The sequence below is a fragment of the Bacillus sp. 220_BSPC genome (assembly GCF_001054655.1).
GTDB lineage: Bacteria > Bacillota > Bacilli > Bacillales > DSM-1321 > Peribacillus > Peribacillus frigoritolerans.
Map to the genome: position 1 here is coordinate 57672 of NZ_JVPL01000320.1, position 86889 is coordinate 144560.

The window sequence follows — 86889 nt, forward strand, 5'->3', positions numbered from 1 at the left end:
GTTTCCATCGCTTCACGAATGATCATGCCTTTCCCCTTTCGTTTGCCAAATGATTTTTTAATATTCTTAGTTGATTTATAACATCAATAGTTGCAAATTACAAATATTTTTTTTTATAGAAAGGATCACTATACGAATAAAAAGTGCTTGAAACAAGAAAACTGCCGAGTGACCGGCAGTTTTATCAACTTTATAAATATTTCCGGTGAATGCCTTTTCCATCATAAGAAAACAGGACTTCTTTTCCTTCTATGACTGATTCCATATGCACGGAGCGCCCCCAAAGCTGATGGATATATGGCATGACTTTTTCGAGATATTTCAGATCCAGCTCAATATCTTCATACCAATGTTTTAGATAAAGTTCCCCATTACGCATGAAGTCCCCATCGTTAACTGTGATATAAGGGAAACCTCCGTTAACCCTCATGCTCACAAGTTGATCACGTACATGTTCCCATGCCTTATCGACGATTTTATAATCCTTCCCCTGCTTTTGGAAAAGGTACATATCCTCCCGCATGACAAGATCCTTCGTCAAATAATTGCGGAGAAAGGAAATATCCGATTCGATTTCCCTGACTTCGAACATCTTTTCCCGGCCAGATCCTGGCTTGACGCCGAGCCTGATCATTTCTTCGGTCGGATTATCATAGCGTTCTTCAATATCTTCAAGCACTTTCAAGCCTAGATAATAAGGATTGATGCTGGTCCGTGAAGGCTGCACGACACCTGCGTTCAGTTTCGCGAATTCAATCGCTTCCCCTGAGGATAGATCCAATTCACGGATAATGCGCTGATGCCAGTAGGATGCCCAGCCTTCGTTCATGATTTTCGTTTCCAGCTGCGGCCAGAAATATAGCATCTCTTCCCTGATCATCGTCATGATATCCCGCTGCCATTCGGTTAAATCCCTGCTGTACTGTTCTATGAAAAGCATAATATCCTTTTCTGGCCTTGGCGGGAATTTTTTTCTTTTTTTAATGTTGGATTTCTGCGGTTTATCCTTATTATCAAGATTCCATAAATCATCGTATTGTGTGGCAGTCGGTTTTATTTCCTCTTCTTCTTCCTCATCTTCCATCGTCCAGGCAAGCTTCGGTCTCATCAGCGACGGATCGATATGTTCCTCAATGGCTAAAAGTGCATCGAGGAAGGTTTCCACTTCCTTTTTGCCATGCAGGATTTCATATTCACGGATTCTTTCTGCCGTTGCCGACATACTTTCTACCATATCCCTCTTGGTATTATTGAAACGTATATTATTCTTAAAGAAGTCACAATGCGCCAAAACGTGGGCAACAATCAATTTATTTTGTACAAGTGAATTGGAGTCCAGCAGAAAAGCGTAACAAGGATCAGAGTTAATGACCAGTTCATAGATTTTACTTAATCCAAAGTCGTACTGCAGCTTCATTTTATGAAATTGCTTTCCAAAGCTCCAATGAGAAAAACGGGTCGGCATCCCATAGGCACCAAATGTATAAATGATTTCTGAAGGGCAAATTTCATAGCGCATCGGGTAAAAATCCAACCCGAACCCCGTTGCTATTTCTGTAATTTCACTAATGGCATATTCCAGAGCCTTTTGCTCCGCTTCATTCATCCGATATCCCCCTTGTCTTCCGCCTTTAAACTAATGTATGAAAAAAAGGAGGAAAAATGCCGTGATCATGAGTAAAGGTCCTCGATAACAGAAAAAAACACCTCCATGAAGAAGATGTCAGGCCAAATGTTTCATGCAGTTCTGCACTCAATCCCTTTGATATTAAAATTTCGCTAATTCCGGATTCACAGCCTCTTTTTTCATTTTTGAACGGACCCAGGAAATGATGAGCGCTGCAATGATGACAAAACCTAAGTATCCTGTGATTGGGTATACCGTCCCAACCAATTTAATAAAGCCAACGAAACTTGCAAGGAAGGCGAGAATCCCGACTATAATCACGGATAATTTAAATCGTTTCGTTTCCGCAGGCACCAGCCTGGCGGTGAATGCATACAGCATCCCGACAGCTGTATTATAAATCATTCCTAAAAGGATGATTGATAGGATAAATCCCAACCATGGAGAAATCTGATTCGCTAAATGAAGGGTAGGCATACCAGAGCCTTCTATGCCCTTCAAGTCGGACATCATCCCCATATTAATCAAAAATAACAGGATCCCCAATCCGATCCCCCCCAGGATTCCTCCCATTCCAGCCTGTTTCTTATTCTTGAAGGTCCCGCCCATTACGGCCAGCATGGCAATTCCGGCAGTCATATTATATGAAACATAAAGTAATGAACCCATCAACCAATTTCCGGTAGCAGCCGTTCCTTTACTTGAAGATGAAATGATTTGATTGAAACTTAGATTGGATGTGAAAAATGAATAACCTGAAATAATGATCATGATAACGAATAAAAACGGTGTGACGGCACTAATGATGGACATTATTTTATTAACATTAAGTAAAAGCGTACCGATCGTGAGCACCGTCATGACGATTGCACCGACCATGCTTGGAATCCCGAATTGTTCCTCAAAAATCGTTCCTGAGCCGGCAATCATGATGACTGTAACGCCAAACAAGAAAAATGTGATGATAATATCGACCACCCTGCCTATATAGCGGCCGCAAATATGATCGATGATGCTTTTATGGGAACGTGTCTGGAGAGTGCTCCCCAACTGGGTAACTTGCATGCCCAAAAACGCGAATAAAACTGTCGCCACCACAATTCCCAATACACTGTAGATTCCAAAACTCGTGAAGAACTGTAACACTTCTTGTCCTGAAGCGAAACCTGCTCCAATGATGATTCCAATATATGCTCCTCCAAGATTTATACTGTTTTTCATATCTAATACCACCTTAATTATATGATTATTCTGACAATTTAAGTTATGAGAATATCTTTCCTTTCATCATTATCCTCCCAGCTTCAAGTTAACGGGCGATTGCCCATGAAGCCGGGAGGTCCTTTAATTCAACTCTTATTTATTTGTATATCTTTTACTATAGGAAGTGAATTCATCGACCGCAGTGTAATCTACTTCATAGCCAATGCCTGCCGCTTTTGGAACGGTTATGACCCCATCATTCACTGTAACCTCCGGTTGGATGATGTCTTTATGCCAATAATTCGCGGATGCTGCCGTATCACCAGGCATCGTGAAGTTATCAAGTGTTGTCAATGCGATATTATGGGCACGCCCCACACCAGATTCCAACATGCCTCCGCACCAAACCGGTACATTCCTTTCTTTACATAATTCGTGTATTTTCATAGCTTCCGTTAAACCGCCAACCCTGCCTATCTTAATATTAATGATTTTACAGCTTCCCAATTCAAGGGCTTTTCTCGCATCTTCGACGGAATGTATACTTTCATCTAAGCAAATCGGTGTTTTGATTTCCGCTTGTAATGTGGCATGATCGACAATATCATCCGATGACAAAGGCTGCTCGATCATCATTAAATCAAATTGATCAAGTTGTTTGAGTAATTCAATGTCTTTCAGCCGGTAAGCGGAGTTTGCATCTGCCATTATCGGAATATCGGGATATAGATTGCGCACTTCCCTGATTACGTCAACATCCCAACCTGGTTGAATTTTCATTTTGATTCTTTTATACCCATCCTTCAATCCAGCTTCTATCTTTGCCAGTAATTCAGGTACCGTTTTTTGGATGCCGATACTGATCCCAACATCGATCTTTTCCAGCTCCCCGCCTAAAGCCATACTTAAAGGGATATTCTTTTCTTTTGCGTATAAATCCCAGATGGCTCCCTCGATTGCCGATTTTGCCATATTATTTTTACGAATATGCGAGAACATATCCGATACATCACGAGGATGCTCTATTTCTTTATCCAATACAACCGGAATCAGGAAATCCTCCAGCATGTTCCAATTGGTTTTTATCGTTTCTTCGTTATACCAAGGTGCTGAAAATGCCACAGATTCAGCCCAGCCTGAAAGTCCCTCTCCATTTTTCACTTCCACAAGAATGAACTCCTTATCCACAAACGTTCCAAAGCTTGTTGTAAAGGGAGCTACCAAATCCATATTTAAATGACGTAAACGCACTTCCGTTATTTTCATCCCGATTCCCCTCTTATTCTTGTTTTTTTAATAAATAGTTTTGAATGTTTTCACCTTGTTCCCGTTCGATCCCGGCAGCAACATATCCTTTGGCAAAAAGAGCTTTGAATAATTCACCGGTTTTTAACCGCCAATCAATCGCAAGGTGAAGATCAGATTTTTTGATTTGTTGAATATCCGTCGGAATGGGGATGGCGATCACCTCGGCATTGGTTTCGAAATGATAATCCTTGATATAAGGAAAGCCTTGGTCATTCATTCCTGTCGTTACGATGTGTATGGCTTTATCAGGAAGCGGAGTCTCGTCCTTTGCTTCCTGCCGTATATTCCATTCCACCATGAATCGATCAGTGGAAAGTCCTTCATTGAGGGTATCCTTCATATTTCCATAACAATCTTCCATATATGTAGAGCATACAGCTTTTAGCTTACCGATATTCAAGTTTGCATTCACACTTTCCAATGGATCATATGTCCATGTGATCAAGTCGTAGCCCTTTTTGAGTGCTTCTTCTTTTTGTGCAAGTTTAAGTAATCTGCCGTAGCCCTTCTTTTGATGGGCCGGATGGATGGCTAACATATGTGAACAAAGATATCCCCTTCCGTCCTTGAATCCCGGGAAACTGTATTGAAACCCGACTAACTGGCCATTGATATAGCCGCCTAATACAAGCCCGCCGTTTTTGACTGCTGTAATCGTCTGATGGATGGGAACGCAATCCATGCCCCATACAAGGGCTTCCAGCCGCTGCACTTCTTGTAAATCCTCTAGTGCGGATAGGGATTTGATGATGAATTCATCAGTCATGTAAGGGGCCCTCCCCTCCATACTTCTCGAAAGTGAGTATGATGGCTTTGGCTAAGATTTCAATTCCAGATAACAAAGCTTCTTTGTTGAATGTCATGTTCGGATGATGGAGCCCTGGTGCCAAATCACAGCCCAATCCAAGCATCGTCGCTTTGAGTTCAGGTCTTTTCAACGTATAAAAATGAAAATCCTCTCCTCCTGTTGTAATGACAGGCGCTACCAAATTTTCTTCCCCAAGTGTATCGGCTATCGCTTCAGACATTATTTCCTGTGCTTGATCGTTCACGGTTGCTGCAGCAACACAGGTTCCCGGTTCGAGTTTCACTTCGACTCCATGGACAATGGCCAAAGATTCTGCAACCTTTTCCACCTTTTTGGTGAGCTCTTTCATCACTGCATTATCCTGTGCCCGTAAATCCAATGAAAAAGTGGCTCTCCCCGGGATGATATTGGAACTTTCGCCGCCAGCAAAAAACTGCGTCATTTTTACGGAATAAGGGATGGACGGATTGAGATGGATTCCATTTAACAAGGTGATGAATGCCGCTCCTATCTCGATGGCATTCTGCCCTTGATGCGGTCTGGCTCCATGCGCATCAGTTCCCGCTATTTCACCTTTAATGAACTGAGCGGCTCCATGCATAATGGCTGGCGCCGCTTGCCCATCTTTCACTTCCTCAACCGGTCTTAAGTGCACTCCATAAAGGAAATCGACATTATTCAATACTTCTTCTTCAATCATCTTCAAGGCGCCCGTGCCTTTTTCTTCAGCAGGTTGGAAAATGAATTTCAGCTTGCCTCTTGGACGAAAGCCCATTTCCTTCAATACAAGAAATACTCCAAGTGCCAAGGTCATATGACCATCGTGTCCACAGGAATGATTGGCTTGAAACGTCCCTTGCACCTCCTGCCAAAGCGCATCGATATCCGATCGTAATCCGACCGTGAAATCCCCATCCCCGATTTCGCCAACCACACCTGTACAGTCCTCGAATGTTTTTACTTTACACTGATTCCCCGTTAAAATATTTGAAATGAAAGCTGTTGTATTCACCTCATTCCAACTCGTTTCTGGATTTGCGTGTAAATGGTCAAAAATATCGAGTATACGCGGCCTTAATTTTTCGATGGTTTGTGTGATATCCATTTCTATCTCCCCCTTATATACCGGTTTAATGGGCTTGTTCACCAACTGATGGATGTTTTATCTCAAAAGAAATAATCGTCTTGATTGAACGCATCATATATAGCTTTTCTTTCTTTGAATCCTTGTTCATCCTTAATCGATACACCAGCTACTAAACTATTCAATAATGAGAATAACACTGGTGCCGTATCGATCGTGGAAGTCCTTGGTGTTGAAATGGGCAATAAAATGTCAGTGTATTCCGCAATCGGAGCCAGTTCGGAATCCGTAACCCCAATTACAAATGCACCCGCTTTTTTGGCCATTTCCGTTATTTTCACAGTCTCTTTAACATAGCGGTGAAAAGAAATGGCTACAAAAACGGAATTTTCAGTCATTTTATTCAACATTAAAAATATATCATCAGTATCAGGCCGATATAAATGAACCTCTTCCCTAACAAGCCTAAGTGTAAAGGTTAACCAATGTGCTGCCGAAAATGATAAACGGTGTCCGGATATCAAAACATTGTCAGCTGCCGCCAATTTATCGACTGTTTTGGCGAAATCTTCATTTGATAAATTTTTCATGGTCTTTTCGATGCTGATGATATCCTGCCCCATTACTTGAGCCATGAAGTTTGGCTGACTCGCGGCTTCAAGTTTTGAAGAATGATATTCATTCAAACTGCTGCTCTCGTATATCAACTGATTTCGAATAAGGTTTTGAAGCTCTGCATATCCGCTTAACCCCAATGAATAGCAAAAGCGGATGATGGTCGTTTCACTCACCCCAATGTCTTTTCCGAGCTTTTGAGCTGAAGTGACTGCAAATGTATGTGAATGCACCAACAAGTATTTTGCTACCTTTTTTTGACCAGTAGATAAACCAGGGAATACTTCTTTAACTTTTTGCTGTAAATCCATAAAACATCCCCTCTGAAGCAAGATATGAATCCAATACTTTTTATATGACAATATGAAGTATTAACTTCATTAATAATAGTGAGTATTTTATCACGGTCCTTTTAATAAAACAATAATATTCTGAATTTTTAATAATAAGATGGTGGCAATGTCCTTCAAGCACAAAAAAACCAGAGATGGACTCCATGGTTTCAGCTTGGCGAAATAAGATGGGGTTCGGAGTACGAGGATGGTTTTCAGTAGGCTAAAAGGGAGCGGATTTCTGAAAGAGGGTATGTGTAATGATTTCCACTCCAGGCACTCGCTTTCCGCGGGCGGTCCGCCCTTGGCGCTCCTTGCGACTGCGGGGCCTCCCTCGACACGCTTTTCCCGCTGGAGTCTCGTACCTTCCGTTCCAATCAACTGGAACTTTTTTCAAAAGAAATATTGTAGGGAAACTGGCTCTTCTCCAATTCGTCTACAGTCTGGGGGTTCCATCACTTTTTCGACAAAAGGAGTTTCGGATTGTCTCGCCCTGAACCAAGATAAAAATAAACTTGATTATCTTTCATGTTTTTTTATTGCCTAATCTCGTTGGATTGAAGAAATTTGCGACGCTCCTGCCGAATTTACCTGCTAGCCGAGACCCCTCAGACGCTTGCTTTGATGCGGCTTGGCAGACAATCGGCGGAAAGGGAGCGGATTTCTGCAATCACCTGAAATTTTCCAATAAAAAAACTGCAGGCAAACTGATTTTCATCAAGTTTGTCTACAGTCTGAAACCACGAAATGAACTCCGTTATTTTCCTCTATTTATTTTTTATGACGCTTTGCGTAGCCACACCGTTTACATAATTCTTCAACTGCACATCTTCTTGAGAAACCATCATACATATTTTTAGCCCGTTCACCATTTAAAATGTCTTCAAGTGATGTTTCGAATATATTTCCAAGCGGTATTTTCCCTTCACTATCCAAACAACAAGGTACGACTGTACCATCCACCAAGATACCTAACTGATCTCTAAGAGCATAGCAAAAAATATTTTCATCGATAATGTCACGGTCCAATTCCGGCCACTCGAATTTTTCGGCCATGTTTATATAAACCCGGTCCCTTAACTTAATATTATTCTTTTGCTGAAGAGCATCACTTAAGCGAATGTCCAATGAAAGCTTCTCCTCCAGCATGCTCAGAATATCATCGTTCAGGCCATTACTCGCTTTTAATTCAGCCGTATCCATATTCCATAAACGAATGGCACAAATCACTTCACTTTTTTCATTTGCTTCATTTATGAAATCGGCAATATTACTGACATAAGAGTCAAGACTATTGGTCGTATCGTTTGCCTCAAAGCTATGAAGTGAAATATTCACCTGCCGGAGGGCTTTTTTGGAGAGCAGCTTGTCTTTGACCTTTTGAATCAAAGTACCGTTCGTTGTAATATTAACCTTCAGGTCATTTTCAGCACTGATATCCAGGAATGTACCCAAATTTTTATTTAAAAACGGTTCACCCATCAGATGAAAATAAATATGATCGGTGTGTGGTTTGATTTTCTTGATAACTTCCGTAAACCCTTCAGGATCCATGAATTTCAGGGTCCTTTGCAAGCTGGAACTTGGGCAAAAATTACACTTCAAATTACATATATTCGTAATTTCCACATAAACTTTCTTAAACTTTCTCATTTTCTACTACCCCTACAATCAAGCTTATTGTTTCAATCTGATACTAACTATACTGGTTAGCTGCTCATAAATGCAATGAAAACTTCATGGCAGCTGACCATATTGGAATCACTTTCTTTTAATTACGAATCCGTTATCCCCTTTTCCGGACAACTTTTAAAAGAAATCAGAAAAAAACATCTTCTCGAAGTGAAGATGTTCGGTAAGATGCCTACCTGGAATTTGTCCTGATCTCACTTTCCTTTTTGCTCCGTGACCTTCAAACTAAGTAATTTTTCATTTTTCCAATCATGTTGTACGGTAACGATGACATTGAACTCCTGACCTTTATCCTCGACCAAAAATCTGAAATCGTCTTCGACGAGATTTTTCGCTACAGTTTTTCTGCCCTTATATTCGTAGTCGGTAATCTCAACTTCAGGATAATCTGCCTGCACTATCGTAATCGCAATCTTTCCGTATTTTTCGTAATCGGGTTTTTGGGCCTGTGCTGAAATGGATCCTGCTTGTATGATTAAAAAAATCCCCATTAGCATCACGATGACTTTTTTCAAAATCTTTTCCTCCTCATACTTTCCGCTTAGTATTATTATGTAAAAATGTTCAGTTGTTATGCAGCTGCTTCGCTTCTTTTACAAGCATGATTCCAACTAATCGATTCCTCTTCCATTCTTCAGGAAACACAGTCAACGGCGGATTGGTTTCATCCACTAAATAACTAAGTTCAATCGTCATTCCCGGGCGGCTGAATTCAGTTATGAACCAATCAGTAAATCCGCTTCCTACCGCTTCTTTCTCCGGAAAGGTCAGTTCATACCCAGTCATTTCGGCAGTCTTTTTGGCAATCCCATAATCTCTCGCCATATTTTTCCGTTTATTTTTGTAATGCCAAAAGATTTCCCTTCCTGAGGTATGATAGGAAACAGCAATAAGGGGATCGATCTCCTTCGTGAAATCCGTAAGCGCTTTTACTTCAGCTGCTTCCAGTGGTTGTCCGCCTTTATAAAATTGATACGTCGGTTTTGTTTCATGACTCATGACTTCTTTCCATCCAGCCGGATATTGCCTATTCAAATCAATGCCTTTAGCGTTGGCTTTCCATCGGGACCAATTCCTGCTATATCGGTTCATTTTCCATACTGCAGCCTTTTCAAGAACATTTAAATTGGATAAATCTCCTTGCTGGATGCTCACGCCATCTGGATTCAGCATCGGGATGAACCAGATGCTCACTTCATCAAATGATTCCGACGGAAATTCCCCGACAGGTTTGCCCGCTCGATAGGCGGCTGCATATTCTTCAAGCATGCGCATTAAAAGTATGGAACTGAGCCATTCCCGTCCATGATGTGACCCCACCAGCAAAATCGATTTTTTTCCTTTCCCTAACCTGATTGCCTTTATATTTTTCCCCTTTTCAGTTTGTCCGATTATTTGAACGTCCAATCCATATTGCTTTTGAATTCCTTGCAAATCCATTTCCAGCTGTTCAGGGGAATACACTTCTGCCGCCAGCGATGGTTCAGGGAAAAAAAGAAGCACCAATATTCCAATTACCATTATTTTTCTCATGTACTCACCTTTTATTTTTATTCAGGTAAAAAGCAACAACCGCGGTCCAAATACATCGCCACTTATTGTAAGGAAATGTTCTGTCAGATCTGAACAAAATACAAATAGCTCCTTATTAAGGGGGAGAAGAACATGAGGATTGCGGATTATGATCAGGCATTGTTTCACACACACCGTTCTGATTGGGACAGCTTGTTAGTATTGATGGTTCGAACGAAAGATCACTTTCTTTCGAAAAAAATAGAACATTTTTTGCACGCTTACAGGTTTGAGCATGATTATCAAATCGTTCAATCCCAACTGTATGCACTGCTTCGTTATCTGGATCATGCGGCAGAAAAAACAAGTGATTATTTAAGTGAACTTCCAAGCTAAAATCAACTATAGTTTTTGCAAATCGGGAAAATTTATACAAGAGGATTAATTATCGGGGATATAACTTTGGCTGGTGAAACCCTATAAAAACAAGGAAGGGTCAGGTATTGAATACCTGACCCTCATTTCATCATTTTTTCATTGTAGTATATGCAGTTGCATACATTTTAAGCTCTTCGATCATACCTTCAACAAGTACCGCAGACTCTTCAAATAAACCATCATTTTCGTAATCGAAGCAATGCGGATCCAGAACCAATTGTTTTGCGATCACATTTGCATAAAGGCTTCGACCCACTGTCCTCATTGAATTCAAGGCATTGATCCCGCCTTTTCCTCCGCCGGAGACAGCCAATAGAGCGACAGGTTTATGTGTGAATTGTTCACTACTTAAAAAATCCAAGGCATTTTTCAAGGCTCCGCTCATGGAACCATGATATTCCGGAGTGGTCAGAATTACGCCATCAGCTTCCTCGATGCTTTTCCGGAGACCTTGAATCACTTCCAATTGATATTGCTCACCTTCACCTGAATATAAAGGGATTTCGCTATTGCTTAAATCAATAAGTTCCGCTCCGAATTTCTTGGATATGTAGCGTGAGGCAATCCCCGTACGCCCTTGTTTACGTGGTGAACCATTAATGATTACTAATTTCATGAATTAAACCTCCATTATTCCCGTTGTTTTCCGAGATCAGTCGCCAATACAGTATACCAAAACCGAAACGGATTTTCCTAGAATTTTGATTTTTCATTCAACTAAAAATTGCCATAATAAAAAACCGAAAGACCGAGAAGTCTTTCGTTCAGAGACAAACTCGATGAAAATCGAGTTTGTCTACATTTTTTTTTGCTTGTACAAATTTTGACGTTGATTGGAACGTAGGGCCACGCTTTCCGCGGGCGGTCCGCCCTCGGCACACTTGCGCCTGTGTATTAAAACTTGAGGTGATGAGGATGCTTTCGAAACATCATTCTAATCAGCGAGATCAACTTGAAATAATTACTTTAGATTAACTGGTGCCGGCGAATCATTTGGTTCGTAAAATGGAGGCTTCCATTGACTTAACTTTTATTTATGACTTGGTGATAGAAATGTATTCAGCGGTAGGACGCCCAAGTATTGATCCAGGTATTTTAGTTAAAAACTGACGTTCTTCAATATACCTTCAGTATTCGTTCCATGCGTAAAACGATTGAAGAAGTTGAAATAAATATGGCTTACCGTTGGTTCTTAGGCTATGGGTTTCCATAATAAAGCACCTCATTTCTCAACGTTCGGGAAAAATTATGAACGACGCTTTAAAAAGGGAATTTTAAAAGGGGTCCGGAATTTTTAATTCCGAACCCCTTTTGTACAAACTGAAACGAAAGACCGAAGAAGTCTTTCGTTTAGCTTTCATACATTTAAACCAATGCTTCAATCTTGCTCATGAAATCTTCCATGACTCCCGATAACTTGGACTCAGCTTCTTGCATTGATTTACCTTGGACACCGAAATAGAATTTAATTTTCGGTTCGGTGCCTGAAGGACGCAGGCAAACCCATGTACCATCCTCAAGGAAATACTTCAATACATTGGATTTCGGAAGCTCGATCAATTCTACATCATTTGAAAGTAATGTACGCTTCTTGCTGCTTTGGTAATCTTCTTCAATGACTACCGGAATGCCAGCTATTCGGGAAGGAGGATTTTGACGGAATTGATTCAATATTCCTTGAATCTGTTTTGCTCCCTCAATGCCCTTTAAAGTCAATGAACGCAATCCTTCCAAGTAAAAGCCGTACTTTTCAAACACATTCAGCAATCCTTCATATAGTGTCAATCCCTGCTTTTTATAATGGGCACAAACCTCGACAGCAAGCACTGCAGCTTGAATGGCATCCTTATCACGTGCAAAGTCTTTAATCAGATAACCGTAGCTTTCTTCATATCCGAACAAGAAGCTACTTTCCCCGCTTTCATGATACTGATTTATTTTCTCGGCGATGAACTTAAACCCGGTAAGTACATCAACCGTCTTCAAGCCATATGACTCGGCAATCGTCCGCCCGATTTCCGAAGTGACGATGGTTTTTAAGACGACTCCATTTTGGGGAATCTTTCCTTTCTCTTTTTTCTGGGACAGTAGATAGTCCAGGAAAAGTGCACCTGTTTGATTTCCAGTCAGGACAACATATTGACCCATCTCGTTTTTAACGGCAATTCCAAGCCTATCGGCATCTGGGTCCGTTGCTATCAATAAGTCCGCCTCGACCTTGTTTCCAAGCTCGATGGCCATTTCAAATGCAGCTGGTTCCTCTGGATTCGGAGACTGAACTGTCGAAAAATCCGGATCCGGCAATTCCTGCTCCTTAACGATATGCAAATTTTGATACCCTAAGCTTTGCAGTGCCCGCCTGACTGATTTATTTGCCGTTCCATGAAGCGGCGTAAAGACGATTGACACATCTATTTCCTCGGCAAGCTGCGGGTTCTCGGGAACCGTCAGCAGCTCACGATTATAGGCAGCGTCCAATTCCTCACCAATCATTTCGATGAGGCCCTGCCCTTTAAGGACTTCAGCTTCTTCAACCTGAATTTCAAGCTCACTTTCAATGGCATTCACATAGCTGATCACCTGATCCGCTGCTTCCGGTGGCAATTGTGCCCCATCTGACCCATAAACCTTGTAACCATTATATTCAGGCGGATTGTGGCTCGCCGTGATGACGATTCCAGCAAAAGCATTCAGCTCGCGAACCGCAAATGACAATTCTGGAGTTGGACGCAATTCATCGAATAAATAAGCCTTCACCCCAAATGTAGCCAAGGTCTTAGCTGCTTCGAGTGCAAATTCCGGGGACTTATGTCTCGAATCATAAGCGATCACAGCCCCTCTTCCTTTTGCTTCTACCCCAAACGAAGAGATATATTGAGCCAACCCAACCGTTGCCTTCCTTACAGTATAAAGATTCATCCGGTTCGTTCCCGCGCCGATTTCCCCACGCATTCCGCCTGTTCCAAACTCTAGATTTTTATAAAAGGCATCTTCGAGTTGTGCTTCATCCTGCTGCATTTCCTCAAGGAGGACACGTAATTCCCCATTTAAATTCTGGTACCCTGCCCAAGTAGTGTATAAAGATTTCCAATCCATCTCCAACATCTCCTCCCAAACGCCTTATTTGTAATTATTATGTATCTGCCTTACATATACAAAATTATCATATTTATTCCAATAAATGAAGTAAAGGCTCGTAATGAAAAGAACCTAATCCAGTGTTCTTCACATCACGAGCTGTTTTCTTCCTATTTTCCGCCATCTTTGTAATGCAGATGGTAAATATCATGGCGGCGATCTTTCAATTGCTTTACAGTACCGGACTGACGCTCCCGCCTTAAGATCTCCAAATCCACATCGCCAATCAGGACCATCTCAAGGTTCGGGCTGGTTTCCCCGACTATGCCGTCACGTGCAAATTCGAAATCCGATGGAGAGAAGATTCCCGATTGGGCATATTGGATATCCATATTTTCCGTTTGCGGGAGATTTCCGACCGTTCCGGAAATGACGGTATAAATTTGGTTTTCCACGGCACGGGCCTGGGCACAATAACGGACTCGCAGGTAGCCTTGCCTGTCTTCTGTACAAAATGGGGTGAATATGATTTTGGCTCCCATGTCGGTCGCAATCCGGGCGAGTTCCGGGAACTCAATATCATAACAAATTTGTATGGCGATTTTTCCACAATCCGTATCAAAGACACGAACGCGGTCACCTGCGTTAATACCCCACCATTTTCTTTCATTCGGTGTAATATGAATTTTATATTGCTTCTCAATCGTCCCATCGCGACGGAATAAATAAGCGATATTATAGATATTATCATCATCTTCTTTAACGAAATGGGAACCGCCGATGATATTGACGTTATACCTTACAGCTAAAGTGGTAAACAATTCAATGTACTGCTCCGTGAAATCCGACAGTTTCCTGACAGCCAAGCTTGGTGATCTTTCATTCAAGAAAGACATCAGCTGGGTTGTGAACAATTCCGGGAACACGGCGAAATCCGCATTGGCATCCGAAGCAACGTCGGTGAAATACTCGACTTGGTTAGCGAAGTCATCGAATGAATCGATTTTACGCAGCATGTATTGCACGACGCAAATCCGTACCGGTTCCGATGTTTTATAATAACGTTTTGTTTTCGGCTGATAATCAACGTTATTCCACTCCATGAGCGTAGCATACTTATTGGATTGCAAATCGTCCGGCAAATAATTCGGATTGATCCTCATAAGCGTAAACCCATTTAAAAGCTGGAACGAAAGAACCGGATCATATATTTTGTGCAATTGAACTTCCTTCACATACTCCCTTGGTAACAGTTCCTCCGCATGTTTATGGTAATTGGGGATTCTGCCCCCGATAATGATGCTTTTTAAATTCAAGTGGGCAACAAGTTCTTTCCGTGAATCATATAGTCTTTGACCAATTTTCATCCTGCGGAACTCAGGATGGACCATGACCTCGATTCCATATAAATTATAACCGTCCGGATTATGATTCGTGATGTACCCATTATCGGTTACATCATCCCATGTATGGCGGTCATCATATTCGTCAAAATTAATAATGAGGCTGGAACATGAGCCAATCACTTTTCCATCATATTCAGCCACAAACTGCCCTTCTGGAAAAATCGCCAGATGGCTCTCAAGCTGATCCCGCTTCCAGGGAACCATTCCCGGAAAGCAACTCGACTGCAAAGCAATTATTTCATCTATGTCTCCTAGCCTCATATTACGTATTTCCATTATTTTTTCATATTTATGCAGGTCCAAATTAGGCATTTTCCTCAGACTCCTTTAATCTCTTCCATAAGAATTATACCCCTTATTCAAAAATTAAAACAACTGAACCTACCCCCTGATTTCAAATAAAAACATTCTGAATGTCCTTTAAAAGAATATATATTTTACAGACGCGGTCCTAACATACTATACTTTTCATGAGAGTATAAAGAGATGGGGAAGAGGAACCATGAACAATACAAAACGCAGTGTGGAAAACTTATTATTTGCAGCCTGGGCTGCTTCCATCATTGCGATGTTTGGAAGCTTATATTTTTCTGAAATCAAGCAATACGAACCTTGTGCGCTCTGTTGGTATCAGCGGATCATCATGTATCCTTTTACGATCATATTAGGAATTGCAATCATTCGAAAAGATTATTGGATCAGCTTTTATACGATGATATTATCCGCTATCGGTGCATTCATTTCCACGTACCATTACTTGATACAAAAGGTTTCATTCTTTTCTGACCACACCCTTGCATGCGGAAGGGTTCCATGTACAGGTCAATATATAAACGTATTTGGTTTCATCACCATCCCGTTCCTAGCCTTGACTGCATTCATCATTATTTTCATATGCAGTTACATCATATGGACAAGATCCAAGGAGGTTGCAGCTTAATGAAGAAAATGGCTATATTTTTAGTGATAATCGTCGCGATATTTGTCCTGCTGGGCGTTTTTACAAACTTGAAAAAAGAAGAAAAATCAAAAGGAAATCCATACGGTAAGGATAAGCTTAAACCCGCTACTGTCGATCAGCTGGATGATCCCAATTATCAAAACTTGATCCTGCCGGAAGAATTGGAGCAGGACCTCCAGGATAATGAAGATGTGACCGTTTACTTCTATAGTCCTGAGTGTCCGCATTGTCAAAAAACCACGCCAATCGTGGCTCCTTTGGCAGAAAAGCTGGGAATCGATCTAGTTCAATACAATCTTTTGGAGTTTGAACAAGGATGGAGCGATTATGGCATCAAAAGCACACCGACCATCGTTCACTATAATAATGGCAAAGAACAAGAACGGATCGTTGGCTATAATGATGAGGAAACGTTCGAGAAATGGTTCAAAGACCACGATATTAATTAAGGATGGAAAAAATGAGCCGGCCCTAACGGAAATGCTTCTCCCGTTATAGCCGGCTCATTTTTTTTGCCTTATACTAAATATTGATTCGCCACCTGGATGTCCATCATCTGCATCTCATTATTCGCTTCATGGTTTATACTTGAAAAATGGTCATAATAAAAGGGGAAGAATATTCCGCATTCATTCAATAGAGTGATGTTATGTTGGAACAATTCTTCAGATTCAGATTCCATAAAATCTTCTCTCTTTTGTTTGTCTAATATCGACATAAGGACTTGAAGACATGTCATTACTTGAAATGCGTCTCTTAATGTTGCCAAGTAAGTAACAGAACTTTGATTGGGCTTTAAAACGCCAATCTCGCGAAAATGAAGGATTTCACTTTCCGTAAAGTATTTGGGAAATACAGATTCGTAGAAACGAGAAACGAGACTCGCTATTTCTTGCTCTTGTTCTTCCGTTGAAGAAAAGACCGTCTTCACTAAAAAAACCACCTTTTTTCAGATCCGTTAGACCTATCTATTATATGTATATTCTAGGACAAGCGATTTCTTTCTCACTAGAATAACATAAATATTGTAAAAAATATGTGGTAATTTCCACCACGGAAATTTCATCAATAGGTCCAAGGTTACTTTTTCATGACTAATTCTTAATTATTATATATTTTTTTCATTTAATCAAAACCAAAGCAGTCGAAAGTAGGGGTTTTTATTGGAAAATTTCAGAATAACTAACCAACATTTAATAATTGATGTTCTCCAAAGTTGGAATGGATTAACAATTGAAAAGCTTTTTAGGGAGCGTTGGCAGGCCCCGAAAAAATTAGTGCATGAATGGAGAATGAGTAAAGAAGTTACAGTGAACGGGAATTCCGTCGCATGGTCAGCTATCCTTAATGAAGGAGATTCGATCAGCATCCCCTTATTAGATCACGCTGAAAATGAAACAGTACAAGCGGCAGACTTAGGAATTTCCATCTTATATGAAGATGATGTGTTGTTGATAGCCAATAAACCGGCTGGAATGGATACCCATCCTTCTCAGCCCGGTGAAGCACACTCCCTCCTCAATGGTGTCGCGCACCATCTTCAAAAAACCGGCCAGACCTGTATGATCAAGCATATTCATAGGCTTGATAAAGATACCACCGGTGCCGTCCTTTTTGCCAAAAACCGCCTTATTGGGTCCATGCTGGACAGAATGTTGGAAGAGAGGGAAATCAAGCGGACTTACCTAGTTTTAGTCGAAGGAAACATTAAAAAGAATGAAGGAGAAATCAAAGAAAAAATTGGCCGCGACCGCCACCATGCGACGAGAAGAAGGGTTTCCCCTACAGGCCAGACAGCAGTCACCCACTATCGGGTGCTCAACCGAGATCCCAAGAAAAACTTGACGCTCGTCAGCTGCACCTTGGAAAGCGGCCGAACCCATCAAATCAGGGTGCATTTCAGTCATTTAAACCACCCATTGGCCGGAGATACATTGTATGGCGGAAAAAAGACATTTCCACGTCAAGCCCTGCATGCAAGGAAAATCGAATTCATCCATCCCATTTCAGAAGAAAAAATGATCGTTGAAGCTCCTTTCATTGATAGACCTGAAATATTCGATCTCGACATTTAAACAAAAAAACACCGTTCCATACCGTACGGTGTTCCAGTTGTAGACAAAAGGAGTAAAAAATTTGATTGGAGCATAAGGTACGAGACTCCTGCGGGAAAACGTGTCCAGGGGAGACCCCGCAGGCGCAAAGCGCCGAGGAGGCTTCCTGGGGAAAGCGAGTGCCTGGAGTGGAAATCAACATTTCAATTCTATAAACACTTTAATACTGTAGGAAAAATCAAACATTATCGAGTTTGTAGTCAATTGGGGCTCTTTCTAAAAAGTAAAACAAAGTTGATTGGAGCCTAAGGTACGAGACTCCTGCGGGAAAAACGTGTCCAGGGGAGACCCCGCAGGCGCAAGGCGACGAGGAGGCTTCCCGGACCGCCCGCGGAAAGCGAGTTGCCAGGAGTGGAAATCAACGTTTCAATTCTATAAACACTTAAATACTGTAGGAAAAATCAAACATTATCGAGTTTGTAGACAAATGGGGCTCTTTCTAAAAGGTAAAACAAAGTTGATTGGAGCGTAAGGTACGAGACTCCTGCGGGAAAACGTGTCCAGGGGAGACCCCGCAGGCGCAAGGCGACGAGGAGGCTTCCCGGACCGCCCGCGGAAAGCGAGTGCCTGGAGTGGAAATCAACACTGTAAACTCAATTAATTTACGAATTGACAGTCTGAAACACCGTTCCATAAGTAATATTAATCCGAAATTGTCGCCTTTCGGATTTTCTGAATGTTGGTCCGGATTTTTATCCTCTACGGACTGATTATACGATAGTCAAGACGGTTCATTTTGCGCATAAAAAAATAGCTGGCCACTTGGGCCAGCTTTATTTTTGTATTTATGAAGCTTTTCTCATGCCTTTTAAGATAAGGCTTAAGATGAAGACAAATACGATTGCACCAATCAATGCTGGAATTATAGCGAAATCTGCTACTGAAGGTCCCCAGTTCCCAAGAATTAATGAACCTAACCATGCACCAACAAAACCAGCGATAATGTTACCGATAATTCCAAATGGTACGTCACGTCCAACAATCATACCTGCTAACCAACCAATGATACCTCCGATAATTAATGACCATAAAAATCCCATAATATATTTCCTCCTTCAAATTAGTTATTTTTTCATTTTCTGCAGCAGACTCCAAGAAATTAAATCACTTCCATATTGTCATGCTTTTTTTCAGTACTTTTAACCTTTACATTCAAATGGTATGATGCCGATTCGCACAATATCTAATGAATGTGAATGTTTTAGTTATTGGGTAGAGTTAGCTAGCTATAGCCCTTGAGTAACTGATTGGACAATCCTCTTGTTAGTGAATTTTTTTCTTTTTGTTTGCTGCTGTACTCATTATTTTCCCCGTTTAATTAATCTAAAACCTAATTTTTTTAAAAAATATTTGGCAACAAAAACAGGATTATCAGACATATTAAACGGGTATACCATAGGCTTAACTTTGTCACATAGTTAGTATAAGCAGCAATCGTCTTGATTATGTTCATAAAGGAAAAAGAAAAAGGGTGCCCCATTATCGGGACACCCTCCTTTCATTTGCTGTATTCTTTTTAGAACAAAAGTTCATCGGGATTGCTGCCGAAACGTTCATTTCTGTTCAAGGCATCTATTTGATTCATTTCATTTAAACTCAATGAAAAATCAAATACCTGCGCATTTTCCTTGATACGGGACGGCGTAATCGATTTAGGTATTACAACTAGATCATGTTGCAGGTGCCATCTAATCAATACTTGTGCTGAACTTTTCCCGTGCTTCTTTGCTATATGCTTAATTGTCGGCTCTTCCAAAAGGTTTCCTCTGCCAAGCGGGCTCCAAGATTCTACCTTTATTTCATGTTTTGCACAGTAATCACGAATTTCGACTTGAGTTAAAAGTGGATGCAATTCAATTTGATTGACGACCGGCTTCACTTCACTGTTTGCAAGTAAATTTTCCAAATGATGAACATGGAAATTACTTACACCGATTGATTTCACCTTTCCATCCTTATAAAGCTTCTCCAATGCCCTCCAGGTTTCCAGATATTTATCTTTTCCCGGCCAGTGGATCAGGTATAAATCCAAGTATTCCAATCCAAGGCGATTTAAACTATCCTCAAATGCCTTGAGCGTCGTTTCATATCCTTGCTCGGTATTCCACACTTTGGAGGTTATGAACAATTCTTCACGTGGCACTCCGCATTCCCGAATCGCTTGGCCTACACCTTCTTCATTTTCATAAATGGCCGCTGTATCAATCGCCCGATAACCGACTTCGATCGCTTTTTTGACGGACTCAACCGTTTCATTGCCGTTTTTCACTTTAAATACACCGAAACCCAACTGTGGCATTTTAACTCCATTATGTAAGGTGATCGTTTCCCCAATATTCGAAATCATTCCATCATTCCCCCTTACTTTTATTTACCAATTATACATCCCTCCACCTTCTATTTCTAACCATAAGCATCGGGATTTATATAGTCCCTTGAGTGAAAGCCCATCCCTAAAGGCCATTTATATATATCAATGTAACATTTTATCTTTTTAATCATTCACTAAGTTAAATATTTTGTAAAAAAATGACGAAACATCTATCCTTAAAGGTATGTAATTCGTTACAATAGTATAGTTCGATTTTAAACCATGTAAAAAAGAAGGTGCCATCTTTAAAGAATAATCAAAACTAAAACTCCCATTCTAAATATTGAGGAGTGCAAACTGTCCTGCGCCCAATCATTGGCCACAAACTATATTCACTTTATATACTTGAAATCAAGGGAGTCCTCCATGTATGAATACCATACTCATCTTAACCGCGCTAATAATAATTTTTGCTTTGGTCTTTGACTTTATCAATGGCTTCCATGATACGGCTAACGCCATCGCTACAGCCGTATCAACCAAAGCACTTAAACCACGTCATGCAATCATCATGGCTGCGGTCATGAATTTATTGGGAGCATTGACCTTTACCGGTGTAGCGCATACCATTACGAAGGATATCGTCGATCCTTTCACATTGAATAATGGTTCTTATGTTATCCTTGCTGCACTAATTTCGGCGATAATATGGAATTTAATCACTTGGTATTTTGGCATTCCAAGCAGTTCCTCCCATGCAATCATTGGTTCAATAGCTGGAGCGGCCATCGTGGCAAGTGGATTCGATGCGATTAAATGGAGTGGATTCACTAAAATTGTACAAGCATTGATCCTATCTCCCATCCTTGCCTTTACGCTTGGATTCATTGTTTACAGTATCTTCAAGGTAGTATTCAAAAATAATAATTTAGGAAAAACCAATACACGATTCAGGAGAATACAAATTGTCACGGCGGCCATCCAGTCTTATACACATGGGACGAATGATGCTCAAAAATCCATGGGTATCATCACGATGGCTTTGATCGCTAACGGATATGCCTCTACCTCTGAAGTTCCTTTCTGGGTACAATTATCTTGCGCTATAGCCATGGCGCTTGGTACATCGATCGGAGGTTGGAAGATCATCAAAACCGTTGGCGGTAAAATCATGAAAATCCGCCCGGTTAATGGCGTTGCTGCCGATATGACTGGAGCAGCGATCATTTTCAGTGCAACCTTCCTGCATATGCCGGTCAGCACGACACATGTCATTTCTTCTTCAATACTTGGGGTCGGTTCTGCACACCGCATCAAAGGGGTAAAATGGGGAACCGCAAAAAACATGCTGGTCACTTGGTTCATTACATTGCCAATTTCTGCTTCCTTAGCTGGAATCATTTACTATTTGATTGCTTTATTTTTATAAAACCTTTTGCCTTTCCATATCGGAAAGGCTTTTTTTTTACAAATCCCCCTTATAAATGCAGGGTTTTTCCCTTTTTTTAATTTTCCTTGTTTTTTTATGTAAAGTTTTATTAAGATTTTGTAAATTTTCGTCGAAAAACCTTCCCGGATACTACATGAATTCGTTACAATCAATTTGTTAATACTAAGCGTACGACTAAAGTGCGTAAATTTGCATGACTAATTGGGAGGCTTTAACATGGCTTTTAAATCAAAAAAAGACAAATTCGCGGTAATGCTTTTTAACATCGCTCAAAACCTTAAAGAAGGTGCTGACTATTTCGCGGATTATAAACTCAAGAACATCTCCGATCTCAAAGTATTTTCAGATACCATGAAAGACTATGAGCATAAAGGCGATTCAATGGTTCATAATGTGATCAAAGAGCTGAACAATGCTTTCATCACTCCAATCGAACGGGAGGATATCCTTGAATTAACCATGAGAATGGATGATGTCATAGACGGTTTGGAACACTGTGCGGCATTATTCGAAATGTACTCAATTGTCAATGCAGATGAGTATATGCTTAAGTTTGTGGATGCAATCAAACAGTGTACGTATGAGATTGAAAATGCTGTCGATACACTATCCACTAAAAAATTACCAATGATTCGTGAACATGCAATCAAAATTAAAGATCTTGAATCCGTTTGTGACGGAATCCAACGTCAATCAATCAAAAACTTGTTTACAGTTGAAAAAGACCCAATCAGGATCATTCAATATAAAGAAATTTACGAAAGCCTTGAAGAGATTGCCGATCACTGTCAAGCGGTGGCCAATACACTTGAAACAATCATAATGAAAAACGCCTAAGGAGTACCCCAATAAATGGATACTTTATTAATTATAACAATATTAATCGTTTTCTTTGCTTTAGCATTTGACTTCATCAATGGTTTTCATGATACAGCCAATGCAATAGCGACTGCCGTTTCAACAAAGGCCTTGAAGCCTAGGCATGCCATCATCATGGCAGCCGTCATGAATTTCGTCGGTGCCATGACATTTACTGGAGTGGCGAAGACCATAACGAAGGATATCGTGGATCCGTTCACGCTTCCGAATGGTTCATATGTAATAATGGCTGCTCTACTTGCCGCTATCATATGGAACCTTCTAACGTGGTATTACGGAATACCAAGCAGTTCCTCCCATGCATTGATTGGTTCGATTGCTGGTGCAGCCATTGCTGCAGCAGGATTCGCTGGAATTAACTGGGGCGGATTCATGAAAATTCTTCAAGCTTTGATCTTCTCCCCGCTAATTGCTTTTGCAATCGGGTTTATCGTATACAGCATCTTTAAAGTTGTATTTAAAAACAATAACCTGACCAAAACAAACCAAAGATTCCGGACTATACAGATTGCTACTGCAGCACTTCAATCGTATACCCACGGAACGAACGACGCACAAAAAGCGATGGGTATCATCACGATGGCCCTTATTGCAAATGGTTATGCATCAAGTACCGATATCGCCTTCTGGGTTCAGTTCTCCTGTGCGCTCGCAATGGGACTTGGAACTTCCGTCGGCGGATGGAAAATCATTAAGACCGTTGGCGGCAAAATCATGAAAATCCGCCCGGTCAATGGTGTTGCAGCCGATTTAACCGGAGCCTTCATCATTTTCGGCGCGACTGTAATACACATGCCAGTCAGTACAACCCATGTTATTTCGTCTTCAATCCTTGGTGTTGGATCTGCGCATCGTGTCAAGGGCGTAAAATGGGGAACGGCAAAAAGGATGATCATCACTTGGTTCATTACCATTCCCATTTCGGCAACATTAGCTGGTTTGATTTATCTTTTAATTAACTTCTTATTCTAAAATAAAATCCCTTCCGGTTTCCATCGGTAGGGATTTTCTGTTTTACAAAGGATTTATCTATGCTTATCAATAGGAAATCGTTTAAAATTCAAGGAGAAGGAATTTTTTTAGCGAGGGGCAAAATAAGAATGAAGGAATTCGAAAAAAATAGAGATATTTTTAAAGACCTTTATGGAGATATGATGGAGTTTGCCGATAGAATCAGTTCTGTTTTAGGTTGCCCCATTACAATCGAGGACGGTAACCACCGCTTACTTGCTTATAGCACTCACGATGATACTACGGATCAGGCCCGTATCATGACCATAATCGGAAGACGTGTCCCTGAAAAGGTCATCAACAGTTTATGGAAAGATGGCTTCATCCCTGCGTTATTAAAGGAAGATGCCCCCATTAAAATCGGGGCCATCAATGATGTCGGTCTCGGTAACAGGGTTGCGGTTTCCATCCGGAAAAATAATGAAGTACTTGGATTCATTTGGGCCTTGGAAGTAAATGAACCTTTCACAGAAGAAGATATGAAATTTCTGCAATTCGCTGCCAAGGAGGCAAAGAACCAGTTACAGCAATTGCAATTGAAAAAGAAAAGGAAAGAAGCAGGTCATCAAGAGTTCCTTTGGCGCATGTTGACCGGGCACTACCAAGAAGAACCGGAAATAATTGAAAATTACAAGAAATTCTCAATCCATGTTCCAGTGGTTTTTTCCATATTGGTATTCGAATTTCCTAAAGAGATCAATCGCGAAGTGGAGCGCTACATTTCATATATGTTAACGACCACTCAAAAGATGAACAGTTCCTTATTTGCCATTGACCATAACAAGCTCATTCTTTTCGCGGGAGCCAACCAGGAAAACAGCCCTTCTTTCACTTCATCGATTTATGAGTTCATTCCTTTTTTCATTCTGGAGATGAAACGGCGTTTCGGTGTTGAGCATATCCTTGGAACGGCTGGCAATATGTATAAGAACTTAATGGATGTTAAATCAAGTTACGAAGAAGCTCTATACACCCTAAAAATGAAGAATATATTCCCTGATGACATGGCACTCATTTTACATTATGAAGAACTTGGCATGTTTCAAATGATTGGATCACTCGCAAGCAACAAACAGCGTCGTGTTCATCCTTCCATCCTTAAACTTAAAGCATACGATATGAAGAACCAGACGGAATTGCTGCAAACACTCACCGTCTATCTAGAGAAGGACTGCAACCCAAATGAAGCTTCAAAAAATCTTCATATCCATGTAAATACATTGAATTACCGATTAAAAAGAATCTCTGAAGTGGGAAACATTCGATTAAAAGACCCAATTCAAAAAATGTCCCTCTTTCTTAACATTAAACTTAATCAATATGATGAATTTTTCAAAAAAAATTAATGATATATTTCCAGATATGGAATACTAAAAGAAGTGTGGAAAGGTTGATCATATGAAATTAGAAACAAAAGAAGAACTTGAAAAAGAATTAACAATCATTGAAAAATGGGAGAAAGATCAGAAAGGACTATGGTTTTGGGAACGGATTGGGCGCATCCCCTTCAAGCTATTGGACAAGTTGACACCGGATTTCATTCAGAAAAAATTGGGTGTCATGCTTGATGAAATCGGCAGCTACATTCAGAATGGCGGAAAATATTTAACGAAAGAAGCCCATATTCTAAGTCAGCTGCAAGCTGAGGTTCCCGAGTTGAATATTAATGGCCTGGAAGATGTTTCAAGCATCCCCCTCCATATCATGGATAGCGTGAGTCAGGATATTAAAACTTCAGGCAGCAAATTGGCAACGGTTCAAGGTGCCACTACCGGGATTGGCGGAATCTTCACCTTGGCCATCGACATCCCGCTTCTTCTCGGGATGTCCATCAAAACCCTTCAGGATATTGCCATCACATATGGCTTCAATCCTAGAGACCGCCAAGAACGTATTTTCATCGTCAAATGTCTGCAATTTACAACATCGGATGTTGTCGGCAAAAAGGCTCTATTAAATGAATTGTCGAAAATGAACCAGACTGATTCCCAATCAAAAAGGGAAATAGCATCCGAACTCCAAGGATGGCGAGAAGTCGTTTATACATACCGCGATCAGTTTGGCTGGAAAAAGCTTTTGCAAATGGTTCCCGTTGCCGGAATAATATTTGGCGCCATTACAAATCGTTCGATGATTGCCGATATCGCCGATACGGGAATCATGCTTTACAAGAAAAGAAGGATTTTAGAGCGCATTCAAGAACCTATTGCAAAGAATTGATTTCATTTTAAAAAGGTCTTGATCCTGGCAAGTCCATGTTTTTTGAAACTGCGTTTGTGGAATTCCACAAATACACCTTTTTCATTTTTCTGATTTCCACATACTAACTGTTTCTTTTTCCAACTATACTTGTGATACAAACAGTAAAACATATTATTGGAGGGATTAAGATGAGAATAGGAATTCCAAAAGAGATTAAAAACAATGAAAATCGTGTAGCTATCACTCCAGCTGGGGTCGTGGCATTAGTCAATGCAGGACATGAAGTATTAATCGAAATGAACGCAGGTCTAGGAAGCAGTTTCACAAATGAAGCATATCAAGAAGCTGGTGCTGTTATAGTCGAGGACGCTGCTAGCGTTTGGGCAAGTACAGAAATGATCATGAAAGTAAAAGAACCTATCTCATCTGAATATAAATATTTCAGAAAAGATTTAATCCTTTTCACATATTTACATCTTGCGGCAGAACCGGCACTAGCTCAGGCACTAAAAGAAAGCGGTGTCTTGGCCATTGCTTATGAAACGGTTGCAGTAAACCGCACACTTCCATTATTGACACCAATGAGTGAAGTTGCAGGACGCATGGCTGCACAAATCGGTGCTCAGTTCCTTGAAAAAAATAACGGCGGTAAAGGAATACTCTTAAGCGGAGTTCCTGGAGTTAAACGCGGTAAAGTCGCTGTAATCGGCGGAGGAATGGTTGGAACGAATGCTGCTAAAATCGCTATTGGTTTAGGCGCAGATGTTACCATTCTTGACTTAAGCCCTGACCGCCTGCGTCAGCTTGATGATATTTTCGGAAATGAACTGACTACACTCATCTCCAACCCTTATAACATTGCAGAAGCAGTCAAAGATGCCGATTTAGTAATCGGTGCTGTATTGATTCCAGGTGCTAAAGCTCCTAAGCTCGTTACTGAAGAAATGGTTAAAACGATGTCTGCAGGTTCAGTCATTGTCGATGTTGCAATCGACCAAGGCGGTATCTTTGAAACGGTCGACCACATAACAACACATGATAACCCTACTTATGTTAAACATGGAGTAGTTCATTATGCAGTGGCGAATATGCCAGGAGCAGTGCCTCAAACTTCTACAGTAGCTTTAACTAACGTAACAGTACCATTTGCTCTTCAAATTGCAAATAAAGGTGCCATCAAAGCGATCCTTGAAAATGATGCTCTTGCAAAAGGCGTCAATGTGGCGAACGGTGAAATCACGTTCGAAGCAGTTGCCACAGACCTTGGCTACAATTACGTAAGTGTTGAAAACGCCTTAAACCCGAATAACATTAACGCTTAATATAAATAAAACTCCAGAATCTTGTCTGGAGTCTTATTTTTTTTGGACGAGGGCCTCGATGAAGCTGAGCTTCTTCGTATGATATCTGGATCAGGCCGGGATATTCCGCACAAGGGTCGAATTATCCTCATATGGGTTGGATTATCTGCTCGGACGGGCGATTTTTCCGGAGATATAAGATATGCCACTTCTTGATCAAGTCTGCCCTTTCCCCGGTTGATGTTCTTACTAATCATACAAAATAGAATATTCCTCTTAATCTATGAAAATCTTTCCAGGATTCATTATTCCTTTCGGATCCAAAGCCTGTTTGATCGTTTTCATCACTTCATAAGCAGCTCCATGCTCCCTTCGCTGATACTTCGATTTTCCAAGTCCTACCCCATGTTCACCCGTACATGTACCGCCTTTTGTTAAAGCATATTCGACGATTTCTTCATTTAACCTCTTCGCTTCTTTAACTTCTTCAGGATTTTTCAAATCAATCATGAACAATACGTGATAATTCCCGTCACCTACATGTCCTACAATCGCACCCTCCACTTTGGATTGTTCGACTTTCTTCCTTGTATCCAGTATGGCATTCGATAATTCATGTAGGGGCACACTTACGTCGGTCACCATCAGCTTTTTTCCGGGTGCACTATGAATGAAAGCGTACGCGAGATTATGGCGCGCTTCCCATAAGGCGTTCCGTGCTTTTGAATCGGTTTCAAACTGGATATCTCCACAGCCAAAATCACTTACGATTTCCTTGGCAAATTTGACGTCCTGTTCCAGTCCGGCAAAATTCCCATGAAACTCGAGGAATAGAGTTGGTTGGACATCATAGAATTTGTCCATGAATTGATTAACTTTTTTTATGGACTCTGCATCCACCAATTCAATTCGTGCAATCGGGATTCCAGCAAGCATGATCCCATTAACCGCAGATACTGCCTGTTCGACGGTTGGAAATGAGGCTCTTCCGGCCATTGTGACTTCAGGGATGCCATATACCTTCAATGTCAGTTCAGTAAATACACCCAGCGTACCTTCAGAGCCGACAAACAAGCCATTCAAATGAATGCCTGAAGATGATTTTGTCGCTAAGCTTCCGGAATGAATCACTTCACCGTTTGCTAAAACCACTTCCAAATCCCTGACTTGATCGCGCATTATCCCATATTTAACCGAGGTCGTCCCACTTGCATTCGTAGCTGCCATCCCACCCAATGTAGCATCGGCGCCAGGATCGACGGAAAAGAACAAACCGTATTTTTTTATTTCTTTATTAAGTTGCGTCCTTGTCACACCCGGTTGGACCTTAACAAGGAAATCATTTTCCCTGATTTCCAATATTTGATTCATCAAGGACAAATCCAGGGAAATACCCCCTTTGACTGGAACGACATGCCCCTCCAAACTTGATCCTAACCCAAAAGGAATGACTGGTATTTCATGCTCATTCGCATAACGCATGACTTTGCTTACTTCTGCAGTATTCCTTGGATATATGACCATATCCGGTAAATGCGGGGTGTGATATGATTCATCATGGCTGTGCTGTTCCAATAAAGTTTCATTCACAGTTACTTGTTCTTCCGAAAGTATCTTCCTTAATTCTTCTATATAACCTTTCATTATTGCAGCCCCCTCTTTTCTCCAAACATTCTGAAAATATTTCACGAATGAGATTGCCCGCTAATAGGCAATCCATCTTTCTTCATTTACTGAAACCTTTCGTTTTATCCGTGCAGGCCTTCATTGCTTGCAGAATGCTGGATCTTAGCTGATTCTCTTCTAAAGACGCCACCGCAGATATCGTTGATCCGCCCGGCGTGCAGACATCATCCTTTAAAGCAGCAGGATGCCTTTCCGTTTCCAGTACCATTTTAGCAGCTCCCATTACAGCTTGTGCTGCCATTCGGTATGCTTGTTTTCGTGGAATGCCATCACGGACCCCTCCATCAGCCAGCGCCTCGATGAACATATAAACATAAGCAGGCGACGAACCGCTGATGGCCGGAACTGCGTCCATCAAATCTTCATGCAGGATTTCCGTTTTACCGAAACTATTCAGCAGTGCAGTCACACCCTCTATATCAGCATCGGTAATTTCATCATTGATGCACATGGCAGTCATGCCTTCACCGACAAGCGAAGGAGTGTTTGGCATCGTCCGGACAACCTTCACTCTTTTTTCGAAGCTTTTCTCAACTAGAGATACAGTGATCCCTGCTGCCATAGTAATGATAACGGCGTCTTCTTTAACATGATTCTTCACTTCTTCAAGTACTTGCTTATGCATGGCAGGTTGGATCCCCAGAAAGAGAAAATCGGCAAAACCGGCAACCTCTTTATTATCCAAAGTACCTCTAACGTTATATTTCGTGGTGATTTTAGTTTTGGTCTCCGCACTCGCAGTACTGACCATGATTCCTTCAGGTGAAATGACCTCTGCAAGCAGCATGCCCTCAAGCATTGCCTCACCCATTTTGCCGCATCCAATAAACCCGATTTTTTTATTCATATCTTACACTTCCAATCATAAGTTCATCTATGTTCCACCTTATTATATCGAATATGATAAATGGAAACACGTTGGAGATATTAATCAGGAAGGATTTGGTGGTTTCTGATCGAATTACTTATAGTGATATGGATGAATCTTTATATCCACCTTACGCAATATAGTCATGTAATTGAATTCTTTTGCAAAAAAAAAACGTTGACTAATTGGTCATTAGAGATTTATAATTTTGACCTATTAGTCACAAACGAATAAGAAATACAGTTATAGAAATGGAGAAATGCTATGCAAATGGAAAAAAAAGCGGTCAATACCAGGCTTGTCTTAACAGGATTGATCATAGGAATGTTTTTCAGTTCATTGGAACAGACGATTGTCGGTACGGCCATGCCGACAATTATCGGGGAATTGAATGGTTTCACCATCTTTGCATGGGTAACGACTGCCTATTTAATAGCCTCAACGACTGTTGTACCCATTGTTGGAAAGCTATCTGATTTATATGGCAGGCGTTCCCTTTATCTGCTTGGCACAATCATATTTACGATCGGTTCGTTTTTATGTGCCACAGCCACTTCGATGGAGCAATTGATCATCTACAGAGGTCTGCAGGGAATCGGCGGCGGAATGATCATGCCTTTATCCCAAACAATCATCGGCGATATATTCTCTGCGGAACAAAGAGCCAAATGGCAGGGTGTATTCGGAGCCCTTTTTGGATTAAGTTCTGTCATCGGTCCTTTTCTGGGCGGCCTGATCGTTGACCATATCAGCTGGCATTGGATCTTTTTGATCAATGTACCGACGGGCTTACTATCGGCCATTTTGATTTATGTAGGATTGAAACATGAAGCGATAAGGAAAACCGAGAAAGTGAATATCGATTATCTAGGGATCTTCACCTTGATTCCTGGTATTGTCCTGTTATTGCTTGGCTTGACCTTCGGTGGTGATAAATTCGAATGGTTATCACTGGAATCTATCTTGATTTTCGGCAGCACCATTGTCTTCATTGTCCTATTCATCATTTTTGAAAGAAGAGCGGTCGAACCGATCCTTGATTTATCCCTCTTTAAAAATAGAGTTTTTTCCACCACGAATATTTTAGGATTTCTGCTTGGCCTTGGCATGTTTGGGGCAATCATGTTCGTCCCGCTGTTCATGCAAGGCGTTTTGGGAGTTTCACCAACAAAAGCGGGATCGACCATGACTCCAATGATGATCGGTATGATTCTTTCCAGCATCATTGGCGGGCGGTTACTTTTGAAATTCCGTTTTCGTACCGTGCTTACCTTTGGAATGGCCTTTGCGACACTTGGCTTTTTCCTAATGAGTACGATGGACGGCAGTACGACTATATTCACTGCGTACTCATTCATGGCCATCCTTGGGATAGGTATGGGGCTTGTCATGCCGACATTGATGATTGCCGTTCAAAACGAATTTCCAAAATCGCAGCTCGGGTCGGTTACAGCGGCTTCAACTTTCTTCCGATCAATAGGTGGAACGATGGGCATCACGATTTTGAATGCTGTCATGAATCACAATCTCCAGCAAAATATGGATGATGCGGTCGTAAGTCAAAAGGACCCTATATTGCATGAAGCACTGAAAGCATTAGCCGATAAAACGGATACGTTATTCAACATCATGCTTTATCCTGAAAACCTTAAAATGCCCGCAGAAGTCAGCAATGTCCTTGTAAAAACGATAGAAAATGCTTGGATCGATGCATTCTCCAGTGTTTTCATCACCGGTATCTTTTTTGTTTCCGCAGGGATATTAGTGGCACTTTCCGTGGGTTCGGGCCGAATCAAAAGAGATCAAGAAACGGAAAAAGAATTAGGCTAAAATATGCTTGGGACCGGCTGATATAATCAGCCGGCCTTTTTCATCCCTTCAATCCTATGTTTCTTTTTCATTGATAAGGGAATTTTACCTATATGAGACTAAATGGGGTGATACTATGAACAAGATAAACGATTCAATTTTGCCTGCAGATTTTTATCAGCAGCCCACGCTTGAACTGGCAAAATCCCTTCTTGGCTGCCTGATCGTAAAAGAAACAGCGGATGGAACCGCTTCTGGATTCATTGTTGAAACAGAGGCCTATATTGGACCTGGGGACAGGGCCGCACATAGTTTTGGAAATAGACGGACAAAACGGACGGAAGTGATGTTCGGAAATTCCGGTTTGATCTATACATACGTCATGCACACACATACACTGGTTAATGTCGTAAGCGGCGGACCTGAAAATCCGGAAGCCATTTTAATTCGCGCGATTGAACCGTATTCAGGTCTCGAGTTAATGCAGGAAAGACGCGGAATTGCCGATATTCGTAAATGGACCGATGGACCAGGGAAGCTAACAAAGGCACTAGGCATCACCATGGATGATTATGGTCGATCTTTTACGGCCCCCCCGCTTTATCTGGCTGCAGGAAAAAAGCCTGGCCACATATCCAGCGGTCCCCGCGTCGGAATCGACAACTCCGGGGAAGCAAAAGATTACCCTTGGCGATTCTGGGTTACCGACAATCCATATATATCCCGTAAGAACTTAATTAAAAACAGGGGACCAAAATAGTCTCCGTGATGTTACCCCCTCTAAGTGAACTGTATAAACTCTGTGGATGTTACACAACTTTGAGGGGATTTAACTATGTCCGTAAGCATTCCGATATATCAAAAAGTAGTGAATGAAAGCTTTAGGTTTCCAGCCAATTACCCCGGTAATAATATCTAAATGTTAGTATGAAATCCATATTTAATTAGCCATTCAAGAAAACCATTCCCCTACTCAAAGTTTCATCACATAGTAAAATCGTGAGCCTGATGCCCCCTACGTACAAAATTAAAAAATTAATCACGGAAAGGTAAGGATTTATTATTCTTACCTTTCTTTTAATTACCGTAACTCAAACTTCCATTATACGAAATGCTCTTTTGAGTTTACTAGCTATCCATTTATGCAAAATTCCAAGATTTGGTCCCCTTATACTCCAATGAACCCACCCAATGTACCAGACTCCCATTTTCCTGTAACAGAATAACCCGAAAAATGATGAAAAAGTTGAATTTTATTGATATGGGCCATGTTTTTTATATTCCATACCTTTATAATATAAATGCTAGATATTTTTTTACCACATCAGGAGGAACTTTCCTAAATGAACAATTCTAAAAACTCTTTCATTCTTGCGGGGACCATTATAGGTACCCTAATCGCCGGCACTTCTGCTTATGCTGGTTCTTATCAAGTTAAATCAGGGGACACCCTAGATAAAATCTCTAAAGCCAATAATACAACTGTCCAGCACTTAAAATCTCAAAACCATTTGACTAGTAACCTTATTTTTCCCGGCCAAGTCTTGAAATTTAATACTCTTAACAACCGTACAGATAAAAGTAAAGATAAAACCGAAAAATATGTGGTTAAACTTGGGGATTCTTTATCTAAAATTGCCAATAAATATAATGTATCCGTTAGTGCCCTGCTTAAATTAAACCCTAATATTTCTAATTCGGACCGGATATATATTGGCCAAACCATCCGGGTTTCCGGACAAGCCTCTGGATCCAGCTCTACGGCTAAAAACAGTTCAAATGCTACATATAAAGTCAAATCCGGCGATACACTGGGCAAAATTGCCAGAGTCAATAATATGACTGTCCAACAATTAAAGTCTATAAACCATTTGACTAGCACTCTCATTTTTCCCGGCCAGGTCTTGAAGGTTAATGCCATTACCAGCAATCCGGATAAAAGTAAAAATACAACAGACGTTTATGTCGTTAAATTAGGGGATTCCTTATCAACAATCGCTAAAAGATATAACCTTTCCCTTAGTGCCTTACTTAAAATAAACCCTAATATTTCTAATTCAGATCGTATTCGTATCGGCCAAACCATCCGTGTTTCAGGGAAGGCCTCGGCATCTGCATCTGCATCTGCAAGTAATAAACCGTCCAAATCCACCAAAGTAGATCAAGTTTTGGCAGCTGGCGCCAAATACATGGGAGCCAAGTATGTTTACGGTGCGAGCACTTCACGCACTGACGTATTTGATTGCTCTTCTTTCACATTAAGGGCATTCCAAAGTGCAGGTATTTCCTTGCCTCGAAATTCAGTGGCCCAATCACACGTTGGTACAGCTGTATCCTCGAAAGCCCTGCAAAAAGGGGATTTAGTATTTTTCGATACCAATAATGATGGAGTAATCAATCATGTAGGAATTTATGCCGGTAACGGCCAAATGCTGAATGCTTCGACATCTAAAGGTGTTTCCTACGCTAACATTAACAATTCCTACTGGGGACCTAGCTTTGTGAAGGCGGTCCGAGTTCTTAACTAAATGATGATGACAGTAAACGATAAAGAGCAAAAAAGCGTGGCTTGATAAAATATCATACACGCTTTTTTGCGTATCATAATGTAAAATAGCCGCCAACTGGTGGTAGGGCTTATACCCCTTCTCCCCTTCCTTTGGATAAAAATCGGTCATATATTCATTAGTATGACTGTTCTTTCTTTCCAAAAAACAAAAGCAAAAGGCCTGCTTTTGAATACTCCACCCCATTTGTTATTTTACCTGTTCCCGTCTGTTTAAAGTTGTGAAACAGGGTGAAAGTCATTTCCGTTAAAGGTGCAACCTTTTAATATGGGAATGGCTTTTTTATTTGTCTGTATCATTTATTAATGTACTGGAATTAAAAACTTGTCAGACTAGTAAAATCCAGATAATTATGTTATTTGTTATTATTCCCTAATATAAGGAAAAACAGCACATCAAGTTGATATGCTGTTTTTCCTTATAGACTAATTCTCTTTTTAGAACCTAAGTCTCTAACTATTTTCTATTTTTTTAGCAAACTTATTATGATCCCTATAAAAATTGCTACAACAATTATCATAGTTAAAGGAATAAAAGCACTAATTGATTGCAAATATTTTCACCACACTTACTCGTATTGTCGTGTGATATGGCAGAGGTGATTTGATATGTCAAAGAGCAATAAAAATATAATTTTGATGTATGCTACAGAAGCAGCTTCCATCCTCACTCGCGTATTAACCTTTGCATTTCCACAATCGCATAATTCAGTTGATTACTGATATGGACTCCTTCAAAGCTTGATAATTCCATTCGTTGGCCTATTTCATCCTTCTTTTTTCTATCATAGGTTATCATTTGTTGCAATAACCAAGCCTTTCTTAATAACATTTCCCTCACCTGCCTGTTTTGTTAGATGTCTTTCCTGCATTTCAACTTGCTTTCTATGGACTTTTTCTTCTATAAGATCTATGAACATCTGATTATTGTTGAGATTTTCTTTATTCGACTCTATTAACCGCGCTAATGATACATTTTTACGCATTTTTTGGATCTCCTTCTCTACAGATTGCTAGCCGGGAAAGAATGGTTTTCTCTGCTAAGGAAAAATATTTTTCCTATTACTTCATGATATTTTCATAATACTCTTAGTTTTTAAATTCTTGGTTTCAATTTTGAAATGACAGTTACCAATATTGGTATTGTCGTTCTGGATATATCCTGTTTACTTTTTCAACTTGCATTCTTGTCCTTGATCGGGCCGTCCAGATATAATTTCCAACAAAAAAAAGGCCTTCATCACAGAAGACCTTTTCAGAAAGTATACTAATAGGAAGAGTAAGTTTGCCTGAGCTTTTTTCTTTCAAAAACATTTCAGTCGATTCCAGAAATCCGCTCCCTTTCCGCCGGCTTTCTGCCAAGCCACCTCAAAGCAAGCGCCTGTGATGTCTCGGCTAGCCAGTTATTCGGCAGGAGTATTTCATAATTCTTCAATCTAGTGAGGTTTCTAAACAAAACATTAAAGTATATTCTAGTGTTTAATCAGGGGTGAGTGCATTTCGAACATGGAATTACTTTAGTTTCTCTTGCTCTTCAAGGTACTGCCGTATTTTTTTCAAATAATCCGGTGCATCCATTTGATCTTTCACGACCAGTTCTATAAGGCAAAGTTTATCGGCGTTCATATCTTGGGCATTTGTAATGGCTTCATCCAGTTCACCATTCGTCTCGACTCTTGCTGTGAATGCCTCTTGACCAAATGCTTCAGCCAGTTTTGTATAATTCCACTCTGGTATCTCGTTGTATTTCTGTTTTTCTATATCGACTTTTACGTTTAAGAATTTTTCTATCGTATAGCCGCTATTGTTGAGGATAAACACGATGGGCTTACAGCCGTTCTCCAGCATCGAGCTTATTTCCTGTGCTGTCAGCTGTATCGATCCGTCCCCGGTAAACAAAAGAACACGCCGGTTTCTATCCGCTATACAAGCACCGAAAGCTGCGGGCGTCGCATAACCAATGCTTTGCCAGCCTCCCTGGGCTATGTAGGTCGCCCCTTTCGGCAATCTGACCTGTGACATGCCATAAGAGAATGTTCCTGTTTCCGTGACCACAATATCATTCTCCTTCAACATTTGCTGAATTCGAGGATAATAGGAAGTCGCTTTCAGTGGTGCTGACGGGTCTTCCACCATTGTGTCATACGGAAACGAGATGTTTCCGACAGATTCGTTCTGACGGTAGCCAATGTCCTGGAGCGCATTTAGTATTTCCTCCGCCTTGACATTCATATAACTGGCTTCCCCCACTTTTAATGTGTCAGGCTGTATTTCCACCATTTTCAACGGGTTAAGCTTTGCTGTACCTTTGGAAGTATTGACGTCTGACCAAACAGCACCAACGGCTATGATCAAATCCGCTTCTTCAACAGTCTCAGTTACATCCTTACTTCCGAAAGCTCCGCCGTATACACCAATATACTGGGGATGACTCTCATCAAACCCGCTTTTCCCCTGCATCAATGAAGCAACTGGAACATTTAACCTCTCAGCGAGCTGCAGTACGGGTTTCTGCAAGTTATAACGAAGTGTTTTCACGTCGACAAGCAGAACGGCTTTATTTACATGTTCTAACATGCCTTTTATATGCTTCACTGCAGACTGCAAAGCATCGACATTCGTTTTGGTCATGTTTTCTGATGTCTTACCGTGAGAAAGCAATGGTTTTTCAACGAGATCGATAGCCACCACCAAATAAACGGGCTTTTTCTTTTCTTTCGCGATTTGGATTGCAGCCGGTATCTCCCTAGCTGCGTTTTCTGGTGTAAGTATTGCTGTATAACCGGTAATATGCTCATAAACCTTACGGAAAACATCAAAATCTCCATCCATTAAGGTATGGTGGGCAAGCTCCTTTTCCTGTTGCATCATGGTCTTTGGCGAGCCGACAATATGGATGAGCGGCACATTTTCACTGTACGCTCCAGCGATTGCATTACATGCGCTCATTTCACCGACACCAAAGGTGGTTATCAGTGCCGACATGCCCTTCACCCGGGCATATGCGTCCGCTGCGTATCCAGCATTAAGTTCATTTCGTCCATTAATAAACTCAATCCCATCGTAATCTTCCAAAGTATCTAGCAATGAGAAATTATAGTCTCCGGGCACACCAAAAATCTCTGTAATGCCTTCTGCTTTTAAGCAGTCGTATAAATATTGTCCCAAGGTTGTGTTTTCAGCCAAGTCAATCACTCCTTCAATCGATTACTCTCTACTTTATTTATACCCAAACATAAGTAGGTTAACCGTATAAGTATCCATCTACTTTAATGTGGGTGGCGTCTCTATTACTCTAGTTTTAGCTTTGATGAATGAAATGAGTGAGACTATCCCAGGCATGATTCTTATAAAAAATGATTCAATTCCAAATCGAAATATCTGAAAATTCTTGATTTCGCTTCTGTTTTTGATTTATATTTGAATCACCGGCACAGTGGATAAGGGGGAAAATGATGAGTGATAACAACGTCAAAAGAGTTTTGGAATGCATTATCAACACATCCAATAATAATATTACCGTGACCGATGAAAAAGGATTCATTTTATTCACGAATCCTAACCATTGGTGGATATATGGAATCGAACCGGAACATTACCTTGGAAAATCCGTTTACCAGCTCGAAACGGAAGGAATCCTTTCACCTTCGATTTCCGCCATGGTATTGAAAGAGAAAACGCCTATCCAGATCATGCAGCAAACGAAGACGGGAAAAATCGTCATGTCGACTGCCTATCCCATCTTTGATGATGATGGTGAATTGATTCGAGTCGTCAGCTATGCCCAAGATCAAACTGAAATCAGGAACCTCCAGGATCAGTACGGTCAATTGGAGAAAAAGATTCAAGAATACCAATCGGAGGTCGAGGAACTTAGGGAACAGGAGGAGTTGATCTATCGCAGCAAGGAAATGCGGCAAATCGCCAAAACGATACACCGTGTTTCCAAAACGGATGCGACAGTCATGCTTCTTGGGGAATCCGGTGTGGGAAAGAGCGTATTCGCCCGCCGGCTGCACAACCAGAGTTACCGCAGCAAAGAGCCATTCATCGAAGTCAACTGCAGTACCATCCCAGAAAGTCTCTTTGAATCGGAAATGTTTGGATATGAAGCGGGATCCTTCACCGGAGCGCAGAAGCAGGGGAAGCAAGGGCTGATCGAACAAGCAGATAACGGAACCTTATTTCTGGATGAAATCGGGGAGCTTCCCCTCGATATGCAAGTGAAGTTATTAAATGTCCTGCAAGAGAAGACCTTTAAAAGAGTGGGAGGGAAAAAAGAGCATAAGATTGATTTCCGGCTTGTGACGGCAACCAATCAAAACCTTGAGGATATGGTGGAGAAGGGAACATTCAGGCTCGATTTGTATTATCGCTTAAATGTGATTCCCATCCAAATACCGCCGTTACGCGAAAGAAAAGAAGACATTGCCATCTTAATCAATCATAATCTCGAAATCATCAATAAGAAATACAAGTCGGATAAGAAATTGCACCCTTCCACTTACGAAATACTGATTCAGCATAAATGGTCAGGAAACGTGCGTGAATTGGAAAACCTGATTGAACGGCTCATTTTGACCTCGGAAGACTCCATCATTTTCCCAGGCTTTCTCCCCTCCCATTTTCATGGACAAGAATCTTTGGAGAAAATAGATGATACCCTAATGATCGACAATATGATGGTTGATGATAGTGATCTCAATACCGCCCTCGAACAAGTCGAAAAATGGATGATGATGAAAGCGAGTAAACAATGCAAGTCCACATATGAAATGGCTAAATTCTTAGGTATCAGCCAGCCTTCCGTCGTCAGGAAAATGAAGAAATATAAAGATCATCTGCCCATTAAATAACAGGGGGATAGAAGAATGTTCCAATGCAGTATCCACTTTTTTTACCTGTATAAAAAGGAGACCAGCGTATCGAGGTCTCCTTTTCCTTACTTATTTGACACGCCAGCAGATTCAAATGTTGCCATTTCTTTAATGACCAATGTCGCTGCCTTGAGAATGGGGTATGACAGGGCAGCCCCTGTTCCTTCCCCGATTCTCATTCCCAGGTCGAGGATCGGTTCCTTGCCAAGCAGTTCTATGGCCGCTCTATGACCAGGTTCTGCAGATCGATGTCCAACAAACATATAATCGGCTGCACGTCCGGAAATCAGGTTTGCCAATACAGCAGCCGTTGTTGTTATGAAACCATCAACAAGAATGGGGATACGGTTATTCGCTGCAGCAAGCATGGCCCCTGCCATACCTGCAATTTCGAATCCACCGATATTCATCAAAATGTTGATTGGATCATCAGGATTAGGATTTCTTAATGAAATCGCTTCTTCAATTATTCTTCTCTTATGTAAAATGCCTTCTGACTTCAATCCTGTTCCCTGCCCCACTAGTGATTCGACGCTTTTCCCGCTTATGATGGAGATGATGGCGGTACTGGATGTCGTATTTCCGATTCCCATTTCACCAAGAATCAGGCAGTTCACACCACGGGCAATCATTTTCTCTGCACGGTCATATCCAATGTCAAGTGCTTGATTTACTTCTTCCTTTGTCATAGCTTCTTCCTTATAAAAGTTTCTAGTTCCATTACGGACTTTTCTGGAAGTTAACCCCGGTGCTTCGATATCTGCATCGATCCCTATATCGACAATGTCCAAGTAAGCATCTATCGCACGGCTTAATACATTGATGGCAGCACCGTCATTCAGGAAATTAAGTGCCATTTGTTCCGTCACTTCTTTTGGATACGCAGAAACCCCTTCTTCCGTAATTCCATGGTCGGCTGCAAACACGATCACCCCCGGTTTCGAAATGTCCGGAAATGCCTCCCCTGTCATCTTGGCCAGTTCAATTATCCATTCTTCAAGCCGTCCTAAGCTTCCTTGAGGAACCGTCAGCGAATCGACATGTCCTTTAACCTGACGTCCCATTTCTTCATCCAGCATCGGGATGGAAATGGCAGATAAACCATTCTTCATATTAATCCCCCACAATCCAAAATAAAAACCTTACCAATAGGAAAAGGTTCTTATCCATCATCTGCTATAAATACAACTTAGTCCATATCATTATCATCTAGGCTTTCACTTGAATTCGCTGTAATCCTTTTACTTCGGCACTCCCATTTCATTTAAAGGGTAGATACGAAATTTCACTTTGCCCACAAGTGATTTTTCAGAAATAAAACCAAATCTTCTTCCATCCCAACTATTCCTTCGATTATCCCCCATGACAAATAAATGACCGACAGGTACCTTGGATTTCCCGAGTAAATCACTTAGGGTGAAATTCTCCGTCAGATTCTCTTCAGGTGGAATTTCTCCTTTTTTTGTATTCAAATATGGTTCTTTATACTTTTTCCCATTGATATATAAGACATCATCTTTCATTTCGACGCTGTCCCCTGGTAATCCGATCACCCTTTTTATATAATTCTCTTCCGCGTCCGGAGCATAAAATACGACCATATCGAAGCGCTCCGGCTTTCCGATTTTAGCTACCACGATCCGGTCATCATTTTCATAAGTCGGCTCCATTGATTCACCTTTTACCGTGACTGGCGTAAATAAAAACTGTTGGCAAATGAACACGATCATTAAAGCGAATAAGATAGCTTTCAACCACGAGAACACTTCACTTTTCATATTCTTCATACGGACTCCCTCCCATCCATTGTCAACGGCTAAACCCACGATAATTGCTGTATTTTGGCTAGCAGCGCCAAAAGGAATTCATTAGCTTAATTTGCCGGTCGGTGATTTTTAGAGGAGACATTTCAAAGAAATATCTGGAAAAATTGTAACACATTCATTTATCGCTCGCGAGAATAAATGATTTTTCAGAGCCAATCTCAAACCATGAGAAAAAGGATAGCGGTTTTAGCTATCCTCTTTCTTAGTTTGTTCCTTAGAATTTATTCCAAGTCAATATAGTATCGAGTGGCAAACGGACTTTTTCAAATCCTGCTTTAGTTCCTTTTCCAAGGGAAATCAACATGACAGGTTTGAAGTTTTCCGGTACATTGAACGCATCCACAAATTTGGCTTCATCGAACCCTCCCATTGGGACTGTATCGTATCCTTTTGCTTTTGCAGCCAACATGATCTGCATGGAAACCAAGCCACCGTCAATCATGGCTACGCTTAAAGCCTTCTCAGCGGAAAAGTTGCCGTAATTATGCAGAATAGAGGCTACATATGGCTCTTTGATTTCATTCTTCATGATCCCTTTATTGACCAATTCACCATAAATCCGTTCTGCATTTTTGTAACCTTCTATATCAGCTAAAACGGCAATGACAGCAGATGCATCGACGATTTGTTGTTGGTTATTTGCGATGGGTAGCAATTCTTGTTGGGTTTGCTTATCTTGAATCACAAGGAATCTCCATGGCTGTAAGTTGGAAGAAGACGGCGCTTGAATCGCAATCTCCAGGATTTCACGAATTTCCTCTTCAGTCATCACGTATTCAGTATCGTACTGGCGAACAGATCTCCGTTCTTTTGCTACCGTAATGAAATCCGTATCATTAAGGACTTTCGGCTTTTCAAGCGGTACATTCAATTCTTTCGCTTTATTCAGGTACTCTTCTTTACTCATTATATTTTTTGTCATTGATAATGACCTCCATTTAACTGTAATTATTACAGGAACAGTATATAACGCATACTGTTCTTTTGTCAAATACAGTTTAAGAAAAACGAAACCTTGTCAGTTTCGTTTTTCACATTAAGATTTTGATAGTAAATCAGCAATCGTCTTTTGTTCCAAGCCTTGTATAATCCAGCTCTCCATCTCGTTTTTCAAGCCGCATAAAGCTTCGCGGGAAGATGGTTGAAAGCATTTTTTAGCATTCACATCAAGAAAGCCTTTTGAAAAAGGTTCGGATTTAATTGCAGAGTATATATCTGCAAGAATGATTTGTTCGGGATTTTTGGCAAGTGAATATCCCCCATCTCTTCCTTCCTTCGCTTGAATCAGCCCTGCCTTCACTAAATTACTTAATATTTTTCTAAGAAAACCTGACTCCGAATCAAGCTTAACGGCCAATTTATTACTATTGCATAATCCATCATGATCAGCAAGAACAAGCAGGGCTTGTACTGCAAGACTAAACCACATTATACTGGAAACCTTTTCTGACATTTCATTCACCTCTCTCCTCTACTTTAAACTATTTTTCATTGAATATACAACGCTGCATCGAACAATCCTGTCTAAAACCTCCTTATAAAACCATCCATCAGGGAAAGCTTGCAACCCTTTTTGTTTCATAGCAGTGAAAGTAATAGAGAACACAAAAAGAATGGATATATTAGCATCCCACTTGGCCAATTTTATATAGTCTTACATTAAATGCATTTCACCATTTCCAAAAATAAATTGACAAAATTCTTGTCTTACAAATTATATGTTTTGGAATATGGTAAACTTACTTAATAGAATGGATGAGGAAGTGGATGAATGATGCTGAAAACAATAAATGAACAACTCGATAAAGTCATGCCTCTCATCACGCCGATAAGCGTGATTATTGGGGTATTATTGTCCGAACATCTAATGGATTATACCTTTCTTGTTCCATGGATATTTGCCTTCATTACATTTTCCGGGAGTTTAGGCTCTAACTTTAACTCCCTGCAACAGGCAGTCACCCACCCTTTACCCGTTTTCATCGTATTGATCATCCTTCATATGCTTATGCCAATTTGGGCTTTTGGCCTCGGTCATTTAGTGTTTCATGGTGATGCTTTCACAATTACCGGCCTAGTCCTCGCTGTAGTGATTCCAACCGGTGTCACCAGTATGATCTGGGTATCCATTTATAAGGGTAATGCCATACTTGCCCTAACCATCATCTTAATCGACACCCTACTCTCGCCATTCATCGTCCCATACAGTATTTCCCTTTTCGGAGGCGGTTCGATCGAAATGGATTTGGGGTCGATAGTGAAAGGATTAATCGGAATGGTCGTTCTTCCCTCCATGCTTGCCATGTTCTTGAATCAGGCTACAAAAGGAAAGATACAAAATACACTATCTCCCCGATTAGCTCCATTCTCCAAGATAAGCGTTGGAATCGTAGTCATATTGAACAGTTCAAAAATTGCGCCTTACTTAACCCATTTCGATAAGAAAATAATGATCATGGCCTTCTTGGTTTTGTTCATAGCCGCTTCAGGTTATGCCCTTTCTTGGATGGTCGGTGCATGTTTAAGATGGGAAAAGGCGGATATCATCACCTTGACATTTACAGGCGGTATGCGAAACATCAGTGCTGGAGCCGTTCTTGCAACCACCTATTTCCCTGCTACCGTTGCGGTACCCGTTGTACTTGGCATGCTGTTTCAACAAATGCTTGCCTCCTTTTTTGGCTATGTCATGGAAAAGCATTTTCATCGTGGTGTGATTGAAGGGCCATCCGCCGAATGATTATTTTCCAAGCATCCTTTTTCCCTTTCAATTACATTCCTATTATAATAGGTAAGTGGAACATTTACATGATTATCCATTATAAAATCATTGGAGGTATTGGAGATGAAAGTTGTTGCCATAGTGGGAAGTATCCGTAAAGAGTCATACAACCTTAAGCTTGCCAAATATATTCAAACTAGATATCAAGATCGATTTGATCTCGAAATCTTGAACATTCGGGATTTACCTTTTTATGATCAAGATATTGAAAATGATCCTCCATTGGTTGTAAAAGAATTTAAAAGCAAAGTGGCCGAAGCAGATGCAGTCTTGTGGGTAACACCTGAATACAACGGGACGATTCCAGGTGTATTGGGCAATGCAATTGATTGGTTATCACGTGTCGATAAAGTCTTGATCGGCAAACCATCATGGATCATGGGTACGTCAATGGGGCAATTAGGGACGGTAAAAGCTCAATTGCATTTGCGTGAAATCTTATTCGCAATAGGTATCTCCTCCCCACTCCTTCCTGGGAATGAAGTATATGTTGGTGCAGTGCATGACAAAATCGATAACGAAGGCAGCCTTATACATGAGTCGACTGTCCAGTTTATCGATACGGTCGTCGATAATTTCATTAGCTGGTATAATCATCATACTCGTTAATGCTTTACACAAGAATCCCAGCAGGCTTGATCCTGCTGGGATTCTTGTTGCATCATTTAAGAGGAATTAATCAAACCTCATCCTCTACCCGCTTGGAATGAAGGGTATTTTGTCATTCCTCCGTCAGCGAATAAAGTGATGCCCGTTACATAGCTGGACTCTGAAGATGCCAGCCATGCAGCAACCGCGGCAATTTCTTCAGGCTTTCCGATATACCCCATCGGAATCATGCTTTCAAGGTCCTTTTTCTTTTCGGGATCTTCAAGCTTGTCGGCATTTATTGGCGTGGCGATGGCTCCGGGACCAATGCTGTTCACGCGGATCCCTTTTGGTGCATATTCAAGAGCCAGAGTTTCCGTAAGCAGCTTCACCCCGCCCTTGCTAGCTGCATAGTGAACGAATAAAGGCCAGGGAATCATCTCATGTACACTGGACATGTTAATTACATTCCCTTTAATATCGTTCTCGACAAAATACTTGATAGCTTCGCGGCAGCCTAAGAAATTCCCCGTTAAGTTAGTATCGATTACCCTATTCCAGTCGCTTAACGGCATCTCGTGAGATGGAACCGGATTTTCAATCCCTGCATTATTGATGAATATATCGAGTTTCCCGAAATTCTTTATCGCTGATTGAACAAGGTTAATAACATCTTCTTCAACGGTGACATCGCCTTTTACTGCAATGGCTTCCCCGCCATTTGTTTTGATTTCTTCCATTACACTATCCGCTTCCTCTGATTTAGTGCGATAATTAACCACGACCTTTGCCTTTTCCTTAGCAAAGCGAATGGCCATCGCTTTTCCTAAACCAGTGGATGATCCGGTTATGACCACGACCTTACCTTCTAAATCTGTATACATGTAATCACCCTCCAATTAACTTTTTGCCAATCCCAGCATAATCCCAGCTATGATGATCAAGATAATCCCAATTACGATTCCAATTAGTTGGCGCTTCGTTTTCTTTTCACGTAAAATGAAAATCCCGCCAAGAGTTGAGATGACTATGCCCATCTGCGAAAGTGAAAAACTAGTGGCCACTCCCACACGTGGCTGGGAAATGAATAAAAACATGTTCCCTGCAGCCCATATCAATCCCGGAATGATATTGCGAATCGTATATTTGTTAAATGGTTTATGTTTAAAAGTCAATAACAGACCGCCTATCACCATCCCGATCGCTTGAGGGAACAACGCTGACCATCCATCAACATCAAAAAGACGGGCCACGACCACATAAACCAAATAACCGAATGTCGAGATGAGGAGAATAACAATTCCTTTCTTCAAGTTTCCCGACTTGCCCTCTTTCGATTCTTTATCTTCCAAGGAGGTCAAGATGATTCCTATAATAATGAAGATCAATGCCAAAACGCCTAAAATAATCGCTTTCATTGTAGACCATTCGTTAAAAACTATGACCCCGAATAAAGTGGTTGAAATGAGCTGTAATCCTGTTGAAATCGGCATCGTTTTAGAAACTCCCATTAAATCAATGCTCTTAAGCTGATTAGCTTGTCCAACGGCCCAAAACAATCCAGATACGACTCCGACACCAAACACCAAAAGTGACAGCTTAATATCGGCAAAAATATAAACACCAATTGAAAAAATCAAGGCGCCAATCGTTGTACCTAGTGTTTGACTATAGGGTCCACCCCCGAGTTTCACATTAAATAAAACGATGCTTCCCCAGAATAATGCCGGCAAGAGAGCTAATAATATATCCATTTTCAACCCCCATATATGTAAGTACAAAACTAAGCAGGATATTTCATTTTGTATTCTTTTAATATGTTCGCATTATTTGAAATGACCCTTGGTAATTTTATGAAGTGATTCCCCCAAAAAGTGTTCAACACAAAAAGGGCTGCTGCTGCAGCCCTTTTTGTGTTGATATTCTTGCAACAGCTACCCGCCATGTTGATGATGTTGCATGTCCATTTCCGAATCTCCACCAACCTTGAAATAATCACGTTCCCAAACGGCAGACGTTACGATTATGATGATGAAGAACAAGAGGGTCAGAAAGAAAGGAGTAACCCCCCTCCCACTTTTTTTCTCTTTTACACCCGCTCTTTTTATATAAAAAGTCACAATGAATATACTGCAAAGGTAAATCAGATCCATCGAAACGAGCATGAAAGTTTGTGAATCAAGAGGCAGCATGACCCCAAGCATGGCTCCCATCATTGCCCCCATCCAGAGTTGATGACAGAGACTCCATAACCGCTGTTAAACCGAATGGCCTTCCGATGATGAAACCTGCCACTGCACATATTGCGATGGCTAGAACGGTTAAAACCGCCAGCTTGCCGGGCATCAGGAATGACAGCATTAAACTTAAGGTTAAACTTGTCGTCATGCTTAACATCATGACCATGCATTTACCAAGGCCAACACCAATATGATCTTTTTTCAGATGGGCTTTTTTAGAAAAGTAAATTGTATAAGCCATGACTATCATAAAACTGGTCAGCAGCAGCATTCGATTCGTTTCCCCCTTTTCGAGCAATAGTTAGTGAAACGACTGATTTTAATGACAGGAAGTATGACCGTCCACCTGGCAAGCTGAATTCTTTGCTTTTGATGGAGGCACGTCAAGAGCTGGATTCCGATTGAAAAAGCCCGTCGGTTTTAAAATGAAGCTAATATAAGCGGTCGGCATGACTGGCCAATCTTCAGGTCGTGTTATATGATGGTGGCCCATGTTATACCAGACCACAACATCTTCATTTTCAATGGAGCGATCGGCTTTAACCCAATCTTCCAATCCTTCTCCCCCTGCATGTTGGTTTGGGTATCGCCCTGATGCAAACTGTTCATCAGGATCGAATGGCGTCACCCAAAAATGGTGTTTTAAAAATCCAGCCCGTTTTAATAAAGGCGAATCATCATGGGCGAACGGAAAACAATTCTCCCCAGCAAACAATTTATAACCAACCGGTTCCCCCAATCTATTCTTTTTTGAGGGATTGACGATCTTCCAGAAGCGCGCAGTACGCAAATCAAGGTCCCGGACAGCCTCGGATTCATTTTTAAGCAAAGTAGAAACCGGATAGAAACCATTTCCATATGGGTTGTCCGGTCCCTTTTCCATGCTTTTTGTATTGACTTCATAAACTGAATTATTCATTCCATCAACCATCATATCAAGCCTCATATTAAAGAAATGCTGGTGATGTGCAGCAAATAATTGAGGTGCGACCAGATTGCCATGCGGGTGCTTCCGGTCAGGTTCGATGGCTTGTGTATGCAATATGCCTGTCAATTTCACTTCAAACTGTATCGTCCCATCCTGAAAGAAATACCAATAAAATCCGTATTCGTAATTTCCTACTGTAGAAATGCTTGATAAGACCAATCTTCTTGAACGGCGGACTTCAACATGACCTGTCCTCCAATCCGTATGTTTCCATCCAATTCCAAAATCCTCCTCATGCAGACAAATTGCATTTTTAATTTGAATTACATTCCCTTTACTATCCACCAGGTTCGCGTCAAAATACTTGATCTCACCTAGGCAGTCACACCCAAGTTCAAGTGAATTCGCCAACATGCCAATTCCGTATTCCCCTGCATCAAAAGCATTGTTCCTGTTAACCGGATCAGTCGGATCACCGTAAGGCACCACCATCTCGGATAAAGAAGCTCTATACAGGATTGGCCGCTGCACTCCATCATCATTGTAACTGACCGTATGAAGGACAAGACCCTCACGGGAGTTGAAACCAAAGCGAATATTCCATTTTTGCCAATCGATCACATGTCCTTCCGTCGTGAAACTTGGTCCTTTTGGCTGAACTATTTCCAAAGGCTTAACATCCTGCCTCATGTCACCTACTTGATCGGGTGTATAATTTCCATCAAGCGGCGGAAATGGTATGACACCTTTGTCCACAATCTTGATGACTTCCATCTTATTTAAATCGACAAGGACATATAATCCTGAAATGGGACGTGCATACCCATTATCATATAATGATGTACGGTAATAACATAAAGCCCTGACGATTCGTACATCCACTTCCTCTTCAATTCCAAAATTCCCTGCTGACCATGGATCGACCATGATATTGTCCATATTCGTAAGCCCTCTTTTGGCAAAGGCTTTTATCATCTCAGGGTGGCTTTTCACGACTTCCTGACACTCCATGAATTCATCAGCCATTATGGATGGCTGCACTCCAGGAATCAGTTTCCATGACGTTATGCTTCCTTCCGTTAAGGAAACAACAGCCTCATATGTTTTTCCCTCTTGATTATGAAGAATGATACAGAATGCTTCTCTCTTGATTTGTTCTTCATCACGATAATCCAGAACAATGGATTTTGCAGGTTCCAGTAAGCTGATGTTAGCGAAGCGGTAATGGTCATCCAATCCTTTATCACGTTTTAAAATCCGGACCGTAAGTTTAAGTTCTTCTGCCGTTAATGGATCAAGCGGGTGCTTTTCCCTCGTTACTTTCATACTAGAAGTTTTTTCCATCTTAACCTCTCCCTTTTAGGTAAAATATCATTCTATCCATTAAGTAAACTTCCCCTCGAAGTACCTCGTGCATAAAGTGCAAAATTTTATTTGCCTACCGCCATCTTTCCAGAAAACTGATGTTGACTCGTTAACCCAACAATATTCAATATGATGAAGATAGCCAATATCAGTAAACACATGACACTCATACCGATTTATCAAGCGGATAGCTGGAAATCCAACTCATTCAAGCTGCCCATTAGGACGCGTCCCTGCCCTTAAACTCCATACCAGTTCAAGCCCTGCTCATTCAAATCGATCCACACATTTTTTGTTTCCGTGTACATATCCATCGCTTGGATACCCAGTTCCCTTCCGAAACCGCTTTGCTTCCTGCCGCCAAAAGGTGCTGCACTATCAAGCATGCTAAACGTGTTCACATACACCGTCCCCGCTTTTAACCCCCTTACCATCCGGTGCGCCCGTTTTAAATCATTGGTCCATAAACCTGAAGCCAATCCATACAAGCTGTCATTTGCCTTGTTCAATGCATCCTCCTCATCTTTGAACTTGATAACCGACAAAACCGGCCCAAAAATTTCTTCGCGGGCAATTGTCATATCATTGGTAACATTCTCAAAAACAGTGGGCGTGAAGAAATAGCCATTTCCTGCCTCCGTATTTCTTTCTCCTCCCATGACAAGGTTAGCTCCCTGTTCCAGACCGGCCGCTACATATTGTTGAATTTTGTCAAGTTGCTGCAAGGAAACTTGCGGTCCCATTTGGGTCATATGGTCTAAAGGATTCCCTACACGGATGGATCGTGCTTTCTTCACGAATGATTCCATGAATCGATCATATATGCTTTCCTGCACAAAAAGTCTTGTACCCGAGGCGCATACTTGACCTTGTCCGAAGAAGATACCAAACATGGATCCATTCACTGCATTATCAATTGAAGCATCATCAAAAACTATATTTGGTGATTTCCCCCCTAATTCAAGGCTAATTGGTTTTAAGTTCTTACTTGCTGCCTGCATGATTAGGCGGCCAGTATTCGTTGAACCCGTAAAAGCGATTTTATCGACGTCAGGATGGGAGGAGAGGGCATCACCCGCTATCTTCCCGTATCCCGGAATAACATTGATGACTCCATCTGGAATTCCGACTTCTTGAAAGATTTTAACCAATTCCAGAATGCTTACAGGAGTTTGCTCAGCTGGTTTTATCACAATCGTATTGCCTGCAGCTAAAGCAGGGGCAAGCTTCCACATCGTCAGCATAAGCGGAAAGTTCCAAGGAACTATGGCCCCTATGACACCGATTGGCTCCTTCAAGGTATAATTGAACCGGTTATTGGGAGAGGCAAGGGTACTTCCCTGGACTTTATTGGCTAATCCCGCATAAAATACGAGTACATCTATCATGGCAGGCATCGCAATGAATTTTGTTTCATTGATTGGCAGCCCGTTATCTTGTGATTCGACTTCGGCGAGCATATCGGCTTTCTCCCACAGTGCCTGTGCCACTTTATTCAGTAACCTCCCTCTATCCCTCGGTGCCAATTCAGCCCATGGGCCAGATTCAAACGCCCTTCGTGCAGCTTTTACCGCTAAATCAACATCTTCCGGACCTGCTTCGGCAACTACAGCATTCACTTCATCAGTTGCAGGATTAAGTGATTCAAATGTTCTTCCTGATATTGAATCAACCCATCTCCCATCAATGAACAATCGATAGTTTTTCCCCATCATCGTTTCCCCTTTCTAGTGGAAATCCCAAAACAAAATATCTATTAATACAATAAGGCCGCGCATCATTTTTTTATTGTAAAAAACGGAACTTTCAGAATATTTCGCATGCATTAAACCCAAACAAAAAAGATCCTCGTCACCATGAACGGGATCCTTCAAATGTAATCACTATATAGCAAGAACGTTATATTGGGTTTGAAAATTTCTTTGAAACGGCATCAATGAATTCAGTAGGAGTCAGGTAACCAAATTTTTTAAATTCATTAATTAAATGTGATTGATCAAAATACCCATTCTCATTAATTACATCCCAAACTGTAAAGGCCTGTTTATTCAATAACATATGCAGGGAGTTTTGGAACCTCACTATTTGGCTGAATAATTTGGGCGGCATCCCTATATGGGCATCGAATTGCTTTCGCAAGTATCTTGTAGAGTATCCGGTCTCAGCAGCTAATTGATTCATATTTACATTTCCTTTAGAAGAATATATTTTGTTCAAGGAATATTCTATTATTGCCGGCAAACCGTTACACGTAAAAATATTAATCCCTATTTCTTCTTTGAACAGCTTTATTCTTTTATGAAAATCCCGTTCAGTTATTAACCTTTCCATAATGGTAGGTTCAATTTTTAACATATCAGCTAAAGGGATTTGGCGATCGATTACCTCCTTCATGGAATATTTAAAATGCTGGGTTTCCTGCTTAGGCATAAACCTCACACCGAAATATTCACAATTAGCCTGAAAGTTTATCGTTTTGTACTTGAGGACAGTCCCGTACACATCTGCGGAGGGTCTTTCGGGATCGCAATAAAATAATATGTCGATGCACCCATCCGGAATGACGGACATTGGATTCATTAAATCCCGATTGATTTTAAATTGATAGAACAATGTAGTGGAATGGTCAGAATTTCTTTGTTTAAATTCTATATAATAATCTGATAGAATCTCGAATTCCGGTTGGAATGGAAAATAGTCGAAGTTATTGAAACTCTGAATGATGCTCAGCTACCATCACGCTCCTTTTATATTACACTGTCACCAAAGCCTTTTTACCACTGCAATAAGCTTGCATTTGCCCCAATTACTACAGTAATCGATTGGCTGAGTGGTCATCCGCATCACTACACGGGTCAGGAGAGCCGTTCATCATTCTTCCCACCCCTGGCCATTATCAATATGAGCGTTGTTTTTATAATTTTCGACAAGTATTTCCAAATCCCTTTTGACTGAAAGATTTAAAACAATACCCAACTTACAGAACACTTGGGTTCTCTTTTACCTTCGGTGAAAATAAAAGGCTCTGAGAAAAAACTCTTGTTTAAATATTGGTCAGGAACACTGAAATATATGGTAAAATATTCTAGTTAAATCCAGTTTTTAGCCTCTATGTTACGAAAGGAATGTATAGATTGGTTTACTTATATGTAATTTTATTTTTCATTTTTGGCTATAGTTTTATATTTACCTTAATTAAAGCTATAAAAGATGAAGTATCCCCACATCTCACTGCAATCTTTTTTCTTGTATGGGCTTCATCAGCAATGATCGTGATGGCAAATTTAATGAGTTTTTAATTAATGTTATTCTTCAAACATCGGGGACGCTTGTTGAAAGACCGATGTAGGGGCAGTCTTTTTAATTCTAAGATTATCAGAAAGCAAACCTTATGTAGGCTTGCTCCTCCAGTTTGAGACAAAAGGGGTTCGGAAAACTTATCTTTTATCAAATGATGTTCCAAAACTCCTCAAGTATGGTTTCTAACTAAATGTTATAACAAAGCTGATTGTAGCGGAAGGTACGAGACTCCTGCAGGAAAAGCGCGTCTTGGGAGACCCCGCAGGCGTTAGACGAGGAGGCTCGCGGACCGCCCGCGGAAAGCGAGTGCCCTACGTTCCAATCAACGTCCAATTGTATAATCCATTAAAAATACGTAGGCCCAATCATGTAAACCGTGACCCACATTTGTAGACGGAAAACTTATCTTTCATCAAATGATGTTCCCAAACCAACACAACTTCAACTCCGCGCAAGCCGAGGAGGCTCGCCCACCGCCCGCGGATAGCGAGTTTCTTGAGCGGAAATCCACGTCCAAATTGTATAAGCCATAAAAAAATGTAGACAAACTCGATGAAAATCGAATTTGTCTACATTCTGTTCTATAAGATATGGAACTTACTTCTTTAAATGATATGGCACTGTCGTAACAACCACATTTCTTTTATAAAGTAAGTAAGCGCGAATCAGTAAACTTGATTGGTTATGAAGTATATTGTGCCAGCCCTTCTTCGGAATGAATTGGGGGATGATCACCGTAACTTTATAATTGGATTCACTAGCCTTATGTTCTACTGTATCCACAAATTTAGTTAGTGGCTGAATGATACTTCTGTAATAAGAATTCAGTGTAACGAGCCTTACATCCGGCTGCCATTTTTTCCATTTTTCTTCGAATTTCTTTTCATCATCTCTTTCAAAAGCGACATAAACGGCAATGACCTGATGTGCAGATAGAGATTTTGCATAATTTAAAGAGTTCTCAACCACATGAGTTATACCCGCAACAGGTACAATGATGATATTTCCTTCAATTGGTAAGATCGGCTCACATGTTGTAATCCTTAGTTGGTCTCCAACTGCTTCATAATGATTTCTAATTCGATGAAAAATTAAAATGATGATAGGTAAAAAAATCAAAACGGGCCAAACCTGACTAAATTTGGTTAAAAAGAATATCATCGTGACGATAAAGCTAATTATGGCACCAATTGAATTAATGGTTAATTTCATCATCCAGCCTTTTGGCTTTTCGCGAATCCATTTAACAATCATCCCGGTCTGGGATAACGTAAATGGGATGAATACACCAACCGCATAAAGCGGAATGAGATTTTCCGTATGTCCTTCAAATGCGACTATCAAGATGATGGATGCAAGTCCAAGTATGATAATTCCATTGGAATACCCTAAACGGTCCCCTCTGATCGTAAACGCCCTTGGTATGAATTTATCCTTTTGCCAGATTTACCGCAAGCAAAGGGAAAGCCGAATATCCAGTATTTGCTGCAAGTATCAAGATCAATGCAGTTGTACCTTGAATGAAGAAATACATGAAATTCCGTCCAAAGATCTCTTCAGCAATCTGGGAGACGACCGTTACCTCTGCGCTAGGAACAATGCTTAAATAATAGGCTAAGAATACGATTCCCGAAAACAAAACAGCTAGTAAGGAACCCATCGCTATTAATGTCTTTGCAGCATTATTCGGTGCTGGATCTTTAAAGTTCGGGATTGCATTGGAAATCGCTTCAACTCCTGTCAATGCGGAGCTTCCTGATGCAAATGCTCTTAGCAGTATAAATAAACTGATGCCGGCTACCGGAGTCCCGATTGACGCATGCAATTCCGGTGAGATTCCTCCCGTCAGAATCTTGTATATTCCAACCCCAATCAAGATGAACAAGGCTAAAACGAATAGGTACACCGGATAGGCCAAGACAGAGGCCGATTCCGTAACCCCCCTAAGGTTCAAGATAGTAAGTAGGATGACGAAAATAATGGCTATGAGGACATTATAATCATGCAGGCCGGGAAAAGCGGACGTGATGGCATCCGTACCAGCAGAAACACTTACCGCGACAGTTAATATATAATCGACCAATAAGGATCCTCCAGCTATCAACCCTGGATTGACACCTAAATTGTTTTTTGAAACCACATAGGCTCCCCCGCCATGTGGATAAGCGAAAATGATTTGTCTGTAGGACAAAATCAAAGCGGTTAACAGGATCAATACTCCAATCGCGATGGGGATTGAATACCAGAATGCCGCAGCACCGACCGTGATCAGGACAATCAATATTTGCTCCGGCCCATATGCAACCGAAGACAAAGCATCGGAAGATAATATCGCCAACGCCTTTGTTTTATTAAGCTTTTGTTCACCAAGTGCATTCGATTTTAAAGGTCTCCCGATCAAGAACCTCTTTATAGAAGATAACATCAAGAATTCACCACCAGTTTAATTTATAAGTTTATGTTTCCCAGCTGTAGCAAAAAACGAGACGGAACACAAAAATGCCTACAAGTCATAGCTAAATAGACCTGTAGACATCAATTTTTTTGTCTAACAAGCTCCACCTTCCTTCTCATATAACGCTTACGAGGTTAGCTGTCGGATTCGGACCTAAGAGTAGCCCTACCTTTTAAAGGATTCACCCCTTGGATTGTAAAAACAATCCCAATAACGGGTCCCCCGCACCATAAGGTTTAAGCGATTTAGAAATATGAAACTGTTGATTATCATACTCCCGTGAAATGGAAAAGTAAATGAAAATTTTGCACAGAAATAGAATTATTATTTATAAACGAGGCTTTATTCTTGACTTATATAACAAAAGTCATGCATACACATGATTCGAAGGTAGGAAAGGAGGAAAGTAAACGTCTAAAAGGGATATTAAAGAGGACAATGAACAAAAGATACATTTCCAAAAAGGAAAAATGATCACCACATGGAACGTGATGGATCAAGTAAAACAGATCTGCCCCAGCTTGGATAGTCATTAAATCAGAATTTTCTCTTTCCGATTCCATTATTAATTCCCGTCCAATCGGGGGCATTATTCCACTGATCTACGCTAATCAGTTCCTTCCTTCTTGAATTGGCCTCAAATTGCTTTTTTTAAAGACAAAGTATTTCTGGCCAAGATAGTTAAGCACTGTATAAAAAATTGTTCCTATCAGAACAGCCAAATTTTGTTGTATGGATAAATGAACGGTTCCTTCCAGTGATTCTGCAATGGCTTGGCCTATAGAATAAGCGGCGGAATAACAAATCAGGATGACGCAAAAGAAACGGGCAACTCCTCGACGCCATTCTATATCGCTTTTAAAGGTAAAAGTCCTGTTCAAAAGAAAACTCGTTACAGCTCCCGTACCATTGCCGATAAAGGTGGAGATCCAGTAAGATAATTCAAGAACATTCATGAGAAAAAGCATGATGGAAAGTCCAACCGCTGTATTGACTATTCCGACCAATAAAAAGCGGATAAAGGAGTTAGTTTGTTTTAGATAGTTTTTCAATACTGTTCCGTTCATTGTCTAGTTGCTCCCGTTTTTTTAAATCGAGCGGATTAAATAGATCAAGATCAACAATATATTTAGGCCGGCGTTTGGATTCATTATAGATTTTACCTATATACTCCCCAATCAAGCCGACAGCAATCAACTGTAGTCCACCGATCAACCATATGGAGGTGATCAATGAGGTCCAGCCAGTTTCGGTCTGCCCATAAAATTTCAACCATAAAAAGTAAGACCCAAAGAGTAAGCTAATGAAAAAGGAAAGGCATCCTAGCCATAATACAAGCCGGATTGGTGTAACTGAAAAGGAAGTAATGCCATCAAGTGCAAAAGCAACCATCTTCTTAAATGGATATTTCGTTTCCCCAGCCAATCTTTCTTTACGGTCATAATAAACAGAGTCCGTCTTAAACCCAATAAGCGGTACAATCCCCCGTAAAAAAAGATTCGTTTCATCAAAGCGTTCCAACTCCGCGATCGCCCTTTTGCTCATTAGCCGGAAATCGGCATGATTATAGACAAGGTTGACCCCCATCTTGTTCATCAATTTATAAAAACCTGTTGCAGATGTTCGTTTAAAGAATGAATCAAGGTCCCTTTTCTGGCGGACACCATATACGATTTCACATCCTTCATTGAATTTCCGAATGAATTCCGGGATGACCTGAATATCATCCTGTAAATCTGCATCAATGGAAATCACACAATCCGAGGCTTCCTTGGCTGTAAACAACCCTGCCAGAAGTGCATTTTGATGTCCAGCATTCCGGGAAAGCTTTAGCCCACGAACATATTCATTATTAATCGTTTCTTTATAAATGATCTTCCACGTTTGATCCTTGCTCCCATCATCGACCAACAAAATTTTACTTTGACCGGAAACAACATTTTCATCGACCAACCCCCTCATCAATCCACAAAGCTGGGAAATGGTTTCCTGCAAAACGCTTTCTTCGTTATAACAAGGTACAACAATCGTTACAATCGGTGAATTCATTCTATTCCCCCCTTTTCACATGACTCTGTATAAATGAATTTTCCATACGCTTCCTTTTTTCGTGAAAACCCTATCCAGCACCAATCCGTTTTCCTTCGCGTTGTTGATTGGGATGGCAGAAAATATATACGTGCCGCCTAATCCTTTAAACGCATCCATGTTGAGGTCCAAATTTTCCAGCTCTTTCTTCGAGCCTTTCTTGAACATATAATGCTTCCCAAGCTCATCGGTAAACAGGTAACAACGTCCTCCCCATTCATCAAAGTAGATTCTGATGTTTTTATTCTTAGCCAATTCGTTTTCAATTATTTGACGAAATTGATGTTTGTAAGAAAGCGGATAAAAATTGTTATAGCTATCGAGCGTGTAAAATCCATTATATTGAGCGATTGCGGGATGCAGCGCAATGCTGGCAACACGATACTCTTCTTGTGGACGGTCTATATGATCTTTTATTTCCTGAAAAAGGCTTTCTGAATAGAACTCTTTAAAAGAGGGTTTTTTATTGTGAGTGATCTCTTCATTGAAACCCATTAAAATCAGAATTTGAATGGCGAAGAAAATAGAAAGGGTTTTCTTAGCATAGTCGCTGTGTTCCCAAATGATTTTTATCGCGAGGGCAAACCCTAAGTAAATTACCATCGGCCTTAAAAAGTGAAATCTGGCAAAATTAAAGGTATCCAGGGTATGGAACCTTTCCGTTAAAGGAAGCCAGCCTTTATAAAACCAAAATGCGTACCACGCTGAGAGCATAAAATTCAAGCCGAATAAAAAAACATATACCTTCTCCTGTCTCCACAGTTTTTTGGTCAGAATAATATAAAGGGCAAAGACTGTAATCGGCAGGATGATAAGAGCATGTACAGTCATGACATGCGTATGTCCAAGAACGAAATTTTTGAAAGTAAGCTTAACGACCCAATCGAGCGGCAGCCTTGCGTGAAAATATTCATCTCTGCTGTTTGGCTCCGAATCAAAAATGAATGAAGCGACCAAACGATACTCCACCAAACCAAAAATGACGGTCATATAAACGATCGAAAGAAGAAACTTTATATTCCACCCTTTTCCCCTGATTACATCCGTTAGCCAAAGAAAACCCATTGCAACAAGGAAAAAGAAAAAGCCAAGCACGATGCTTGAATAAAGCGGTAAAAGTGTAAGGACCAAATAATTCTTCCAAGAATGATCCTTGCTGCGGATATTCAAAAAAGCCCAAAGGGCTAAAGGCATCCCAAGTGTACTGAGCATTCCCGATGGCCAAAATGGGGTAAGGGCAAAGGCTAAGGATGTTCCAACCCTAATCCAACCTGATAGTCTTCCTGTAACCAAATGTTTCTTCAATAAGATATACATACCAAAGAATGCAATAAACCTTGTTAATGCCTGGCTTATTGCATAAGCAACCATTGTCGGAAAAAGAGCATGAAGCCACACGATAATACTGAACTCACTGCCAAAAGCATTACGGGGCAGCCCATTCATAATCTGCGGAATTCTGGCGTCAATTGCACCGAATAACTCACCGCTTTCTGAAAGGACTTTATACCAGGCAAGGTTGGAATCCAAATTATCATGTACGCGAATATGCGCATTTTCTCCAAGGATGATTAAGGGGGAAAGATATAAAACAATGATGAGTAAGGCAAAAAGGATTTGTTTTCTCTCTTGATTTTCAATTGGCAAAATATCCACCTCTTGATTAAATTCATATATCCATAATATTTGGCTTCGAAGGTAAATCTATTCTTTTTAAGGGATTTATTTTAACCTATTTTGATATAGGTCAACCAATGACCACATAAAATGCAATAAGCATATAAAAGAACCTTAAAAAGGGGCTGGGCTATGATAAGGAAAGCGGTGATTCCAGCAGCCGGTTTAGGAACACGATTTTTGCCTGCTACGAAAGCTCAACCAAAGGAAATGCTGCCGATTGTCGATAAGCCGACCATTCAATATATTATCGAAGAAGCGGTACAATCAGGGATTACGGATATTATCATCGTTACGGGTAAAAACAAACGTGCCATCGAAGATCATTTCGATAAATCGATTGAGCTTGAAATGCTTCTGCAAATGAAAGGTCAAAATGATCTGCTTAAGATCGTGGAGAACATTTCCAACATGGTCGATATCCACTATGTAAGACAAAAGGAACCTTTAGGTCTGGGTCATGCAGTTTTATGTGCCAAAACTTTTATCGGAGACGAACCTTTTGCCGTCCTGTTAGGGGACGATATCGTGGATAGCCAGGTTCCAGCTTTGAAGCAGTTAATGGAACGGTATAACAAGGTTCGAGCAAGCATTATCGGATGTAAGGAAGTGTCACCAGCCGATGTCTCCAAGTATGGGATCGTAAACTTCCAAGAACGATATGAGGATTTATTTCTGGTAAGAAACTTAGTGGAAAAGCCAAAAGTGGAGGATGCACCATCAACACAGGCGATAATTGGCCGATATATTTTATCACCTGCGATTTTTGAAATCCTTGAAAACGTAAAGCCTGATCGTAAGGGGGAGATCCAGCTTACCGAAGCTTTAGACCTTTTGTTAGAAAAAGAAGCATTATATTCGTATATCATCGAGGGAAATCGTTATGACGTGGGCGATAAATTCGGCTTCCTTCAAGCATCAATAGATTTCGCCATGAAACGACCTGAACTTCGTGATCAGCTAATAAAATATATAAGGCAGTTGTTTCCTTAATGAAGTTAATATGACCATGCCCAATTACCAAAATAGGTGATTGGGCTATTTCCACATCGGATTAACACCCCTTTGGTTGTAAAATGATCCACTTACCATAATCCTCCAAGTGAAATATAACAGTTTATGCTTCCGTAAAATGTTACAACAGAAAAAGTTGAACAGAGAAAGAATAGTTTTCTATAAGTGAGGTTATGTTGATAACGTATCCTTCATGAATGTTCCAAAACACGATACCCAGAAAGGATTGTAGAGAAACACATGCACAATAAAACCAATAATCCAATAATATCTGATGAATTTTTAGATCAAGTGGTTAAGGAAATCAATGCACAATTTGGCGGGCCCATCAATGAAAAAAATGATCGTTTCCAACATGGGGGCGATGATGAAAGAAGTTGAATTGAATCCCCCTTCATTAATCTAAAGCCCTCACGAAAAACTCTGGCTATATTCATCCAGAGTCTTTTCTCTGTAACTTTAGTTCTTCAATAGAATTATCCGCCCTTTCTTTAACGACTTGTCCAAACCAATTTAGCTTATCCTCATAGAATGATTACATGTAAGTATTTTAAAGAAAGGAGAAAAACTTCATTGAGCCACGCTGATGATGTCTTCCGCACTTCTCAAATGGTTCCAAAAGGAAGGCTGGTTTCCGGACATACAAAAGAGTTTCAAACAGATCCGATTGGGTTTCTGACCCGATTGTCCAAGGAATATGGGGAAGTCGCTAAATTCCGTTTAGGACCATTCCAAAATGTTTATCACGTTTTAAATCCTGATCTAATCAAACAAATACTTGTAACAAAACAACAATCTTTCGTCAAATCCAAGGACTTCAATCTTTTAAAACCGCTTATCGGTGAAGGTCTGCTTACAAGCGAAAAAGACTTTCATATGCGACAGAGAAGGCTTATCCAACCCTCTTTCAAAAAGACTCATATCAGCCAATACGCCAAGGATATGATTGATATCACAATGGATTATATATCAACTTGGCAACATGATGATGAACGGATTATAACGAAGGATATGATGAACATCACTCTCGGGATAATCAGCAAGACCATGTTCAGCATGGAATTCAAGGATGGATATGAAATCGTTGGGAAACCTTTGGAAACTGCATTGAGAATAACAGTCAAAAGGATGAGAAAGATTTTCCGTATGCCATTATGGGTACCGACTAAAATCAACCGTGAATATAAAAAGGCGATACAAAGGCTTGATAAAGTTATTTACGGCATTATTGAAAAACGGAAGAACGACACAGTAAAACATGAAGACATGCTAGGGATCTTGATGGACGCCCGTGATGCCGACGACGGGTTAGGCATGACAAGCCATCAGGTCAGTGATGAATTAATGACTATTTTTCTTGCCGGTCATGAAACGACAGCAAATGCTCTTTCCTGGGCACTGTATGCACTTTCGAAGCATCCGGAAATTCAAGCCAAGCTTTTCAATGAAGTCAATAGCATAATCGGTCAACGGACACCCAAGCCTGAAGATTTCATGAAATTACAATACACTCAAAATATCATTCATGAAACACTTCGCTTTTACCCGCCACTGTATATCTTATCCCGTGATGTGACGGAGGATGTCACAATAGGAGGATATCGCTTTAAAAAAGGCGATATGATACTAATAAGTTCTTATGTGATGCAGCATAACCCAGAGCATTTTGATCAACCGGAATCATTTATCCCTGAGCGATTTGAAAATAACTTTATGAAAAGCCTGCCTGCGTTCGCTTACTTTCCATTTGGCGGAGGGCCGCGGGTTTGTATTGGCAATCACTTTGCCATGATGGAAGCTGTGTTTGTCCTCGCCTGCATTGTAAAGCGATATAGGATAAAGCTTGCACCTGACCATCATGAAGTAACTCCCCTTCCCTCCCTTACACTCAGACCCAAGAATGGACTGCGCATGGTGTTAGAAGAAAGAGCTGCAGAAGCCTTTGAACCTGGTGCATCCAATTTTTAGTAATAGGGGTTTTTTCCTAATAAATATCGTTGTAATAACTGGCCTATCCTTTTAGAAAGGAGGGATGAAAAAATGTATTTGCTCCATTCACCACGAAAGGGAATCATCCACACTGAATTGCACTATTTAGGAATGGCATCGCAGGTATATACCGGTTATCTGCAATTTTTAAGCGAAATTGAACCGAAACAAGAAACCGAATACCTACAGGCGCCGCTCCCCTTTTCATATGGGAACGGATAGTTTCCCGCTTCGTACCTTATATTAAAGAAAAACCGACCTTGAAAGGTCGGTTTTTTGTTATTCTGCAGTATGTTCCATAACCCTGGCCCCCGCAGCCGCAAATGCTGGCTGCAACAATCCTGATAGGATAAACTAAGCGACTACGACTATTAAGGACTGAAACTGATTCCATCAACTTATTTACTACTAAACAAATGCCAGTAATAATGCCATTAAACAGAATTATATTTCTCTCTTTTCAATAGGTATTTTAAAGAATGAAGAATTGCCAATTCAATCCCTGAAAAATCACCTAGCAGTTTTTTTCTTTGATTCATTTCATAAAATCCAATATTTTTAGATAACCTTCTTCGCCGGTTGGAAATCCATTCCCGTTCACCGGCCTAAATTGACTTTTTTCCGATTCATGATATATTAATATAGTACTTTAGTGCGTGAAAGCGTTCAATAATAGAAGAAACTTTTAAGTTTTACTGATAGACTATTTTATTAAAATTATGAAAGAAAGGCATGAATATAATGGGGAAGACTCATCAAGATCTAAAAAAGGGCCTATTGCCCAGGCATGTCCAGTTCATTGCTTTGGCCGGAATGATAGGAACAGGGATTTTTAAGGGGAGTTCCGATACATTAAATATGGCAGGCCCAAGTGTTGTAATAGCCTATTTAATAGGGGGGCTATTGTTATTCATTGTAATGGCCGCATTAGGGGAGATGGCAACCGCTTTTCCTAATATGAACGTCCAACATCTCATTAATAAAGCTTTTGGGTTTCAACTATCCTTCATTGTCGGATGGCTCTATTGGTTCAATTGGATTATCGTAATCATTGTAGAAATAGTCGCAGCCGGCAGTTTTCTACAATATTGGTTTCCTACAGTACCATTATGGCTGTTAAGCATACTTTGCGCTTCAGTAATAATAGGAATTAATTTGTTTCAAGTAAAATACTATGGAGAACTCGAATTTTGGTTCGCAGGAATTAAAATAATAACCTTAATTGCTTTTATCATTTTAGGAGCCTTGATCATGCTAGGACTCTTTCCTAGTTCGGCTTCATTTTCTAATTACACGGAACATGGTGGTTTTTTCCCCCAAGGAATTGACGGAATGTTAAGTGCACTTTTAGTGGTAATGTTTTCATATGGGGGTGCAGAATTAATTGGTGTAGCCGTCACGGAAACAAAGGATAGTCAGCGAGTCATACCAAAAATCATAAAAGGAACAGTATGGCGGGTGATTCTTTTCTATGTCTTGCCGATACTTATCATTTGCGGAGTAATACCTTGGAACCAAGTAAGCACTGAAGTAAGTCCTTTCGTTCAGGTTTTCAGCTTATCTGGTCTTCCCGGAGCCGCCGATATCATGAATTTCGTTCTTTTAACCGCTGTCTTATCAGCTGCAAATTCAGGTATATACGCTACCTCAAGGACACTGTTCACTCTTTCCCAGAACGGGGAAGCGCCCAAGGCATTTTTAAAAACAACGAAAAAGGGTATCCCGCTAAATGGTATATTTTTAACTACATTATGCATATTGGCTGGTGTGTTTTTATCCTATTTGTATCCCGACCTGATTTTAAGCTACCTTATGGCCATTCCTGGATTCACGGTTTTATTATTGTGGATCAGTATTTGTTCCGCGCAATTGAAACTGCGTAAGCAATACACTGGCAAACCAGGATTCCGGGTAAAATGGTACCCATATACAACTATATTAGCCATCACGGCTTTAAGCATTATCTTTTTGGCATTTCTCTTTAATAAGCAAAACATCATCGGGACTACAGTATGTCTTGTCACGTTAGTGATATTCATCCTTCTCTCATTTATTGTCAAACAAAAAAAATAGAAATATTATCCCCCCCTGAATTTTATTAGGGATTACAGACTGAAGGCAAACTCGATGAAAGTCGGGTTTGCCTTCAGTCTTTTTAGTGCCAGTACAGATTGGACGTCGATTTCCACTGAAGAAACTCGCTTTCCGCGGGGTTCCGGAAGCCACCTCGGCACCTTTTCCCGCAGGAGTCTCGAACACCCGCTCCAATTAACTGGAATGTTGTTTTAAAACTATAGACCAACTGGCGTTTAGTTTAAATTTGTCTATAGTCTGGCGGTTGCATCGATATGATTTCACCCCTAACCATGATTTCAAAACAAACTTGGGTTACTCCTTTGGGGATGCCTTTGGATTGAAGAAATTTGCGACACTCCTGCCGAATAACTGGCTAGTCGAGACCCCGCAGGCGCTTGCTTTGATGACGCTTGGCAGACATTCGGCGGAAAGGGAGCCGATTTCTGAAATCGACTGCAATTTTTTCTGAAGAATAAAAAGGAAACAAATTTGGATTTAAAATACTCCTTATACCCATTTTCAACATACATATGTTAAGATAACCAATGAACCAATCATCCTACAAATTCGAGGTGTGTATCTTGACCATATCTAAAACAAATCGCTTATCACTTGTAGAGCAAGTGGTTTCCCAAATCGAATCGTTAATCGAATCAGGTGAATGGAAAATAGGAAATCAAATTCCCCCTGAAATGGATTTGATCCAACAGTTCGATGTAAGCAGAAATACATTAAGGGAAGCTGTACGATCACTTGTTTATGCAGGGCTTTTAGTAACGAAACAAGGAAAGGGGACATTCGTAAGGTCATCAAGTGCCTTGGGGGCTGCTATTGAAAGAAGGATCCAGCAGTCAAGTATATTAGAAACGTTAGAGGTCCGTCATGCCCTTGAAAGAGAAGGAGCTCAGTTAGCGGCATTAAGACGTAATCAAGAAGATATAGAACAATTGCGGTTTCATATATCAGCATGCAGTAGAGCTGCCGAATCAAAGGATATCAAAGCCTACGAAGAAGCGGATATACAGTTACATAAATCGATTATGGTTTCATCACATAATGATTTATTGATTGATTTGTACGAACATATGGAACACTCCCTGCATGAATCCATCCATCAGATAGTGGAGATGAGTTCTGATGTGAACTTTCATTTGAACATTCATTGCAAACTTATAGATGCCATCATCGAACAAGATGTGAACCGGGCAATCGAAACAGTGAATGAATACATTGCACAATTCAAAAAATCTTTAGAGTAGTAAGGAGGAGAGTATGGGCATTCATCAAGCGGCAAATCAACTAGAACAAAGAAAAATGGATATTAAACCCAGAGTAGGACTGCTCATCATCGGAATCATTCTTCTTGGGGCAAATCTGAGGGCTCCCTTAACATCGGTTGGACCCCTTGTCACTTCGATCCGTGATAACTTGGGAATTTCCAATACATTATCAGGATCATTAACGACATTGCCTTTGCTTTCCTTCGCTTTATTATCACCGTTTGCACCTAGGATAGCACGGCGTTTTGGAATGGAGCTTACACTTTTCCTTTCCTTGGTATTATTAACGATTGGAATTGGGATGCGCTCAGTTGGCGGGGTGCCGACATTGTTCATAGGGACCATTTTAATCGGGTTAGCCATTGCAATAGGCAATGTTTTGTTACCCAGTCTGATTAAACATAACTTTGCCAGGAACATCGGTTTGATGACAGGAATCTATGCTGTTTCCATGAATTTATGCGGCGCAATAGGTTCTGGGATCAGCATTCCCCTTGCTTCTTCATCCGGATTGGGATGGGCTGGTGCCCTTGGATGTTGGGGGATTTTATCACTTATTACAGTTTTCTTATGGATGCCGCAATTAAGACGGCCATTCAACTCAGGTAAGGATGTACAAACGGCGCAAAAGGATAAAAAGATTAACTTATGGCGTTCTGGTTTAGCCTGGCAGATTACATTCTTCATGGGTTTGCAATCGTTTATTTTCTATACAGTAATTACCTGGATGCCTGAAATCCTGGAGCAAAAAGGCATGAATGCTGATGAAGCTGGCTGGATGCTATCCATCATGCAGCTTGCAGTCATTCCCATAACATTCCTTGTGCCAATTTTAGCTGGACGCTTACAAAGTCAGCGTCTGTTAGTGGTCCCGCCTGTCATCTTCCTTATATCAGGGATATTCGGCATATTATCCGGAAGCACTCTCTTCATCCCAGTATGCATGATATTGATTGGGATTGGAGTCGGAACCATATTCAGTTTATCGATGATGTTCTTTAGTCTTCGAACACAAAGCACCCATGAAGCGACTGAATTATCAGGAATGGCACAATCATTCGGGTACCTCTTAGCTGCCATTGGACCGGTATTATTCGGACTGCTTCATGACATTACACACAGCTGGACTCTTCCCTTACTGATGTTGGCCGCTATATCGGCACTTATTTTCATTGTTGGAATGCGTGCAGGAAATAATGAATATGTAACGACTCAATAAAGCCAGTAAAGATATAAAAGGTCCTAAACGGCCATGGCCCCGGTATTGTACCGGGGCCATTTACATTGTCATAACGTTGATAGGTTTTAACATTTTACTTTTCTTCATAAATGAAACGCTCCTCATAACTTAATTTTACTTACAAGATTAATAATACTTTTTTTCGGAACCACATTAGAGCATTAAACATCAATTTTAATGTGATTATTTTCATTCATGGCGATGTGTTTAATCGGGAGAAATGATCCTGCAATTTATAAAAGCATATCTTCTTATCAAATCCACCGTAAAATTCAAACTTTCTGTCTGGGGTTACAATCATTATGGCTACATAACTAAAAAAGTGATAAGAGAAACCATAGGTTCCCTCTTATCACATTTTCCCTTATCCTATTTGGTTATTAGTTTCTTCCCTGAAGAGTTACTTCTATTTATCAACGTTCCGTCGGATTACATAAGCATATATCATCCAGTGCATAAGTGGCAACTCCGGTACGTATTCCCTAACCTCCTTACATATCACTTTTACTTTTATTCACTCTTTTTTTCTATGGGCACTTTTAAGAAAGGATAGTGACGTTATTAAAATGAGGGTAATTTTCAGCGTATTTATTTCCTGTTTATTTAATAAAAGACACATCAAAAATACGACTAAAAAGGCTTGAATAAAATAGATCCTGTATTTCAATAGGGTGAACCAAGTTTGTGAGACCCATAGTAAAAAAAAGTTAAATGGCTTCGACATCATCTTTCTCCTTTATCATGATGTTGATATTATCTAGATTTAGATTCTGGCATCATTATATACAAATAGGTGAGTGTCGGTATTTCATAAAGTAAAATCATTCGTTCAGAAAAGAAATGCCGTTCATTTTTCATTGGATTTCTAAAAAGCAGATGCAGATTAGAGAGCGGCTGATTTTTGGATTAAAAGGCATAAGGATAAAAAGGAAGAGTGAGGGAATCGCAAATATTTAAAATCTAAAAAATCATTCTTAATTCAGGGAAATTAAAACAACCTGCCCCCTAGGAACATAGGGAACAGGCAGCCTGAGTGTTTATCCAAGGCACAATGTTTTGGAGCCGCTAAGAGAAGAGGGTCTTCTTTTACAATGGGGTTTAGGGGAAAGAAGGGACCTCACTGCTCCTTTATTTTATAACATATACGAAATCAGATCGTTCCAAAAATGAAATGATATAAACCATTTTTTATATTGCGCCTACTGTAAGAAGTTATGATAGGATTGGAAAGGAGTGTCATGAACGAAAATCCTAACTTTATATCTTGAATTTATGAACAAATGCCATTCATCTGCCTCATAGGGAGATTTGTTCAGAATCGTTCGATTAGTCACCAACTAGAACTGAATATTTTTAAATCAGATTGATCGATAAATAAAAAAGATTGTAGAGGGAATGGCGCTTTCCCTACAATCCAGAACAAGCTAACTTATTTATTTAAGCATACTTCTTACTTTCCTCATCTTTAAAAAAGCTCTTCATTGCATGGAAAACATCAGCCTTTTGCTTAAGGATATAGTACCTGAATTTTTCATTATCGATGTTCTTATAAGCTGTCATCAATGTCGAATGGCGGTTGTATTGATTGACTTCCCCGTATCCGAACATATTGGAAACCTTCATGAGTTCTTCAACAAGCTTAACGCATCGGACGTTATCGGATGTTAGGTTATCACCATCGGAAAAGTGAAACGGATAGATATTAAACTTCGCGGGGTCATATTTATGATCAATAAGTTCTAATGCTTTTCGGTATACGGACGAACAAATCGTACCGCCGCTTTCCCCTTTTGAAAAGAAATCCTCTTCCGGAACGACTTTCGCTTCTGTATGATGGGCAATGAACTCGATTTCCACGGTTTCATATTTTGTCCGCAAGAAACGGTTCATCCAAAAGAAAAAGCTTCGAGCCATATATTTTTCCCATAACCCCATACTTCCGGACGTATCCATCATTGCCAGTACAACTGCTTTCGAATCAGGTTTCTGAACCTCATTCCAGGTTTTGAATTTAAAGTCTTCCTTATAAATAGGGTGAAAACCTGGGTCCCCCCTTAAGGCGTTCCGTTTGAATGCGGATATCATCGTTTTCTTTTTATCGATATTTCCCATTAGGCCTGTCTTGCGGATGTCGTTGAATTCAATATGTTCAAGAGTGTGCTCCGCATGTTCTTTCTTCTGAAGATTAGGGAGTTCCAATTGACTGAACAGGGCTTCCTCCAATTCCATCATCGACACTTCGGCTTCATAATAATCCTCGCCGGCTTTGTCACCTGCACCTTGGCCCTTACCGGCTCCGGCATCGGACGGTGAGCCATCCCTTGCGACTACATCCCCCACTTTACTGTCTCCATCGCCTTGCCCTACATGTTTGTTCTTATCATAGTTATAACGAATTTTGTATTCATCCAAGGAGCGAATGGGGATCTTGATGACATCCCGGCCATTGGACATTACGATGCTTTCTTCTGAAATTAGATCAGGCAAATTATTCTTGATCGCTTCCTGCACCTTTTCCTGATGACGTTGTTGATCATCATAGCCTTTCCGATGGAGGGTCCAATTTTCCTGTGAGATTACATACTGTTGATTACTCTCTTCCGACATTCTCTTCCCCCCTTAAAAATGTTTGCACGCTTTTCATCATTCCTTCATATAATAAGTTAGTGTGGGAATGCCCACATCATTCCGGTTTTCCATTGAAAAATACAGTGCGAAAAAACGGATGAAAAGAAAAGTATTACTCTATCTTATGCAGCGACGCAGGATAATTTACAACAAAATTAATAATGGATGTTTGCCCATGAACTAGACAAGTCCTGACAGGGGCGGGGCGTTAAAGGTCCTGTCAGGTTATTTCTAAAAAAGGAATATAAGAAAACGAACAGACCATATGATTTTCAGGTCTGTTCGTTTTTTCATTCATTGGTAATAGGATCGCTTTAAGCCAGAAGTAATGGAGCTGCAAAAGGCTTACAAGGACATCTAAAAAAAGCAATGAAACACAACAAAAAGGGTGTCCCAGCAGTTTTTCTGGACACCCCTTTTACACAGATAGAATCATTCTGGTTGTTGTATTCGTCAATCCTTCTCTTCCTCTATTTCATGTTGAACTGTACCTGGGCGTTTATCCCACTCTTTCAATTCTTCATTCGTCCTTTGATTTTCCATCTGCTTTCCAAGTTCTTTCATCTCTTCATAATCCTTAGCCATGGAGCTATTTTCCGGTACATGTTCTTTTTTCAGTTCCTCTTTGCTCATTTGCCATCACCTCTACTTATTGATACCCAATATTACCAAATCCGAAACGTAACATATCTAATGGAAATATGGGGTATAGATAAAACATTATGAGCAAATGTAAGGAGGTGCAAGATTTATGCAAACAACTACCCTTTATGTAAAGGAAGCAACGTCAGAAGGCCCTATTTTAAATCTGGAGTCCATACTTTTGAAAACGGAAGGTGTGGAACGTGCGATCATCGATGTTGATGATGGGGAAATTAAAATCGACCATAGCGAAGAAAAACTATCACCGAATCAACTTATTACACTTATTGAACAGTATGGCTTGAATGTAACTAAATAGAAATCAATAGCACCGGGCTCCCTTCATTCAGAAAAGCCCGGTCTTTGTTGAGTTATAATCTCTAATGCCTTCTATAATCACCGTTTAACACCTTCAAAAGATGCATGATTCAATGGGAATTCTGGATTTCTTCTAATCCACTTTTCATTCATGCAACCTTCCGCATAAGGTTATAAACCCCTGCCCGATCGGGGGCAGGGGCAAAAAAGTATGGATTACCGATTTAACAAGCTGCCCACATAGCGCAGCAAATCATTGGCTGAAGTCGAATTATATCCGTGCTCGTCTATAAGTCTCGTGATGACCTCGTTCACTTTCTTCAGTTGCCTTTCGTCTGGTGTCTTCGTTGAAGTAGTGATCTTAACGACATCCTTCAAATCAGCGAATAGTTTTTTCTGGATCGCTTCCCGTAAACGATCATGGGAATTATAATCAAATCGCTTCCCTTTACGGGCATATGCGGAAATTCGAATCAATATTTCTTCGCGGAATGCTTTTTTTGCATTTTCGGAAATTCCAATTTGCTCTTCTATCGAGCGCATCAATTTTTCATCTGGGTTGATTTCTTCGCCAGTCAATGGATCGCGCAGCCTTGATTTATTGCAGTATGCTTCGACATTATCCAGATAATTATCCATGAGGATTTTCGCCGACTCTTCATATGAATATACAAAGGCTTTTTGCACTTCATTTTTTGCAATGGCATCGTATTCTTTACGTGCCAGTGAAATGAAATTCAAATACCGCTCCCGAAGTTCGTTCGTAATGGACGGATGCTGGTCAAGACCTGCTTTTAATGACATAAGTACATCCAATGCATTAATGGACGGATTTTCCTTACGAATGATCGTGGAGGAAATCCGGTTAATTACGTAACGCGGGTCGATTCCGCTCATGCCTTCGTCCTGATATTCTTTTTTCAATTCATTGATGTCTGCGGAATTAAATCCTTCAACATTTTCCCCATCATAAAGCCTCATCTTTTTCACTAAATCGATATCGCCCTTTTTGGGATCTTTCAGGCGGGTCATGATGCTGAAGATTGCCGCCACCCTTAATGTATGCGGGGCTATATGAACATCCGAGACATCACTTTCACGAATCATTTTTTCATAAATCTTCTCTTCCTCGGTAACCTTCAAGTTATATGGAATAGGCATGACAATGATACGGGAATGCAATGCTTCATTTTTCTTGTTGGAAATGAACGCTTTATACTCCGTTTCATTCGTATGAGCCACAATGAGTTCATCTGCACTGATCAATGCAAAACGGCCAGCTTTAAAATTCCCCTCTTGTGTCAATGATAGCAAATGCCATAAGAATTTCTCATCACATTTCAGCATTTCCTGGAACTCCATCATCCCGCGGTTCGCCTTGTTCAGCTCGCCATCAAAGCGATAGGCACGCGGATCTGATTCAGAACCGTATTCGGCAATGGTCGAAAAATCGATGCTGCCCGTCAAATCAGCAATATCCTGTGACTTAGGGTCAGAAGGACTGAATGTTCCAATTCCAACACGCTTATCCTCCGAAAGGAAAATACGTTCGACCATCACATCTTCAATCCTGCTTCCATACTCCTGTTCTAACCTCATTACATTCAGCGGCGAAAGGTTTCCTTCAATCCTGATGCCATATTCTTCAAAGAAATCATCCCGTAAATACTGCGGAATGAGATGCAGTGGATCTTCATGCATCGGGCATCCTTTTATTGCATAAATCGCACCAGTGTCTTTTAACGAATAATTTTCAAGTCCACGCTTCAGTAAAGAAACGAGTGTGGACTTCCCGCCTGACACCGGACCCATGAGAAGCAATATCCGCTTACGGACATCCAGCCGCTTTGCCGCCGGATGGAAATATTCCTCGATGAGCCTTTCCAGTGAATCTTCAAGACCAAATAACTGACCGCTGAAAAAATTGTATTTCTTTGTCCCATTTACTTCTTCTATCCCTGCATCTCTGATCATGTTGTATACACGTGAATGAGCAGATTGAGCAACTAAAGGCTTTTCTTTCAATATTTCTAAGTACTCTGCGAAGGTGCCTTCCCACTTCAGCTTCTGTTCATCTTCTCTAAATTTTTCGATTTTCTTTAAAATATCCATTAAGGAACCTCCCCCTGTCACTTTCAGAGAATACTTAAATCTATGCTCCAAGTCTGACAAACATGTCAGACTTTAAAAAGTGGACAGGCATTGTTTCGAATCCCCCTTGAATCTCCATGTATCGAAAACGGCTTGATCAGTGAAGAATTGATGACAAATATGCCGACAAGAAAATTTGTGTGCACTCCTGCTAAAAATTAGGGTATACTAAGCCTATACTTAAGTGGGACAATATGGGTAAAGGGAGGTCACAACATGGGTACAGTTATTATCGTTGGAGTTGCTGTAACATTTTTAGCCGCTATCTTCACTGCCGGGTATGACGATAAACCAGGTGTGAAATAAAAAATAACAGCCTTTTCTAAAACTCCAAAAAAAGGGACAGCAAATTAAATTTGCCGTCCCTTTTTTGAATCCTCATCTATATATAAATAATAGAAGCACTTTCGAAGTCATTCACGAATGGATTATGAGCATGCCAATCGAATTGGCTTCATCATTTATACAGCGTCCTTTTTAGCAGTTTGAGCTGCAACGTTGTTCTCCATCGATCTCAAGTCTTCATTTACTTTTTGTCCTTGTTCCAAATATTCCGTTTGGAAACCACTCTTTATTGCCCAACTATAAAACATTAGTGATAAACATGTAATGATGACCATATCCAAACCAAATGGGATTATGTTTAGTCCACCAAACTTTTCACTGCCTAAGTATGAAATGGTCATCATACAGAGTAAGTAAACAACCATCCAAAGCCCTGCTGAAAAGTTTTGACGGAATCCCTTCCATTTTATTTTTGATTGATAATAGAAATAAACGGGAAGACCAGCCATAATGATAAATAATACTTGACCTGTCAGCGGCCACCTCGCCCAATATAGAACCAAAGAAGCAAAAACAAAGCCCAGTGGTGCAATGATGCTTAATCCTTTTAAACGTAATGGTCTGTACAAGTTCTGACCTGTGCGCCTTAATGTCATAACAGTAACTGGACCTGTAATATAAGAGACTAAAGTCGCAACTGAAATAACCTCTGCCAATACGCCCCAGCCTCTAAACATGAATAAAAATAAGAAAGATACGCCTAGATTAAAAAACATGGCTTGACGCGGGATACCATAAAGAGGATGCAGTTTTCCAAACACGCTTGGCAAATATTTATTCTTTTCCATCCCATAAAGCATTCGTGACGTTGTCGCCGTGTATGTTATTCCTGTCCCCGAAGGAGAAATAAAAGCATCTACGTATAGTAAAATAACCAACCAGTTTATGCCTAAAACAATTGCTAAGTCAGCAAACGGTGAATTGAAATTCAAATGTTGCCATCCATTCACAATCATGGACGGGTCAACGGCTCCAATAAACGCAACCTGTAATAAAACGTAGATGACCGTTGCAATTAAAATGGAGCCAATTACTGCAATTGGGATCGAACGTCCCGGATTCTTTGCCTCACCAGCCATATTAATTGGACTTTGAAAACCATTAAATGCAAAGATGATACCCGAAGTTGCTACAGCAGTAAGTACACTTGCCCAACCATTAGGAGCGATACTTCCCGCAGAGGTAAAATTGGATCCGTGAAACCCGGCAAATAAAAGTGAGCCAATCGTAAGTCCAGGAATAATAACCTTAAAGACTGTAATAAATGAATTAGCTTTCGAAAACAAACTGACTGTCCAGTAATTTAATAAAAAGTAGACGATCAGCAATACAGAGGCAATTGCCAGGCCTCCCCCAGTAAGACTCCCATTTTCTACTAAACCGTGTGTCCACTGTGCCCATTCCCATGGCCATGAGCTCATATATTGAACAGAAGCAATCGCTTCAACTGGAATTACGGAAACGATTGCAATCCAGTTTGCCCAGCCTGCAATAAACCCTAAAAACGATCCATGAGAGTACTGCGTGTATTTTACCATTCCCCCTGCTTCAGGAAACATAGACCCTAATTCACTGTAAGATAGTGCGATAAATAAAATAACAACCATCCCGATAATCCAAGAGATAATGGCAGCGGGTCCTGCAATCTGTGCCGCTCTCCAAGCTCCGAATAACCAACCTGAGCCAATAATTGACCCGAGTCCTACCATCATTAACGAAAATGTTCCCATCTTTCGCTGCATATTATTCATATATTTTTCACCATGCTTTCCAAAAATTATTCCTTACGTTTAAAAGTAACTGGATTAATGATTTGTGCCAGTGCGTCCAATTACATCTTAAAGTAATTGCTGCATTTACATCATCTATTGTAAAAATTTGTAAATTTAATGAGGGAATCTTAAGGATGTCCCCTTATTGCTTCTATTAATTACACCGGAACTAAATTTTTCTGTATTTCAGAAAATGCTTAAATCCCATTCTTGTGCCATTTGTTTCAATAACAAACTACCTGCTACGCTATTCCCATATTCATCGATGGCTGGTCCATAAATACCAATGCCACATCCATCTTGAAAAGGCATTCCGCTTCTGGCACTTGGAGGAACAAGCGCCATGATCCCGCCAGATACTCCACTTTTGGCCGGCACCCCAATAAAAGCCGCAAATTTCCCCGAAGCATTGTACATACCGCAAGTAAGCATTAATGCTTTGGCCAGCTTAGCCACTTTTTTAGGGATTACTTGTTCTTTACGAACGGGATGGTAACCATCTTGAGAAAGAATCAGTCCAAGCAGGGCTATGTCTTCTGTGGTCACTTCTATGGAACATTGCATGAGGTAAACCTCTAAAGCTTCCTCTACTTCCGATTCCAAATAATTAGTCTCTTTCAAATAGTGAGCCAAAGCTCTATTTCTATGAGAGGTTTGCCACTCAGATTGATACACTTCCTCATTGATTGTCGGGCGCTTCCCTAACAAATTTTCAAATAGCCCATAGAGAAATTCCAATTTCTTTTGTGAAGAATCCCCTGGGAGAAGCGAAGCAACGGTAATCGCCCCAGCATTTATCATAGGATTAAACGGCTTTCCCGGCTTATGCATTTCTAAACGAATAATTGAATTGAAAGCATCTCCTGTCGGTTCCACATCGACCCTCTCTAACACATAAGAAATGCCGCGACCCAAACATGCGGCAATAAAGCTAAGCACTTTTGAAATACTTTGCAGCGTGAAAGGAACTTCCCAATCCCCTGACTTGATCATTGTTCCACCCGGCTCCAGTATGGTAATGCCCAATTGCGATAAATGTGCATTTCTCAATGCCGGTATATAATTAGCGGTTTGTCCTTCAATAGCAAAGGATCTGTAATGTGCTACCCATTCATCTAAGTCGGATTTTCTTTGACTATTAACGTGAATGTCATACTCTTTTGACAATTCTTCAATCACATTCTTCCACCTCTTCAGTTGTTGTATCATTATATTTTCTAAATGAACGTTTTACCGAATGCCATCAAGCTTACATATAATAGATTCGGTGAAAAAATAATGAATATTCTAAAAATTATTAAGCGCTTTCAAAAATTTATATCTACCGTTAATTTTAAATTGGGAACTACATAATCATACGAAAACCTACAAAATCTAAAAAATAAAAATCCACTAAAAAAACGTATCCCGTTACCATTTTTTGTGGATGGAAAAACAGATTGGTTTTGCCATAATAGATTATAAGCCGTTCTATTCAGGAACAAAGTAAGCGTTGTATTGAAGCCGATGAAACTGTATACTGATTTTTTAAACAACTTGGGAGGTGACGACTTGAATCTCAGTACGTTAATGAAAAAAGAGGTCAACATCCTCGCTTTGATGTTGTTAACAGTGCCATTAGCGGGCGAATTGAGTTTTTATCCTTTAAATGAAACGTTTCGGGTAAGTTTCGGTCCGCCTGTCCTTTTCTTCTTTTTACTATTATTACAGAAAACACCTGCCATTTTTTCGGGCTTCCTCACAGGAACAATGGTTGTGGTATTTCGTATTCTTATAGATTTTTTCATGCATGATAGTTTTTCCTGGGCATCCGCTTTCCAAATTCATTATCCTAGTTTTTTCTTTTATTTCACCTACTGCTTTCTTTTTTATTTGGTGAAAATAAATCGCTTTCAAAACCGATCTTTGCTGATTGGATTTATTGGTCTCATTATCGAAATATTGTCCGACTCTGTAGAATTGATTTTTCAATATATTGTGTTGGAAACAACCATTACGTTAGGTTCACTAAACGAGATGATCATGATCGCATTCGCCCACAGTTTCATCGTTTTAAGCTTTTTTAATATGATGAAATTATATGAAGCACAATCAAGGGAAAGGCAAATCACAAAACAAAATGAACATATGCTTATGCTCATTTCCAACTTATATGAGGAAACGATTCATTTAAAAAAAACATTAAAGAATGCTGAGAATATTACTAAGAAATCGTATGATTTATATCGAGATTTAAAAGCTCTGGAAAAACGGGACAAGCACCCTCATGTTCATCCTGAGCCATATAGTCAAAAAGCATTGCGCATTGCGGGTGAAATGCATGAAGTCAAGAAAGATAATCAACGGATTTTTGCTGGTCTCTCCAAATTGATTTCCAATGAGAGTTTTAAAGATTACATGAATGCAGCTGAACTTTTTCATTTAATTATCCGAATTAATGAAAAATATGCCTTATCACTAGGAAAGGATATTCAATTTGAATACTCATTGGAGGGGAAAAACGATTCACCTTATCATGTGTATACCGTGTTATCTCTTTTCAATAATTTAGTCGCTAATGCAGTGGAAGCAATTAAAGAAAAAGGAATCGTCCGTTTAAGTTTGGGTGAAGTCCATGACCATGTAGAATTTAAAGTTGCTGATACCGGACCTGGAATTCCTCAAAAATATCAGACTGTGATATTCAAACCTGGATTCACTTCAAAATATGATCATTTCGGGACACCCTCAACAGGGATAGGTCTCTCATATGTAAAAGAGGTCGTAAAAGAACTGGGAGGCGACATCCTATTTGAGAATAGTTTTGACGGCGCCATTTTTTCCATAAGATTACCCATTCATAAGTTGGTCCAGAAAGGATGATTCCATGCGTTTTTTTATAACAGATGATGATTGTGCCATACGTTCGAACTTAAGCCAAATTATAGAGAACGAAGATTTAGGAGAAGTGGTGGAGGAAGCCGAGGATGGAAGTCTATTAGAAGGGCATATTTTGAATTTAAAACAAATTGATATTTTATTTATTGATTTATTAATGCCCATCCGGGATGGGATTGAGACACTTCGTCATATAAAAAATACATTTAACGGGAAAATAATAATGATTTCGCAGGTTGAATCAAAGGAGCTGATTGGTGAGGCATACTCACTTGGAATCGATTATTATATTACTAAACCAATCAATCGGATTGAGATATTAACAGTTATCCGAAAAGTTATGGAACGTATTCATTTAGAAAGATCAATCACAAATATCCAAGCCTCTTTAAATGGTGTATTGAACTTTGAACAGCCAAAGGTTGATAATTCCAATAGTTTTAATGAAAAAAGTATAAGGGAGGTGGGTGAATTCCTTTTATCGGAATTAGGGGTCGTTGGAGAAAATGGCGCAAAAGATTTAATGGAAATGCTTCAGTATTTATTTATGTATGAACGGACTTTTACTTTTGGAAAGCAATTCCCCACCCTTAAAGATATCTTTGTAGAAATCACCAAAAAAAAGCTCGGCAAAGCAGCTTTGCAGGTAGATATCAATCGGGAAATAAAAGCTGCCGAACAGCGAATTCGCAGAACGATTAACCATTCGTTAAATCATTTCGCTTCGCTCGGTTTAACGGATTTTTCAAATCCTAAGTTTGAAAATTACGCTTCCAAATTTTTTGATTTCACAGTCGTTCGCCAAAAGATGAAAGAACTGCAAAATGATTCAACGGTAGTTCTTACACCTACCCGGGTAAATACAAAAAAGTTTATTCAAGTATTTTATTTCGAAGCGAAACGATTGAATCCTGATGAAATCATAAGATATAGATAATCCTAATTAAAACAAAAAACTGCGGAAGCACTCAAAAAACATAAAATCCCCTGAAGATTTCAGGGGATTTTGGCAAGTTCTTATTTTTTCAACAATAAATACATGAAATAAGGAGCACCGATCAATGCAACCATGATACCTGCAGGAATCCCCTCGGGTTCAATTATATTACGGCCTATCGTATCGGCAAGCAGCAATAGCCATCCACCGATTAAAATGGCAACCGGAATGAATAGTTGATTTCGAGGTCCTACCAAGGATTTTGCTATATGCGGGGACATAAGTCCAATGAATGCAATTCCGCCTGTAACAGAAACGGCAGCCGCTGCCAGTGCTACAGCCGTGATCAGCAGTACGATCCGCTCCTTTTCAATCGATACACCGACCCCAATTGCTACCGGTTCACTTAAACCAAGCAGATTCAAACGATTTGCTTTATATAAAGTGAATGGGATGAGGATGATTAACCATGGAATGATTGCCCAAATGAAAGGCCAATCCGTGCCCCATATATTTCCTGCCAACCATTTTGCGATGAAATCGACCTTCGCTCGTTCCGCTGACGAAATGAGGACAATCATCAGGCCAGAAAGCGCCATTGAAAAACCTACGCCGATCAACACTAACCGGACGGGTTCAAGTCCACTCTTCCTCTTGTATGAGAGGATATATATTAAACAGGCCGTCAGTAACGCTCCGATAAAACCGACAAGCGGAACCATATAAACAAACGAACCAGCGTCAAGCGGGAAAAACAGAAAGAAAGCGGCAATGGCAACACCTGCTCCCGAGTTGATCCCGATGATTCCGGGATCGGCTAAATCATTTCGTGTGATCCCTTGTAGAATGGCTCCCGACAGTGCAAGGGCCATGCCTGCTAAAAGGGTGATGATGATCCGCGGTAAGCGGACGGAAAATAATATGAATTCCTCTTTAAACGTCCCTTGCCCGAAGAGCGTTGGAAACAGTCGTCCTATAGAAAGATTGGAATATCCCGAACACGTCCCTATAATGATCGTAATGATGATGAGTGCACTCAATGCACCTATTATCCAACGCTGTTTTTTGACTAAAGCTGACTGGATCATGAAAATGCTTTACCTCCTTTACGCACGATTAGGAGGAAGAAAGGTAAACCTATCATCGCAACAACCGCTACCACAGGTGTTTCATATGGAGAATTGATCGTACGGCCGATCGTATCGGCAAGCAGCATGAAAGTGGCTCCCAAAATTGCAGACATAGGGAGGATGAATCGATAATCCGTACCCACGATAGCCCGAACGATATGTGGGACCATTAACCCGATGAACACCATATTTCCGACAAGCGCAACGGCAGCCCCTGCCAGGAGAATGATGACCACGAAGAGAACCGCCTTTATTTGTGTTGTCTTTTGCCCTAAGCCTACGGCCACTTCTTCACTTAAGCTAAGTATGGTGAGCTGTCTGGAAAAGATAAGGGAAATCAGGATGCCTATTAGAATGAACGGAACGATTACACGAAGCTGCTCCCATGAAGTTCCGATATTCCCGCCAGCTGTCCACATCGATACATCTTTTGATACCTTGAAATATATGCCGACCCCTTGCGAAACGGCAAATAGGAATGCAGAGACTGCAGCACCAGCCAATACGATCCGCAAAGGTGAAAATCCTCCCTTTTTCATCGCACCGATTCCGAAAACCATGGTTGCCCCGACAGCGGCACCTATAAAACACGCAATCATGATCCCTAAATTATTAGCATTTGGAATGAATGCCAAAGTGATGGCTAGTCCTGCATTGGCTCCTGCCGTCAATCCAAGCAACCCGGGATCGGCAAGTGGATTCCTGGTCATTCCCTGCATGATTGCCCCAGAAACGGCAAGCGCTGCACCCACAAAGATTGCCCCCACTTCACGAGGGAAGCGGATTTCCCGAATGATTGAAATTTTTTCACCGACAGCATTTGATGTCAGTGCTTGCCAAACGTCTTTAACGGTAACATCAGCCGCACCAAAAGCCATTGAAATAATGAACATGCCTATAAAGGCGACGATCGCTATGATCAGTTTACTTATAAATGGGATGAAACGTTGATTTTCATTAGTCATCTGTCTCTCTCATCTCTTTTTTTATAGAATAAAAGGAGAGGAATTGGAATCCCTCTCCCTCGCTGTATTATTTTCCAAGAAAACTTTTGGAAAAGAAGTCTAATTGGTAATCTAATGTGATTGGATCATTGAAGTAGAATTTTTTTGCATCAGCTTCATATAGTTTATTGTTTTTAACGGCAGGTATGTTTTTAAACGTGTCAGTTTGTTGGAATGAATTGTCCTGATCTTTGTTATTGCTCAAAATCACATAATCACCGGCATAGTCTTTAAGGACTTCTAATGATAAGGCAAAGTAACCATCTTTCAGCGCCACTTCTTTTACCTTTTCAGGCATACCCAATTTCATTTCTTGATAAAGGATTTCCGTTCCACGTCCCCAATTATCACCGTATACATAGAACTGTTTGTCAAACTTTTCGAAAACGGAAACGGTAGCATCTTCTCCAATTTTGGCTTTAATTTCATCACCGGTTGTTTTTGCCCGTTCTTTGAAATCATCCACCCATGCTTGAGCTTCTTTTTCTCTATTCAAAAGTTTACCGATTTCTACATGTTGTGTTAAGTAGTCCACTTTTCCGTATGTATATGTTACGGTTGGAGCAATTTCCTTTAATTTATCGACATTTTTAATCGTCGATAAACCAATGATTAAATCCGGATTCAACTCGATGATTTTTTCCAGGTTTTCGTCCGTCACTTCTTCCACATCTTTTAACTCTTTAAAATTCGGGTTCATTTTAGACCAGGAATCAACCCCTACAAGGTTAACATCCAAAGCCATTACGTTACCTGCGAAAGATGATAGTACTAAAACACGCTGAGGATCTGCCGGAACTTCAACAGGACCATTTTCAGATTGATAGGTGATGGTACCTGATTTTTCTTTTTTGGAAGCGGAGCTTTTTTCCTTTTCGGCTGACTCGTTACCACAAGCACTAATAATTAACACTAACAGCAGTATAAACGGGATCAATATTTTTTTCATTTGTTGTCAAATCTCCTTTTAGTAAGTTGTATGTGCTGCACATTGGTTTGTTCGTTCGTTGATCTCGTCCGATTACCGCATCAATATGGAATACTTCCTTAAGAACTTCATGAGTGATGACTTCTTCACAATCTCCTGCTTTGACTATTTCCCCGTCCTTTAAGGCAATGATATAGTCGGCAAAGCGAGCAGCTTGGTTTAAATCATGAAGAACCATGACAATTGTACGTCCCTGTTCTACATTCAGCCTCTGTAATAATTCCAGAACCTCCAGCTGATGGGCCATATCCAAATAGGTGGTTGGCTCATCAAGGAAGATGATTTCCGTTTCCTGGGCAAGGGCCATCGCAATCCAAACACGCTGGCGCTGACCTCCTGACAGAGCATCCACGGGACGGAACTTGAAGTCTTTCGTGCCGGTCACTTCAAGTGCCCAATCAATCACATCATAGTCTTTCTGGGTCAGGCGCCCAAAACCTTTTTGATAGGGAAAGCGCCCATATGATACGAGCTCCCCAACCGTCAAACCGCTTGCACTCTCGGGTGTCTGCGGAAGTATGGCCATTTTTCTTGCAAGGATCTTAGTGCTTTCTTTTGAGATATTAACCCCATCTAAAACAACCGTACCTGATAGATTTGGAATGATTCTGGTGATCGCTTTCAAAAGTGTCGATTTCCCACATCCATTTGAACCGATGATCGTTGTGATTTTTTTATCTGGAATTTCCACACTGAGATCTTTTACAATTAAACGTTCACCATAACCAATATTCAAATTCTCTGTATATAGGCGAACCATTTTTTAACCTCCATTTACTGAAAAAATAGGTAAGTAAAAACTCAAATGAAAATGATTATCATTATCCACTACTTAATTACTATAATTCTATCTAAATATATTGTCAATGGTAATTTCATGGGCATATAAGAAGAAATTCTGACAGCATTTTTGGGGCCGGTCCGTATTACCGACTGACAAATGAACACAGTAAAGACCCCGGGGACACTTCCGGGATCTTTAGGTTTGGCTCATACTCAGGACTTTGGCAAGAATATTCCTAATAGGCCGTATTCATTAATCAATGTTTCTTAAATCCTTGCTTCTCAACATAATCTTTCATGTACAGCCTGCTTTTCTTTCCAAGCATTCCTGCCATTTGCCCGGTCCAGGTGTCTTTTCGTTTACCGTTAGTCCGTAGCTCATAATAACTGGAAATCGTTTCATTATACTCTTCAAGTTGTCCGATGAACTCTTGCTTATCCTCCTGATATCCATTTTCATGATAGATATTGGACAACGGCAAACGCGGCTTTTTATCCGAACGGTTTTTCGGATATCCGACCGCTAGAGCGAATAATGGTATAACACGATGCGGTATATTCAAAATCGCTGACACTTCCGGGAGATTATTGCGGATCCCGCCTATATAGCAAATGCCTAGATCCATCGATTCTGCCGCCAATGCTGCATTTTGGGCCGCTAGAGCCGCGTCAATACAGGCAACCATGAATTTCTCGGTACTTTCAATCGATTCGGACAGGTCCGTGTTTTCCATTTCGGAAACCATATCCTGGCGATATAAATCGGCGCAAAAGACGAATAGATGTCCATTCTTCTCTACATATGACTGTGGTCCGGCAAGTTCGGCAAGCTTGGCTTTCTTTTCCGGGTCGGTTACCCCTATGATTGAATACGCTTGAATATAACTTGAAGTCGATGCAGCTTGGGCACATTCCACAATCGTATTGATTTGCTCCCCAGACAATAACTTGTCCTCAAAAGAACGAATGGAACGGTGATCTAAAATCTTCTCAATAATGTTATTCAATGCTCCCACCCCTAAAGAATATGTAAAGTATCCATCATCGGGGCTGAAATGCCCCCGATGACAGTATTGATGAAACTCAACCTTTTGTTTTCAAATCCAATTCACGGTAATTTTGCTGTCTAAGTGCTTCATAAACCAAGATGGCTGCCGTGTTCGACAGATTAAGGGAACGTACTTTATCCGTCATTGGAATCCGCAGGCACCGATCCATATTCTCTTGGATCAGATCTTTCGGGAGACCCGTCGTTTCACGGCCAAAAATGAAAAATATCTCACTGTCTTGATCACTGTAATCGAAGCTCGAATGCGGCTGCTCCCCGAATTTCGTCAAGTAATAAAATTCACCGCCGGCGTTTCTTTCAAAAAACTCTTCTAACGAATCATAATAATGGATCTTTACATTCTCCCAGTAATCGAGCCCGGCCCGTTTGAGCTGTTTGTCATCCGTCGAGAAACCGAGCGGGCGAATGAGATGTAAAGACGTATCCGTCCCTGCACATGTTCTTGCGATATTTCCTGTATTTGCTGGAATCTGTGGTTGATATAAAACTACATGTATTGACACTTCATTTTCACCTCTAGTTTGAACTTCACCTTAATTATAGCATTAAACAAAAAAGACTAAAAACCAATCACCCTCCATCCAAAATCACAAAGAATTTATAAACGATGTTCGGTGTATATCTGGTTGAATCCTCATACGTCCAATATCGGTGACGGCTGTTCATCGTATGTGCATTCACAAGCGGCATCCCGTCCTGATCCTTCGCCGTTACAATCAAGTTATGGTCAAACCGCCCGTTCCCTTCGAAATCTATGCAGAGGATATCGCCCAAATTCAATTCCTTGGCCGACTCCACCTGCTTTGTCCTGATGGCATTCCCGGCTTTAAGCAGATGATATAAAGAATGGGCTGTCGTCCATGTATAACTCCAGCTTTTCCCCCTTATCCACCAGCCCTTATTTTTATTTGGCGCCCCCCACATCGGTATTCCCCCTGCATGTAAACATTGTGAAATGTAATTCGTACAATCATCGGTGAATTTATAATAAGCCGGATTAAATTCATTCCACCAACGCTCGGCATATTGAACGGCCTTCATTCGATCATACTTATATGCGAGACGATCTGCGCCTGGATCACATTTTGGCGGTACCTCTTCGGTTTCAAAGCTGGGAATCAACTCAATTTCATCCACTATATACCCATTTCGAAACCGTGCCTCCCTTTCTTCCATTTCTTCTTCTATATAAAATGAATCTTCCTGTTTCAATAAATATTGCAGATGGACATGATAGGTCAGGACTGTATCCCTGTCTTCCTTTCTCTTCGAATGTACCTTGCCTGCCGCATTCACCCGAACAATTTCGGCAGCGCGGTTCCTCATCATTTCCTTCTTCAAATGTAACTTCCTTTCACCCCGTTCTAGATCATCTGAAGTATAAAACTCCACTCTTTCTTGTAAAAGGCGTTGCAATTGTTCCCTCAAGTTCATGCCCTCCTTCTTACCATCTATGCTAATGTGTATGTACGAGGGCATGGACAAAAACACAACTTCATAAATGCGGGAGTTTCAATCCTTACCCATAATGAAACTTCTTATATAGATTTTCCTTGAAGCTACCGGAATATCTTAAGCAAAAAAGCCGCCCCGTTATATTTACGAGGCGGCTGCATTTTAAATATTATTTTGTTTCCAAGGTAAACTGCAGTCCTTTCTCAATTTCCGCCAATACCTCTTCATCCTTTTCCTTCATTCGAGCTTCTTCCAATGCGGAAACAGCCTGCTCCCGGCCAATTTTCCCAACTGCCCAGGCCGCCGTCCCCCTGATGACGGGCCGCGGATCATTCTTCATGACCTGTATCAATAGAGGCAATGCCGTTTCATCTTTGAAATGGGCCAATGCTAAAATGGCATTTCGTTGGATTGGCTTTTTACCGCGCCAAGAGCCGGATACATGGCCGTATGTCTCTTTGAAGTCCCGATTTGAAATCGTAAGCAGGGGTTTTAACAGTGGTTTCGCCAGCTCGGGGTCGGGTTCCATCTCTTCATGAAAATGAAAATCCATTCCTTTGTTTTTCGGACAAACGGTCTGGCATGTATCACATCCATACAAACGATTGCCTATTTTCGTCCTGAACTCATCCGGAAGGAAACCTTTTGTCTGTGTTAAGAACGCAATGCAACGCTTGGAATTTAGCTGCCCGCCCTGAACGAGCGCTCCAGTCGGGCAAACATCGACACATTTATTACATGTCCCGCATTGATCTTCCATCGGTTTATCCGGTTCAAATGGCAGGTTGGTTATCATGTCTCCCAAGTATACATAAGACCCGAATTCCGGTGTGATGATCATACTGTTTTTTGCACTCCAGCCAATACCTGCACGCTCAGCCACTGCCCTATCCGATAACTCACCCGTATCAACCATGGACTTCATCATTGCCCCTGGCACTTTATCTTTAATGAAATTCTCAAGTAACTGCAATTTATTACGGAGAACGGTATGATAATCCGTTCCCCAAGACGCCCGGCAAAAGATCCCGCGGCGTTCACTTTTTGTACTTTGCGGAGCATCCTTCAATTTCGAAGGATAAGCAAGCGCAATCGAAATGATGGATTGCGGTTTATCGAATATCAATTCAGGCCTTACCCTTTTTTCTATATCGGCTTCTTCAAACCCTGACTGGTAATCCAGTTCCTGTTGACGTATCAGCCGACCTTTCAGTTCGGTGAAAGCCGTAGCCGATGTAAAGCCGATTTTATCGATGCCGATTTCCTTACTATATAAAATCACTTCTTGCTTGAATGAGTTCATATCCATATTAATCACCTACGTTCATTCAGTATTCCCATTGAAGCTTGAATCCATTTCAAACCATTGCTATCTATGATAAACTAATTGCAATCATTTTTGGAGGTGAAACGGTTGGAAATTACCGTATCAGCTAATCTTAGCAGTAAAATCCCTGAATTCAAAGTCGGGGTCATTACATATGAAAACATCGAAGTCGGTCCCTCCCCGCAAATGGTGAAAGGAAGACTTCAACTATTTCAGGAAGCTCTTTTCTTCGACCTTGAAGAAAAGGAATTGACCGACTTTTCCGGCATTAAAGTGTGGCGGGAAATTTTCAAGGCTACAGGAACGAACCCGTCACGGTATCGTCCCTCCGTGGAAGCCCTATACCGCCGCGTGAAAAAACAGAATTACTTGACACCCATCCATTCCGCCATCGATTTGAATAACTTCTTCTCACTGTTATATGAAGTTCCGATCGGCATTTATGATGCTGAAAAATTAACAGGAGACATCTCGATTAAGATTGGCGAGGGGTCAGATGGGTATGACGGTTTGAACGGCCGCTTGAATTCCATGGAAAATATGATTACCTCAGCCGATCATGCTGGCGCATTCGGAAGTCCTTACGTTGATTCAGAACGCACGAAAGTCACCGAAGAAACGAAAAAGGCTATCCAAATCATTTATTTACAACCCAATACTCCAATCACGGAAGCAGATCAGCTAACGAAATCCCTGATGAACATGTTCCTTGAAATCCATGGTGGTGAAGGGACTTACTCGATTGTAGAAGGATAATTAAAAATTGAACGAAATTAAACCCTTTCCACAATCGGAAGGGGTTTTTTCATTATTGTTCCACTTAATAAAACCAGTCCTCTAGTATCCTTTTATTCAACCGATCGATCCCTACCAAAAAGGCAATAAAGATCACTGGAATTTAAGAGCATAAAGGATCACAAAGTCTTAAACTTGGTTCGGGATGAGTCTAGCCTACGGACTTTCCTTAAATTACATTCCAGTCGTTTCCAGAAATCCGCTCCCTTTCCACCGACTGTCTGCCAAGCCTCCTCGACGTAAACGTCTCCGGGGTCTCGGCTAGCCAGTTACTCAGCAGGAGTGTCGCAAATTTCTTCCATCCTTTAAGGGTTACTGTAAAAAAAACTCTAGGATCACCTCGTCTTAAACTTGGTTCGGGTGTGTCCAGCCTACTGTTTTTCTGAAATCTCATTTCAGTCGATTCCAGAAATCCGTTCCCTTTCCGCCGACTGTCTGCCAAGCCTCCTTGACGTAAACGTCTCCGGGCTCTCGACTAGCCAGTTATTCGGCAGGAGTGTCGCAAATTTCTTCCATTCTTTAAGGGTTACTGTAAAAAAACTCTAGGATCACCTCGTCTTAAACTTGGTTCGGGATGAGCCAGCCTACGGTTTTTTCTTAAAATCTCATTCCAGTTGATTCCAGAGACCCCCTCCCTTTCCGCCGACTGTCTGCCAAGCCTCCTTGACGTAAACGTCTCCGG

At 40.7% G+C, this 86889-nt stretch carries 75 protein-coding genes, 2 pseudogenes and 1 riboswitch (1 of these 78 cut by a window edge); of the genes and pseudogenes, 29 read left to right on the plus strand and 48 right to left on the minus strand.

Going from position 1 to position 86889, the window contains the following annotated elements; all coding sequences use genetic code 11:
- The 10 genes from ADA55_RS26865 to ADA55_RS26910 all read right to left on the minus strand — a co-directional run.
- A protein-coding gene (locus ADA55_RS26865; protein WP_048689716.1) for an arsinothricin resistance N-acetyltransferase ArsN1 family A crosses the window boundary here: on the minus strand, positions 1-26 show its start. 460 nt of this gene lie to the left of the window's left edge; 26 of the gene's 486 nt are visible here — the first part of the coding sequence; its start codon is at positions 24-26; its stop codon lies beyond the left edge, outside the window.
- Between the two features lie 164 nt (positions 27-190).
- Complete coding sequence (locus ADA55_RS26870; protein WP_048689718.1) at positions 191-1606, minus strand: SpoVR family protein; 1416 nt, start codon at positions 1604-1606, stop codon at positions 191-193.
- A gap of 162 nt (positions 1607-1768) precedes the next feature.
- Positions 1769-2848: a membrane protein gene (locus tag ADA55_RS29920; RefSeq protein WP_048689721.1), complete on the minus strand. Its 1080-nt coding sequence runs from the start codon at positions 2846-2848 to the stop codon at positions 1769-1771.
- 135 nt (positions 2849-2983) lie between these two features.
- Positions 2984-4096, minus strand: a complete 1113-nt coding sequence (gene menC / locus ADA55_RS26880) for an o-succinylbenzoate synthase (RefSeq protein ID WP_048689724.1) — start codon at positions 4094-4096, stop codon at positions 2984-2986.
- 13 nt (positions 4097-4109) lie between these two features.
- Positions 4110-4904 carry a GNAT family N-acetyltransferase gene (locus ADA55_RS26885; RefSeq protein ID WP_048689727.1) on the minus strand — a complete coding sequence of 265 codons (795 nt, stop codon included), beginning with the start codon at positions 4902-4904 and terminating at the stop codon, positions 4110-4112.
- Positions 4897-6045 (minus strand): M20 peptidase aminoacylase family protein, encoded by a 1149-nt coding sequence (locus ADA55_RS26890; RefSeq protein ID WP_048689922.1) that lies wholly within the window; start codon positions 6043-6045, stop codon positions 4897-4899. Before ADA55_RS26890 ends, ADA55_RS26885 begins: the two co-directional genes overlap by 8 nt.
- Before the next feature lie 68 nt (positions 6046-6113).
- Complete coding sequence (locus tag ADA55_RS26895; protein ID WP_048689729.1) at positions 6114-6956, minus strand: MurR/RpiR family transcriptional regulator; 843 nt, start codon at positions 6954-6956, stop codon at positions 6114-6116.
- A gap of 792 nt (positions 6957-7748) precedes the next feature.
- Complete coding sequence (locus ADA55_RS26900) at positions 7749-8630, minus strand: radical SAM/SPASM domain-containing protein (RefSeq protein WP_048689732.1); 882 nt, start codon at positions 8628-8630, stop codon at positions 7749-7751.
- Positions 8631-8863: 233 nt separating this feature from the next.
- Entirely contained in the window at positions 8864-9184 is a 321-nt protein-coding gene (locus tag ADA55_RS26905) for a DUF3889 domain-containing protein (protein WP_053087474.1), read from the minus strand.
- A gap of 49 nt (positions 9185-9233) precedes the next feature.
- Positions 9234-10202, minus strand: coding sequence for a M14 family zinc carboxypeptidase (locus tag ADA55_RS26910; RefSeq protein ID WP_048689734.1), 969 nt, complete (start codon positions 10200-10202; stop codon positions 9234-9236).
- A gap of 132 nt (positions 10203-10334) precedes the next feature.
- Here ADA55_RS26910 and ADA55_RS26915 point away from each other — a divergent pair, with 132 nt between their 5' ends.
- On the plus strand, positions 10335-10577 hold the full coding sequence (locus tag ADA55_RS26915; RefSeq protein WP_048689737.1) for a YhdB family protein: 243 nt from the start codon (positions 10335-10337) through the stop codon (positions 10575-10577).
- A gap of 130 nt (positions 10578-10707) precedes the next feature.
- Here the strand turns inward: ADA55_RS26915 and ADA55_RS26920 are convergent, their stop codons facing one another.
- Positions 10708-11235: an NADPH-dependent FMN reductase gene (locus tag ADA55_RS26920; RefSeq protein WP_048689743.1), complete on the minus strand. Its 528-nt coding sequence runs from the start codon at positions 11233-11235 to the stop codon at positions 10708-10710.
- Positions 11236-11594: 359 nt separating this feature from the next.
- Here ADA55_RS26920 and ADA55_RS29000 point away from each other — a divergent pair.
- Positions 11595-11884: pseudogene (locus ADA55_RS29000) on the plus strand (transposase); the annotation flags it as partial.
- A 100-nt stretch (positions 11885-11984) separates the two neighbouring features.
- Here the strand turns inward: ADA55_RS29000 and ADA55_RS26925 are convergent.
- Entirely contained in the window at positions 11985-13715 is a 1731-nt protein-coding gene (locus tag ADA55_RS26925; protein ID WP_048689746.1) for a phospho-sugar mutase, read from the minus strand.
- Positions 13716-13867: 152 nt separating this feature from the next.
- A complete protein-coding gene (locus ADA55_RS26930; RefSeq protein ID WP_034315073.1) occupies positions 13868-15415 on the minus strand; it encodes a carbon-nitrogen hydrolase family protein in 1548 nt (515 codons plus the stop codon).
- A gap of 190 nt (positions 15416-15605) precedes the next feature.
- Between ADA55_RS26930 and ADA55_RS26935 the strand changes: the two genes are divergently transcribed.
- Positions 15606-16043, plus strand: a complete 438-nt coding sequence (locus tag ADA55_RS26935) for a disulfide oxidoreductase (RefSeq protein WP_048689750.1) — start codon at positions 15606-15608, stop codon at positions 16041-16043.
- A complete protein-coding gene (locus ADA55_RS26940) occupies positions 16043-16513 on the plus strand; it encodes a thioredoxin family protein (protein ID WP_048689755.1) in 471 nt (156 codons plus the stop codon). The genes ADA55_RS26935 and ADA55_RS26940 overlap by 1 nt, the downstream gene beginning before the upstream one ends.
- Positions 16514-16581: 68 nt before the next feature.
- Here ADA55_RS26940 and ADA55_RS26945 read toward each other — a convergent pair whose 3' ends face one another.
- Complete coding sequence (locus tag ADA55_RS26945) at positions 16582-16995, minus strand: DUF5365 family protein (RefSeq protein ID WP_048689759.1); 414 nt, start codon at positions 16993-16995, stop codon at positions 16582-16584.
- 232 nt (positions 16996-17227) lie between these two features.
- Between ADA55_RS26945 and ADA55_RS26950 the strand changes: the two genes are divergently transcribed.
- The gene (locus ADA55_RS26950; RefSeq protein WP_226990557.1) at positions 17228-18139 is read left to right on the plus strand and encodes an RluA family pseudouridine synthase; all 912 of its coding nucleotides are present in this window, start codon (positions 17228-17230) and stop codon (positions 18137-18139) included.
- Between the two features lie 824 nt (positions 18140-18963).
- On the opposite strand, the gene ADA55_RS26955 is transcribed toward ADA55_RS26950, so the two are convergent.
- Both ADA55_RS26955 and ADA55_RS26960 read right to left on the minus strand, forming a co-directional pair.
- A complete protein-coding gene (locus ADA55_RS26955) occupies positions 18964-19218 on the minus strand; it encodes a GlsB/YeaQ/YmgE family stress response membrane protein (RefSeq protein ID WP_170946860.1) in 255 nt (84 codons plus the stop codon).
- 476 nt (positions 19219-19694) lie between these two features.
- Positions 19695-20525 (minus strand): aldo/keto reductase, encoded by an 831-nt coding sequence (locus ADA55_RS26960; protein ID WP_048689763.1) that lies wholly within the window; start codon positions 20523-20525, stop codon positions 19695-19697.
- 394 nt (positions 20526-20919) lie between these two features.
- Here ADA55_RS26960 and ADA55_RS26965 point away from each other — a divergent pair, with 394 nt between their 5' ends.
- From ADA55_RS26965 to ald, 6 genes are all read left to right on the plus strand, one after another.
- The gene (locus ADA55_RS26965) at positions 20920-21918 is read left to right on the plus strand and encodes an inorganic phosphate transporter (RefSeq protein WP_048689766.1); all 999 of its coding nucleotides are present in this window, start codon (positions 20920-20922) and stop codon (positions 21916-21918) included.
- Positions 21919-22155: 237 nt separating this feature from the next.
- Positions 22156-22776, plus strand: coding sequence for a DUF47 domain-containing protein (locus ADA55_RS26975; RefSeq protein ID WP_048689774.1), 621 nt, complete (start codon positions 22156-22158; stop codon positions 22774-22776).
- Positions 22777-22791: 15 nt separating this feature from the next.
- A complete protein-coding gene (locus ADA55_RS26980; protein ID WP_048689777.1) occupies positions 22792-23790 on the plus strand; it encodes an inorganic phosphate transporter in 999 nt (332 codons plus the stop codon).
- 128 nt (positions 23791-23918) lie between these two features.
- Positions 23919-25175, plus strand: a complete 1257-nt coding sequence (locus tag ADA55_RS26985; RefSeq protein ID WP_065421244.1) for a PucR family transcriptional regulator — start codon at positions 23919-23921, stop codon at positions 25173-25175.
- A 52-nt stretch (positions 25176-25227) separates the two neighbouring features.
- On the plus strand, positions 25228-26049 hold the full coding sequence (locus tag ADA55_RS26990; protein WP_048689785.1) for an EcsC family protein: 822 nt from the start codon (positions 25228-25230) through the stop codon (positions 26047-26049).
- A 170-nt stretch (positions 26050-26219) separates the two neighbouring features.
- Positions 26220-27353 carry an alanine dehydrogenase gene (gene ald, locus ADA55_RS26995; RefSeq protein WP_048689787.1) on the plus strand — a complete coding sequence of 378 codons (1134 nt, stop codon included), beginning with the start codon at positions 26220-26222 and terminating at the stop codon, positions 27351-27353.
- A gap of 255 nt (positions 27354-27608) precedes the next feature.
- Here the strand turns inward: ald and ADA55_RS27000 are convergent, their stop codons facing one another.
- Positions 27609-28976, minus strand: a complete 1368-nt coding sequence (locus ADA55_RS27000; RefSeq protein WP_048689790.1) for an FAD-binding oxidoreductase — start codon at positions 28974-28976, stop codon at positions 27609-27611.
- An 82-nt stretch (positions 28977-29058) separates the two neighbouring features.
- On the minus strand, positions 29059-29865 hold the full coding sequence (gene proC / locus ADA55_RS27005) for a pyrroline-5-carboxylate reductase (RefSeq protein ID WP_048689793.1): 807 nt from the start codon (positions 29863-29865) through the stop codon (positions 29059-29061).
- A gap of 285 nt (positions 29866-30150) precedes the next feature.
- Here proC and ADA55_RS27010 point away from each other — a divergent pair, with 285 nt between their 5' ends.
- The 3 genes from ADA55_RS27010 (at position 30151) to ADA55_RS27020 (ending at position 34223) form a co-directional block, all read left to right on the plus strand.
- A complete protein-coding gene (locus ADA55_RS27010) occupies positions 30151-31716 on the plus strand; it encodes an MDR family MFS transporter (RefSeq protein ID WP_048689796.1) in 1566 nt (521 codons plus the stop codon).
- A gap of 115 nt (positions 31717-31831) precedes the next feature.
- Complete coding sequence (locus tag ADA55_RS27015) at positions 31832-32455, plus strand: DNA-3-methyladenine glycosylase (RefSeq protein WP_048689799.1); 624 nt, start codon at positions 31832-31834, stop codon at positions 32453-32455.
- Positions 32456-33038: 583 nt separating this feature from the next.
- Positions 33039-34223, plus strand: coding sequence for a LysM peptidoglycan-binding domain-containing protein (locus ADA55_RS27020; protein WP_081088518.1), 1185 nt, complete (start codon positions 33039-33041; stop codon positions 34221-34223).
- Positions 34224-35046: 823 nt separating this feature from the next.
- On the opposite strand, the gene ADA55_RS27025 is transcribed toward ADA55_RS27020, so the two are convergent.
- Complete coding sequence (locus ADA55_RS27025; protein ID WP_048689802.1) at positions 35047-35247, minus strand: hypothetical protein; 201 nt, start codon at positions 35245-35247, stop codon at positions 35047-35049.
- 526 nt (positions 35248-35773) lie between these two features.
- Entirely contained in the window at positions 35774-37447 is a 1674-nt protein-coding gene (locus ADA55_RS27035) for an alpha-keto acid decarboxylase family protein (protein ID WP_207117639.1), read from the minus strand.
- 266 nt (positions 37448-37713) lie between these two features.
- Between ADA55_RS27035 and ADA55_RS27040 the strand changes: the two genes are divergently transcribed.
- Positions 37714-39117: a sigma-54 interaction domain-containing protein gene (locus ADA55_RS27040; protein WP_048689811.1), complete on the plus strand. Its 1404-nt coding sequence runs from the start codon at positions 37714-37716 to the stop codon at positions 39115-39117.
- 86 nt (positions 39118-39203) lie between these two features.
- On the opposite strand, the gene cobT is transcribed toward ADA55_RS27040, so the two are convergent.
- From cobT to ADA55_RS27060, 4 genes are all read right to left on the minus strand, one after another.
- Complete coding sequence (gene cobT, locus ADA55_RS27045) at positions 39204-40250, minus strand: nicotinate-nucleotide--dimethylbenzimidazole phosphoribosyltransferase (RefSeq protein WP_081088517.1); 1047 nt, start codon at positions 40248-40250, stop codon at positions 39204-39206.
- Between the two features lie 129 nt (positions 40251-40379).
- On the minus strand, positions 40380-40925 hold the full coding sequence (gene lepB, locus ADA55_RS27050) for a signal peptidase I (RefSeq protein WP_048689815.1): 546 nt from the start codon (positions 40923-40925) through the stop codon (positions 40380-40382).
- 253 nt (positions 40926-41178) lie between these two features.
- Positions 41179-41886: a nitroreductase family protein gene (locus ADA55_RS27055; protein ID WP_048689818.1), complete on the minus strand. Its 708-nt coding sequence runs from the start codon at positions 41884-41886 to the stop codon at positions 41179-41181.
- Positions 41887-42000: 114 nt separating this feature from the next.
- The gene (locus ADA55_RS27060) at positions 42001-42417 is read right to left on the minus strand and encodes an RrF2 family transcriptional regulator (protein ID WP_048689820.1); all 417 of its coding nucleotides are present in this window, start codon (positions 42415-42417) and stop codon (positions 42001-42003) included.
- 321 nt (positions 42418-42738) lie between these two features.
- Between ADA55_RS27060 and ADA55_RS27065 the strand changes: the two genes are divergently transcribed.
- Positions 42739-43704, plus strand: a complete 966-nt coding sequence (locus ADA55_RS27065; RefSeq protein ID WP_048689938.1) for a bile acid:sodium symporter family protein — start codon at positions 42739-42741, stop codon at positions 43702-43704.
- Positions 43705-43809: 105 nt separating this feature from the next.
- Positions 43810-44355 carry an NADPH-dependent FMN reductase gene (locus ADA55_RS27070; RefSeq protein ID WP_048689823.1) on the plus strand — a complete coding sequence of 182 codons (546 nt, stop codon included), beginning with the start codon at positions 43810-43812 and terminating at the stop codon, positions 44353-44355.
- Positions 44356-44432: 77 nt separating this feature from the next.
- On the opposite strand, the gene ADA55_RS27075 is transcribed toward ADA55_RS27070, so the two are convergent.
- The 11 genes and pseudogenes from ADA55_RS27075 to ADA55_RS27125 form a co-directional block, all read right to left on the minus strand.
- Positions 44433-45218, minus strand: a complete 786-nt coding sequence (locus tag ADA55_RS27075) for an SDR family oxidoreductase (protein ID WP_048689825.1) — start codon at positions 45216-45218, stop codon at positions 44433-44435.
- Between the two features lie 15 nt (positions 45219-45233).
- Entirely contained in the window at positions 45234-46088 is an 855-nt protein-coding gene (locus ADA55_RS27080) for a RhaT/GlcU family sugar-proton symporter (RefSeq protein ID WP_034315121.1), read from the minus strand.
- A gap of 180 nt (positions 46089-46268) precedes the next feature.
- On the minus strand, positions 46269-46547 hold the full coding sequence (locus ADA55_RS27085) for a hypothetical protein (RefSeq protein WP_048689828.1): 279 nt from the start codon (positions 46545-46547) through the stop codon (positions 46269-46271).
- The gene (locus ADA55_RS27090; protein ID WP_048689831.1) at positions 46513-46845 is read right to left on the minus strand and encodes a hypothetical protein; all 333 of its coding nucleotides are present in this window, start codon (positions 46843-46845) and stop codon (positions 46513-46515) included. Before ADA55_RS27090 ends, ADA55_RS27085 begins: the two co-directional genes overlap by 35 nt.
- Before the next feature lie 48 nt (positions 46846-46893).
- Positions 46894-48846: a primary-amine oxidase gene (locus ADA55_RS27095; RefSeq protein WP_105718787.1), complete on the minus strand. Its 1953-nt coding sequence runs from the start codon at positions 48844-48846 to the stop codon at positions 46894-46896.
- A 260-nt stretch (positions 48847-49106) separates the two neighbouring features.
- Positions 49107-50579 (minus strand): aldehyde dehydrogenase family protein, encoded by a 1473-nt coding sequence (locus ADA55_RS27100; RefSeq protein WP_048689833.1) that lies wholly within the window; start codon positions 50577-50579, stop codon positions 49107-49109.
- 187 nt (positions 50580-50766) lie between these two features.
- A complete protein-coding gene (locus ADA55_RS28080; RefSeq protein WP_375792908.1) occupies positions 50767-51480 on the minus strand; it encodes a helix-turn-helix domain-containing protein in 714 nt (237 codons plus the stop codon).
- Positions 51481-52764: 1284 nt separating this feature from the next.
- Positions 52765-54592: pseudogene (locus ADA55_RS27110) on the minus strand (APC family permease).
- Between the two features lie 137 nt (positions 54593-54729).
- A riboswitch (cyclic di-AMP (ydaO/yuaA leader) is annotated at positions 54730-54875 on the minus strand.
- 358 nt (positions 54876-55233) lie between these two features.
- Positions 55234-55689 carry a GtrA family protein gene (locus ADA55_RS27115; protein ID WP_048689838.1) on the minus strand — a complete coding sequence of 152 codons (456 nt, stop codon included), beginning with the start codon at positions 55687-55689 and terminating at the stop codon, positions 55234-55236.
- Positions 55649-56671, minus strand: a complete 1023-nt coding sequence (locus ADA55_RS27120; protein ID WP_048689841.1) for a glycosyltransferase family 2 protein — start codon at positions 56669-56671, stop codon at positions 55649-55651. The genes ADA55_RS27115 and ADA55_RS27120 overlap by 41 nt, the downstream gene beginning before the upstream one ends.
- 15 nt (positions 56672-56686) lie before the next feature.
- Complete coding sequence (locus tag ADA55_RS27125; RefSeq protein WP_048689951.1) at positions 56687-58360, minus strand: DUF6044 family protein; 1674 nt, start codon at positions 58358-58360, stop codon at positions 56687-56689.
- Between the two features lie 159 nt (positions 58361-58519).
- Between ADA55_RS27125 and galU the strand changes: the two genes are divergently transcribed.
- From galU to ADA55_RS27150, 8 genes are all read left to right on the plus strand, one after another.
- Positions 58520-59380: a UTP--glucose-1-phosphate uridylyltransferase GalU gene (gene galU / locus ADA55_RS27130; protein ID WP_048689844.1), complete on the plus strand. Its 861-nt coding sequence runs from the start codon at positions 58520-58522 to the stop codon at positions 59378-59380.
- 261 nt (positions 59381-59641) lie between these two features.
- Positions 59642-59782 (plus strand): hypothetical protein, encoded by a 141-nt coding sequence (locus ADA55_RS29785; protein ID WP_095391400.1) that lies wholly within the window; start codon positions 59642-59644, stop codon positions 59780-59782.
- A 192-nt stretch (positions 59783-59974) separates the two neighbouring features.
- Entirely contained in the window at positions 59975-61369 is a 1395-nt protein-coding gene (locus tag ADA55_RS27135) for a cytochrome P450 (protein WP_226990558.1), read from the plus strand.
- A gap of 72 nt (positions 61370-61441) precedes the next feature.
- Complete coding sequence (locus ADA55_RS29790) at positions 61442-61612, plus strand: hypothetical protein (protein ID WP_153246180.1); 171 nt, start codon at positions 61442-61444, stop codon at positions 61610-61612.
- 519 nt (positions 61613-62131) lie between these two features.
- Complete coding sequence (locus ADA55_RS27140; protein ID WP_048689846.1) at positions 62132-63463, plus strand: amino acid permease; 1332 nt, start codon at positions 62132-62134, stop codon at positions 63461-63463.
- Between the two features lie 247 nt (positions 63464-63710).
- Positions 63711-63935, plus strand: a complete 225-nt coding sequence (locus ADA55_RS29795) for a hypothetical protein (protein WP_142398466.1) — start codon at positions 63711-63713, stop codon at positions 63933-63935.
- A 112-nt stretch (positions 63936-64047) separates the two neighbouring features.
- Positions 64048-64725, plus strand: a complete 678-nt coding sequence (locus ADA55_RS27145; protein WP_048689849.1) for a FadR/GntR family transcriptional regulator — start codon at positions 64048-64050, stop codon at positions 64723-64725.
- Between the two features lie 13 nt (positions 64726-64738).
- Positions 64739-65965: a CynX/NimT family MFS transporter gene (locus tag ADA55_RS27150; RefSeq protein WP_048689851.1), complete on the plus strand. Its 1227-nt coding sequence runs from the start codon at positions 64739-64741 to the stop codon at positions 65963-65965.
- A gap of 1458 nt (positions 65966-67423) precedes the next feature.
- Here the strand turns inward: ADA55_RS27150 and yhbH are convergent.
- Together yhbH and ADA55_RS27165 are read right to left on the minus strand one after the other, a co-directional pair.
- A complete protein-coding gene (gene yhbH, locus ADA55_RS27160; RefSeq protein ID WP_048689858.1) occupies positions 67424-68593 on the minus strand; it encodes a sporulation protein YhbH in 1170 nt (389 codons plus the stop codon).
- A 474-nt stretch (positions 68594-69067) separates the two neighbouring features.
- Positions 69068-69247 (minus strand): hypothetical protein, encoded by a 180-nt coding sequence (locus tag ADA55_RS27165; protein WP_034315155.1) that lies wholly within the window; start codon positions 69245-69247, stop codon positions 69068-69070.
- A gap of 118 nt (positions 69248-69365) precedes the next feature.
- On the opposite strand from ADA55_RS27165, the gene ADA55_RS27170 reads away from it, so the two are divergent.
- The gene (locus ADA55_RS27170) at positions 69366-69575 is read left to right on the plus strand and encodes a metal ABC transporter ATPase (protein WP_034315156.1); all 210 of its coding nucleotides are present in this window, start codon (positions 69366-69368) and stop codon (positions 69573-69575) included.
- A gap of 215 nt (positions 69576-69790) precedes the next feature.
- Here ADA55_RS27170 and ADA55_RS27175 read toward each other — a convergent pair whose 3' ends face one another.
- The 3 genes from ADA55_RS27175 to ADA55_RS27185 form a co-directional block, all read right to left on the minus strand.
- Entirely contained in the window at positions 69791-71686 is a 1896-nt protein-coding gene (locus tag ADA55_RS27175) for a PrkA family serine protein kinase (protein ID WP_048689861.1), read from the minus strand.
- Positions 71687-72186: 500 nt separating this feature from the next.
- The gene (locus ADA55_RS27180) at positions 72187-73821 is read right to left on the minus strand and encodes an APC family permease (protein ID WP_048689863.1); all 1635 of its coding nucleotides are present in this window, start codon (positions 73819-73821) and stop codon (positions 72187-72189) included.
- A 207-nt stretch (positions 73822-74028) separates the two neighbouring features.
- On the minus strand, positions 74029-75018 hold the full coding sequence (locus ADA55_RS27185; protein WP_226990560.1) for a glutaminase: 990 nt from the start codon (positions 75016-75018) through the stop codon (positions 74029-74031).
- 423 nt (positions 75019-75441) lie between these two features.
- Here ADA55_RS27185 and ADA55_RS27190 point away from each other — a divergent pair, with 423 nt between their 5' ends.
- Entirely contained in the window at positions 75442-76704 is a 1263-nt protein-coding gene (locus tag ADA55_RS27190; protein WP_048689959.1) for a sensor histidine kinase, read from the plus strand.
- A 4-nt stretch (positions 76705-76708) separates the two neighbouring features.
- Positions 76709-77656: a response regulator gene (locus tag ADA55_RS27195; protein ID WP_048689866.1), complete on the plus strand. Its 948-nt coding sequence runs from the start codon at positions 76709-76711 to the stop codon at positions 77654-77656.
- A gap of 80 nt (positions 77657-77736) precedes the next feature.
- Here ADA55_RS27195 and ADA55_RS27200 read toward each other — a convergent pair whose 3' ends face one another.
- From ADA55_RS27200 to queG, 8 genes are all read right to left on the minus strand, one after another.
- Entirely contained in the window at positions 77737-78744 is a 1008-nt protein-coding gene (locus tag ADA55_RS27200; protein WP_048689868.1) for a FecCD family ABC transporter permease, read from the minus strand.
- Positions 78741-79751 (minus strand): FecCD family ABC transporter permease, encoded by a 1011-nt coding sequence (locus tag ADA55_RS27205; protein ID WP_048689871.1) that lies wholly within the window; start codon positions 79749-79751, stop codon positions 78741-78743. Before ADA55_RS27205 ends, ADA55_RS27200 begins: the two co-directional genes overlap by 4 nt.
- A 67-nt stretch (positions 79752-79818) precedes the next feature.
- Positions 79819-80739, minus strand: a complete 921-nt coding sequence (locus ADA55_RS27210; RefSeq protein WP_048689873.1) for an iron-hydroxamate ABC transporter substrate-binding protein — start codon at positions 80737-80739, stop codon at positions 79819-79821.
- Complete coding sequence (locus tag ADA55_RS27215) at positions 80690-81538, minus strand: ABC transporter ATP-binding protein (protein WP_048689875.1); 849 nt, start codon at positions 81536-81538, stop codon at positions 80690-80692. Before ADA55_RS27215 ends, ADA55_RS27210 begins: the two co-directional genes overlap by 50 nt.
- Positions 81539-81818: 280 nt before the next feature.
- The gene (gene nfsA / locus ADA55_RS27220) at positions 81819-82568 is read right to left on the minus strand and encodes an oxygen-insensitive NADPH nitroreductase (protein WP_048689878.1); all 750 of its coding nucleotides are present in this window, start codon (positions 82566-82568) and stop codon (positions 81819-81821) included.
- A 76-nt stretch (positions 82569-82644) separates the two neighbouring features.
- Positions 82645-83133, minus strand: coding sequence for a tRNA (uridine(34)/cytosine(34)/5-carboxymethylaminomethyluridine(34)-2'-O)-methyltransferase TrmL (trmL, locus tag ADA55_RS27225; protein ID WP_048689880.1), 489 nt, complete (start codon positions 83131-83133; stop codon positions 82645-82647).
- A 67-nt stretch (positions 83134-83200) separates the two neighbouring features.
- The gene (locus ADA55_RS27230) at positions 83201-84058 is read right to left on the minus strand and encodes an amidase domain-containing protein (RefSeq protein WP_048689883.1); all 858 of its coding nucleotides are present in this window, start codon (positions 84056-84058) and stop codon (positions 83201-83203) included.
- A 196-nt stretch (positions 84059-84254) separates the two neighbouring features.
- The gene (gene queG, locus ADA55_RS27235; RefSeq protein ID WP_048689887.1) at positions 84255-85394 is read right to left on the minus strand and encodes a tRNA epoxyqueuosine(34) reductase QueG; all 1140 of its coding nucleotides are present in this window, start codon (positions 85392-85394) and stop codon (positions 84255-84257) included.
- A gap of 105 nt (positions 85395-85499) precedes the next feature.
- On the opposite strand from queG, the gene ADA55_RS27240 reads away from it, so the two are divergent.
- Positions 85500-86168 (plus strand): B3/4 domain-containing protein, encoded by a 669-nt coding sequence (locus ADA55_RS27240; RefSeq protein WP_048689890.1) that lies wholly within the window; start codon positions 85500-85502, stop codon positions 86166-86168.
- The last annotated feature ends 721 nt before the right edge of the window (positions 86169-86889 follow it).

Bases quoted from the DNA above. Each gene is read 5' to 3' on its own strand.
- ADA55_RS27205 (WP_048689871.1), bottom strand. From the start codon at position 79,751: ATGACTAATGAAAATCAACGTTTCATCCCATTTATAAGTAAACTGATC.
- ADA55_RS27025 (WP_048689802.1), bottom strand. From the start codon at position 35,247: ATGCGTAAAAATGTATCATTAGCGCGGTTAATAGAGTCGAATAAAGAA.
- ADA55_RS27175 (WP_048689861.1), bottom strand. From the start codon at position 71,686: ATGGATATTTTAAAGAAAATCGAAAAATTTAGAGAAGATGAACAGAAG.
- ADA55_RS27140 (WP_048689846.1), top strand. From the start codon at position 62,132: ATGGGGAAGACTCATCAAGATCTAAAAAAGGGCCTATTGCCCAGGCAT.
- ADA55_RS29920 (WP_048689721.1), bottom strand. From the start codon at position 2,848: ATGAAAAACAGTATAAATCTTGGAGGAGCATATATTGGAATCATCATT.
- ADA55_RS27150 (WP_048689851.1), top strand. From the start codon at position 64,739: ATGGGCATTCATCAAGCGGCAAATCAACTAGAACAAAGAAAAATGGAT.
- ADA55_RS26915 (WP_048689737.1), top strand. From the start codon at position 10,335: ATGAGGATTGCGGATTATGATCAGGCATTGTTTCACACACACCGTTCT.
- ADA55_RS26885 (WP_048689727.1), bottom strand. From the start codon at position 4,904: ATGACTGATGAATTCATCATCAAATCCCTATCCGCACTAGAGGATTTA.
- ADA55_RS27075 (WP_048689825.1), bottom strand. From the start codon at position 45,218: ATGTATACAGATTTAGAAGGTAAGGTCGTGGTCATAACCGGATCATCC.
- ADA55_RS26925 (WP_048689746.1), bottom strand. From the start codon at position 13,715: ATGGATTGGAAATCTTTATACACTACTTGGGCAGGGTACCAGAATTTA.
- ADA55_RS27055 (WP_048689818.1), bottom strand. From the start codon at position 41,886: ATGACAAAAAATATAATGAGTAAAGAAGAGTACCTGAATAAAGCGAAA.
- ADA55_RS27080 (WP_034315121.1), bottom strand. From the start codon at position 46,088: ATGGATATATTATTAGCTCTCTTGCCGGCATTATTCTGGGGAAGCATC.
- ADA55_RS27065 (WP_048689938.1), top strand. From the start codon at position 42,739: ATGCTGAAAACAATAAATGAACAACTCGATAAAGTCATGCCTCTCATC.
- ADA55_RS29785 (WP_095391400.1), top strand. From the start codon at position 59,642: ATGCACAATAAAACCAATAATCCAATAATATCTGATGAATTTTTAGAT.
- ADA55_RS26870 (WP_048689718.1), bottom strand. From the start codon at position 1,606: ATGAATGAAGCGGAGCAAAAGGCTCTGGAATATGCCATTAGTGAAATT.
- ADA55_RS26965 (WP_048689766.1), top strand. From the start codon at position 20,920: ATGAATACCATACTCATCTTAACCGCGCTAATAATAATTTTTGCTTTG.
- ADA55_RS26990 (WP_048689785.1), top strand. From the start codon at position 25,228: ATGAAATTAGAAACAAAAGAAGAACTTGAAAAAGAATTAACAATCATT.
- ADA55_RS27115 (WP_048689838.1), bottom strand. From the start codon at position 55,689: ATGAACGGAACAGTATTGAAAAACTATCTAAAACAAACTAACTCCTTT.
- ADA55_RS26960 (WP_048689763.1), bottom strand. From the start codon at position 20,525: ATGATTTCGAATATTGGGGAAACGATCACCTTACATAATGGAGTTAAA.
- ADA55_RS27085 (WP_048689828.1), bottom strand. From the start codon at position 46,547: ATGGGAGCCATGCTTGGGGTCATGCTGCCTCTTGATTCACAAACTTTC.
- ADA55_RS27070 (WP_048689823.1), top strand. From the start codon at position 43,810: ATGAAAGTTGTTGCCATAGTGGGAAGTATCCGTAAAGAGTCATACAAC.
- ADA55_RS29790 (WP_153246180.1), top strand. From the start codon at position 61,442: ATGTATTTGCTCCATTCACCACGAAAGGGAATCATCCACACTGAATTG.
- yhbH (WP_048689858.1), bottom strand. From the start codon at position 68,593: ATGTCGGAAGAGAGTAATCAACAGTATGTAATCTCACAGGAAAATTGG.
- ADA55_RS27040 (WP_048689811.1), top strand. From the start codon at position 37,714: ATGATGAGTGATAACAACGTCAAAAGAGTTTTGGAATGCATTATCAAC.
- galU (WP_048689844.1), top strand. From the start codon at position 58,520: ATGATAAGGAAAGCGGTGATTCCAGCAGCCGGTTTAGGAACACGATTT.
- ADA55_RS26980 (WP_048689777.1), top strand. From the start codon at position 22,792: ATGGATACTTTATTAATTATAACAATATTAATCGTTTTCTTTGCTTTA.
- ADA55_RS27015 (WP_048689799.1), top strand. From the start codon at position 31,832: ATGAACAAGATAAACGATTCAATTTTGCCTGCAGATTTTTATCAGCAG.
- ADA55_RS26955 (WP_170946860.1), bottom strand. From the start codon at position 19,218: ATGGGATTTTTATGGTCATTAATTATCGGAGGTATCATTGGTTGGTTA.
- queG (WP_048689887.1), bottom strand. From the start codon at position 85,394: ATGGATATGAACTCATTCAAGCAAGAAGTGATTTTATATAGTAAGGAA.
- menC (WP_048689724.1), bottom strand. From the start codon at position 4,096: ATGAAAATAACGGAAGTGCGTTTACGTCATTTAAATATGGATTTGGTA.
- ADA55_RS27095 (WP_105718787.1), bottom strand. From the start codon at position 48,846: ATGGAAAAAACTTCTAGTATGAAAGTAACGAGGGAAAAGCACCCGCTT.
- ADA55_RS27180 (WP_048689863.1), bottom strand. From the start codon at position 73,821: ATGAATAATATGCAGCGAAAGATGGGAACATTTTCGTTAATGATGGTA.
- ADA55_RS26900 (WP_048689732.1), bottom strand. From the start codon at position 8,630: ATGAGAAAGTTTAAGAAAGTTTATGTGGAAATTACGAATATATGTAAT.
- ADA55_RS26935 (WP_048689750.1), top strand. From the start codon at position 15,606: ATGAACAATACAAAACGCAGTGTGGAAAACTTATTATTTGCAGCCTGG.
- ADA55_RS26985 (WP_065421244.1), top strand. From the start codon at position 23,919: ATGAAGGAATTCGAAAAAAATAGAGATATTTTTAAAGACCTTTATGGA.
- ADA55_RS26920 (WP_048689743.1), bottom strand. From the start codon at position 11,235: ATGAAATTAGTAATCATTAATGGTTCACCACGTAAACAAGGGCGTACG.
- ADA55_RS27200 (WP_048689868.1), bottom strand. From the start codon at position 78,744: ATGATCCAGTCAGCTTTAGTCAAAAAACAGCGTTGGATAATAGGTGCA.
- ADA55_RS26895 (WP_048689729.1), bottom strand. From the start codon at position 6,956: ATGGATTTACAGCAAAAAGTTAAAGAAGTATTCCCTGGTTTATCTACT.
- ADA55_RS27195 (WP_048689866.1), top strand. From the start codon at position 76,709: ATGCGTTTTTTTATAACAGATGATGATTGTGCCATACGTTCGAACTTA.
- ADA55_RS26975 (WP_048689774.1), top strand. From the start codon at position 22,156: ATGGCTTTTAAATCAAAAAAAGACAAATTCGCGGTAATGCTTTTTAAC.
- ADA55_RS26910 (WP_048689734.1), bottom strand. From the start codon at position 10,202: ATGAGAAAAATAATGGTAATTGGAATATTGGTGCTTCTTTTTTTCCCT.
- ADA55_RS27060 (WP_048689820.1), bottom strand. From the start codon at position 42,417: ATGTCAGAAAAGGTTTCCAGTATAATGTGGTTTAGTCTTGCAGTACAA.
- ADA55_RS26940 (WP_048689755.1), top strand. From the start codon at position 16,043: ATGAAGAAAATGGCTATATTTTTAGTGATAATCGTCGCGATATTTGTC.
- ADA55_RS27210 (WP_048689873.1), bottom strand. From the start codon at position 80,739: ATGAAAAAAATATTGATCCCGTTTATACTGCTGTTAGTGTTAATTATT.
- ADA55_RS27010 (WP_048689796.1), top strand. From the start codon at position 30,151: ATGCAAATGGAAAAAAAAGCGGTCAATACCAGGCTTGTCTTAACAGGA.
- ADA55_RS27215 (WP_048689875.1), bottom strand. From the start codon at position 81,538: ATGGTTCGCCTATATACAGAGAATTTGAATATTGGTTATGGTGAACGT.
- ADA55_RS27170 (WP_034315156.1), top strand. From the start codon at position 69,366: ATGCAAACAACTACCCTTTATGTAAAGGAAGCAACGTCAGAAGGCCCT.
- ADA55_RS27000 (WP_048689790.1), bottom strand. From the start codon at position 28,976: ATGAAAGGTTATATAGAAGAATTAAGGAAGATACTTTCGGAAGAACAA.
- ADA55_RS27100 (WP_048689833.1), bottom strand. From the start codon at position 50,579: ATGGGGAAAAACTATCGATTGTTCATTGATGGGAGATGGGTTGATTCA.
- ADA55_RS27120 (WP_048689841.1), bottom strand. From the start codon at position 56,671: ATGAATTCACCGATTGTAACGATTGTTGTACCTTGTTATAACGAAGAA.
- ADA55_RS27165 (WP_034315155.1), bottom strand. From the start codon at position 69,247: ATGAGCAAAGAGGAACTGAAAAAAGAACATGTACCGGAAAATAGCTCC.
- ADA55_RS27190 (WP_048689959.1), top strand. From the start codon at position 75,442: ATGTTGTTAACAGTGCCATTAGCGGGCGAATTGAGTTTTTATCCTTTA.
- proC (WP_048689793.1), bottom strand. From the start codon at position 29,865: ATGAATAAAAAAATCGGGTTTATTGGATGCGGCAAAATGGGTGAGGCA.
- lepB (WP_048689815.1), bottom strand. From the start codon at position 40,925: ATGAAGAATATGAAAAGTGAAGTGTTCTCGTGGTTGAAAGCTATCTTA.
- ADA55_RS27090 (WP_048689831.1), bottom strand. From the start codon at position 46,845: ATGCTGCTGCTGACCAGTTTTATGATAGTCATGGCTTATACAATTTAC.
- ADA55_RS26930 (WP_034315073.1), bottom strand. From the start codon at position 15,415: ATGCCTAATTTGGACCTGCATAAATATGAAAAAATAATGGAAATACGT.
- cobT (WP_081088517.1), bottom strand. From the start codon at position 40,250: ATGAAGAATGGTTTATCTGCCATTTCCATCCCGATGCTGGATGAAGAA.
- ald (WP_048689787.1), top strand. From the start codon at position 26,220: ATGAGAATAGGAATTCCAAAAGAGATTAAAAACAATGAAAATCGTGTA.
- ADA55_RS27020 (WP_081088518.1), top strand. From the start codon at position 33,039: ATGAACAATTCTAAAAACTCTTTCATTCTTGCGGGGACCATTATAGGT.